Annotated in this window: 105 protein-coding genes (2 of these 105 cut by a window edge); 69 read left to right on the top strand and 36 right to left on the bottom strand. The window is 73.7% G+C overall.

All coding sequences use genetic code 11. The features are described 5' to 3' along the window. The 3 genes from BM385_RS16265 to BM385_RS16275 form a co-directional block, all read left to right on the top strand. Positions 1-2,846, top strand: partial view of an ABC transporter ATP-binding protein gene (locus BM385_RS16265; RefSeq protein ID WP_093843464.1) — the 3' portion only. It extends 901 nt beyond the left edge of the window; only the last 2,846 of its 3,747 coding nucleotides appear in the window; its start codon lies off the left edge, out of view; it ends in the stop codon at positions 2,844-2,846. Between the two features lie 210 nt (positions 2,847-3,056). Next, on the top strand, positions 3,057-3,380 hold the full coding sequence (locus tag BM385_RS16270) for a type II toxin-antitoxin system RelE/ParE family toxin (RefSeq protein ID WP_093843465.1): 324 nt from the start codon (positions 3,057-3,059) through the stop codon (positions 3,378-3,380). Beyond that, entirely contained in the window at positions 3,377-3,700 is a 324-nt protein-coding gene (locus BM385_RS16275) for a helix-turn-helix domain-containing protein (RefSeq protein ID WP_019435697.1), read from the top strand. The genes BM385_RS16270 and BM385_RS16275 overlap by 4 nt, the downstream gene beginning before the upstream one ends. 24 nt (positions 3,701-3,724) lie before the next feature. Here BM385_RS16275 and BM385_RS16280 read toward each other — a convergent pair whose 3' ends face one another. Both BM385_RS16280 and BM385_RS16285 read right to left on the bottom strand, forming a co-directional pair. Continuing rightward, positions 3,725-4,222, bottom strand: coding sequence for an NUDIX domain-containing protein (locus tag BM385_RS16280; RefSeq protein WP_093843466.1), 498 nt, complete (start codon positions 4,220-4,222; stop codon positions 3,725-3,727). Positions 4,223-4,233: 11 nt separating this feature from the next. Continuing rightward, positions 4,234-5,343, bottom strand: a complete 1,110-nt coding sequence (locus BM385_RS16285; protein WP_380979082.1) for an MFS transporter — start codon at positions 5,341-5,343, stop codon at positions 4,234-4,236. A gap of 114 nt (positions 5,344-5,457) precedes the next feature. On the opposite strand from BM385_RS16285, the gene BM385_RS16290 reads away from it, so the two are divergent. Then, positions 5,458-6,435: a LysR family transcriptional regulator gene (locus BM385_RS16290; protein WP_093843468.1), complete on the top strand. Its 978-nt coding sequence runs from the start codon at positions 5,458-5,460 to the stop codon at positions 6,433-6,435. Positions 6,436-6,563: 128 nt separating this feature from the next. Here the strand turns inward: BM385_RS16290 and BM385_RS16295 are convergent, their stop codons facing one another. Then, complete coding sequence (locus BM385_RS16295) at positions 6,564-8,687, bottom strand: ATP-binding SpoIIE family protein phosphatase (protein WP_093843469.1); 2,124 nt, start codon at positions 8,685-8,687, stop codon at positions 6,564-6,566. A gap of 63 nt (positions 8,688-8,750) precedes the next feature. Beyond that, positions 8,751-9,896 carry a LacI family DNA-binding transcriptional regulator gene (locus BM385_RS16300; RefSeq protein ID WP_093843470.1) on the bottom strand — a complete coding sequence of 382 codons (1,146 nt, stop codon included), beginning with the start codon at positions 9,894-9,896 and terminating at the stop codon, positions 8,751-8,753. A 157-nt stretch (positions 9,897-10,053) separates the two neighbouring features. On the opposite strand from BM385_RS16300, the gene BM385_RS16305 reads away from it, so the two are divergent. From BM385_RS16305 to BM385_RS16315, 3 genes are read left to right on the top strand one after another with little or no spacing between them, the layout of a single operon-like run. Then, a complete protein-coding gene (locus BM385_RS16305) occupies positions 10,054-11,223 on the top strand; it encodes a Gfo/Idh/MocA family protein (protein WP_019435702.1) in 1,170 nt (389 codons plus the stop codon). Positions 11,224-11,239: 16 nt separating this feature from the next. Next, complete coding sequence (locus tag BM385_RS16310) at positions 11,240-12,412, top strand: dihydrodipicolinate synthase family protein (RefSeq protein ID WP_093843471.1); 1,173 nt, start codon at positions 11,240-11,242, stop codon at positions 12,410-12,412. Between the two features lie 17 nt (positions 12,413-12,429). Continuing rightward, on the top strand, positions 12,430-13,227 hold the full coding sequence (locus tag BM385_RS16315; RefSeq protein WP_051131221.1) for a sugar phosphate isomerase/epimerase family protein: 798 nt from the start codon (positions 12,430-12,432) through the stop codon (positions 13,225-13,227). A 98-nt stretch (positions 13,228-13,325) separates the two neighbouring features. Here the strand turns inward: BM385_RS16315 and BM385_RS16320 are convergent, their stop codons facing one another. Then, positions 13,326-13,943, bottom strand: a complete 618-nt coding sequence (locus tag BM385_RS16320) for a choice-of-anchor C family protein (RefSeq protein ID WP_019435705.1) — start codon at positions 13,941-13,943, stop codon at positions 13,326-13,328. A gap of 181 nt (positions 13,944-14,124) precedes the next feature. Continuing rightward, positions 14,125-16,419, bottom strand: coding sequence for an ATP-binding cassette domain-containing protein (locus tag BM385_RS16325; protein WP_093843472.1), 2,295 nt, complete (start codon positions 16,417-16,419; stop codon positions 14,125-14,127). Positions 16,420-16,634: 215 nt separating this feature from the next. Between BM385_RS16325 and BM385_RS16330 the strand changes: the two genes are divergently transcribed. Both BM385_RS16330 and BM385_RS16335 read left to right on the top strand, forming a co-directional pair. Beyond that, positions 16,635-17,417, top strand: a complete 783-nt coding sequence (locus BM385_RS16330; RefSeq protein WP_093843473.1) for a TetR/AcrR family transcriptional regulator — start codon at positions 16,635-16,637, stop codon at positions 17,415-17,417. Between the two features lie 136 nt (positions 17,418-17,553). Continuing rightward, the gene (locus BM385_RS16335) at positions 17,554-18,678 is read left to right on the top strand and encodes a prenyltransferase (RefSeq protein WP_107407820.1); all 1,125 of its coding nucleotides are present in this window, start codon (positions 17,554-17,556) and stop codon (positions 18,676-18,678) included. A 63-nt stretch (positions 18,679-18,741) separates the two neighbouring features. On the opposite strand, the gene BM385_RS16340 is transcribed toward BM385_RS16335, so the two are convergent. Further along, entirely contained in the window at positions 18,742-19,140 is a 399-nt protein-coding gene (locus BM385_RS16340; protein WP_246337950.1) for a hypothetical protein, read from the bottom strand. 84 nt (positions 19,141-19,224) lie between these two features. Continuing rightward, positions 19,225-19,920 carry a TetR/AcrR family transcriptional regulator gene (locus BM385_RS16345; protein ID WP_093843475.1) on the bottom strand — a complete coding sequence of 232 codons (696 nt, stop codon included), beginning with the start codon at positions 19,918-19,920 and terminating at the stop codon, positions 19,225-19,227. Between the two features lie 157 nt (positions 19,921-20,077). Here BM385_RS16345 and BM385_RS16350 point away from each other — a divergent pair, with 157 nt between their 5' ends. Together BM385_RS16350 and BM385_RS16355 are read left to right on the top strand one after the other, a co-directional pair. Further along, positions 20,078-21,232 carry an FAD-dependent oxidoreductase gene (locus tag BM385_RS16350; protein WP_093843476.1) on the top strand — a complete coding sequence of 385 codons (1,155 nt, stop codon included), beginning with the start codon at positions 20,078-20,080 and terminating at the stop codon, positions 21,230-21,232. Positions 21,233-21,297: 65 nt separating this feature from the next. Then, the gene (locus BM385_RS16355) at positions 21,298-22,068 is read left to right on the top strand and encodes an alpha/beta fold hydrolase (protein WP_093843641.1); all 771 of its coding nucleotides are present in this window, start codon (positions 21,298-21,300) and stop codon (positions 22,066-22,068) included. A gap of 111 nt (positions 22,069-22,179) precedes the next feature. Here the strand turns inward: BM385_RS16355 and BM385_RS16360 are convergent, their stop codons facing one another. Further along, entirely contained in the window at positions 22,180-22,872 is a 693-nt protein-coding gene (locus BM385_RS16360) for a class I SAM-dependent methyltransferase (protein WP_093843477.1), read from the bottom strand. Positions 22,873-23,160: 288 nt separating this feature from the next. On the opposite strand from BM385_RS16360, the gene BM385_RS16365 reads away from it, so the two are divergent. Next, on the top strand, positions 23,161-23,811 hold the full coding sequence (locus tag BM385_RS16365; RefSeq protein ID WP_093843478.1) for a response regulator: 651 nt from the start codon (positions 23,161-23,163) through the stop codon (positions 23,809-23,811). Positions 23,812-24,195: 384 nt separating this feature from the next. Here BM385_RS16365 and BM385_RS16370 read toward each other — a convergent pair whose 3' ends face one another. Continuing rightward, positions 24,196-24,630, bottom strand: a complete 435-nt coding sequence (locus BM385_RS16370) for a winged helix-turn-helix transcriptional regulator (protein ID WP_093843479.1) — start codon at positions 24,628-24,630, stop codon at positions 24,196-24,198. A gap of 93 nt (positions 24,631-24,723) precedes the next feature. Between BM385_RS16370 and BM385_RS16375 the strand changes: the two genes are divergently transcribed. Continuing rightward, on the top strand, positions 24,724-25,563 hold the full coding sequence (locus tag BM385_RS16375) for an SDR family oxidoreductase (protein ID WP_093843480.1): 840 nt from the start codon (positions 24,724-24,726) through the stop codon (positions 25,561-25,563). 363 nt (positions 25,564-25,926) lie between these two features. Here BM385_RS16375 and BM385_RS16380 read toward each other — a convergent pair whose 3' ends face one another. The 4 genes from BM385_RS16380 to BM385_RS16395 form a co-directional block, all read right to left on the bottom strand. Next, on the bottom strand, positions 25,927-26,445 hold the full coding sequence (locus BM385_RS16380) for a hypothetical protein (RefSeq protein WP_093843481.1): 519 nt from the start codon (positions 26,443-26,445) through the stop codon (positions 25,927-25,929). Positions 26,446-26,553: 108 nt separating this feature from the next. Next, positions 26,554-26,970, bottom strand: a complete 417-nt coding sequence (locus tag BM385_RS16385) for a hypothetical protein (RefSeq protein ID WP_093843482.1) — start codon at positions 26,968-26,970, stop codon at positions 26,554-26,556. Between the two features lie 5 nt (positions 26,971-26,975). Continuing rightward, positions 26,976-27,227, bottom strand: coding sequence for a DUF397 domain-containing protein (locus tag BM385_RS16390; RefSeq protein ID WP_093843483.1), 252 nt, complete (start codon positions 27,225-27,227; stop codon positions 26,976-26,978). Positions 27,228-27,318: 91 nt separating this feature from the next. Continuing rightward, on the bottom strand, positions 27,319-28,053 hold the full coding sequence (locus BM385_RS16395) for a helix-turn-helix domain-containing protein (RefSeq protein ID WP_367889602.1): 735 nt from the start codon (positions 28,051-28,053) through the stop codon (positions 27,319-27,321). A 113-nt stretch (positions 28,054-28,166) separates the two neighbouring features. On the opposite strand from BM385_RS16395, the gene BM385_RS16400 reads away from it, so the two are divergent. After that, positions 28,167-28,640 carry an ATP-binding protein gene (locus BM385_RS16400; RefSeq protein ID WP_246337954.1) on the top strand — a complete coding sequence of 158 codons (474 nt, stop codon included), beginning with the start codon at positions 28,167-28,169 and terminating at the stop codon, positions 28,638-28,640. A gap of 222 nt (positions 28,641-28,862) precedes the next feature. Next, entirely contained in the window at positions 28,863-29,630 is a 768-nt protein-coding gene (locus BM385_RS16405) for a class I SAM-dependent methyltransferase (protein WP_093843485.1), read from the top strand. A 215-nt stretch (positions 29,631-29,845) separates the two neighbouring features. On the opposite strand, the gene BM385_RS16410 is transcribed toward BM385_RS16405, so the two are convergent. Further along, positions 29,846-30,463: a TetR/AcrR family transcriptional regulator gene (locus BM385_RS16410; protein WP_093843486.1), complete on the bottom strand. Its 618-nt coding sequence runs from the start codon at positions 30,461-30,463 to the stop codon at positions 29,846-29,848. Between the two features lie 65 nt (positions 30,464-30,528). On the opposite strand from BM385_RS16410, the gene BM385_RS16415 reads away from it, so the two are divergent. From BM385_RS16415 to BM385_RS16435, 5 genes are all read left to right on the top strand, one after another. Then, the gene (locus BM385_RS16415) at positions 30,529-31,434 is read left to right on the top strand and encodes an oxidoreductase (protein WP_093843487.1); all 906 of its coding nucleotides are present in this window, start codon (positions 30,529-30,531) and stop codon (positions 31,432-31,434) included. Positions 31,435-31,448: 14 nt separating this feature from the next. Continuing rightward, entirely contained in the window at positions 31,449-32,405 is a 957-nt protein-coding gene (locus BM385_RS16420) for an SDR family NAD(P)-dependent oxidoreductase (protein WP_093843488.1), read from the top strand. After that, the gene (locus BM385_RS16425; protein WP_093843489.1) at positions 32,402-32,881 is read left to right on the top strand and encodes a nuclear transport factor 2 family protein; all 480 of its coding nucleotides are present in this window, start codon (positions 32,402-32,404) and stop codon (positions 32,879-32,881) included. The genes BM385_RS16420 and BM385_RS16425 overlap by 4 nt, the downstream gene beginning before the upstream one ends. Positions 32,882-33,008: 127 nt before the next feature. After that, entirely contained in the window at positions 33,009-33,554 is a 546-nt protein-coding gene (locus tag BM385_RS16430) for a VOC family protein (protein ID WP_093843490.1), read from the top strand. After that, positions 33,538-34,368, top strand: a complete 831-nt coding sequence (locus BM385_RS16435; RefSeq protein ID WP_254791607.1) for a MerR family transcriptional regulator — start codon at positions 33,538-33,540, stop codon at positions 34,366-34,368. Before BM385_RS16430 ends, BM385_RS16435 begins: the two co-directional genes overlap by 17 nt. 95 nt (positions 34,369-34,463) lie before the next feature. On the opposite strand, the gene BM385_RS16440 is transcribed toward BM385_RS16435, so the two are convergent. Further along, positions 34,464-35,105: a hypothetical protein gene (locus BM385_RS16440; RefSeq protein WP_019433165.1), complete on the bottom strand. Its 642-nt coding sequence runs from the start codon at positions 35,103-35,105 to the stop codon at positions 34,464-34,466. A gap of 150 nt (positions 35,106-35,255) precedes the next feature. After that, the gene (locus BM385_RS16445; protein ID WP_093843492.1) at positions 35,256-37,400 is read right to left on the bottom strand and encodes a bifunctional serine/threonine-protein kinase/glutamate ABC transporter substrate-binding protein; all 2,145 of its coding nucleotides are present in this window, start codon (positions 37,398-37,400) and stop codon (positions 35,256-35,258) included. A 111-nt stretch (positions 37,401-37,511) separates the two neighbouring features. Here BM385_RS16445 and BM385_RS16450 point away from each other — a divergent pair, with 111 nt between their 5' ends. Next, positions 37,512-38,177 (top strand): class I SAM-dependent methyltransferase, encoded by a 666-nt coding sequence (locus tag BM385_RS16450; RefSeq protein WP_093843493.1) that lies wholly within the window; start codon positions 37,512-37,514, stop codon positions 38,175-38,177. On the opposite strand, the gene BM385_RS16455 is transcribed toward BM385_RS16450, so the two are convergent. After that, positions 38,140-38,790 carry a GNAT family N-acetyltransferase gene (locus BM385_RS16455; RefSeq protein WP_093843494.1) on the bottom strand — a complete coding sequence of 217 codons (651 nt, stop codon included), beginning with the start codon at positions 38,788-38,790 and terminating at the stop codon, positions 38,140-38,142. The two genes, BM385_RS16450 and BM385_RS16455, sit on opposite strands and share 38 nt — an antisense overlap. A gap of 162 nt (positions 38,791-38,952) precedes the next feature. After that, entirely contained in the window at positions 38,953-39,090 is a 138-nt protein-coding gene (locus tag BM385_RS27185; protein WP_019433169.1) for a hypothetical protein, read from the bottom strand. Positions 39,091-39,162: 72 nt separating this feature from the next. Here BM385_RS27185 and BM385_RS16460 point away from each other — a divergent pair, with 72 nt between their 5' ends. Beyond that, positions 39,163-39,789 (top strand): CGNR zinc finger domain-containing protein, encoded by a 627-nt coding sequence (locus BM385_RS16460; protein ID WP_093843495.1) that lies wholly within the window; start codon positions 39,163-39,165, stop codon positions 39,787-39,789. On the opposite strand, the gene BM385_RS16465 is transcribed toward BM385_RS16460, so the two are convergent. After that, the gene (locus BM385_RS16465) at positions 39,769-40,947 is read right to left on the bottom strand and encodes a hypothetical protein (RefSeq protein ID WP_254791609.1); all 1,179 of its coding nucleotides are present in this window, start codon (positions 40,945-40,947) and stop codon (positions 39,769-39,771) included. The genes BM385_RS16460 and BM385_RS16465 overlap by 21 nt on opposite strands. 137 nt (positions 40,948-41,084) lie before the next feature. Beyond that, the gene (locus BM385_RS16470; RefSeq protein WP_175543011.1) at positions 41,085-42,254 is read right to left on the bottom strand and encodes a peptidoglycan recognition protein family protein; all 1,170 of its coding nucleotides are present in this window, start codon (positions 42,252-42,254) and stop codon (positions 41,085-41,087) included. A 256-nt stretch (positions 42,255-42,510) separates the two neighbouring features. Here BM385_RS16470 and BM385_RS16475 point away from each other — a divergent pair, with 256 nt between their 5' ends. Next, on the top strand, positions 42,511-43,923 hold the full coding sequence (locus BM385_RS16475) for a nitrate/nitrite transporter (RefSeq protein ID WP_019433173.1): 1,413 nt from the start codon (positions 42,511-42,513) through the stop codon (positions 43,921-43,923). 109 nt (positions 43,924-44,032) lie between these two features. Then, the gene (locus tag BM385_RS16480; RefSeq protein WP_019433174.1) at positions 44,033-45,181 is read left to right on the top strand and encodes a uroporphyrinogen-III synthase; all 1,149 of its coding nucleotides are present in this window, start codon (positions 44,033-44,035) and stop codon (positions 45,179-45,181) included. Between the two features lie 203 nt (positions 45,182-45,384). Here BM385_RS16480 and BM385_RS16485 read toward each other — a convergent pair whose 3' ends face one another. Continuing rightward, positions 45,385-46,791, bottom strand: a complete 1,407-nt coding sequence (locus BM385_RS16485) for an MFS transporter (RefSeq protein ID WP_093843498.1) — start codon at positions 46,789-46,791, stop codon at positions 45,385-45,387. A gap of 410 nt (positions 46,792-47,201) precedes the next feature. Here BM385_RS16485 and BM385_RS16490 point away from each other — a divergent pair, with 410 nt between their 5' ends. Continuing rightward, positions 47,202-47,711: a DUF6624 domain-containing protein gene (locus BM385_RS16490; RefSeq protein WP_019433176.1), complete on the top strand. Its 510-nt coding sequence runs from the start codon at positions 47,202-47,204 to the stop codon at positions 47,709-47,711. Between the two features lie 295 nt (positions 47,712-48,006). Continuing rightward, positions 48,007-48,495, top strand: coding sequence for a hypothetical protein (locus tag BM385_RS16495; RefSeq protein WP_093843499.1), 489 nt, complete (start codon positions 48,007-48,009; stop codon positions 48,493-48,495). Here BM385_RS16495 and BM385_RS16500 read toward each other — a convergent pair. Beyond that, positions 48,435-49,301, bottom strand: a complete 867-nt coding sequence (locus tag BM385_RS16500; RefSeq protein ID WP_093843500.1) for a GNAT family N-acetyltransferase — start codon at positions 49,299-49,301, stop codon at positions 48,435-48,437. The genes BM385_RS16495 and BM385_RS16500 overlap by 61 nt on opposite strands. An 82-nt stretch (positions 49,302-49,383) precedes the next feature. Between BM385_RS16500 and BM385_RS16505 the strand changes: the two genes are divergently transcribed. Beyond that, on the top strand, positions 49,384-49,659 hold the full coding sequence (locus BM385_RS16505) for a hypothetical protein (RefSeq protein ID WP_093843501.1): 276 nt from the start codon (positions 49,384-49,386) through the stop codon (positions 49,657-49,659). A gap of 123 nt (positions 49,660-49,782) precedes the next feature. On the opposite strand, the gene BM385_RS16510 is transcribed toward BM385_RS16505, so the two are convergent. After that, positions 49,783-50,160: a hypothetical protein gene (locus BM385_RS16510; RefSeq protein WP_019433179.1), complete on the bottom strand. Its 378-nt coding sequence runs from the start codon at positions 50,158-50,160 to the stop codon at positions 49,783-49,785. 55 nt (positions 50,161-50,215) lie between these two features. Beyond that, complete coding sequence (locus BM385_RS16515) at positions 50,216-50,917, bottom strand: TetR/AcrR family transcriptional regulator (RefSeq protein ID WP_093843502.1); 702 nt, start codon at positions 50,915-50,917, stop codon at positions 50,216-50,218. Between the two features lie 134 nt (positions 50,918-51,051). Here BM385_RS16515 and BM385_RS16520 point away from each other — a divergent pair, with 134 nt between their 5' ends. Then, positions 51,052-51,684 carry an FMN-dependent NADH-azoreductase gene (locus BM385_RS16520; protein WP_093843503.1) on the top strand — a complete coding sequence of 211 codons (633 nt, stop codon included), beginning with the start codon at positions 51,052-51,054 and terminating at the stop codon, positions 51,682-51,684. Between the two features lie 457 nt (positions 51,685-52,141). On the opposite strand, the gene BM385_RS16525 is transcribed toward BM385_RS16520, so the two are convergent. Beyond that, on the bottom strand, positions 52,142-53,344 hold the full coding sequence (locus tag BM385_RS16525; RefSeq protein WP_093843504.1) for an MFS transporter: 1,203 nt from the start codon (positions 53,342-53,344) through the stop codon (positions 52,142-52,144). A gap of 76 nt (positions 53,345-53,420) precedes the next feature. On the opposite strand from BM385_RS16525, the gene BM385_RS16530 reads away from it, so the two are divergent. The 15 genes from BM385_RS16530 (at position 53,421) to BM385_RS16600 (ending at position 72,909) form a co-directional block, all read left to right on the top strand. Next, positions 53,421-54,350, top strand: a complete 930-nt coding sequence (locus tag BM385_RS16530; RefSeq protein WP_019433183.1) for a LysR family transcriptional regulator — start codon at positions 53,421-53,423, stop codon at positions 54,348-54,350. Positions 54,351-54,767: 417 nt separating this feature from the next. Further along, positions 54,768-56,633 carry an asparagine synthase (glutamine-hydrolyzing) gene (gene asnB, locus BM385_RS16535; RefSeq protein WP_019433184.1) on the top strand — a complete coding sequence of 622 codons (1,866 nt, stop codon included), beginning with the start codon at positions 54,768-54,770 and terminating at the stop codon, positions 56,631-56,633. Next, complete coding sequence (locus tag BM385_RS16540; protein ID WP_019433185.1) at positions 56,630-57,610, top strand: ABC transporter permease; 981 nt, start codon at positions 56,630-56,632, stop codon at positions 57,608-57,610. Before asnB ends, BM385_RS16540 begins: the two co-directional genes overlap by 4 nt. After that, positions 57,607-58,467, top strand: coding sequence for an ABC transporter permease (locus BM385_RS16545; protein WP_019433186.1), 861 nt, complete (start codon positions 57,607-57,609; stop codon positions 58,465-58,467). Before BM385_RS16540 ends, BM385_RS16545 begins: the two co-directional genes overlap by 4 nt. Then, positions 58,464-60,137 (top strand): ATP-binding cassette domain-containing protein, encoded by a 1,674-nt coding sequence (locus BM385_RS16550; protein ID WP_093843505.1) that lies wholly within the window; start codon positions 58,464-58,466, stop codon positions 60,135-60,137. Before BM385_RS16545 ends, BM385_RS16550 begins: the two co-directional genes overlap by 4 nt. After that, the gene (locus tag BM385_RS16555) at positions 60,134-61,756 is read left to right on the top strand and encodes an ABC transporter substrate-binding protein (protein ID WP_093843506.1); all 1,623 of its coding nucleotides are present in this window, start codon (positions 60,134-60,136) and stop codon (positions 61,754-61,756) included. Before BM385_RS16550 ends, BM385_RS16555 begins: the two co-directional genes overlap by 4 nt. Next, a complete protein-coding gene (locus BM385_RS16560; protein ID WP_019433189.1) occupies positions 61,753-63,000 on the top strand; it encodes an LLM class flavin-dependent oxidoreductase in 1,248 nt (415 codons plus the stop codon). The genes BM385_RS16555 and BM385_RS16560 overlap by 4 nt, the downstream gene beginning before the upstream one ends. 140 nt (positions 63,001-63,140) lie before the next feature. Next, positions 63,141-63,809 (top strand): hypothetical protein, encoded by a 669-nt coding sequence (locus tag BM385_RS16565; protein WP_093843508.1) that lies wholly within the window; start codon positions 63,141-63,143, stop codon positions 63,807-63,809. A 5-nt stretch (positions 63,810-63,814) separates the two neighbouring features. Continuing rightward, positions 63,815-65,059: a 3-deoxy-7-phosphoheptulonate synthase gene (locus BM385_RS28230; protein WP_139275184.1), complete on the top strand. Its 1,245-nt coding sequence runs from the start codon at positions 63,815-63,817 to the stop codon at positions 65,057-65,059. A gap of 52 nt (positions 65,060-65,111) precedes the next feature. Continuing rightward, the gene (locus tag BM385_RS16575) at positions 65,112-66,197 is read left to right on the top strand and encodes an AMP-binding protein (RefSeq protein WP_093843510.1); all 1,086 of its coding nucleotides are present in this window, start codon (positions 65,112-65,114) and stop codon (positions 66,195-66,197) included. Continuing rightward, a complete protein-coding gene (locus tag BM385_RS16580) occupies positions 66,197-67,576 on the top strand; it encodes an aldehyde dehydrogenase family protein (RefSeq protein ID WP_093843511.1) in 1,380 nt (459 codons plus the stop codon). The genes BM385_RS16575 and BM385_RS16580 overlap by 1 nt, the downstream gene beginning before the upstream one ends. Before the next feature lie 9 nt (positions 67,577-67,585). Beyond that, positions 67,586-68,140 (top strand): PHP-associated domain-containing protein, encoded by a 555-nt coding sequence (locus BM385_RS16585; RefSeq protein ID WP_093843512.1) that lies wholly within the window; start codon positions 67,586-67,588, stop codon positions 68,138-68,140. A 41-nt stretch (positions 68,141-68,181) separates the two neighbouring features. After that, on the top strand, positions 68,182-70,515 hold the full coding sequence (locus tag BM385_RS16590; protein WP_175543021.1) for a HelD family protein: 2,334 nt from the start codon (positions 68,182-68,184) through the stop codon (positions 70,513-70,515). Positions 70,516-70,887: 372 nt separating this feature from the next. Further along, the gene (locus BM385_RS16595; RefSeq protein ID WP_019433196.1) at positions 70,888-72,306 is read left to right on the top strand and encodes an NAD-dependent malic enzyme; all 1,419 of its coding nucleotides are present in this window, start codon (positions 70,888-70,890) and stop codon (positions 72,304-72,306) included. A gap of 321 nt (positions 72,307-72,627) precedes the next feature. After that, positions 72,628-72,909, top strand: coding sequence for an HU family DNA-binding protein (locus tag BM385_RS16600; RefSeq protein ID WP_019433197.1), 282 nt, complete (start codon positions 72,628-72,630; stop codon positions 72,907-72,909). A 116-nt stretch (positions 72,910-73,025) separates the two neighbouring features. Here the strand turns inward: BM385_RS16600 and murA are convergent, their stop codons facing one another. After that, complete coding sequence (gene murA, locus BM385_RS16605; protein ID WP_019433198.1) at positions 73,026-74,348, bottom strand: UDP-N-acetylglucosamine 1-carboxyvinyltransferase; 1,323 nt, start codon at positions 74,346-74,348, stop codon at positions 73,026-73,028. A gap of 120 nt (positions 74,349-74,468) precedes the next feature. Here murA and BM385_RS16610 point away from each other — a divergent pair, with 120 nt between their 5' ends. The 6 genes from BM385_RS16610 (at position 74,469) to BM385_RS16640 (ending at position 85,777) form a co-directional block, all read left to right on the top strand. Then, positions 74,469-75,026, top strand: coding sequence for a YqgE/AlgH family protein (locus BM385_RS16610; RefSeq protein ID WP_019433199.1), 558 nt, complete (start codon positions 74,469-74,471; stop codon positions 75,024-75,026). An 11-nt stretch (positions 75,027-75,037) separates the two neighbouring features. Next, the gene (locus BM385_RS16615) at positions 75,038-75,361 is read left to right on the top strand and encodes a DUF3039 domain-containing protein (RefSeq protein WP_019433200.1); all 324 of its coding nucleotides are present in this window, start codon (positions 75,038-75,040) and stop codon (positions 75,359-75,361) included. Positions 75,362-75,390: 29 nt separating this feature from the next. Beyond that, positions 75,391-77,055: a beta-N-acetylhexosaminidase gene (locus BM385_RS16620; protein ID WP_019433201.1), complete on the top strand. Its 1,665-nt coding sequence runs from the start codon at positions 75,391-75,393 to the stop codon at positions 77,053-77,055. A 130-nt stretch (positions 77,056-77,185) separates the two neighbouring features. Further along, on the top strand, positions 77,186-78,091 hold the full coding sequence (locus BM385_RS16625; protein WP_051131099.1) for an FAD binding domain-containing protein: 906 nt from the start codon (positions 77,186-77,188) through the stop codon (positions 78,089-78,091). 3,746 nt (positions 78,092-81,837) lie between these two features. Continuing rightward, complete coding sequence (locus BM385_RS28235) at positions 81,838-83,448, top strand: 2Fe-2S iron-sulfur cluster-binding protein (RefSeq protein ID WP_302848653.1); 1,611 nt, start codon at positions 81,838-81,840, stop codon at positions 83,446-83,448. Positions 83,449-83,452: 4 nt separating this feature from the next. Then, positions 83,453-85,777 (top strand): xanthine dehydrogenase family protein molybdopterin-binding subunit, encoded by a 2,325-nt coding sequence (locus tag BM385_RS16640; protein ID WP_019433205.1) that lies wholly within the window; start codon positions 83,453-83,455, stop codon positions 85,775-85,777. Between the two features lie 127 nt (positions 85,778-85,904). Here the strand turns inward: BM385_RS16640 and BM385_RS16645 are convergent, their stop codons facing one another. The 3 genes from BM385_RS16645 to BM385_RS16655 all read right to left on the bottom strand — a co-directional run bounded on the left by BM385_RS16645 (position 85,905) and on the right by BM385_RS16655 (position 89,251). Continuing rightward, positions 85,905-86,348, bottom strand: coding sequence for a GNAT family N-acetyltransferase (locus BM385_RS16645; protein ID WP_037755806.1), 444 nt, complete (start codon positions 86,346-86,348; stop codon positions 85,905-85,907). A gap of 162 nt (positions 86,349-86,510) precedes the next feature. Next, a complete protein-coding gene (locus tag BM385_RS16650) occupies positions 86,511-88,892 on the bottom strand; it encodes an ATP-binding cassette domain-containing protein (protein WP_093843515.1) in 2,382 nt (793 codons plus the stop codon). Positions 88,893-88,894: 2 nt separating this feature from the next. Continuing rightward, on the bottom strand, positions 88,895-89,251 hold the full coding sequence (locus BM385_RS16655; RefSeq protein WP_093843516.1) for a VOC family protein: 357 nt from the start codon (positions 89,249-89,251) through the stop codon (positions 88,895-88,897). Between the two features lie 105 nt (positions 89,252-89,356). Between BM385_RS16655 and BM385_RS16660 the strand changes: the two genes are divergently transcribed. From BM385_RS16660 to BM385_RS16690, 7 genes are all read left to right on the top strand, one after another. After that, on the top strand, positions 89,357-89,794 hold the full coding sequence (locus BM385_RS16660) for a helix-turn-helix transcriptional regulator (RefSeq protein WP_093843517.1): 438 nt from the start codon (positions 89,357-89,359) through the stop codon (positions 89,792-89,794). Between the two features lie 10 nt (positions 89,795-89,804). Then, positions 89,805-90,221 carry a VOC family protein gene (locus BM385_RS16665; protein WP_019433210.1) on the top strand — a complete coding sequence of 139 codons (417 nt, stop codon included), beginning with the start codon at positions 89,805-89,807 and terminating at the stop codon, positions 90,219-90,221. 162 nt (positions 90,222-90,383) lie between these two features. Next, the gene (locus BM385_RS16670) at positions 90,384-91,595 is read left to right on the top strand and encodes a glycosyltransferase (protein WP_093843518.1); all 1,212 of its coding nucleotides are present in this window, start codon (positions 90,384-90,386) and stop codon (positions 91,593-91,595) included. Positions 91,596-91,745: 150 nt separating this feature from the next. Further along, the gene (locus BM385_RS16675; protein WP_093843519.1) at positions 91,746-93,236 is read left to right on the top strand and encodes an MFS transporter; all 1,491 of its coding nucleotides are present in this window, start codon (positions 91,746-91,748) and stop codon (positions 93,234-93,236) included. A gap of 118 nt (positions 93,237-93,354) precedes the next feature. Then, positions 93,355-95,175, top strand: coding sequence for a DEAD/DEAH box helicase (locus BM385_RS16680; RefSeq protein WP_093843642.1), 1,821 nt, complete (start codon positions 93,355-93,357; stop codon positions 95,173-95,175). A gap of 181 nt (positions 95,176-95,356) precedes the next feature. Beyond that, positions 95,357-96,001, top strand: coding sequence for an IclR family transcriptional regulator (locus BM385_RS16685; RefSeq protein WP_019433215.1), 645 nt, complete (start codon positions 95,357-95,359; stop codon positions 95,999-96,001). Between the two features lie 89 nt (positions 96,002-96,090). Further along, on the top strand, positions 96,091-96,897 hold the full coding sequence (locus BM385_RS16690) for a S16 family serine protease (RefSeq protein ID WP_019433216.1): 807 nt from the start codon (positions 96,091-96,093) through the stop codon (positions 96,895-96,897). Between the two features lie 98 nt (positions 96,898-96,995). Here BM385_RS16690 and hppD read toward each other — a convergent pair whose 3' ends face one another. Further along, entirely contained in the window at positions 96,996-98,123 is a 1,128-nt protein-coding gene (gene hppD, locus BM385_RS16695) for a 4-hydroxyphenylpyruvate dioxygenase (protein WP_093843520.1), read from the bottom strand. Between the two features lie 125 nt (positions 98,124-98,248). Here hppD and BM385_RS16700 point away from each other — a divergent pair, with 125 nt between their 5' ends. After that, positions 98,249-98,764: an Lrp/AsnC family transcriptional regulator gene (locus tag BM385_RS16700; protein ID WP_093843521.1), complete on the top strand. Its 516-nt coding sequence runs from the start codon at positions 98,249-98,251 to the stop codon at positions 98,762-98,764. Here the strand turns inward: BM385_RS16700 and BM385_RS16705 are convergent. Next, positions 98,707-99,189, bottom strand: a complete 483-nt coding sequence (locus BM385_RS16705) for an SsgA family sporulation/cell division regulator (protein WP_019433219.1) — start codon at positions 99,187-99,189, stop codon at positions 98,707-98,709. The genes BM385_RS16700 and BM385_RS16705 overlap by 58 nt on opposite strands. A gap of 258 nt (positions 99,190-99,447) precedes the next feature. Between BM385_RS16705 and BM385_RS16710 the strand changes: the two genes are divergently transcribed. Both BM385_RS16710 and BM385_RS16715 read left to right on the top strand, forming a co-directional pair. After that, positions 99,448-100,779: an RDD family protein gene (locus BM385_RS16710; protein WP_093843522.1), complete on the top strand. Its 1,332-nt coding sequence runs from the start codon at positions 99,448-99,450 to the stop codon at positions 100,777-100,779. Positions 100,780-100,860: 81 nt separating this feature from the next. Then, positions 100,861-101,565, top strand: a complete 705-nt coding sequence (locus BM385_RS16715; protein WP_026047327.1) for an RDD family protein — start codon at positions 100,861-100,863, stop codon at positions 101,563-101,565. Between the two features lie 24 nt (positions 101,566-101,589). Here the strand turns inward: BM385_RS16715 and BM385_RS16720 are convergent, their stop codons facing one another. Continuing rightward, a complete protein-coding gene (locus BM385_RS16720; protein ID WP_139275185.1) occupies positions 101,590-101,934 on the bottom strand; it encodes a hypothetical protein in 345 nt (114 codons plus the stop codon). 201 nt (positions 101,935-102,135) lie between these two features. Between BM385_RS16720 and BM385_RS16725 the strand changes: the two genes are divergently transcribed. Together BM385_RS16725 and BM385_RS16730 are read left to right on the top strand one after the other, a co-directional pair. Next, complete coding sequence (locus BM385_RS16725) at positions 102,136-104,508, top strand: immune inhibitor A domain-containing protein (RefSeq protein WP_093843523.1); 2,373 nt, start codon at positions 102,136-102,138, stop codon at positions 104,506-104,508. 121 nt (positions 104,509-104,629) lie between these two features. Further along, entirely contained in the window at positions 104,630-104,971 is a 342-nt protein-coding gene (locus tag BM385_RS16730) for a hypothetical protein (protein ID WP_019433223.1), read from the top strand. A gap of 35 nt (positions 104,972-105,006) precedes the next feature. On the opposite strand, the gene BM385_RS16735 is transcribed toward BM385_RS16730, so the two are convergent. Further along, positions 105,007-105,597: an isochorismatase family protein gene (locus tag BM385_RS16735; RefSeq protein ID WP_026047328.1), complete on the bottom strand. Its 591-nt coding sequence runs from the start codon at positions 105,595-105,597 to the stop codon at positions 105,007-105,009. 141 nt (positions 105,598-105,738) lie between these two features. Continuing rightward, positions 105,739-107,067, bottom strand: coding sequence for a nicotinate phosphoribosyltransferase (locus BM385_RS16740; RefSeq protein WP_093843524.1), 1,329 nt, complete (start codon positions 107,065-107,067; stop codon positions 105,739-105,741). Positions 107,068-107,122: 55 nt separating this feature from the next. On the opposite strand from BM385_RS16740, the gene clpS reads away from it, so the two are divergent. The 7 genes from clpS to rodA all read left to right on the top strand — a co-directional run bounded on the left by clpS (position 107,123) and on the right by rodA (position 112,879). Further along, complete coding sequence (gene clpS / locus BM385_RS16745; RefSeq protein ID WP_019433226.1) at positions 107,123-107,434, top strand: ATP-dependent Clp protease adapter ClpS; 312 nt, start codon at positions 107,123-107,125, stop codon at positions 107,432-107,434. Further along, positions 107,434-108,039 carry a DUF2017 domain-containing protein gene (locus BM385_RS16750; RefSeq protein ID WP_019433227.1) on the top strand — a complete coding sequence of 202 codons (606 nt, stop codon included), beginning with the start codon at positions 107,434-107,436 and terminating at the stop codon, positions 108,037-108,039. The genes clpS and BM385_RS16750 overlap by 1 nt, the downstream gene beginning before the upstream one ends. 167 nt (positions 108,040-108,206) lie before the next feature. Beyond that, positions 108,207-109,766 (top strand): alanine/glycine:cation symporter family protein, encoded by a 1,560-nt coding sequence (locus BM385_RS16755; protein ID WP_093843525.1) that lies wholly within the window; start codon positions 108,207-108,209, stop codon positions 109,764-109,766. A 70-nt stretch (positions 109,767-109,836) separates the two neighbouring features. Beyond that, positions 109,837-110,268 (top strand): M67 family metallopeptidase, encoded by a 432-nt coding sequence (locus tag BM385_RS16760; RefSeq protein WP_093843526.1) that lies wholly within the window; start codon positions 109,837-109,839, stop codon positions 110,266-110,268. 98 nt (positions 110,269-110,366) lie between these two features. Then, entirely contained in the window at positions 110,367-110,648 is a 282-nt protein-coding gene (locus BM385_RS16765) for a MoaD/ThiS family protein (protein ID WP_093843527.1), read from the top strand. Beyond that, on the top strand, positions 110,648-111,598 hold the full coding sequence (locus BM385_RS16770; protein WP_093843528.1) for a PLP-dependent cysteine synthase family protein: 951 nt from the start codon (positions 110,648-110,650) through the stop codon (positions 111,596-111,598). The genes BM385_RS16765 and BM385_RS16770 overlap by 1 nt, the downstream gene beginning before the upstream one ends. Before the next feature lie 144 nt (positions 111,599-111,742). Next, positions 111,743-112,879, top strand: a complete 1,137-nt coding sequence (gene rodA, locus BM385_RS16775; RefSeq protein ID WP_019433232.1) for a rod shape-determining protein RodA — start codon at positions 111,743-111,745, stop codon at positions 112,877-112,879. Between the two features lie 6 nt (positions 112,880-112,885). Here rodA and BM385_RS16780 read toward each other — a convergent pair whose 3' ends face one another. Next, the gene (locus BM385_RS16780) at positions 112,886-113,080 is read right to left on the bottom strand and encodes a hypothetical protein (protein WP_093843529.1); all 195 of its coding nucleotides are present in this window, start codon (positions 113,078-113,080) and stop codon (positions 112,886-112,888) included. A gap of 115 nt (positions 113,081-113,195) precedes the next feature. Between BM385_RS16780 and BM385_RS16785 the strand changes: the two genes are divergently transcribed. Beyond that, positions 113,196-113,560, top strand: partial view of an MBL fold metallo-hydrolase gene (locus tag BM385_RS16785; protein WP_019433234.1) — the beginning only. Its footprint extends 391 nt past the window's final position; the window shows 365 of its 756 coding nt (coding positions 1-365); the start codon lies at positions 113,196-113,198; its stop codon lies off the right edge, out of view.

Below are 113,560 nucleotides of genomic sequence, written 5' to 3' on the forward strand. Positions count from 1 at the left end.
TCGTGCTCACCACCGGCCAGCAGGCCCGCGCCGGCGTCGAACGCGTCCTGGAACTCATCGACGCCGAGCCCGAGATCACCGAGGCCCCCGACGCGCACGCCCTGCCCGCCGACGCCCCCGCCCGCGTCGAGTTCGACCGGGTGTCCTTCGGCTACGGCCCCGGCAACCCCGTCCTCACCGACCTCTCCCTGCGCATCGAACCGGGCGAGACCCTCGCCGTCATCGGCCCCTCCGGCAGCGGCAAATCCACCGTCTCCCTGCTGCTGCCCCGCTTCTACGACCCCGACAGCGGCACCATCCGCATCGGCGGCCACGACACCCGCGAGCTGACCCACGACTCGCTGCGCGCCGCCATCGGCCTCGTCCCCGAGGACAGCTTCCTCTTCTCCGACACCATCCGCGCCAACCTCGCCTACGGCCACCCCGACGCCACCGAGGAACAGGTGGTCGCCGCCGCCCGCGCCGCCCAGGCCGACGCGTTCATCCGCGCCCTGCCCGACGGCTACGACACCGTCGTCGGCGAACAGGGCATGACCCTCTCCGGCGGCCAGCGCCAGCGCATCGCCCTCGCCCGCGCCATCCTCTCCGACCCCCGGCTGCTCATCCTCGACGACGCCACCTCCGCCGTCGACGCCCGCGTGGAGCGCGAGATCCACGACGCGCTGCGCTCGGTCATGGCCGACCGCACCACCCTGCTCATCGCCCACCGGCTCTCCACCCTCCAGCTCGCCGACCGCATCGCCGTCCTGGACGGCGGCCGGCTCGCCGACACCGGCACCCACGCCGAACTCACCGCCCGCAGCCCGCTGTACCGGCAGCTGCTGAGCGACCCCGAGCAGTGGGGCGCCGCCCCGCGCGACCCCGCCGGATACGCCGCCGAGGGGGACGAGGACGCGGGCCCCGGCCCGGACGGCACCACCCCCGCCCTGTGGCAGCGCGAGGCCGCGGGACCCGACACCGGCAGCACCGCCCTGATGGGCGGCACCGCCGCCGACCCGGCGCTCCTCGCCCAGGTCGAGGCCCTGCCCCCGGCCACCGACACCCCCGGCATCGACGAGGCCGCCGCCGCCCGCCCCGAACGCGGCGGCTACGGCCTGCGCCGCCTGCTCGCCGGGCTGCGCGTCCCGCTGCTGTGCGCGCTGCTGCTGGTTGTCGCCGACGCCGCGTTCTCGCTGCTCCTGCCGGTCCTCATCCGGCACGGCATCGACCAGGGCGTGGAGAAGGCGGCGTACGGCGCGGTGGCCGCCGCCGCCGTCCTCGCGCTGCTCGTGGTCCTCGCCCAGTGGGCCGCCCAGGCCGGCGGCCTGATCACGGTCGGACGCACCGGCGAGCGCGCCCTGTACTCCCTGCGCGTCAAGATCTTCGCCCAGCTCCAGCGGCTCGGCCTCGACTACTACGAGCGCGAGCTGACCGGCCGGGTCATGACCCGGATGACCACCGACGTCGACGCCCTGACCAGCTTCCTCCAGACCGGCCTGGTCCAGGCGCTGGTGGCGGTCATGACGTTCTTCGGCATCATGGGTGTCCTGGTCGTCATCGACGTCCAGCTCGCCCTCGTGGTGCTCGCCACCCTCATCCCGCTGACCATCGGCACCGTCATCTTCCGGCGGCACAGCGTCAAGGCGTACGAGCTGGCGCGCGAACGCGTGAGCGGCGTCAACGCCGACCTCCAGGAATCCGTCGCCGGACTGCGGATGGTGCAGGCGTTCCGCCGCGAGAGCGACGGGTACGAGCGGTTCACCGACCGCTCCGACGGCTACCGGCGGGCCCGGCTGCGCGGCCAGTGGCTCATCTCCGTGTACTTCCCGTTCGTGCAGCTGCTCGCCACCCTCGCCACCGCCGGGGTCCTCCTGGTCGGCGCGGGCCGGGTCGGCGCCGGCACCCTCACCGCCGGCGCCCTGGTGGCGTATCTGCTGTACATCGAGCTGTTCTTCGCCCCCGTGCAGCAGCTCTCCCAGGTCTTCGACGGCTACCAGCAGGCCGTGGTCTCCCTCGGCCGCATCCAGGAACTGCTCGCCGAACCCACCACCACCCCGCCCGCCGAGCGGCCCCGGCCGGTGCCGGAACGGCTGCGCGGCGAGGTGGAGTTCCGCGGCGTGCGGTTCGCCTACCGGGGCGCCGAGGACGGCACCGAGGCGCTGCGCGGCATCGACCTGACCATCCCGGCCGGGCAGACCGTCGCCTTCGTCGGCGAGACCGGCGCGGGCAAGTCCACCCTGGTCAAACTCGTCGCCCGCTACTACGACCCGACCCGGGGCGCCGTCCGGGTGGACGGCACGGACCTGCGCGACCTCGACCTCAGCGGCTACCGGCACCGGCTGGGCGTCGTCCCCCAGGAGCCGTACCTCTTCGACGGCACGGTGCGCGACGCCATCGCCTACGGCCGCCCCGGCGCGAGCGACGCCGAGGTGGAGGCGGCGGCCCGCGCGGTCGGCGCGCACCACATGATCGCCGCGCTGCCCGGCGGCTTCCACCAGCCGGTGGGGGAGCGCGGCCGGGCGCTGTCCGCCGGGCAGCGGCAGCTGATCGCGCTGGCCCGCGCGGAACTGGTACGCCCCGACATCCTGCTGCTGGACGAGGCCACCGCCGCCCTCGACCTGGCGACCGAGGCCCTGGTCAACCGGGCCACCGACCGGCTCGCGGTGCGCCGCACCACCCTGGTGGTGGCGCACCGCCTCACCACCGCCGCCCGCGCCGACCGGGTGGTGGTCCTGGACCGCGGCACGGTGGTGGAGGACGGCACCCACACCGAACTCCTGGCCCGCGGCGGCCGGTACGCGGCCCTGTGGCGCACGTACGCGGGCGGCGACGAACACCCGGCGACGGAGCGGGCCCCGGTGGGCTGACCCCGCCCGGCGGCCGGCGCCGCCCGGCGGGCGAGAACCGGCGTCCGGACAGGGGGCGTGTCTTTCCCTCGACCGGGTGAAGATCAGCGAAAGGGCGGAAGCGCCGCGCCTCACCGTGTTTAGCTATTGCTCAATACGGGAGGGGGTGCGACAGTGGAGGAGAGCTGGGAGATCTACCTGACACACCAGGTGGACCAGTGACTCAATGACCTGGAGAAGTCCGACCCCGCGTCGTACGTGCTGGTCAACCAGGCCATTCTGGTGCTCTCCCGGGTGGGGCCCGGCGAGGGCAGGCCGCTGGTGGACCGGGTGAAGGGCTCGGTGCTGCACAACCTCAAAGAGCTCCGTCCGGGAACGGCGGGACGGAGCGAGGTGCGGGTGCTCTTCATGTTCGACCCGTGGCGCTGCGCCATTCTTCTGGTGGCCGGCGACAAGGCCGGCGACTGGGACGCCTGGTACCGCCGGGCGATCCCCGAGGCGGAGCGGCGGTACGCCGAGTACCTCACGGACCGGAAGAGGGAGAAGGGGCAGTGAACGGATACACCGGCTGGGCGGCCAGCGGCCACCGTGAACGGGCCGAGCAACTGGCCGGCGGGGCAGAAGCCTTCGACGAGGGCGCGCGGCGCATGATCACGGAGGCGCGCGCCTGGCGGCTCGTCGAGATGCGGCAGGAGCGTGGCCTGACCCAGCAGCAGGTGGCGGACCGCATGGGGGTCAGCGCGGGGCGCGTCTCCCAGATCGAGAGCGGGCAGGTCTCGGGCAGTGAGGTGATCGCCCGCTATGTGCGGGCGCTCGGCGGCAACCTCATCATGGTGGCGGTCTTCGACGACGGCGAGCTGCGCAAGGTCGGCTGAGCCGGGGCCCGCCGCGGGCGGCCGTTACGCCGGGGGTGTGCTGCGGGCGCGTTCGGCCAGGTAGGTGTCCACCGTCTGCAACAGGCCGCCCGGGATCTCCGGTTCGCCCGACCACCAGTGGATCGCCGCGATCTCCTCGTTCGGTGTGAACGGCCGCACCGCCGTGGTCTCCGCCGCGAAGACCGCCCCGTACGCCACCGGGCGGTCCGCGAAGGCGGTCTTCGAGAAACCCACGAAGCGCAGCGCCTCGGGCGCGATCACCTGGCCCGCCTCCTCCCGCAGTTCACGGGCCGCCGCCACGCGCGGCGTCTCCCCCGGGTCGATGCCGCCGCCCGGCAGCTCCCAGGTGCCCCGCTCCCGCTCCAGAACCAGCAGCAGCCGCCCCTCGTGCCGGAGCGCCACCAGGGCGTACGTGACCGGCGCGTCGCCGAACGTCCGCTCCTCCGGCCCCGGTTCCAGCGCGAGCAGCCGGACGTCCAGCGGTCCGGTGGCGAGGGCGTGCGGCTGCTGATCCGTCGTCATACCACCCGACCCTACTGCGGTGCTCTGACAGCCGCCGTCACTCCCAGTGCCGCCAGCGCGAGCGCACCGCCCAGCCACATGGTGGCCACCGGGCCGAAACCGTCCGCCACCCGTCCGCCCAGCAGCGCCCCCAGCGCGATCGCCGCGTTGATGACCATGGCGAACAGCGCACCGGCCCCCTCCCGCGCCTGTGGTGACGGCGCCGCCCGCTGCGCCCAGGTCTGCCCGGCCACCGCCACCCCGCCGTACGCCACCCCCCACACCAGCAGCAGCGGCGCGGCGTACGGCACCAGCAGCACCGTCACGCCCAGCACGCCGCAGATCCCCAGCACCGTGCCGCGTACCGTACGGCCCACCGCCGCGCCCGCCGTGAACGTGCCGGCCAGGCCCGCCACCCCGTACAGCAACAGCAGCGCGCTCAGCAGTGCGCCACGCGTCCCGGCCGTCTCCTCCAGCACCGGGCGGATGTAGGTGTACGCGGCGAAGTGCCCGGTCACCAGCAGTCCCACGATGAGCAGCGGCGCCCGCACCCCGGCGTCGCCGAACAGTCGCAGCACTCCGCCGAGACCGGGCGCTCCGCCGCTCGGCGGCAGCGGTGGCAGCAGGACGGCGAGGGCCCCGGCCACGGCCAGGGACAGCAGCGCGCCGCCGGTGAACGCCGCGCGCCAGCCGGCCAGCTCGCCCAGGTAGGCGCCGGCCGGCACACCGAGCACCGAGGCCGCCGCGATCCCGGAGAAGATCAGCGACGTGGCTCGGCCGGCGGTGCGCGGAGGCGCCAGCCGGGGGCCGAGCCCGGCCGCCAGCGCCCACACCCCGCCCATGGCCACCCCGACCAGCACCCGGGCACCCATCAGCACGGCGTAACCGGGGGCCCACGCCGACAGGGCGTTGGCCGCCGCCAGCAGCAGCATCAGCGCGCACAGGACGTGCCGGCGGTCGGCGCCGCGCGCTGCCGGGACGACCAGCGGGGCGGCCAGCGCCGCGAGCACTCCGGTGACCGTCAGCGACAGCCCCGCCAGCCCTTCGCTGACCCCGAGGTCCCGCCCCAGCGGGGTGAGCAACCCCACCGGCAGCATCTCCGAGGTGACCACCGTGAAGGTGGCGGCGGTCACCGCAGCCACCCTCGGCCAGTACCCGGTATCCCGTTGCTGACCTGCTGTTTTCTCTACTTGCGTCATGCCGTCCAGCCAACTGCGCCGGTGGCCGGGGAACAACGGCGAAGCGCTCACCCTTCCATGAGCGGAGCTCATCGAACGAAGGGACGAGGCGTGGTGGGTGGCGGGCTGGAGATCCGTGAGCTGGAGTGCTTTCTGGTGGTGGCGGAGGAACTGCACTTCGGGCGCGCCAGCGAGCGGCTGTATGTGTCGCAGAGCCGGGTCAGCCAGCTGATCGCGGCGCTGGAACGCCGCGTGGGCGCCCGGCTGGTGGAGCGCACCAGCCGTCGTGTGGCGCTGACCCCGCTGGGTGTGGATTTCCGGGCGGCGCTGGTCCCCGCGTACGGGGCGCTGCGGGCGGCGGTCGAGGAGGCGCGAGCGGCGGCGCGCGGGATGGCGGGGCGGCTGCGGATCGGCTTCCAGGCGCCGTGGGTGGGGGCGCTGATGGAGACGGTCACCGACTTCCAGGACCGGTTCCCGGAGGTGGAGGTCGAGCTGGCCGAGCTGCCGCTGTCGGACCCCTTCGGGGCGGTACGGCGCGGGGAGGTGGACACGGCGGTGGTGATGTTGCCGGTGCTGGAGAAGGACCTGGTGCTGGGGCCGGTGTTCTCCCGGCAGCGGCACCGGCTGGCGCTGTCGGTACGGCACCCGCTGGCCGGCGTCGGTGCTGCCGGGAAGCTGACGGCGGAGGACCTGGCCACCGTCCCGCTGATCTCCGCCGCCGGTCCGGCACCGGAGTACTGGCGCGAGGTGCAGGCCCCCACCAGGACCCCGGGCGGCCGGCCGGTACCGCGCGGCCCGGTCGTCCGCACCCTCCAGGAGGGCCTGTCCCTGACGGCCGCCGGGCGTGGCGGGATGCTGCTGTGCGGGACGACGGGGGAGTACCACCGGCGGGACGACATCGTCTACCTGCCGGTCGGTGATCTGCCCGCGTCGGCGCTGGGCCTGGTGTGGCGCCGGGACCATGAGACGGCGCGGATCAGGGAGTTCGCGCGCGGCCTGGCCGAGCGGGCAGGGCGGGCGAGGCGGGTGGAGGGGGTGGAGCGGATGGCGGGCTGAAGGCGCCGCCGCACGGCGGACGGCCTCGGGTACGGCCGGCCCGTCCGTCACACCGGGCCGGCCGCCGGTGCCGGACCGTCCGGAGCGGACCTCCGGAGCCGACCCCCGGGCAGTGATCCACCGCCCTCTCAGATCGCCGGCACCTCCGCGAGCCCCGGGAACTCCCCCGGCTCGTCCGGCACCTCGGCCCAGATTGTCTTCCCCGTGCTGCTCTGCCGGCTGCCCCACCGCTGCGTCAGGTGCGCGACGATGAACAGCCCGCGCCCGCTCTCGTCGTACGCCCGCGCCCGGCGCAGGTGCGGCGAGGTGCTGCTGCCGTCGGAGACCTCGCAGATCACTCCGCCCTGCCGGATGACCCGCAGCTGGATGGGGCCGCCCGCGTGCCGGATGGCGTTGGTGACCAGCTCGCTGACGACCAGTTCGGTGGTGAACACCGCGTCCTGGAGCCCCCAGCTGGTCAGCTGCCGGGAGGCCAGTTCACGGGCGCGCGCCACGGCGGTCGGCTCGGCCGGCACCTCCCAGGTGGACACCTGCGCGGGGGACAGCGCCCTGGTGCGGGCGACCAGCAGCGCGATGTCATCGGTGTGGTGTTCGTCCACCAGCGACTTCAGGACCGTGTCGCAGGTCGCCTCCAGGGTCGGCGCGGGGTGCGCCAGCAACTGGTGCAGCTCGGCCACGCCCTGGTCCAGGTCGTGCCGGCGCGACTCCAGCAGCCCGTCCGTGTACAGCGCGAGCACACTGCCCTCGGGCAGCGTGATCTCCACCGACTCGAACGGCAGCCCGCCGAGCCCCAGCGGCGGGCCGGCCGGCAGCTCGATCGACTGGACCGTGCCGTCCGGCAGCACCAGCGCGGGGGAGGGGTGACCGGCCCTGGCCAGCGAGCACACCCGCGACACCGGGTCGTACACCGCGTACAGACACGTCGCCCCGGTCTCCATCGGGCGGCCCTCCCCGGCCCCGCCGGGGACCTGCGCGTCCTCCTCCTCGCTCTCGCCGCGCATCCGGATGACCACGTCGTCCAGGTGGGTGAGCAGTTCGTCGGGCGGCAGATCGATGTCCGCCAGGGTGCGGACGGTCGCCCGCAGCCGGCCCATGGTGGCCGAGGCGTACAGCCCGTGCCCCACCACGTCGCCCACCACCAGCGCCACCCGGGCGCCGGACAGCGGGATCACGTCGAACCAGTCCCCGCCCACCCCGATCATCGAATCGGCCGGCAGATAGCGCGACGCCACCTCCACGGCGGCCAGGTCGGGCCGGCCGCGCGGCAGCAGCGACCGCTGGAGGGTGAGCGAGGTGGACCGCTCGTGGGTGAAGCGCCGCGCGTTGTCCAGGCACACCGCCGCCCGGGCGCCGATCTCCTCGGCCAGCAGCAGGTCCGCCTGGTCGAAGCCCTCCGCCCGCCGGTGCCGCCCGAAGATCGCCACCCCCATGGTCGCGCCCCGGGCCCGCAGCGGCACCATCAGCCCCGAGTGCACGCCGTGCTCCCGCACCCGCGCCGCCCGCTCCGGGTCCAGCGCGAACCACTCGGCGACCGCCTCCGCGTCCAGCACCCGCGCCCGGTACTCGCCGCTGGCGGCCACCGCCAGGCCGTGCGGGGACTGCGGCGGGTACTCCAGGGTGTCGCCGACCTCCAGCATGAGTTCCGGCGCGCCCTCCAGCACCGACCGCTGAGCCACCCGGTGCAGGGTGACCGGGCCCGGCACCTGCTGGGCCGGGGGTTCCTCGCCGCGCAGCACCTCGCCGTACAGATCGACGGTGGCCAGATCGGCCAGCCGGGGGACGGCGACGTCCGTCAGCTCGGCGGCGGTGCGGCGGACGTCCAGGGTGCTGCCGATGTGATTGCTGGCCTCGCTGAGCAGCGTCAGCCGTTCGCGGGCGATGGTCAGCCGGGCGACGCGGCGTTCGCGGTCCTCGCGGATGTGGCACACCAGCAGGCTGAGCAGGCAGGCCAGCGCGACCGAGGTCAGGACGGTGTACCGGCCGCCGACGGACAGCTGCGGCACGTGGAAGCCGTACACGGTGGCGGCGGCGCCCAGGGTGGCCACGGCGACGAGCGCGGCCTGCCACAGGCTGAGCAGCCCGGCGGCGGCGAGCGGGGCGAGCAGCGAGAAGCTGGCGTAGCGGGCGAGGTGGCCGGAGGACGTCTCGTACTGGACCACCGTGATGACCGCGACGTAGAGGAGCAGCAGGGTCAGGACGGAGACGCCCCGGAACCGCCGGAGGCGCTGGAAGCGGGATCGCAAGGAAGCCATGGGGTCACCCTCCGCGCCCACCCTAACGCGGATGGGACATGTCGCACCTTCGGTGCGAAAGGGTCAGGGGCGCGGTGGGGCGGTGGAGGCGCGCACCATCAGATCGGCCGGGAGGGTGGCTGTCCGGCCCGCCGGGGCCTCCTCGCGGCCCAGCGCCAGCCGCCCGGCGCGGGCGCCGGCCTCGTGCAGCGGGATGCGGACGGTGGTGAGCGCGGGCGCCGCGTCGATGGCGAACGGCAGATCGTCGAACCCGGCCACCGAGATGTCCTCGGGGATGCGCAGGGCGCGTTCGCGCAGGGCGGCGCAGGCGCCGAGGGCGACCGTGTCGTTGGCGGCGACCACGGCGGTCAGGCCGGGTTCGCGGCGCAGCAGTTCCAGCGCGCCGTCGTAGCCGGAGGCCCGGTCGTAGCCGCCGTGCACCGTCAGCCGTTCCGCCTCCGGCGTCCCGGCCTCGCCGCCGGCCGCGCCCGCCGCGGCGAGCGCCGCGCGGTGGCCGTCGAGGCGCTGCCGGGTGGTGGTGCGGGCGGCGGGCCCGGCGAGGTAGCCGATCCGGCGGTGGCCGAGGTCGAGCAGATGGCCGGTGAGCCGGCGGGCGCCGCCGAAGTTGTCGAAGGTGAGGGCGACCGGCGCGGGCCCCGGGTCCTCCTCGGGGCCGGGTACGGGGCCGTGCGCGCCGCCGGGCGCGGCGCCGTCGGTCGCCGCGGTCAGCGGCTGCCGCCCGCACAGCACCACCCGGGTGCCGCCCGCCTCCAGGCGGCGCAGCCGGGTGGCGAGCGCGCCCAGGTGGTCGGGGTCCTCGACGGTGCCGCCGGTGAGGACGACCGCGGCGGCGCGCTGGCGCAGCAGCAGGGTGAGATAGGTGAGTTCGCGCTCGGGGGAGCCACCGGTGTTGCAGATGATGGCCATCTTCTGGCCGTGCGGGGCCTCCGCGTCGTGGTCGCCTGCCGGGCCGATCTGGGACTGGATGGCGCTGGCCATCACCCCGAAGAACGGGTCGGCGATGTCGTTGACCAGCACGCCGACCAGGTCGGAGGTGGCGGCGGCGAGGGCGCTGGCCGGGCCGTTGACGACGTACTCCAGTTCGTCGACCGCGCGCAGCACCCGGGAGCGGGTGGAACCGGCCACCGGGTAGTTGCCGTTGAGCACCCGGGAGACCGTTGCCGCCGATACTCCCGCCCGCGCCGCCACGTCCGCCAGCGTCACCGACATGCTCCGCCCCGCTCTCCGCGCCTGGCCGCTTTCCGCGCTGCCACTTGTCCCATCCGCTGTGGGCAGGTTAGCGTCTCGTCCTGTAGAAAGCGCTTACTAACCGCGCCGCCGCACCACACGGCCGCCGCGCCGCCACTTTCGGGAGGGAATCCGGCCCATGACCGACACGCCGAACCGCAGGACCGTCCGCATCGCCATGAACGGCGTCACCGGGCGCATGGGATACCGCCAGCACCTCGTCCGCTCGATCCTCGCGCTGCGCGAGCAGGGCGGCCTGCCGCTCGGCGACGGCACCGTGATCTGGCCCGAGCCGATCCTGGTCGGCCGCCGCGAGCACGCCCTCAAGGAACTCGCCGACCGGCACGGTCTTGACGCCTCGAACATCTCCACCGACCTGGACGCCGTCCTCGCCGACGACTCCGTCGACATCTACTTCGACGCCCAGATCACGCTCGCCCGCGAGGAGGCCCTGAAGAAGGCCATCGCCGCCGGCAAGCACATCTACACCGAGAAGCCCACCGCCACCGGTCTGGACGGCGCCCTCGCGCTGGCCCGCCAGGCGCGCGACGCCGGCATCAAGCACGGCGTCGTCCAGGACAAGCTGTTCCTGCCGGGCCTGCTCAAGCTCAAGCGGCTCATCGACGGCGGCTTCTTCGGCGAGATCCTCTCCGTGCGCGGCGAGTTCGGCTACTGGGTGTTCGAGGGCGACTGGCAGCCCGCCCAGCGTCCGTCGTGGAACTACCGCTCCGAGGACGGCGGCGGCATCGTGGTGGACATGTTCCCCCACTGGGAGTACGTGCTGCACGAGCTGTTCGGCCGCGTGGAGACCGTCCAGGCGCTGACCGCCACCCACATCCCGCGGCGCTGGGACGAGCGGGGCAACGCGTACGAGGCCACCGCCGACGACTCCGCGTACGGCATCTTCCAGCTGGCCGGCGGCGCCGTCGCCCAGATCAACTCCTCCTGGTCGGTGCGCGTCAACCGCGACGAGCTGGTCGAGTTCCAGGTGGACGGCACCCACGGCTCGGCCGTCGCCGGGCTGCGCAACTGCCGCGTCCAGCACCGCTCCGCCACCCCCAAGCCGGTGTGGAACCCGGACCTGCCGGTCACCGAGGCGTTCCGCGAGCAGTGGCAGGAGGTGCCGGACAACACCGAGTTCGACAACGGGTTCAAGGCCCAGTGGGAGCTGTTCCTGCGCCACGTGGTGCTGGACGAGCCCTACACCTGGGACCTGCTGGCGGGCGCGCGCGGCGTGCAGCTGGCCGAGCTGGGCCTGAAGTCCTCCGCCGAGGGCCGCCGCCTGGACGTTCCCGAGCTGAGCCTGTAAGGACAGGGAGACCGAGCTGATGATCCGACTTCCCGATGCGACGGGAGCGGTACGGGAGTACCGGCCCCGTACCGACGCCCCCGCCCTGCCCGCCGCCGGCGAGGGCCCGCTGACCTCCCGCATCGTCTTCTCCGCCGCCCACGTCGTCGCCGACCCGTACGCGGACACCACCCCGGACGGCCCCGCCGCCGTCGACTGGGACGCCACCCTCGCCTTCCGCCGCCACCTGTGGTCGCACGGGCTCGGCGTCGCGGAGGCGATGGACACCGCACAGCGCGGCATGGGCCTCGACTGGGCCGGCGCCGCCGAACTGATCCGCCGCTCCGGCGCGGAGGCCAAGGCGCACGGCGGCCGGATCGCCTGCGGCGTGGGCACCGACCAGCTCACCGCCGATGCCGCGCCGTACACGCTGGACCAGGTGCGCGCCGCGTACGAGGAGCAGCTGGCGGTGGTGGAGGAGACCGGCGCCCAGGCCATCCTGATGGCCTCCCGCGCGCTGGCCGCCTGCGCCACCGGCCCCGAGGACTATCTGAAGATCTACGGTGAACTGCTGCGGCAGGCCGCCGAGCCGGTCGTCCTGCACTGGCTGGGCCCGATGTTCGACCCCGCCCTGACCGGCTACTGGGGCAGCACCGACCTGGACGCGGCCACCGAGACGTTCCTGGAGATCATCGCCGACCACCCCGACAAGGTGGACGGCGTCAAGGTCTCCCTGCTGGACGCGGGCCGCGAGGTCGCGCTGCGCCGCCGGCTGCCGAAGGGCGTGCGCTGCTACACCGGCGACGACTTCAACTACCCGGAGCTGATCGCCGGCGACGAGCAGGGCTTCAGCCACGCGCTGCTGGGCATCTTCGACCCGCTGGGCCCGATCGCCGCGCAGGCCGTGCGCACCCTGGACACCGGGGACACCGCCGGCTTCCGGGCCCGGCTGGACCCGACGGTGGAGCTGTCCCGGCATCTGTTCCAGTCGCCGACGCGGTACTACAAGACCGGTGTGGTCTTCCTGGCCTGGCTCGCCGGCCACCAGGAGCACTTCACCATGGTCGGCGGCCTCCAGTCGGCCCGCTCCCTGCCGCACTTCGCCCGCGCCTACGAACTGGCCGACGGCATCGGCCTCTTTCCGGACCCGGTGCTGGCCGCCGGGCGGATGAAGTCCCTGCTGGCGGTGTACGGAGTGGAGCAGCCGTGAAGTTCTCGATCAACCAGATGACCGTCAAGCAGCTCAGCCTCCCCGAACTGGTCAAGGGCTGCGCGGACCTGGGCATCGCGGGCGTCGGCCTGTGGCGCGAGCCGGTGCGGGAGTACGGGGTGTCCGCCGCCGCCGCGCTGGTGCGCGAGGCGGGGCTGACCGTCACCACGCTGTGCCGGGGCGGGTTCTTCACCGCGATCGACGCGGCCGAGCGGGCCGCCGCGCTGGCGGACAACCGGCGCGCCATCGACGAGGCGGCCGAACTGGGCACCGACACCCTGGTGCTGGTCTCCGGCGGGCTGCCGGCCGGCAGCCGCGATCTGGCGGGCGCCCGCGAGCGGATCGCCGAGGCGCTGGCCGAGCTGGGCCCGTACGGCGCGGAGCGCGGGGTGCGGCTGGCGATCGAGCCGCTGCACCCGATGTACGCGGCCGACCGGTGCGTGGTCTCCTCGCTGGACCAGGCGCTGGACCTGGCGGAGCGGTTCCCCGCCGAGCAGGTCGGCGTGGTGGTGGACACCTACCACCTGTGGTGGGACGACCGGGTGGCGGACGGCATCGCGCGGGCGGGCGCCGGGGGCCGGATCCACAGCTTCCAGCTGGCGGACTGGGTCACCCCGCTGCCGGCCGGGGTGCTGAACGGACGCGGTCAGATCGGCGACGGCTCGGTGGATATGCGGTGGTTCGCGGACCGGGTCACCGAGGCCGGGTACACCGGCTGGACCGAGGTGGAGCTGTTCAACGACGTGCTGTGGTCGCGGGACGGCCAGGTGGTGCTGGCCGAGACCCTGAACCGGGTCACCCAGCACCTCGGCTGAGCGCGAGCTGCGCGCGCGGCGCGCGAGGACCGGGCGGTACCGGCGGACACGAAGCCGCCGGTACCGCCCTTGCCGTGGTGGCGGTAACCCCGGGGCCGTCAGCCGCAGGAGTTGCAGGGCGGGCAGGTGGTGACCGTGACGTCGTCGATGACCGGCCCGTGGGCCGACGCGGTGGTGCTGACGAACGACAGGGTGGTGGCCGTGGCGGTCGCGACGAAGGTGAACTGCCGGTAGACGTAGCCCATGTCGGTGGCGGACTTCCCGGTGATGTCGAAGCTGAAGTCCTGGAAGTTCTGGCCGTCGATGAGCACCTTGCCGGTCTTGACGGTCGGCGCCCCGCCGAAGTTGCCGGCGAGGGCGTACGTCACCGTGTACGTCGTCCCGGGGACGGTGGTGAAGGTCTGGGCGATGGTCCCGGCGGTGCCACCGCTGAGATCCACGCTCTGGTCGCCCTCGGCGGCCTGCCAGAATCCGGCGCCGATGAGGTCGACGGAGCCGCTGGTGATCTGCCAGGGGCCGATGGTCTGGCCGGCCGGCAGTTCCACGAACCGCCCCGGGGTGACGACGGGGTACTCGAAGCTGCCGTTGTCGAACCGGCTCAGCAGCGGGGTCGCCGAGGCGGTGTCGTCCGCCGGGGCCGCCACGGCGGCGCCGGTTCCGGCGAGAAGGAGGGACGCCGCCGCGGCGGCGGCGATGAACGTGCGGGAAACGCGCATGGCTTTCCTTCCCCGGGCCATCGCGTCGTTGCGATGTGCCCCGTGGTGAGGGCATGCCCAAAGCCGTGAATCGGTATGTAGGAACATAAATAGTCATTCCATATGTCTTTCTCGCGGTGGTGGGCCGGCCGCTCCCGCCCCGCCCCGGCCCACCACCCCGCCCCACACCCGCCCCGCACCGCTACCGGCCGGCGTACTCCCGCAGATGCCGCCCCGTCAGCGACGCCCGCGCCTCCGCGCCCCGCCCGGCCACCAACTCCTGCGGCGTCCCGCTGAACAGCACCCGCCCACCGTCCGCGCCCCCGCCGGGACCCAGGTCGATGATCCAGTCCGCGTGCGCCATCACCGCCTGGTGGTGCTCGATGCACACCACCGAGTTCCCCGCGTCCACCAGCCGGTCCAGCAGCGCCAGCAGCTTGTCCACATCCGCCATGTGCAGCCCCGTCGTCGGCTCGTCCAGCACGTACACCGACGCCTTCTCCGCCATGTGGATCGCCAGCTTCAGCCGCTGCCGCTCCCCGCCGGAGAGCGTGTTCAGCGGCTGCCCCAGCCGCAGATAGCCGAGGCCCACATCCATCAGCCGGTCCAGCACCGCGCGCGCCTGCCCGGAGGGGAAGAAGTCGTGCGCCTCCGTCACCGACATGCCCAGCACGTCACTGATGGAGCGCCCGCGCAGCGTGTACGCCAGCACCTCGGGCGTGAAGCGCCGCCCTTCGCACCGCTCGCACACCGAGGTCACCCCCGCCATCATCGCCAGGTCGGTGTACACCAGCCCGAGTCCGTTGCAGTGCGGGCAGGCACCCTCCGAATTCGCGCTGAACAGCGACGCCTTCACCCCGTTGGCCTTGGCGAACGCGGTACGGATCGGGCCCAGCAGCCCGGTGTACGTCGCCGGGTTGGAGCGCCGGGACCCCCGGATCGGCGACTGGTCGGCGACCGCGACCCCCTCGCGCGGGGACACGTACCCGTGGATCAGCGAACTCTTCCCCGACCCGGCCACCCCGGTCACCACCGTCAGCACACCCAGCGGGACATCCACGTCCACCCCGCGCAGATTGTGCCGGTCGGCGCCGCGCACCGCGATGTGCCCGCGCGGGGCGCGCAGCCGGTCGGGACCGCGCAGCCGCGCCCGGTGCTCCAGATGCCGCCCGGTCAGCGTCCCCGACGCCCGCAGCCCGGCCAGGTCTCCCGCGTAGCAGACCTCCCCGCCCGCCGCGCCGGCGCCGGGGCCGAGGTCGATCACGTGGTCGGCGATCGCGATCACCTCCGGCTTGTGCTCGACGACCAGCACGGTGTTGCCCTTGTCGCGCAGCCGCAGCAGCAGATCGTTCATCCGCCGGATGTCGTGCGGGTGCAGCCCGGTGGTCGGCTCGTCGAAGATGTAGGTGACGTCGGTGATGCTCGACCCCAGGTGCCGCACCATCTTCACCCGCTGCGCCTCGCCGCCGGAGAGGGTCCCGGCCGGGCGGTCGAGGGAGAGGTAGCCGAGGCCGATCTCCACCAGCGAGTCCAGCAGGTCCCGCAGGTTCTCCAGCAGCGGGGCGACGGACTCGTCGTGGACATCGCGCAGGAAGGCCGCCAGGTCGCTGATCTGCGCCGAGGAGCAGTCGGCGATGTTCCAGCCGTTGATCCGGGCTCCGAGCGCGGCGGCGTTCAGCCGGGCCCCGCCGCAGTCCGGACACGGCGCGAACCGCACCGCCCGGTCCACGAACGCCCGGATGTGCGGCTGCATCGCCTCCCGGTCCTTGGACAGATACACCCGCTGGACCTTCACCAGGAGGCCCTCGTAGGTGATGTTGTTGCTGCCGACCTTGATCTTGGTCGCCGGTTTGTGCAGGAAGTCCTCCCACTCCCGCTCGGTGAAGTCCTTGAGCGGGGTGTCCGGGTCGTAGAGGCCGGAGAGCGCCATCGTCTGCCAGTACCAGTTGTCGACGGCGAAGTTGGGCACGGTGATCGCGCCCTGGTTGAGGGACAGTGCGCGGTCCACGAGCTGGTCGATGTCGATCTCGGAGACCTCGCCGAGCCCTTCGCAGCGCGGGCACATGCCCTCGGCGCTGTTGAAGCTGAACGCGCTGGAGGTGCCCACGTACGGGGTGCCGAGCCGGCTGAAGACGATCCGCAGCATGGTGTACGCGTCGGTGGCGGTGCCCACGGTGGATCGGGAGTTGGCGCCCATCCGCTCCTGGTCGACGACGATCGCGGCGGTCAGATGGTGCAGCCCGTCGACCTCGGGGCGGGCCTGGCGCGGCATGAAGGACTGGATGAACGCCGTGTAGGTCTCGTTGATCAGCCGCTGCGACTCGGCGGCGATGGTGCCGAAGACGAGCGAGGACTTCCCGGACCCCGACACGCCGGTGAAGACGGTCAGCCGGCGCTTGGGTATGTCGACGTCCACCTTCCGCAGATTGTTCTCCCGGGCGCCCCGGACCTGGATGACGTCGTGGCTGTCCGCGGCTGCGGCGGGGGTGTGGTGCATGGCGGGATGTCTCCTCGGTGACAGGGAGGGCGGTAGGGCGGTGACGATGGGCGGCGTACAGCGTACTCTATACGTAGTACAGAGTACGCTGTACGCGTACGGGAGCGGCGGCGGGGCAGCGGCCCGCACGCCACCGCCACCCCGGCCGGCCCTCCGCACGGCCCGCGCCCCACCCGGCCACCGGACCGCCACCCGCCGCCGGAGACAATGACCCCATGGACACCGACAGGCAGAGGGACGCCACCCGCTCACTCCGCCTGCTGTGGCGCGAGCCCGGCCCCCCGCCCGCCACTGCCCGCGGCCCCCGCCCCGCCCGCAGCGTCGACGACGTGATCCGCACCGCCATCGCCATTGCCGACGCCGACGGCCTCGACGCCGTCACCATGCGCCGCGTCGCCCAGGACCTCGGTGTCACCCCCATGACGCTCTACACCCACGTCCCCGGCAAGGCCGATCTCCTCGACCTCATGCTCGACACCGTCTACCAGGACATGCCGCGCACCCCCTACCCGCCCGACGCCACCTGGCGCGACCGGGTCACCGCCGTCGCCGACGCCAACCGCGCCCTCTACCAGCGCCACCCCTGGGTCGCCCGGCTCCCCACCACCCGCCCGCCGCTGGGCCCCGGCGTCCTCGCCAAGTACGAACACGAACTGCGCGCCCTCGACGGCCTCGGCCTCGACGACCTGGAGATGGACGCCGCGCTCGCCCACCTCCTCGCCTTCGTCCACGGCACCGCCCGCGCCGCCCTCGACCAGCGCACCACCGAACGCGAGAGCGCCCTCAGCGACCAGGAGTGGTGGGACACCCACGGCCCCGCGCTCGCCCGCGTCCACGACCCGGCGCGCTTCCCGCTCGCCAGCCGCGTCGGCCTCGCCGCCGGCACCGCCCACCAGCACGCCCACGCCCCCGACCACGGCTACGCCTTCGGCCTCGCCCGCGTCCTCGACGGCCTCGCCGCCCTCATCGACCGGGACCGCGACCGGCGCACACCGTAAGACGCGCGCGCCCCACCACTACCAGTGAACCCCCGCCACCCCAGGCGCCCCTCCGTGCCCCCTGCTCACCACCGGCCCCACAGCGTTTCACTGGCGCCAACACAGCGGCACTCATCAGGAGTTCATGGTGACAGCGGTGACGTCGGCGACACCCGGACCGGCGACGGCGACGGCGACGGCGGCAGCCCCGACAGCGGCGGCGGCCACGGCGGCTTCAGCGGCGGCGGCAGCGGAAGCGACCGCTACGGCGGCGGCAGCGGCAGCGACGGAACGTACCGGACGGCTGGGCCCGCTCATCCGCCTCGGCAGACCCAAATTCCTCTTCCACAGCCTGCTCGCGCTGTGCGCCGGAACCGAACTCGCCGTCCACGCCGGAGCCCGCCCCGACACCGCGCTCCTCGCCCTCGTCCTCGCCTTCGGTTGCTGCGCCCACCTCATGACGTACTACTGCAACGACTACTTCGACCTGGAGGCCGACCGCGCCAACCCCGCCCCCACCGCCTGGTCCGGAGGCAGCCGCGTCCTCACCGACCGCGCCGTCACCCCGACCGCCGCACTCGGCACCGCCTTCGTCCTGCTCCTCGTCTCCGTCGTCCTCCTCACCCTCCTCCCCACCCCCGGAACCCGGCTGCTCGCGGCCGGATTCCTGCTGCTCGCCTGGTTCTACACCGCGCCCCCGCTCCGCCTGAACTACCGGGCGGCCGGCGAACTTGCCTGCGCCCTCTCCCTGCACGGCCTGCTGCCCCTGCTCGCCTGCCTCGCCCAGCTCGGCGGCATCCCGGCCACCGCCTGGGCCTGCGTCGGAGCCCTCGCCGCGTTCCAGTACCTCCAGCTGCTGGTGCTCAACCTCGCCGACCTGCACGGCGACCTCCGCGTCGGCAAGATCACCGTCGCCGGCGTACTCGGCCCGCGCCGTACCGTCCGGCTGTACGCGGCCGGGCAGGCGCTCACCTATACCGCGCTCGCCGCCGCCGGACTCACCGGCGTCATCCCCGTCTGGACCACCGTGCTCCTGCTCGCCACCCTCCCGCTGCCCTGGGCGGCGGCCCGCGCCATGCGCACCGGCGACCTCACCACCCCCACCACCACGGCGGCCACCCTCCAGCTCCCGCTCGCCTCGGCCGCCGTCCTCCTCGGGTGCACCCTCACCACCTGGGACGGCCGGATCACCATCTGGCTCGTCGTCAAGGCCCTCGCCCTGGCCGCGTTCGCCGCCTGGTGGCGCCTCTCCCGGCGCCGACCCCCGGCACGGGGGCGCTGACGCCCCGTCCGAGCGCCCCGCGCCCCGCGCCCGGTCCCCGGGCCGGGGCGCCGCCACCGCGCGTTACGCCGCCCGGGTCAACGCGCCGAGCACATGCCCCAGTTCGTTCGGCAGGACGGCGATCAGCACCGCGCCCTCGGCCGACGCGCACTCCACGATCCGCGCCCCGCCGTTGAGCTTCATCGCCTCGCGCAGCGAAGGCGACCGCATCCCCACCTGCCGCAGTCCCGCCGGAAGAGCGAGCGCCGCACCGGCCCGGGTGCTCCCCTTCCACTCCACCGTGCCGGGACCGATCAGCAACCGACCGCGCAGCCACCGCCCCGGGCGCCCGGGATGCATCAGCAGACACGGCACCCGGATCACGTCCCCCTGAGCGGCGGCTTCGGCACGCCGCGCCACCCTGCGGCGGAACAGCCACGCCGTGACTCCCGCCGCTATCAGCCCCATCACGATTCCGATCATGGGCACATCCAAGCAGCGGCCGGCCCCCGTGCCCACCCCCGCCCCCGCCCGACCGTGGCGGCGACGCCACGTCCCACCGGGGGCTCACTCCTCCACAACGGGTGCCGGTGTGTGCGTGATGCCGTTGACGAGGACGTCGAAACCCCAGCGGAATCTCTCCTCCGGGGTACCGCCGATCAGCGCGGGCAGGTGCGCGGCGATCGCCGGATGCGTGGTCGCGCTCGCGGTGCCCAGCGCTTGCACGGTGGCGTTCCAGTCGTCCGCGGCGGCGGGATCGTGTTCGCGCGTCGACTGCTCGGCGGCGGTGGCCGTCGCGCTCTGCAGCAAGGTGTCCACCCCCCAGGCCGCCTGTTCACGGGTGGCCCCGCCGCGGGACAGCAGGCCGAGGGCGCGCTCCACCAGGCGCAGGTAGTTCTCCCCGCTCGGGCGGGCGACGAGCGCGGACCGCGCGAGCTGCGGGTGGGCGAACAGCACCAGGGTGTACGACCTCATCACCGCGCGAAGCTGCTCCCGCCAGTCCTCGCCGCCCTCGTCCCCCGACAGGTCGACCTCGCCGAGCAGGGCGTCGAGCACCGCCGCGTGCAGGGCGGCGGTGTTGGCCACGTAGACGTACAGCGACGCCGGGCCGGTGTCCAGTTCCTGGGCAAGGCGCCGCATGGTGACCTTCTCCAGCCCTTCCCGGCGCATGATCTCCACGGCGGTCTCCACGATCCATCGCCGGGAGAGGGCGGGTTTCGCCGGGCGGTCGCGGCGGCTCAGCGGTTCCCTTTTGGCGGCCATGCCACCGATCGTAACGAACGCGTTCGCCGCAGCCGTCCCAGAACTTGTTCGTAACGAACGCGTTCGTTACGGTGGGGGGTGAAACGCACGCGCGCCTCCACGTCGGCCCCGCGGTACTCGCCGACCCTGATCCCCTCACTTCTCCCCGGAGGTATCCATGAACACCAGCCATGTCCCCATCGCGATCATCGGTGGCGGTCTGGGCGGCCTGACCGCCGGCCGGGTCCTGCAGTTCAACGGCATCGCGGCCGCGATCTTCGAAGGGGAGGCATCGCCCCGGGCCCGCACCCAGGGCGGCATGCTCGACATCCACGAGGCGAACGGCCAGCAAGCACTGCACGCCGCCCACCTGCACGACGCGTTCCGCAAGATCGTCCACCAGGGCGGGGAAGCGATGCGCCTGCTCGGCCCGGACGGCACCGTGCGGGTGGCCGAGGACGACGACGGCACCGGCGACCGGCCGGAGGTGGACCGCGGCGCCCTGCGCGACCTGCTGCTCCACTCACTGCCCGAAGGAACCGTCCACTGGGGCCGGCGCGTCACCGGAGCCCGGCCCCTGGGGGACGGACGTCACGAGGTGACGTTCGCCGACGGCTCGGCTCTCACGACCGACCTGCTGATCGGCGCGGACGGCGCCTGGTCCCGCGTCCGGCCGCTGCTCTCGGACGCCTCGCCCGCATACACCGGCATCTCCTTCGCCGAGACCGACCTGTACGAGGCCGACGCCCGCCACCCCGGCAGCGCCGCGATCGTCGGCAACGGCTTCTTCATCGCCCTGGGCGACGAACGCGGAATCCTCGCCCACCGCGAGAGCGACGGCAGCCTGCACGCCTACGCCGCGCTGAAGGCGGACGAGGGCTGGCTGGACACCGTCGACTTCTCGGACCCCACCGCCGCCAAGGCCGCGGTTCTCGCCCACTTCACAGGCTGGGACCCGGGGCTGCGCAAGCTGATCGCGGACGCCGACACGATCACCCCGCGCCGCATCCACGCCCTGCCCGTCGGGCACCGCTGGGAACGCGTCCCCGGCGTGACCCTGCTCGGAGACGCCGCGCACGTGATGTCGCCGTTCGCGGGCGAGGGCGCCAACCTCGCCATGCTCGACGGCGCCCAACTCGCCCTGGCCATCGCCGCCCACCCCGGCGACACCGAGGCCGCGCTGCGCGCCTACGAGAGGGACCTCTTCCCGCGCAGCGAGCAGGCCGCCCGCGAATCCGCCGACAACCTGGACACGATGTTCGGCGAGCAGGGCCTCCAGGAGATGGTCGCCTTCTTCACCTCCGGCCCGGCCGAGGAGCAGCACCACCCCTGATGCGCGCGGCCCGATCGGCATCCGCACCCCCGGACCACCCGGACCACCCGAAGGAGGCGGTGACCATGCTCACGCCCCGTTCCGTTCCCATACGCCCGGGACTCGACCTCGACGTCCGCGCGGCAGGTGAGGGCAGCCCGGTCCTCATCCTGCACGGCGCCCCCGGCCCCGCCGGCATCGCGCCCGTGGCCGACCACCTCGCGACCGGCCACGCGGTCGTGGCACCCACCCATCCGGGCTGGGACGGCACCGCACGGCCCGACGACCTGGACTCCGTACCCGCACTCGCCGCCACCTACCTGGACCTGCTCAGCCACCTCGCCCTGCGCGACGTGACCGTCATCGGCACGTCCTTCGGCGGCTGGGTCGCCGTCCAGACCGTCCTGGACGACCGCGAAGGCCGCATAGCGCGCCTCGTCCTCGTGGACGCCATCGGCCCCGACATCCCCGGCCGGCCGGTCACCATGCCCCCCGGGCCACCGCCCACGGCCTCCGCCCCCGCCCCTGCCCCCGCTGCGGGCCCCTCGCCGACGCGACGGCGCGGCCCTTCCCCCGCGTCGATGGCCGCCCTGCGCGCATACGCCGGACCCGCCATGGCGGACCCCACGCTGCTGGCCCGTCTTCCGTCCGTCACCTGCCCGGTGCTGGTCCTCTGGGGCGGCGACGACACCGTCGTCACCCCCGACTTCGGCCGCGCCTACGCCGCCGCCTTCCCCCACGCACAGTTCGAACTCATCCCGGACGCGGGGCACCAGCCCCTGCGGGAGCAGCCCGAAGCGGTCCTTGCCGCCCTCGACTCCTTCCTCGCACCCCGGGACCGGACCACCCGCCACTGACCCAGCCCGGCAGGCGCAAGGCGGCCCACACCACCACCGCAGCCACCACCCCGTACACCACCCACGGCGACCCCTGCCCCAACTCCCGCACCACCGCACCCGCCGCCCCGCTCACCGCCGCAGGTGCCACACACCCGCCGGCGGCAGATTCGCCCACACCCGCCAGCGGGCCACGCCGTACCGCCGCTGATAGCCGGCCATCACCTCCTCCACCGCCGCGTGCCGTCGCGCCTCCGCCCGCGACGCCACCAGCGAACGCGCGGCCCCCGTCCCCAGATAGGCGAAGTACGACAGCGTCCCGCCCGGCCGCAGCAACTCCAGATAGCGCGCCATGATCCGCTCTACCTGCTCCGGCGCGAAGTTGGTCAGCGGCAGCCCCGAGACGATCACGTCGTACCGCCGCCCCGCCCCGAACTCCTCCACCAGCCCCCGGTGCACCGCCACCCGCCCCGCCCGGCCGCCCGGCCCCGCCCGGTACGCGGCGGCCAGCCGGTCGAGACCCGCCGCGAACCGGGGGTTCGCCTCCACGATGTCCAGCTCACCCCCCACCGGCAGCCGCGCCAGCAGCACCCGCGTCACCGCCCCCGTACCCGCACCCGCCTCCAGCACCGACAGCGGACGCGGCCCCCGCGCCGCCCGTACCGGCTCCGTCAGCACCCGTGCCAGCGCCCGCCCGCTGGGCGCCACCGCACCCGTCGTCCGCAGGTCACGGGCGGCCTCCAGCAGGAACGTCCAGCCACCGGCCCGGCGGCCGGGCAGCACGGGGGACGGGGACGGGGGCGGGGAAAGGGCGACATCATTCATGGCCGCGACGCTAGAAACCCGCCACCCGCCACGGATCCGACCACGGACCACCGCCACCGCCGACCAAAGTGGGGGGTGTGCATGGCGGATCGTCGGACAGGCCGCTCTCCGCCGCTGCCTACGATGTCCGCACGACACCGACACCGCCCGAACGGGCAGCGCCGGTGGTGCTCGCGGCCCGGCCCGGAGCGTACCGGGCCCGTCCCCGCCGGGCATCCTGCCCACCGCCCCCGTACCCGCCCCCGCACCCCACGCCTACGACCCCCGACGGAACGGAACGGCCCTCTCGTGATCCGCGTCATGATCGTCGACGACGACGCCCTCGTCCGCATGGGCCTGGCCGATCTCCTCGAAAGCGCCCCCGACATCGAGACAGCCGCCCAGGCCGCCGACGGCCTCCAGGCCATCGAACGCGCCACCGCCCACCACATCGACGTCGCCCTCGTCGACGTCCGCATGCCCCGCATGGACGGCATCACCGCCATCCCCCGGCTCCGCGCCCTGCCCCACCCACCGAAGGTGATCACCCTCACCACCTTCGACCTGGACGAACACGTCTACGACGCCCTCGCCGCAGGCGCCGACGGCTTCCTCCTCAAGGACACCGACCCCGCCGACATCCTGCGCGCCGTCCGTGTCGTCGCCGCCGGCTCCGCGATGCTCCACCCCACCGCCGCCCGCCGCCTCATCGACCGCTACCACGCCACCTCGCAGCGCGGCAGCACCCGCGCCCAGGCGCGCATCGACCGGCTCACGCCCCGCGAACGCGACGTCCTCGCCCTGCTCGCCCAGGGCGAGACCAACGCCGACATCGCCACCCGCCTCACCATGCGCGAAAGCACCGTCAAAGCCCACGTCAGCCGCATCCTGGCCGCCCTGGAGGTCAGCAACCGCGTCCAGGCCGCGCTGCTGGCCCGCGACGCCGGCCTCACCGCCTGACCGGCCGTCACACCGCTGCACCGCTGCACCGCTGCACCGTCCGGCGTACCGGACCGGTCGGCACGGAACCCCCGGAGACCTGCGCCGACCGGCCGACCGGCCGACCGACCGCTAAGCCGTCCAGGCGCCACCGGAGACCAGGGCGTCCCCCGTGGCGCACACCGCCTGCGACGTCTGACCCCTCGGCACCACCGCGCCGTTGACCACATAGGTGGAGCCATCGGCCTTCCGGCACTGGGCCCACGTGTAGAACGAGCCCCCGCCGGTACACGTGGCCGCCAGCCCCTGAACCGGCCCCTGATCCTGGACGTTGAACGAGCAGCGGAAGTCCGGATCGTCCGCCGGCGCGGACCTGCCCGAGTGCCCCCCCGGCCGTGGCCGCCGTCATCCACCGGGTCGCGGAGACGCCCCGGCCATCACCGCGCCGGCCGTCACCGCCCCGTCCGCGCCGTCCGCGCCGCGCGACGGCAGCCGCTGGGTGATCCGGTCGAACAGCTCCGTCAGCGGTTCGCCGATGTCCCGGCCGAACTCGGTCAGCCCGTAGGTGACCTGGGGCGGGGTCGTCGGCTCCACCTCCCGCCAGACCAGGCCGTCCTCGACGAGCGCGCGCAAGGTCTGGGCGAGCATCTTCTCGCTGATGCCCCGGATGCTCTCGCGCAGCTCATAAAACCGGAGGCTGTTGTTCCGCAAGGCGATCAGCACCCAGACGCCCCACCTGCTGGTCACATGGTCGACCACGGTCCGCGCCGGGCAGTCGGTGTGAAACACGTCATACCGACCCCCCGGGCCGTCCCCGCTGCGCTGCACGCCTTCATCCATGTCATGAACTTACCTCAGGGTATGTCCTTACCTTCCGTTAGTCCCATCTCCTAGCGTGCAGACCACACAGGACATCCGATCAAGGAGCTGAGCATGATCGTGGTAACCGGGGCCACCGGGAACATCGGACGACCGCTGACGCGGGCGCTGGCCGAGGCCGGGCAGCACGTGACGGCGGTGTCACGGCACACAGCCGAGGTGCCGGACGGCGTCCGCCACGTGGTGGCCGACCTGTCCGAGCCAGCCGGCCTCAAGCCCGTGCTCTCCGGCGCCGATGCGCTGTTCCTGCTGCTGTCCGGCGACCTGCACGCCATCGGGGCCAACCCCGCCGACATCATCGGCGAAGCCGTGGCCGCCGGGGTCCGCCGCGTCGTCCTGCTCTCCACCCTGGGCGTGGTGACCAGGCCCTTCGGCACCACACGCGTCGCCATGCGCGAGCTGGAGGACACCCTGCGGAAGTCCGGCCTGGAGTGGGCCATCCTGCGCCCGGGGGGCTTCGCCTCCAACGCCCTGTGGTGGGCGGAGTCCGTCCGCACCCAGCGGGCCGTCGCCGCCCCGTTCGGCGACATCGGGGTGCCGGTCATCGACCCGGCGGACATCGCCGACGTCGCGGCGGCCTGCCTGCTGGACGACCGGCACACCGGCAACGCGTACGAGCTGACCGGCCCCGAGGCGATCACCCCGCGCGGACAGACCGACGCCATCGCCGCCGCGATCGGCTCACCCGTGAGCTTCCACGAACTCACCCGCGAGGAGGCCAAGGCCGGCATGACCCAGACCATGCCGGCCGAACTCGCCGACGACACACTGGACATCCTCGGCAACCCCAGCCCGGCCGAAGTGCGCGTCAGCCCGGACGTGCAGCAGGTGCTGGGCCGCGCCCCGCGCTCCTTCGCCGACTGGGCCGCCCGCCACGCCGCCGCGTTCCGCTGAGACCGGCCCGGGCCCCCGGCTGACAGCCCGGGAACACCGCCTTCGCTGACGCGGACACGGCGCCCCGGCCGACGCCCTCGTTCTTCCCGCGCGCAGGAACGTTCCGGCCGGCCCGAACCGTCCTGTCGTCAAAGGATCGTCCGACGACAGGACGGCGCGCGTCCGGGGCGCCCCCGGGCACTCCCGGTACGCCGCCGATCCCGCCGAGGGCCGACTGCTCGGTCATGTCGGAGTGCAGCGCGAAGATGTCCGGATGTGCCGGAAAGTTGACCGATTTCCTTACGCAAGGCGACCGCGCCCGGAAGCCGGAGAGCTGACGGTACGACCGTCGCCCCGCGACCGCCCACCCGCCACCGACCTGCCTCAGCCCACCGCCGGCTCCGGTCCCTCCGCCCAGAAACGCAGCAGCGCCTCACGCTCCTCGCGCTGCGGCGTCTCGTCACTGTCCCACTCCCGCCGCCACGCGATCATGTCCGCCACCGTCACGCCGCCGTCCGTGAGCCGGCCGAGCAGCGCCCGCGACAGCTCGTACTCCTCCGGCGTGTAGATGCCGCCCGTGACAGCGGTGAACACGCACACCTCGGCCGTACCGCCGGACGTCTCCACACAGGCCGTGAACGTGCTCGGCAACTCGCGATCGCCGGTCAACGCCGCATACAGCGTGCCGAACGTCATGGACACCACGCGCCGGGCGGCGGAACGCACCGGAACCCCACGGACCTCGATCCCGCGCACCTCACCCCAGCCCCAGGACCGGTCCCGCTCGTCCTCCAGGGTCTCGACGCCCTCCGTGGTCAGCCGCACCCCCGTCCCCTCACCGACCGGCTCGGCTCCCAGATACACGGAGTCCTCGGTGATCCAGAACAGGCCGACCATGGCCATGGGTGTCCTCCAGCGACGGTGCCCGGTGCGGCGAACGCCAGCACGTTCCCCCGCGTTTCAGCAGGTGAGACGGTGCGGACCCGCCGCTCGGTTCCGCCGCCGGACGCCCTACTCGACCACGCGCACGGCCGACACGACCGTGGTGAAGTTGCGCAGCAACTCCCCGTCAGCCGTGAAGACCAGCTCCGTGTGACCGGGCGAGAAGTCGAGGCCGCGCTGGTGGGAGAGGAAGTCCGTCACCTGCGCGCACAGCGTCTCCGCGTCCACCTCCTCGCCGTCGCTGAGCACCGTGATGAAGTACGGGGCACCGGAGTTGTCCAGCGTGACGTGGATGCGGGCCACCTTCTGCGCCGCGTCGTCACCCGGGTACAGCGACCGGTACTCCTCGGCGGTCGCCTGCGCACGCTCCCGCATCAGGGACGCCACGGTCGGCCCCTGCTCCTGGTCACGTCCGGTGCGGTAACCGAGGACGGCGGCGAGGGCGACGAGGCTGACCACGATCAGCACGCCGACGCCGCCGAACATCGGCCTCAGTCGCTGGTGCGCGTTACGGATGCGGTGAAGTGCGACCACGAGTCCGGACTTACGGTGAGGATGGGGCCAGCGGGGTTCTTGGAGTCGCGGATGTGCACGGCCGTGCCGGGGCAACGGGCCACTTCGACGCAGTTGCCGCCTTCATCGCCGCTGTAGCTGGACTTCTGCCAGTCGAAGGCCACTTCGAGGCAGTCGCCGCCGTTGTCACCGCTGTGGCTGCTCTTGAACCAGGTCATTGCAGTGGTCATGACTCTCCTAGCAACTGGTCCAACAGGCGCTTGCTCTCCTCCGGGTTGAGAGCCTCGCTCCGCAGCATTGCATATTTCTGCGAGAGGATGCTCACTTCATTGGGATCCGGATGAGATGCCCGCCACGCTGCACCTCCGTGTAGGCCAGCAGCTGGTGCTCAGGTGTCTCTAGCAGCACAAACGGGCCGTTGAGCGCAGCGTGCGTCTTCCTGCCGAGCGGGAGAATCTGGATGGAGACCCCGGGCAGATCCGCGCAGGCGCGAAGGTGGAGCAACTGCGTCCTGCGCACCTCTTCGCCGCCCAGCGCGTCCCTGACTACAGGCTCCCAAATGACGAAACTGGCGTTCAGTGGGTCCTTCTTGCGCCGGAGGACCGCCTGGCGCTGCAACCTGTGAGCTACCCGGGCCTCGATCTCCTCTTCGTCCAGCACGGGGAGATTGCTCCGGAAGACGGCACGGGCGTAGCCCTCGGTCTGGAGCAGACCGGGGAGAACTTGATTCTCGTACGAGTAGTGTGTGAGGGCATCCCGCTCGTGGATGACGAACTCCACTACCCACACCGGAAACTTCGCCTCCTCCGGCAGGTTGTCCACCATCACCCACAACACCCCCTTGCTCTCCAGGACGTCGTCCAGCCGCTCCGCCATGTGCGGCAGCAGCGGCCGGCGGCCCTGTTCGATGGAGGCGATGGTCTCCGGCGCGACGCACGCACGCTCGGCCAGTTCGGGTTGGGACAGTCCGGCTTGGGACCGCAGGCGGCCTACTACCGCTCCGACCGTATTCATGGTGGTCTTGTTCTTCTTGCGGTTGTTGTTCCTCGGGGCCATACGGTGTCAACTCCCCATCCCGCTCCGTACGTGACCGAAAACCGTCCGTACGCCGGGGCCGTACGGAGTCACTCACTGTCGGACACTACGCACAGATCGCCACCTTTGGGGGTGTGAGCGAGGACTTTCATCAGATCTGTGTACGTGAGCGCTTCTACAAACGCGACAAGCGCAACGTATGTGCGGCTCGTCGGTTCGTCCGAAAAGCATTGGTCGACTGGAAGGTCACCCAGCGGACCGATGATGTGCTGCTGTGCGCCAGCGAGTTGGTGACGAACGCGATCCTGCACGGGGTGCCTCCGGGACGCGGCTTCTACCTCTACCTCTGGCTCACCGCCGACGCCGTGCTCCGCCTCGAAGTGCACGACAGTGGCGGCGGGCATCCCCGGCTGCGGGACCCGGGCACGGACGAGGCGGGCGGGCGCGGGTTGTGGCTGGTGGAGGCCATGTCCGATTGCTGGGGTGTGGGGGCGCGTGATCCGGGAAAGGTGGTGTGGTGCGAGTTCGTTCTCGACCCGGACACCCTCGGGGACCGGTTCGGCCCGCCGCCGGGATGGCGGATGGGAGGCGGGAACCCCATGCTGTAGCGCTTCGGGGACACCCGGCCCCGTTCCGCCGGAAAAAGTGGCGGTCGGACGGCTCCGCGAGGCCCCGTCACGGGGCGCGGCGGGGTGCTGGGCGCCCGGTCGGGTGCGGGTCCAAGAGCTGGGTCCGGGCGAGGTGGCGCAGGGCGTCAGCGGCGCCCACAAAAGCCCGAACTATGCCCGCTGACCTGCGGGTTTGTGCCCCTCGCACCTAAACTTTCCCCTATGGAATCAACCGCAAGCACCCCCGCCGCCGACGGGCGCGCGGTACGTGACACCGAGGGGCTGTTCCGGCTGCTGGACGACCTCTTCGAGGTCCGCGCCGGGGACTGGTGGGACCGGTTCTACGCCGACCGCGACCGGGGCACCCCGTTCTTCGTCGCCAAGCCCGACGAGAACCTGGCCGCCCTCACCGGCCCGGCCGGGCCGATCGCCCCCGGCCGCGCGCTCGACATCGGCTGCGGACCCGGCCGCAACGCCCTGCATCTCGCCGCGCTCGGCCACCAGGTGGACGCCGTCGATCTGTCGGCCACCGCGCTCGCCTGGGCCGCCGAACGCGCCGACGCCGCCGGGCCCGCCGTCCGGAGCCGCATCCGGCTGCACCACGGCGATGTCTTCACCCTCCCCCTCGACGGACCGTACGACCTCATCTACGACTCCGGCTGCTTCCACCACCTCGCGCCCCACCGCCGCATCAGCTACCTCGACCTCCTCGACCGCCATCTCGCACCCGGCGGCTGGTTCGGCCTCAGCTGCTTCGCCGCAGGCGAGGACGGCATGGGCACCGAACAGCCCGACGCCGCGCTCTACCGCGACCGCACCCTGCACGGCGGCGTCGCCTACACGCCCGACCAGTTGCGGCACATCTTCACCGGCCTGCCGCTCACCGAGACCGACCTGCGCCGCATGCGCGACGAGCCCGCCGACGCCCCGTACTTCGGCGCCTCGTTCCTGTGGACGGCGCTGTTCCGCCGCCCCGCCACGACCGGCTGATCACCACCCCCGGCACCCCTCTCCTGATCGGTGCCCCCGTGGTCGGCGCGGGCATCTCACTGCTCCCGCACGCCGGGTCCGGCCGCCGGTAGCGCCACCCGGGTCCGTTCGGCGCGTCACGGGATCACGGATGTACGGCACACGGCCCGCGGTTCCGCCGTGGCGGCGAGCGCTGCCGCCGGGGGAACGGAGGCAGGGCGCGATCGTGGGGTCCGTCAGCGCGGTTCCGCCGGGCGGGCGCCTCGCAGGAACTGTGTCACCGCGGTGTCCACGAGTCCTTCGAGGCGGCCCGGCTCGATCATGCCGCTGTTGGCCATGGACGTGATCCCCAGGACGGTGGCGTAGATGACGAGCCCGATCTCCTCCGGGTCGCCGCCCTCCAGTTCGCCGCGCGCCTGGCCCTCTTCGATCAGGTCGCTGATCTGCCCGAACGCGGCCGCGGCGGCCTCGGCGACCGCGGTGGCCCCCGGGCGGTGCTTGCTGGAGTTCATCAGCCCGGTCAGCGCGGCGTTCTCGGTCGCGAACCGGACGTAGGCCGACGCGAACGCGTGCAGGCGAGCGGGCAGGTCCTCCTCGTCCTCGATCTCCTCCACCGCGGCCCGCAGCCGCGCGCCCAGACGGACGAAGCCCGACTCGGCGAGGGCGTCGAGCAGCGCGCGGCGGTCCGCGAAGTGCCGGCGGGGCGCCGCGTGACTCACGCCGATGTCTCGTGCCAGGTCCCGCAGGGAGAGCTTGTCGATCCCGTGCGCCCTCAGGCTGCGTTCCGCCGCGTTGAGGAGCTCCGTACGGAGATTCCCGTGGTGGTAGGGCCGCTGCTCGGTGCTGTCAGGCATGCGGTCAGCCTACTCAGCACAGTGTTTACATTGACAACAATGTTGACATTGACTACTCTCGGGGCATGCCCAGATTCTCCCCCGCCGACCTTCCCGGCCTGACCGGCCGCACCGCCGTCGTCACCGGCGCGAACAGCGGTATCGGCCTCATCACCGCTCGCCATCTCGCCGAGCGCGGTGCGCGGGTGGTCCTGGCCGTACGCGACCCGGAGAAAGGGGAAAGGGCGGCGGCGACCATGGCGGGCGCGGCCGAGGTCCGCACCCTCGACCTCGCCGACCTCTCCTCCGTACGGGCGTTCGCCCACGGCCTCCCCGGCCCCGTCGATCTGCTGGTCAACAACGCCGGCCTCTCCCTGGGGCCGCTCTCCCGGACCGCGGACGGATTCGAGAGGCAGTTCGGGACCAACCACCTGGGCCACTTCGCCCTGACGAACCTGCTCCTTCCCCGCATCAGGGGGCGGGTCGTGACAGTGGCCTCGCTCGGGCACCGCATCGGCTCCCTGGACTTCTCCGACCTCCAGTGGGAGCGCAGGCCCTACCGGCCCAACGCCGCCTATACGCAGTCCAAGCTGGCCAACCTCCTGTTCTCCGCCGAACTCCAGCGCAGGCTCACCCGCGCGGGATCACCCGTCACCTCGATGGCCGCGCACCCCGGCATCTCCTCGACGAACCTCATGCGAGCGGAGAAGAAGCCCTCTCTCGGTTTCCGCGTCGAGAAGTTCCTCATCGGGCTCGTCGCCCACAGCGCCGAGAAGGGCGCCCTGCCCACGCTGTACGCCGCCACCGCGGACCTTCCCGGCGACAGCTATGTCGGCCCCGACCGGCTGTGGGGCATGCGCGGTGCGCCGGCGCCGGCCGGCCGGGCCGCCCGCGCGCGAGACGCCTCGGCGGCACGACGGCTGTGGGAGGTCTCCGAGGAACTGACCGGCACCCGCTTCCCCCTCGACGCGTCAGCGCCCTCCGCCTCGTGAAAGGACCCGGCCCCATGCTCCGCCCACGGAAAGCCCCGCCGCACAACCGTCGTCAGCCGGACGAACTCGTCGTCGTCTCCGGCGCCTCGACGGGCATCGGAGCCGCGACGGCGCGGGCCCTCGCCGCGATGGGCTACCACGTCCTCGCCGGGGTACGCACCGACAGCGAGGCGGACGCCGTCCGGACCGACGGCATCGAACCGGTCACCCTGGACATCACCGTCCCGGAACACATCGAGGCCCTGGCCCGGCGGATCGCCGACGACCCCGGACAGCGCGCCCTGCGCGTCCTGGTCAACAACGCGGGCATCGAGATCAACGCCCCCGTCGAGGTGCTCCCCCTGTCCCTGTGGCGCGAGCAGTTCGAAGTGAACCTCTTCGGGCACATCGCCGTCACCCAGAGACTCCTGCCCCACCTGCGGCGCAGCCGGGGCAGAATCGTCACCATCAGTTCCGTGGGCGGAGTGGCCGCGCTGCCCGTCTTCGGGGCGTACGCGGGAACCAAGTTCGCCCTCGAAGCGGCCAGCGACTCCCTGCGACGCGAGGTCTCGGCGCACGGCGTGCAGGTGGTCGTCGTGCAGCCCGGCGGCGTCCGGACCGAGATGGCCGCCCGCAGCGGCGACATCTCCCTCGAACTCGCCGCCGGGATGAGCGCCGAGCACCAGCGTCTCTACAGCGGCCTCATCAACGCGACGGTCTCCTCGAACACGGCCTTCCTCCAACGCGCCATGCCGGCGGCGAAAGCGGGAGCCAAGATCGCCAGGGTGGCGACCACACGCCGCCCGCGCACCCGGTACACCCTCGGCACGGACGCCGCCTTCATCATCCCCCTCGCCCGCCTCCTGCCGGCCCGGCTGATGGACGGCATCCTCGCGATGAGCCACCGGTCCCGGAACCCCGCACGCACGCCCGCACCCGCACCCGCACCCGCACCCGCACCCGCACCCGAGTCCCCAGGGAGTCCTTCATGACCACGCTCGCCGACCGCCTCGACCTGATCGAGCTGATGGGCCGCTACGCCGACATCGCCGACCTCAAGGACTTCACCCGCCTCCCCTCCCTCGTCTACGCCGACGAGGTGACCCTCGACTTCTCCTCGGTCATCGGCCTGCCGCCCATGACCGTGCCGCTCGACGCGTACGTCCACGTGCTGGACCAGGCCTTCGCCCCCTTCTCCGCCACCCACCACACCGTCACCGGACACGTCGTCGAGATCGACGGCGACCGCGCGACCCTCCATGCGCACGTCCGCGCCGAACACTGGGTGCCCGGCGAGCGGGCAGACGGCGGGCCGGACCGCTGGCTGGTCGTCGGCTTCTACGACAACGAAGCGGTCCGGACACCGGACGGCTGGCGCCTCAGCAGCGTCAAGCTCACCGCCACGCACCAGGAGAACGCCCACCTGGCGGGGGAACTGCCCTCGGCCGCCGTACCTCCCGGCGGCTGAGTCCGACCGCCACCGGCGGCCCCGCTCCGGCGGCCGGCGGGGAAGCGACGGCCCGATCCCGGCCCGCCGCACACCGGCCCGGAACCGGCTTGACCCTCACGCTGCGTGAGGCTGAAGAGTGGCGGCCATGAGCGACTACTACAACGCGTTCGAGATGAGCCCCGTCCCCGCCCCCGGCCCGGACGCCGTGCCGCCGGAGCCGTTCCGCGGCATCTACGGCATGCCCGCCTTCGTCACGATCCCGACCACCGACCTCGCGGAGTCCGTGGACTTCTGGACCCGCGGCCTCGGCTTCTTCGAACTGTTCACCATCCCCGGCACGCTGGTGCACCTGCGCCGGTGGGCCTTCCAGGACGTCCTCCTCGTCGCGGGGACGGATGTCCCGGAGCGGGCACCGGCCATCGGCGTCAGCTTCGCCTGCGTCCTCGGCCAGCTCGACGGCCTGGTGGACGCCTGCCGCGCGCTGCGGCCGGACTCCGTGACCGGCCCGCGCGACACGCCGTGGAACACCCGCGACGTGGAGGTGATCACCCCGGAGAAGGCCCGCATCGTCCTCACCGCGGCCAAGCCCTTCGACCCGGACAGTCAGGAAGCGCGGAACCTCGAAGCCATCGGGATCACCGCACCCGGCACGGGAGAGGGCGACAATGAGGACCGTGCCCGACGCCACTGACGCCACTGACGCCACAGATCCCCAGGACGCCGACGGCCTGACGGTCGGCCAGGTCGCGGCGCGCCTCGGCGTCACCGTCCGCGCCCTGCACCACTGGGACGAGATCGGCCTCGCCCGGCCGTCGCTGCGCACGGCGGCCGGGTACCGGCTCTACAAGGCGGGCGACGTGGAACGCCTGCACCGCATCGTCGTCTACCGCGAGACCGGACTCGGCCTGGAACGCATCCGGGCCGTCCTGGACGACACGGCCGAGGACGCCACCGCCGCGCTCCGCGCGCAGCGCGCCCGGGTCGACGAACAGATCGCCCGCCTGGAACGGCTCGGCACCGGCCTCGACCGCATGATCGACGCCCACGAACGCGGCCTGCTCCTCACCGCCGCCCAGCAGGCCGAGATCTTCGGCCCCGACTGGAACCCGCGCTGGCCCGCCGAAGCCCGCGCCCGCTACGGGGACACCACCCAGTGGCGGCAGTTCGCCGAACGCTCGGCCGCGCGCGGCCCCGAGGAGTGGCAGGCGATCGCCGACGCCGTGGCCGCCCTCGACCGGGCGCTCGCGGCGGCGATGGATGCCGGGGTCGACCCGGGCAGCCCGGAAGCCCACCGGCTCGTCGACCGCCACCGCGAGGTGTTCTCCGCGTACTTCCCCCTCACCCGCGCGATGCAGGTCTGCCTCGGCCGCCTGTACGAGAGCGACCCGGGCTACCGGGCCCACTACGACGGCGTCCGCCCCGGCCTGGCCACCTGGTTCCGCCGCTGCGTCGACGCCGCCGCCCGCGCCCACGGCATCGACCCCGACACCGCCACCTGGGAATGACCCCGGGCCGGGCCCGGCCCGGCGACCGCACGGGACCCGGCCGGGCCGGGCGTCGCGCCGGAAGAGCCTCTTCCGAGTGGTGCCCGCTGCCGGAGTCAGGGGCGGGCGCCGGCCGCGCGGCGCGCCGGCCGCGGCGTGAGGCGGGGCGGGGCATGCCCCGCTACCTCGGAGGCCGCCGACCGCAGGAGTTCGATCACAGCGCTTCCCGGATAGTCGTGGAAATCGGGGTACGCGAGACGGTGGTAGCAGGACCAGTAGCTCACCACCCGCCGCTGCGTGCGGTCGAAGAAGGCCGGATTGTCCGCGAGGAACCGGCCGTACACGAGGCGGCCGGGGTGACCGGGCCCGGTGACAACCCGGAGCGCGCGGTCGAGGTCGCGCAGGATCTCCACGACGTACTCACCGGCCAGCTGGACCACATACGGAACGACCCACGGGTCGGTGGCACCGGCGATCACCCGCAGGTGGCGCTGTCTGACCCTCCCGTCGCAGTGCCGTGAGTACAGGCAGTGCAGCAGCCGCCGTCGGCGCGCGGAGAGCGGTGCCGACGCGGCGGCCGTCGGCTCGTCGTTGTACAGGCGCCCGGGAATCGAGAGCCGGTCCCCCTGGACGACGACCGGGAACGGCCCGGCGGGTCCGTGGCGTGGCGCGGGCATCACCGCCGCGACTGCCGCGACGTCCGCCGCCAGGGCGGTGGGAAACGCCGCGGCGCACGAACGCCGCCACTCCTCGGCCATGGCCGTCCCGGCGGAGGCGGCCGCACGCCGGACGGTTGGCTGGGGGATCTCCACAGCACCGCATGCTCGCAAAACCCGTGGCCCGGCCGCACCCGGCTTTTCCGAGCCGCCCCGCCCGGGCCGGAACCCCGGTCCGGCCCGGGCGGGGCGTCAGTTCTCCTCGCACCGCTCCAGGTCCCGCAGCGTCGGGGCGTCCCGGGGCTCGCCGCCCAGCAGGTCCATCAGCTCGGCCCGGTAGATCTCCTGCCAGCTCCCGTCCGTCACCGCGTCCCGGATCACCTCGCACACCGCGTCGCGCAGCGCGTCCTCGCCGGGCTGGAGTCCCACCCCGTACCGCTCCGTGGTGAACGAGCGCGGCAGCATCTCCAGAGCGTCCGGGTGCTGGGCCCGGAACCCGGCCAGGATCAGGTCGTCCGTCATCACCGCGTCGAACCCGCCCTCCAGCAGCAACTGGACGCACGCGTCGTAGTCCGAGCGCGTCAGCACCGTGAACTTCCCCGGCCAGCCCGCCTCCAGCACCCCCACCGACGTCGAGTTGTCGCCGGTGCACACCTGCGTGCCGTTCGGCAGATCCGCCGGGCCCGAGGCGCCCTCGTACGCCCCCGCGCGCATCAGCATCGTCTGGCCGGTGATGAAGTACGGGCCCGCGAACGTCACCCCGCGCTCCCGGCGTTTGTCCGTCATGCTGTACGTCGCCACCACCAGATCCAGCTGCCGCTGCTCCAGCAGATCCTCCCGGTTGACGCTGGACACCTCCACGAACCGCACCTGGGACTCCGGGTCGAAGCCCAGCGCCGCGGCGATCAGCCGCGCGAACTCGATGTCGAAACCGTGCCACTCGCCGTCCACCAGCTCGCTCAGCCCCGGCTGTTCCGACTTCACCCCGATCCGCAGCAGGCCCCGCGCCTGCGCGGACGCGATCGTCGTCGAGTGCCGGGCCAGATCCCCGCGCCCGTCCCCGCCCGGCCCCCACAGCAGCCAGCCGCCGCCCGCCAGCAGCGCCAGCACCAGCGCGATCGCCGCGCCCACCCGCCCCCGGCGGCGGCGCGGCGGCGGGCCGCCCCCCGCGTGCGGGGGCCGCGGAGGCTGCGGAGGCGGCGGGGGGACCGGCGGCACCGGCGGCTCCTCGCGGGCGATCCGGCGCAGCGCCTCCTCCGCCTCCTGCGCCGGTATCCGGTGCCGGGGCACCTTGCGCAGCAGCCCCTCGATCACCGGCGCCAGCGGCCCGGCGTACCGCATCGGCGGGGTGGGGGAGTTGAGCGCCGCCTGCTGGATCTCCAGCGCGTCGAGACCGGTGAACGGCGCCCGGCCCTCCACCATCTCGTACAGCGTCACCCCCAGCGACCACAGATCGGAGGCCGTACTCGCCGTCCTGGCCGGGGCGGGGGAGAAGTGGCCCAGCTCCGGGGCCAGATAGCGCGGGGTGCCCACGATCGAGTGCGACCGGGTCACCTGTGCCGCGCCCTCGAACGTGGCGATGCCGAAGTCCATCAGCAGCGCCTTGCCGTTGCCGCGGAAGAGGATGTTGTGCGGCTTCACGTCGCGGTGCAGTACCCCGGCCGCGTGCACGGCGCGCAGCCCGCGCAGCACCTGGAGCGCGATCCGGGCCGCCCGGGGCACCGGCAGCCGGCCCTCCTCGCGCAGGACGTCGGCGAGTGAGCGGGCGTCGAGGAGTTCCATGACGATCCACACCTCGCCCTCGGCGGCCGTGCCGTCCGTGCCCGCCGGCTCCGCCGCGCCCTCGATGATGTCGTGGACGGCGATGACGTTGGGATGGCCGATCCGGGCGATGGCCTGCGCCTCGCGCCGGGCCCGGCTGACCAGTTCGGCCTGCGTGGCCGGATCCACCCCGTCGCGCAGCAGCACCCCCTTGACGGCGACCTGGCGGCTGAGCCGGGTGTCCCTCGCCTCCCACACCACCCCCATGCCGCCGCGCCCCAGCTGCCGCCGCAGCTGGTAGCGGCCGGCGATCACCGGGTACGGGCCGGGCGGCGGCATGGGCTGGGTGACGGTGACGGGCGTCTCGCCGGGCTCCCGGGCGGTGCCGGACAGCTTGTACGTGCCGGGCTCCGGCGCCGCGCCGGGCAGCCGGTACCTATCGGGGTCGCCGTCGGGGCCTGGCTCGCGGACGGTGCCGGAGGCCGTGGGTTCCCGCCCCGCCGTGCTCCCGGTGTGCTCCGCGCGGCCCCCGTGGTCCGCGTGATCCATGGGGCCCGGGCGGTCCTCGCGGTCCCGGCGCAGCCGTCTGGTGTCCTCGGCGTCCCCGCGTTCCTCCCCCGTTTCCTTCCCGTGCATAACCCCCCACTCAACGAACGGTCGGTCCTGATCGTCAGGTTAGACACTGATGCGCAAAACATCAGGCCCTCTTCCGGCTTCACCTCGCCGGGACGCGTAAAGTTCCCGGCCATGACCGAAGACAGCGGCGCGGCGACCGTTTCGGCGGCCTATACGGAGATCAGCGACCGGTATGTGGAGCTTGTGCGGGAGGTGTTCCCCCGGCAGCCGCTCGAACTGGGGCTGCTGGGCGCCTTCGCCGAACTCGTGCGCGGCACCGGCCCCGTCGCCGACATCGGCTGCGGCCCCGGCCATGTGACGGCGCACCTGGACGGGCTGGGCGTGGAGACGTTCGGCATCGACCTGACGCCCCGCATGATCGAGCTGGCCCGCGCCGCGTACCCCGGGCTGCGGTTCACGACCGGCAGCATGCTGGACCTGCGGCTGCCGGACCGCTCGGTGGCCGGGGTGCTGGGCTGGTACTCGCTGATCCATCTGCCGCCCGAGCGGGTGCCGGTGGCGCTGGCCGAGTTCCACCGGGTGCTGGTGCCGGGCGGCCGGCTGCTGCTGGGGTTCCAGACGATCCCGGACGGCACCGGCGGGGAGCCGGTGCCGTTCGACCACACGGTGACGCCGGGCTGGCTGTGGCCGCTGGAGACCATGGCGGACGCCCTCGTCCGGGCCGGGTTCACCCTCAGCACCCGGGTGCGGCGGGCGCCCGAGCCGGACGAGCGGCGGCACCAGGGCTATCTGCTGGCCGTCAGCGCAGACCGAACAGCTCCCGGCACTCCTCGCTGAGCCCTTCGACCGTCACCGGCACCGTGCGGTGCGCCTCCCAGGCGTCGCGGTCGATCCGCAGCCGGCGCAGGGTGCGCCGCCGGCCCTGGACGGAGAGCGTGGCCACGCCGTCGTCGCGGTAGCCGAGCTTGCGGGAGACGCCCAGCGAGCGCGGGTTGTCGGTCATGGCGGCGGAGGTCATGGAGCGGGCGCCCAGCTCGGCGAACGCCAGGTGCAGCGCCGCCGCCCGCATCTCGGTGCCCAGGCCGCGGCCCTGGTGGGCCAGGCCCAGCCAGGAGCCGGTCTCGGCCTCCCGGGTCACCGGGTAGTCGCTGGTGATGAGGTCCTGGCGGCCGATGACGCGGCCCTCGTGCCGTACCGCGAGGCTGAGCGTCCAGGCGGACGGCTGCCAGGTCGCGATGGTGCCCAGCAGGTGCTGGAAGGTGCCGCGGGCGCGCTCGCGCGGGGCGGTGTCGGACCAGGGCACCGAGAACGGCATGAACCCGTCCTCGTGGAGACCGCCCGCCGCCACCCCGGCGAGTTCGGCGAGCCGGTCCAGGTCGGGCACCGACAGCTCCAGCCGGGAGGTGGTCAGGCGCAGACCGTACAGCGGCCAGGTGTGGCGTGCGTTCATGACCGGATCCTGCCGGACGGGCCCGGTCCCGTCGAACGCTTTTGCCCGCCCGCCTGCCTGCCCGCCTGCCCGCCTGCCCGCCTGCTCACCGTGCCCGCGCCCGGCCCGCCCCGCGCCGTACCGTCGTCCGGCCCGGGGCGGGCCCCGGGCCGACCCGGGAGGTCACAGCGGGCGGCACCTGCGCGGGGCGGGCCGGCCGCCGTGCCGGATGGCGTGGCCCGCGTCGATGCCGTACGCCATGTCCGCGCCGAGCCGCCGCAGCCGGTGCCAGCCGGACCGGATCCGTGTCCAGGTGCGCATGAGGAACCTCCGCTTCCGCGTTAAGGTGTATAGGAAAGCTACAGCCGTTACCGTAGCAGGGCGGAGTAAGGCATGAAAGTCTCTTTTTCGGATTACGCGTGGGGGGCGGGTCTCGCCACCGACCTCGTCAACACCTCACCCCTGGTCTGGAAGTCCGCCGGCGAGATGCTGCCGGGCACCGACGACCTCACCGCGTTCCTCGACGAGCACGGCATGCCCGGCGCCACCCCCACCGCCGCCGACCTCCGCCAGATCCACCGGCTCCGCGACGACCTGCGCACCGTCCTCGAAGCCGGCACCGAGGACGAGACCGCCGCCGGTGCCAACGCCCTCATCAACCGCGCCACCACCGCCCCCGTCCTCGAACGCGACAGCGAGCGCCGGTGGCAGTGGTACCTCACCACCCCCACCGGCGCCCCGCTCACCACCCAGCTCGCCGTCGCCACCGGCACCGGCCTCCTCGGCACCCTGCGCACCCTCGGCCACGCCCGGTTCCGGCCCTGCGCCTCACCCACCTGCGACGGCGTGTTCGTCGACACCAGCCGCGCCGGCCGCCGCCGCTACTGCATGCCCGAACTGTGCGGCAACCGCGTCAACGTCGCCCGGCACCGCGCCCGCAAGCAGGCCGGCGACGCACCGGCCGACGGCTCGCCGGCCCGCCACTCGCCGGCCCGCGACTCAGCCGCCCGCCACCGGTGAGAACGGCGGCGTCGTCCGCTCCGCCCCCGCCGGCCGCCCCGTCCAGCGGTACTTCTCCGCGAACCCCTCCTGCCGCACCACCCCGTCCGGGCCCACCACCCGCACGCTGTCCGCCACGTAGTACGTCCCGTCGCCCAGCGCCTGGAACCCGTACTGCCCGTGGAAGTCGAACCCGTCCGCCACCTTCAGCAGCTTCCCGCGCTCCCGCTCCGGCTGCCCCACGATCTCCCCGGTCACCGGGCGGGCCGAGCCGTCGATCACGAAGAACGAGTAGTTCGGGAAGCCCGGCTTCGCCCCCTCGTACACCGCCAGGAACCAGTCCCCGGTGTACGGGTCGTACTCCAGGTTCTGCACCCCGTACCGGGTGTTCCCGGTGTACGCGAAGAACTTGCCGTCCACCCGGGACGGACCGCTGTGGTGCGGCGCCGTCTGCGACAGCGGGCGCTCGTACCGGCGCCAGCTCGTGACGTCGTACTCCAGGATCACCTGGTGGTCGTTGTCCGTCCGCTCCGTGTTGGAGTAGATCCCGTACGCCACCTTCAGCGTGTCCTTGCCCTGCCCGGCCCGCTTGCCGAACGCCGGACCGAACGCCACCCCGTCGATGCCGCTGCACCCGTACCGGTGGTCCGCCGTATCGGGCGTGTCCCCGTCGAAGTGGCCGTCGCCGTCCATGTCGGCGGTGAAGTCCTCCACCACCTCCGGCAGATAGACGGTCGTCATCACCCCGTCCCGCTCGGCGTTCATCCCCACCCGGTTGATGCGGTCCCCGTCGAAGATGGCGATGTAGAACGCCTCTTCCGCCTTGTACTCCAGCGAACCGTAGACCCGGCCGTCGCGCGGGTTCAGATCCAGATCGCCCAGGTGACCCGTCAGCCCCTCCACGGTGCCGACGACCCTCCCCCGCAGATCGGTCTTCACCAGCATCTGGGTGAACGACCAGTACATGTACCGCTTCTCGCGGTCCAGCGCCACGCCCTGGAGATGGGACGTGGGCCAGGCCCCGCCGTTCAGTTCGTCGGGGAGCGCGGGCAGCGGCGGCCTGCCCGGGGCGTGCCCGGACGCGCCGGGCGTGACAGGTGCGACCGGTGCGGCCACCGCGGGCGCGGAGGCGAGCAGCAGACCGGACAGAGCGGCAAGGACGGCGAGCTGACGCTTCATGGGAGCCTCCTCGGACACGTTGTACCGCGACATCCCGATCCTGGGGAGCGGGGATGAACGCGGCGCGCCGCACGGACAGCCCCCGGCGACACCCGGGTGAACACCGGGCGGCCGTCCGTGCCGTGCCCCGGCGGGCCTCAGCCTCCGGCGGCCACCGCCTCGCGCAGCGCGGCCAGTTCGGCGTACATCACCTCACCGGGGCAGTCGGTCTCCAGCCAGTCCCGGTGGCCGCTGATCTCCGCCACCTCCACCTCGGTGCCGTTCACCGGATTGACGTAGGTGACATCGGCCAGCGGGTCCCGGCCGTGCAGCCGGAACACCGCGCGCACCAGCTGGGTGAGCGCCGCGCGCGCCGCCTCGGTCGGGCCCTGCTCCGTCAGATCCCCCAGCAGCGCGATGCCGAGGTTCCCGGAGTTGAAGCCGCCCACGTGGAAGGCGGTCACCATGTTGCCGTCCTCGTCGTGCGCGGGCAGCCCGCCCTCGCCCGAGTACCGGCCCTCGTAGATCCGGCCCGCCTCGTCGATGAGGAAGTGGTAGCCGATGTCGCCCCAGTCGTTGGTGATCGCGTGGAACTCGTAGATCCCGCGCACCGTCGCCGCCGGGTCCGGGTCGTCGTTCGGCGTCACCGTGTGGTGCACCGTCAGCGTCTGGAACGGATAGAACTCGGTCGGCGTGTTCTCGGTGCCGTCCGGCAGGAAACGCAGCGACTCGTCCGCGCCCCACGCGGCACGGGACAGGTACTCCACACCGCGCACCCGCGTCGGGTCCTTCGGCACCGGGATCTCCCGGCGCGGCCCGCGCGAGGTGTCCAGTGCCACCGATATCAGCGAGGTCGCCCCGTCCGGCGCCCTCAGCTCGTAGCCGCTCGCCTGCCGGGCCGCCACCAGCAGCCGCCCGCCGTTGCTGTCCGAGCAGCCGCCGCCGCTCAGCGGCTGCCAGTCCGTACCGGCGTCCCCGGCGTCCTCGCCCTCCCCGGTGCCGGTCAGCCGGATGCCGCCGCCGGCCGCGCTGCGCGCACCGGCCCAGGCGACGCCGACGAAGCCGATCGGGAAGTCGGTGCGCACCGCCTCCTCGCCGGTCGCCGCCGCGCTGCGGGTGCGCGGGAAGGACCGCGGCATGGTGCCGGCCGGGGCGGCGTCACCGGAACCGCCGTCGGAGCCCTGGCCGGAGCCGTCGCCGGAGCCACCGGTCGCCGCGATGACGGCCGGGGTGAGCGCGGCACCGGCCGCCACCGCGCCCGCGGTACCGAACAGGGCGCGCCGGGTCACCCGCGAAGAACGCCGGTGGGGTGTGGGGGGAACAGTCATGAAGGGTCCTTACGCCTTGCGTACGTGCGGAGTTCACACTTCAACCATCCATAGCAGACCGCGCCCGCCGCGCCGCTCACCGGGGGCCGGGGCGGGTGGTGAGTGCACGGTTGCCTCCGCGTCATCTGTGGCCACAGCGGTGAAACGCCGCCCGCCTACGCTTCCCGGCACGGCACCACCCCCGAGCCACCCCCGCACGCCCGACCCACCCCCGCACACACCGCACGCATCGCACGCATCGCACCATGGAGGCGCCATGACAGGCCCAGCACCGGCAGCACGAGCGCGGACCGCCTCCGGGCGCTGGATCGAGGAATGGGACCCGGAGGACGAACGGTTCTGGGCGGAGAAAGGCGAACGCATAGCCCGCCGCAACCTCGCCTTCTCCATCCTCTCCGAGCACATCGGCTTCTCCATCTGGACCCTGTGGTCGGTCCTCGTGCTCTTCATGGGCCCGGAGTACGGCATCGACGCGGCCGGCAAGTTCTTCCTCGTCTCCGTCGCCACCCTGGTCGGCGCGATCGCCCGCGTCCCCTACACCTTCGCCGTCGCCCGCTTCGGCGGCCGCAACTGGACGGTCGTCTCCGCCGCCCTGCTGCTCCTGCCCACCGCCGCCGCCTGGGTGGTGATGGAACCCGGCACCTCGTACACCACGTTCCTGCTGGTCGCCGTCCTCACCGGCGTCGGCGGCGGCAACTTCGCCTCCTCCATGACCAACATCAACTCCTTCTTCCCGCTGCGGAAGAAGGGCTGGGCCCTCGGCCTCAACGCGGGCGGCGGCAACATCGGCGTCCCCGTCATCCAGCTCGCCGGGCTCCTCGTCATCGCCACCGCCGGAGACGGCAGCCCGCGCGTCCTGCTCGCCGTCTACGCGCCGCTCATCGTGGTGGCCGCCGTCCTCGCCTGGCGCTACATGGACAACCTGGTGACCGTCACCAACGACACCGGCGCCGCCGTCGAATCGGTGCGCGACGGCCACACCTGGATCATGTCGTTCCTGTACATCGGCACCTTCGGCTCGTTCATCGGCTACAGCTTCGCGTTCGGGCTCGTGCTCCAGAACCAGTTCGACCGCACCCCGCTCCAGGCCGCCTCCATCACCTTCCTCGGCCCGCTGCTCGGCTCGCTCATCCGCCCGGTCGGCGGCGCCCTCGCCGACCGGTACGGCGGCGCCCGCATCACCCTGTACACCTTCCTCGGCATGGCCGCCGCCACCGGCGTGGTGATCCTCGCCTCCCAGCGCGCCTCGCTGCCGGTGTTCCTCGTCGGCTTCATCGCCCTGTTCGTCCTCACCGGACTCGGCAACGGCTCGACGTACAAGATGATCCCGGGCATCTACCACGCCAAGGCCCAGGCGCTCGGCCTGCGCGGCGAAGAGGCAGCGGCCTACGGGCGCCGGCTGTCCGGCGCGGCCATCGGGCTCATCGGCGCCGTCGGCGCGCTGGGCGGACTCGGCATCAACCTCGCCTTCCGCCAGTCCTTCCTCACCTCGGGCACCGGCACCGCCGCGTTCGTCACCTTCCTCGCCTTCTACGTCCTGTGCTGCCTCGTCACCTGGGCCGTATACCTGCGCGGCATCCGCACCGGGACGGGCAGCGGCGGCGGCACCGGCGAGACGAGCGGCGCATCCGCCGGGCAGCGGCAGCAGCCCGCGTACGCCGGAGTGTGAGGCCGGCCCCCGGCGTAACACCCGGGAAACATGACGGGAGCGGGCCCGTCACCCGCCGTTGACAGGCTCGTGTGACAGGCTCGAACCCCCGCCCCTTGGGAAGCACCAGATGCAGCCAGACCCCCAGCCGATCGACCCCCTGGCCGGATTCACGGTCGGGGTCACCGCCGCCCGCCGGGCCGAGGAACTGATCGCCCTGCTGCGCCGGCGCGGCGCCGAGGTGGTGCACGCACCGGCGCTGCGGATCGTCCCGCTCTCCGACGACGACGAACTGCTGCACGCCACCCGCGCGCTGACCGACGACCCGCCGGACGTGGTGATCGCCACCACCGCCATCGGCTTCCGCGGCTGGGTGGAGGCCGCCGACGGCTGGGGCATCGGCCAGGACCTGCTCACCACCCTCGGCCGCGCCGAACTCCTCGCCCGCGGCCCCAAAGTGCGCGGCGCCATCCGCGCCGCCGGACTGACCGAACAGTGGTCGCCCGCCTCCGAATCCATGGCCGAGGTCCTGGCCCGCCTGCTCGACGGCGGCGTCGACGGCCGCCGCATCGCACTCCAGCTGCACGGCGAGCCGCTGCCCGGCTTCATCGAGGCGCTGACCGAGGCGGGTGCCCGCGTGGTGGAGGTACCCGTCTACCGCTGGATGCCGCCGCAGGACCTCGCCCCGGTGGACCGGCTGATCGACGTGACCCTGGCCGGCGGCCTGGACGCCCTCACCTTCACCAGCGCCCCGGCGGCGGCCTCCCTGCTGCGCCGGGCGGAGGAACGCGGCCTGGCCGAACCACTGCTGGCCGCCCTGCGCCGCGACGTCCTGGCCGCCTGCGTGGGCCCGGTCACCGCACTCCCGCTGGAATCCCGGGACATCCCCGTCCGGCACCCCGAACGCTTCCGGCTCGGCCCGCTGGTGCAGCTGCTGTGCACCGAACTCCCCGGCCGCGCCCGCACCCTGCCGGTGGCCGGCCGGCGCCTTGAGGTACGCGGCCACGCCGCCGTCGTCGACGGCGCGCTGCGCCCCGTCCCACCGGCCGGCATGGCCCTGCTGCGCGCCCTCGCCCGGCGCCCCGGCTGGGTGGTCCCCCGCGGCGAACTCCTGCGCGCCCTCCCCGGCGCGGGCCGCGACGAACACGCGGTGGAGACGGCGATGGCCCGCCTGCGCACGGCACTCGGCGCCCCGACGATCATCCAGACGGTGGTCAAACGCGGCTACCGCCTGGCCCTCGACCCGACAACGGGGGAGGGCGGCAAGTACGCACCCTGACGGGGGCGAGGCGGCCGGCGCCGCGCCCGGGGCGGGCTGCTTGCGCGGTGACCGGTGCGGGGTTGCCATGGGACGGGCCGCCCGCACTGTGACGGGAACGGGGCCGCCCGCACCGTGACCGGCTGCGTGCCGACTGCGTCGGCCCGGCCCGGGTCTGTCCCGCCGGGGAGGGCCCCTCCGGGCCCACCCCGGCGGGACGCGGGTCAGCCGGTCGTTTCCCGGCCGTCAGCCCCTTCCCGTTCGCCCGCCGGTGCCGCCTCCGCTTCCGCTGCCGCAGGCGCCTCCGCTGCCGCCGGCAGGCGCATGCGCCGGGCCAGTACCGCACCCGTCACCAGCCCCGTCGTGGCCAGCGCGGTGGCCACCAGGAACGGATCGAACGTGTGCAGGGCCGGAGCGAACCCGATCCCGACGCACACGGTCACCCCGGCCGCGCCGCCCAGTTGGTCGGCCGCGCGCTGGACACCCGAGGCGATCCCCGCGTCGTCCTCCGTGACGCCGCTGACCGCCACGTACTGGAGCCCCACGATGCCGAACCCCATCCCGGCGGCGATCAGGAACATGGCCGGCACCAGCGCCGCCCCGCCCGCGTCCACGGCCGCCACCAGCGCGATCACCGCCATCGCCGCCCCGGTGAACCCGAGCCCGGCCAGCACGCACGCCCGCGCCCCCCAGCGCCCCAGCAGCCGGGGCACCAGCAGCGAACAGCCGATCAGCGCGACCGCCAGCGGCAGCATCATCAGCCCCGCACCCAGCGGGCCGTAGCCCAGCCGGTCCTGCAAGTACAGGGTGAACAGCAGGAACGAGGTGGACAGTCCGCCGCTCAGCAGCACCGTGGTCAGATTGGCCGTCACCCGGGTGCGGTGGGCGAAGAAGCGCAGCGGCACCAGCGGGTGCGCCGCCCGCGCCTCGACCCGGACGAACCCGGCCGCGGCGGCCACCGCCCCGGCCAGCGCGGCCACGACGACCCAGGCGGGGGTGCCCGGTTCGCCGGCCTCGACCACCCCGTACGCGAACAGCAGCGGGCAGGCCGTCAGCAGCAGCGCCCCCGGCACGTCCAGCGGCGCCGCGTTCCCGGCCGCCGGCCGGTCACCGCGGACCAGGAGGACGGTGGCCACCAGCACCACCAGGATGAACGGCACCGAGATGAGGAAGATCCACCGCCACCCCAGCCGGTCGGTGATCACCCCGGACAGCACGAACCCGAGGACGAGACCGCAACTGGCCACCGCCGCCCACACGCCGAGCGCCCGCGACCGGCGCGGACCCTCCGGGAACAGCAGGACGATGGTCGCCATCGCGGCCGGCAGCGCGATGGCCTCGCCGGCGCCCTGCGCCAGACGCGCCACCACCAGCAGGGAGTAGCTGGGCGCCAGCCCGGCGAGCAGGGACGCGGCGCCGAACAGGGAGGTGCCGAGCAGCAGAACCTGCCGCCGCCCGAGCAGGTCACCCAGCCGGCCGCCGAGCATCAGCATGCCGCCGCCGGTGACCGTGTAGCCGACCACGACCCAGGTCAGCGTGTGCCCGTCGACGCCGAACTCGGCGCCGATCGAGGGCAGGGCGACGTTGACGACGGTCACGTCGACCGCGATGAAGAACTGCAACAGGGACATCGCGCACAGCACCAGCCATGCGCGAGAGGGGGACGGGCCGTGCCCGCGTGAGATGTGGATGTCCGATGACATCGGGTGCTCCGTTGCTCAGAGGAAGCTCTGAGCAGCACGAACGTGCCGCTCCGGTCGGGATGACGAAGCGGTGGGACGTTCAGGTGGTGTGTGAGTCGAACGCCCGCCGCTAGCGGGACGTCCTGGTCACCGCGGCGCAGGCAGCCGCACACGAAGCTCCGGACATGCGGAAAACGATAACAGGGGGCCGGGGCGGGAAGGCGGGAAGCCGGCAATGCGGGAAGGCGGCAATGTGGCGGGGGCTTCCGGGGATGTATCCATTCTGCCGAGAGAGCGGCCCCGCTGTCACCCTCCCACAAGATGATCTTCGCGCCCGATTCCCGTCCTAGCGTGGGGGCATGCCCCACACGACGGAAGAACTGGCGGCGGAGCTTTCCGCCATGGCCGAAGAGGACCACCGCACCGCCCCGCTCGGCCTCAGCGAGGACCCGGCCGAACGCCTGCGCTGGCACCGGCTGACGGCCCGGCACGGCGACCGGCTGAACGCGATCATGGACGAGTACGGCTGGCCCACCGCCGACCGGTTCGGCGCGGACGCCGCTCGCGCCGCCTGGCTGATCGCGCAGCACGCCGACCGGCAACTGGACGTCCAGCGCCGCGCCGTACGGCTGCTGGAGGCGGCGGCCGCCGACGGCCGGGCGAGCGCCCGGGACCTGGCGTTCCTGCGCGACCGCACCCTGGTGAACGAGGGCCGTGAGCAGATCTTCGGCACCCAGATCGGCGGCGTCCGGGACGGCGCCCCGGTGCCGTGGCCGATCGAGGACCCGGCCGGTCTGGACGCCCGCCGCGCGGCGGCCGGGATCGAGCCGTTCGCGGCGTACACCGCCCGGCACACGCCGGGCGCGTAACCCCGCTCCTGATCCCCGCATCCCCGAGCCGCAGAACGGGGGAGGTCAGGGAACAGGGATCGGGTGAGGGGAGTCCGTCCGGATGTTCGCCGCCACTGCCGATGCGGTGGCGATCCGCCGAGTACGGCGCCGACGTCAGGCTGCTGCCCGTCGGATCTCCGCGTCATCTCGCCGATGTGCTGAACGGCACGCTGAGCCGGGCCGATCACCTGGTGCTCTGCTGCCACGGCGACGAGCGGGGCATCCTGCTGGACGAACTCGCCCCGACATCGCGGCACACCAGCCGCTCAACGGGGTGCTCACTCCCGCGATCACCGCCGGACTGGTGGGGCGGCTGGACAAGCCGGTGGTGCTCTCCACCGGCTGCCTGACGGGAAGCGACGCGACGGCGCGCGGCTTTCTCGACGCGGGCTGCTCCGCGTACATCGCACCGCAGGGTTACCCGGACGGTACGGCCGCTTTTGCCTTCGCCGCCGCCTTCTCCTACCGGACGTTGGCCCTCGGCACGCCGCTGACCGGCGCGGTCGCCACGGCCAGGGCGCTGGGCGGGGACACGGACATGTTCCGGCTGTGGCACTCACGCGTCCGGGGGACACCGGGTCCGGGACCGGGCTCGGGTCCCGGTCCGGGTCCGGGGCGCAGCGCAGCCGCGGACCGCCGTACCGTACGCGGCCGGAACGCCGCGCACCACGGCACCGCACGCCGGTACGAACGGGACGGTTCTCAGCCGTCCCGGCGGCTGTCCCGTGTCACCGGCAGCGGGCGGAAACCGGCCGCCGTATAGGTCGCGACGGCGGCGGTGTTGGCGGTGGGTGTGCAGACGAACGCGCTGGAGGCGCCCAGCGCGCGCAGCGCTGCCGCCGCGGCGAGGGTGATCGCCCGCCCGTGGCCGCGCCGGCGGTGGTCCCGGTGCACCCCCATCGGTTCGAGCAGTCCGGGGCGGCCGGGGCCGGCCGACCAGACCGTCACCGCGGCGACGGCCGTGCCGCCCTCGTCGTACGCGACCAGGCACCGGCCGTCGGCGTACGCCGGCCCGGCCGCCATCGCCCGCCAGCGCGCCTCGGTGAAGGTGGAGACCTCGAACGCGGCCCGCTGGACGGCGGTCCGCTCGCCCACCCGTTCCGGGCCCGCCACCTCGATCCGCAGACCGGGGTCCGGCACCGGCGCGGTGAGGTCGCGGCGCAGCGGCGTCCACGGCTCGTCGCGGTGCCAGCCGCGTTCGGCCAGCGCCGCGTGCACCAGGGTGCTCTCCGGCGCCTCGACGGCTGCCGGCCCGGCGCCGAGCACGCCGCGTTCCGGGTCGGCCAGGTCATCGGCCAGCCGCCGCGCCAACTCCGCGTCGCCATGGGCGTCCGGGGCGAGGGTCATCCGGAACAGCCGGGGCCCGTCCAGCAGTCCGAGGGCGATGATCCGCCCGTCCCGGTGCCAGGTCCGCACCGCGCCGGCCGTCGCGGGGGCGCCGAACCGCCAGAACCAGCCCAGGTCGCCCGGGTGCAGCTGCGGCGGCGCGGCGTCGTCCTGCCACTGCCGCAGCACGTCCGGCACGCCGCCCAGTTCGTCGACTCCCGGGGTGCGCAAGGTGATGGGCATGCGCCGAGTACACCCCGGCGCGCGGGTGGCGCGCACCCGGTTTTGCGCGCCGTGCCGCCGGCCGGGCGGCTACCGTGGAGCGGTGACGTGGAGTGAGGCCGAGTACCTCGACCACCTGCGGTCCGAACGGCGCGCCTACGCCTGGGTGATGCGGCGCCACGGGGGACTGACGGCGGCGGACGCCGAGCGGGCCGCGCTGGAGGCGTACCCGTACGGGCCGGCCGACGCCCCGTACCGCTGGCTCGTCTTCCACGACGAAGCCTGGCACTGGGCGATGCTGACGATCCACGGTGACCGGTACTGGGCGCACCATCCGGAACTCGCCCGGCCCACGGAGGAGTACCGGGCACGGGAGTGAGCGCGGCGCCGGACGGGTGGTGACCGGGCGGTACGGGAGAGGGTCAATGGCCGCGGGCCTTGCCCGGGCTCGCGCGGGGGAGAGCCGCGGTGGCCGGGTGCCGCACGGCGGCAGCGGGACGACTCAGGAGGTGATCGGCTCGATCTCCCCCGCGAAGACGATGATCTGGTCGATGAGGCTCCGTTGCAGGTGGACGACATCCGTTCCCGCCAGGCGGGGGCCGCCATCGGGCGTGGTGAAGACCCACTGGTAGCGGGCCCATTCGTCGGGCATGTCCACCGCTGAGCAGCGCACCATCGTGCCGGCGCCCGCCGGGTGGTGCCGGATGTCCAGGACGAACCGCTCGACCGCCCCGATGCCTTCGCTGCGGCCCAACGGCCCCCAGAGGACCACGTCCGTGGTCAGGGCCTGGGAGAGCAGGGCAGTCACATAGCTGTCGTCCGAGGTGTTGAACGCCGAGATGAATGTGTCGATCGCGGAGCGTGCGGTCTCTTCCTGCATGTCCCAGTAATACCAGCCGTGTCACGTGTGCTCGGTTCCGTGAGACACCTTCCGGTCACGGCGCACCTTTCCGGTCACCGCGCCGGCTGTCGTGCCCGTTGTCGTGACGGCTGTCGTGCCGGCTGTCGCGCGCGGGGGCGGCCTGCGGGCCGTGCACCAGGCGTTCGATCAGGGTCTGCCAGGCGTCGCCGAAGAAGCCGGCGGCACCCGGGTCCAGCGGGGCCTCGCCCTCGGGCCGGCTCAGGTACAGCACCAGCGGACCCTCCAGGGCGGCGGTGAGCTGGACGGTGACGGCGTCCAGGTGCGGCATCGGCGCGGCCTGGAGCAGCAGCATGCGCAGGTGCAGCTGGGTGAGCGAGGCGCCGGAGGCGGGGACGGGACGGTTGCGGTCGAGGCCGGCGCGGGCGATGGCCTGGTGGTCGAGGAGGAAGGCGGTACGGGCGCGGCCGTAGGCGATGAGGCGTTCGACGGGCTCCGCGCCCGGGCCGAGCGGCGGCGGGCCGGACAGCACCTGCTCCTGGAAGCGCCGTTCGTCCGCGTCCAGCAGGGCCCGGAAGATGCCGGCCCGGGTGCCGAAGCGGCGGAAGACGGTGCCTTTGCCGAGCCCGGCGCGCTCGGCGAGCCCGTCCATCGTCACCTTGTCCACGCCTTCGGCGGCGATCATCTCGCGGGCGGTGCGCAGCAGGTGCTCGCGGTTGCGCACGGCGTCGGCGCGCTCGGGGCGCGGGGTGCCGAAGGGGACGAGGAAGGGATCCACGGGCTCCAATCTACCGGCCGCGCTGCGAAACGGGGTAAAGTCCGCTTAGGCTGTCCGTGCGGCGGTGCCACCGTCGCCATCGCCCGCGCACGGCCACATCCGCGTACCGCCCGTCCGACCCGAGGAAGCCCGCCATGAACCTGTTCCGCCTGGACGCCAGCATCCTGCCCGCCACCTCCGCCAGCGCGGAGATCGCCGACATCGCCGAAGCGGAGTGGGCCGCCGCCCACCCCGGCGGCACCGTGACCCGCCGCCACCTGGGCACCGACGCGCTGCCCGCCGACGCCTGGGCCCTGGCCACCACCGGTGGCGGCACCCCCGACCCGGACCGCACCCCGGCCCAGCGCGAGGCGCTGGCGCTCGGCGCGACCCTGGCGGACGAACTGCGCACCGCCGACGCCGCGATCCTGGCCGTCCCGCTGTACAACTACGGCGTCTCGCAGCACTTCAAGACCTGGGTCGACCTCGTCATCGCGGGCGCCGGCCCCACCACGCCGCTGCTGAAGGGCACCCCGACCGTGCTCGTCACCACGCTGGGCGGCGGCTACGGGCCCGGCACCCCGCGCGAGGGCTGGGACCACTCCACGCCGTACCTGGAGCGGGTGCTGGGCGACATCTGGGAGGCCGACCTGACGGTCGTCAAGCGCGAACTGACGCTGGCCGCCGTCAACCCCGCGATGGAGTCCCTGCGCGACCTCGCCGCCGAACACCACACCCGGGCCCGCGAAGCGGCCCGCGAGGCGGGCCGGGTCCTGGCCAAGCACTGAGGGCTGGCGCCCGTCCCGCAGGGGGCGACCTCCGACGGGACGTGACCGCCTCGCTTCCCGCGCACCGTGACCGTGCCGATGGCGGGGGAGGGCCCGGGGCGGAGGCCGTACCCCCTCCCCGCGAGGAACGACGGCCGGCGGCCCGCCGGGCACGGCGCACCACCGATGGACCGGGACCTCCAGTCCACGCCGCCGGTGGCGGACGCGGCGCCGCCCGGGGATCGGTGGTCACGTGCCCCCCTGCCTCCCCGTTGGTGACGGCGGAGTGCGGGGCCGCGACGGGGACGCGGCGGACGGGCCGGCCCTGCCTGCACCAGGGCCGCGCCACGCCCCGCGCCCGGCCGATGTCCGTGGCGGCTCGTATCCGCCTCCGCCACGGCCTGCCGTGCCCGCCCGGGTCGGGAACCGCCGTCCCCGCCCGGGCCTCAACCCCCGGGGGGCCTCAGCCCCCGGCCCCTCACCGGCGGCGGGTGGCCGCGATCGTCAGGGCGGCCAGGGCGCCGGCCGCCGCCGTCCACAGGACGGTGGTCACGCCCGATGCCTCCACGAGTGTGCCGCCGGCCAGGGCGCCGAGGGCGATGGCCGCCGTGAAGACGCCCACGTACAGGCCGGTGATGTGTTCGGCGCGGTGCGGGGCCAGGCGGGTCATCCAGATCTGGCCGGCCACCGACAGGCCGCCGTAGGCCAGGCCCCACAGGGCGATGCCCGCCACCGTGATCCAGGTGGTGCCGCCGAACGCCGCCAGCAGGGCGATCGCCGCGCCGATGCCCGCCGCCAGGGACGCGACCGTGGCGCGGGCCCGGCGGGCGGCCAGCGCGCCGGCGGCGAAGTTGCCGGCCAGGCCGAACACCCCGTACACCAGCAGCAGCGCGGCGATCGGCCCCGGCGCCAGTCCGGTCCGCTCCTCCAGGACCGGCCGGACGTAGGTGTACGCGGCGAAGTGCGCGGTCACCAGCAGGGTGATGAGGACGAGTCCGGTGGCCACCATCGGGACGCGCAGCAGCCGCTCGGGCGTCCCCGTGGCCGCCGGCCCGGCGGGCTGCGGCACCGGCGGTACCGGCGGCAGCGCCGCCAGCAGGGCGGCGGCCAGCACGACGGCGGCCACCGCGAGCGCCGCGAACGCCGCGCGCCAGCCGAAGGCGTTGCCGATGAGCGTGCCCAGCGGTACGCCGGCGACCGAGGCCGCCGCGACGCCGCTGACCGCGAAGGACACCGCCAGCGCGGCGTGGCGGGCCGTCACCAGGCGCGGTGCGACGGCGGCGGCCAGGCCCCAGACGGCGCCCATGCCCAGGCCCAGGATGACGCGGGAGACGAGCAGCAGCGGGAAGCCGCCGGAGACGGCGGTCAGCGCGTTCCCGGCGGCGAGCACCACCATGGCGACGGCCAGCACCAGGCGCCGGTCGGCCGTGCCCAGCAGGCGCGGCACGGCCGGGGCCGTCACGGCGGTCACCAGGCCGGTGATGGTCAGGCTGAAACCGGTCGTTCCGGTGCTGATCCCCAGGCCCTCGGCCATCGGGGTCAGCACGCCGACCGGAAGCATCTCGGAGGTCACGACGACGAAGGTGGCCAGCGACAGGACGGCGATCGCCGTCCACTGCCGTGCGGAGGTACGGGCCGGGCCGGGGCCGGCGTCCAGGACCGGCGGTGCTGCGGAAACCATGACCCTCAGCCAACCGCGCCCCACGGGCCGGAACAACAGCGATCTTCTCAACGATCGATGAGCTACGCTGATCGATGTGAATCAGATCCAGGTGCAGGAGATCGAGTGCCTGCTGGCGCTCGCCGAGGAGCTGCACTTCGGCCGCACCGCCGCCCGCCTGGGCTGTTCGCAGAGCAGGGTCAGCCAGCTGATCGCCGCGCTGGAGCGCCGGGTCGGCGTACGGCTGGTGGACCGCACCAGCCGCCGGGTGGAGCTGACCCGGTTCGGCGCCCAGTTCGTGGCCGAGGTGCGCCCGGCGTACGGGACGCTGGCCACCGTGGTCGCGCACGCGCAGGAGCGCGCCCGGCGCGGCGCGCTGTGCCAGTTGCGGATCGGCTTCCACGGCAGCGTCTACGAGGAGGTCACCGAGGCGTTCCGGCAGTTGCGGGCCCGCCACGGTGTCACCATGGCGCTGAGCGAGATCCCGCTGGGCTCGCCGTTCTCGGCGGTGCTCGACGGCCGGCTGGACGCCGCCGTGGTGGAACTCCCGGTCCGGGAGGCGGCGCTGACCGTCGGCTTCCGGTTCCCGCCGCAGGACCGGCTGCTCGCCGTCGCCTCCTCGCACCCGCTGGCCGCGTCCGGCGCCGGGCGGGTACCGGTGGAGGAGCTGGCCGGCCTGGACATCGTGCACCCCACGGGGGACGCCCCGGACTACTGGATGGTCGCCCGGGTGCCGCGCGCCACACCGGCCGGCGCGCCGATCCGTTCGACGGCGGGGATCAGCACCGTCCAGGAGGGCCTGGCCCTGGTCGCCTCCGGCGAACACGCGATGCTGGTGTGCCGCCCGCTGGCCGAACGCGCCACGCGCGGCGATGTGCGCTACCTCGCGGTGGACGGGCTCGACGAGCCGTCCCAGCTGGGCCTCATCTGGCGCACCGACCGCGCCGCGCCGCAGCTGACCGTTCTGGCCCGGCTTCTTCATGAGGAATTCACACGCGTTCGTATTCCGGATCAACTCGTGGTGTAAAAGGGCCGGATGAGGCTGTCTCGTATCGTGGGATAATCGCCGCGCATTCTTGCGGCGGCCCATTGCCGCCCGCTTAAGATGCCCCCATGACCACATCGGCCCGCACCTCTGTCGCCATCTCCGGCGTTCGCTGTGGCGTGACCGGGTGCCGGTGTTGTCGTCCCCTCTGTCGCGGCGCCCTCTGTCGCGCGCGCTGTCGCGGCTGAACCCGCCCCCGGCGCCCCGCTCCGCCCCCGCGCCCCCTTCCGGCCCGCCGTTCGCCCCGTATCTCCCGGTACGCCCGGTGGGCGGTCCGGCCTCCCGCGACGGCCCGCGGCCCCGAAGGGGCCGTGCTCCGTCGCCGGTCAGTACGAGCCGACGCCGCCCCCGCACCCCGGGCGGCCCCCTGTCCACCCCTCGCCACGCGGAGGATGTGTCGTGTGCGGAATAACCGGCTGGGTCGATTTCGCCGGCCTGGCCCCGGACGCCCGGTCCGTCGCCGAGAAAATGAACGACGAACACGTGCACCGCGGCCCCGACGGTTACGGAATATGGATATCCGCCCGCGCGGTGATCGCCCACCGCAGGCTTTCCGTGATCGATATCGACCACAGCGCGCAGCCCATGCTCTTACCCGGCGACGGCCCCGCGCCCGACGCCGCCCGGCTGGTGCTCAGTTACAACGGCGAGCTGTACAACTACCGCGAACTGCGCGCCGAACTCGCCGCCCGCGGCCACCGTTTCCGCACCGCCGGCGACACCGAGGTGGTGCTGGCCGCCTGGGCCGCCTGGGGCCCGCGCGCCGTCGAGCGCTTCAACGGCATCTTCGCCTTCGCCGTCTGGGACACCACCGACGAGACGCTGTGGCTGGTACGCGACCACCTCGGCGTCAAACCGCTGCACTACCACCACCGGGGCGAGCGCCTGGTCTTCGGCTCCGAGGCCAAATCGCTCCTCGCCCACCCCGACGTGCCCGTCGCCGTCGACGAGGACGGGCTGCGCCACCTCGCGCTCCCGCTGCTGAAGTTCCCCGGCACCAGCCCGTACGCCGGCATCGCCGAAGTCCTGCCCGGAACGCTCCTGGCCTTCTCCCGCAACGGCGTCCGCGCCAGGCGCTACTGGGACGCCGCCGACCTGATCTCCCGGCCGCCCGCGCCCGACGACGTCGCCACGGCCGCCGGGGAACTGCGCGCCCTGCTGGCGGACACCGTCGCCCGGCAGACCCTCGCCGACGTGCCGCTGGGCACCTTCCTCTCCGGCGGGCTCGACTCCTCCGCCGTCACCGCCCTCGCCGGCCGGCTGCCGCAGCGCGCCGGCGTCGCCTCCTTCTCCGTCGACTTCACCGACGCCGCCGGCGACCCGCACTCCCGCTCCGCCCAGGACCGCCATCACGCCCGCGAGGCCGCCGCGTTCATCGGCTCCGACCACCACAGCATCGTGCTGGACAGCGCCCTGCTCGCCGACCGCGCCGTCCGCGACGCCACCGTCCGGGCCCGCGACCTGCCCAACGGCTTCGGCGACCTCGACATGAGCCTGCTGCTGCTCAGCCGCGCCGTGCGCGGACACGTCACCGTCGCCCTCTCCGGCGAGGCGGCCGACGAGATCCTGGGCGGCTACGCCTGGTTCCAGGACCCCTCCGCCGTCTGGGCAGAAACGTTTCCCTGGATCGCCGACAGCCCCGCCCACGGCCATCTCCACCAGCGCGTCCTCAGCACCCTCCACCCCGGCCTGCTCGACCGGCTCGACCTCGGCACCTACCTGAGAGACGCCTACGCCACCACCCTCGGCCGCCTCGGCCACGACCCCGCGCTGAGCAAGGACGAGCGACGGCACCGCGAGATCATCCACCTCGCCGTCACCCACTTCCTGCCCACCCTGCTGGACCGCAAGGACCGGCTCAGCATGGCCAACAGCCTCGAAGTCCGGGTGCCCTTCTGCGACCACCGCCTCGTCGGCCACGTCATCACCCTCTCCCGGGCCGTCCACCACGCCGGCGGCCAGGAAAAGGGCGTCCTGCGCGAAGCCGTCCGCGACCTGCTGCCCGCGAGCGTCGTCGACCGCCGCAAATCCCCCTACCCCACCTCACCCGACCCCGACTACGCCCGGCGGCTCCGCGACCAGCTCACCACCGTCCTCGCCGACCCGCCCCCCGGACTGCACGACCTCTTCGCCCCGCACGTCCTGGACCCCGCCCGCATCACCGGCGCCGCCCGCAGCCACGGCCTGGTCAGCAACTTCGAGGGCGAGGTCGTCCTCAACTTCGCCTCCTGGCTGCGCCAGTACGCCCCCCGGCTGGCCCCGTGAACACCCGCCCGCCGCGCTCCGCCGCCGCCCACGTCCTGCGCCGCTGCGCCCACTTCGCCGTCGTCCTGTTCGCCGTCTACACCGTCTCCTTCTTCCTGCTGTACGCCCTGCCCGGCGACCCGGTCGCCCTCATGCTGGAACGCCGCTCCGCCGGAGCCGGCGGCGGCACCCCCGAACAACTCGCCGCCCTGCGCGCCCGGTACGGCCTCGACGACCCCCTCCCGCAGCGGTACCTCAGCACGCTCGGCGCCCTGCTCACCGGCGACCTCGGCACCTCCTTCCAGTCCGGCCGCCCCGTCCCCGAACTGCTCGCCGCCGTCGCCCCCGGCACCCTCGCGCTGGCCGGCGCCGCCCTCGTCCTCGCCGTCCCCTTCTCCCTCGCGCTGGCGCTGCTCACCTCGCACCGGCCCGGCAGCCCCGCGCACCGCATCCTGGTGAACGTCCCCGCGCTCCTCGCCGCCGTCCCCGCCTTCTGGCTGGCCCTGCTGCTCGTCCAGGTCTTCTCCTTCGGCCTCGGCTGGTTCCCCTCCGCCGGCGGCGAAGGACTCCCCGGCCTGGTGCTGCCCGCCGTCTCCCTCGCCCTCCCCGTCTCCGCCGCCCTGACCGCCGTCCTGGTACGCGGCCTCGACGACGTCCAGCGGGCCGGATTCGTCGCCCTGCTGCGCGCCAGAGGACTGCCCTGGCGCCGGGTCTACCTCGCCCACGTCGCCCGCAACGCGCTGCTGCCGTTCGTCACCCTCACCGGCCTCACCGTCGGCGGCGTCCTGGCCGGCACGGTCATCACCGAGACCGTGTTCGCCCGCGCCGGACTCGGACGGCTGCTCGCCTCCTCCGTGGAGACCCAGGACGCGCCCGTGGTGCTGGCCATCGCGGTGCTCGCCGCCCTGGTGTTCGCCGCCGTCAACCTGCTCACCGACCTGCTCCTCCCGCTCCTCGACCCGAGGCTGCGGCACCGCACCGACGGAGCCCGCGCATGACCGCGACCCTCCCCGCCCCCGCGCACGACCGCCCGGCCCGCCGCGCACGGCGCGGCACCCGGACGGGCGTCCCCTGGCTCGCCCTCGCCGTGCTGCTCGCCTTCGCCCTCGCCGTCGCCTGGCCCGGGGCGCTCGCACCGCAGGACCCGTTCGCCGAGAACATCGCCCAGCGGCTGAGCCCGCCGTCCACCGCGCACCTCTTCGGCACCGACGAACTCGGCCGCGACCTGTTCAGCCGGGTCGTCCACGGCGCCCGGGCCTCCCTGCTCACCGCGCTCGGCGCGCTCGGCTTCGCCATCGGCCTCGGCCTGCTCATCGGCCTGCCCGCCGGCTACCTCGGCGGCGCCACCGACCGCGTCCTGATGGCCGCCGTCGACGTCCTGCTGGCCCTGCCCTCGCTGCTGATCTCGCTGATCGTCGTCTCCGGCCTCGGCACCGGCCGCGCCAACCTCGCCCTCGCCGTCGGCCTCGCCTCGGTCCCCGCGCTCGCCCGGGTCACCCGCGCCGAGGTACTGCGGATCAGCACCCAGCCGTTCGTCGAAGCCGCCCACGGCTACGGGCTCTCCCGCCCCCGCATCCTGCTGCGCCACGTCCTGCCGCACTCGCGCGGCCCGATCCTCGCGCTGGCCGCCCTCGAACTGGCCACCATGGTGCTGTCGGTGTCCGCCCTCAGCTTCCTCGGCTACGGCGCCCAGCCACCCGACCCGGAATGGGGCACCCTCATCGCCGCCGGACGCTCCTACTTCGCCACCTCCTGGTGGCTGACCGCCCTGCCCGGCGCCGTCCTCGCCGTCGTGGTGCTCGCCCTGCACCGCGCCGGCCGCGCGCTCGGCGCCACGGAGGTGAGGCCGGTATGAGCGCGGAGACGGTCCTGCGTCTGGACGGGCTCACCGTCCGCCACCCGGCGCGCGGCGGCGAGGTGACAGCCGTCGAGGACATCTCGCTCACCGTGCCCGCCGGCCGGTGCGTGGCGCTCGTCGGCGAGTCCGGCTCCGGCAAGTCCACCACCCTGAACGCGCTGCTCGGCCTCACCCCGGCCACCGCGCGCACCCGCGTCCGGCGGCTGGAGTTCGCGGACGCGCCCGGCGGCGCCCCGCGCCCGGTGACCGACCCCGCCGCCCTGCGCGGCCGGTCGGTCGGCCTGGTCCCGCAGGACCCGGCCCGCGCGCTCGACCCGCTGGTCCGCATCGAGGGCCACTTCGCCGAGCTGTACCGGCACTTCACCGGCCTGAAGGACCGGGCCGAGGCCCGGCGGCGTACGGTCGCGGCGCTGGCGGCCGTCGGCGTGGACCGGCCGGAGGCGCGGCTGCGCCAGTACCCGCACGAACTCTCCGGCGGGCTGCTGCAACGCGTCCTCGTCGCCCTCGCCCTGACCGGCGAACCCCGGCTGCTACTGGCCGACGAACCCACCTCCAACCTGGACGTCACGGTGCAGCGCCGCGTCCTGGACCTGTTCGACGCGCTGCGCGCCGAGCGCGGGCTCGCGCTGCTGCTGGTCACCCACGACCTCGCCGTGGCCTCGCAGCGCGCCGACGAACTGATCGTGCTGCGCGGAGGACGGGTGGTGGAGTCGGGCCCCACCGACCGGGTCATCGGCGCGCCCCGGCACCCGTACACCCGGCAGCTGGTGACCTCGCTGCCCGGCCGGCTGCCGCGCACCGCCCGCCCGGCCGCCGGTACGGACGCCGCTCCGGCCGCCGGTACGGGGGACGGCCCGCCGGTGGTGCTCGCGGCGCGCGGGCTGGCCAAGTCGTACCCCGGCGCGCGCGGCAGCGGCCCGGTGGCCGCCGTGCGCGGCGTGGACCTGACGCTGCGCCGGGGCCGCACCCTCGCCGTCGTCGGCGAGTCCGGCGCCGGCAAAACCACCCTGCTGCGGCTGCTCACCGGCCTGGAACGCCCCGACGCCGGCACCGTACTGCTGGACGGGACGCCGGTGGGCACCGGCCGCCGCGCCCGTGTCGCGTTCACCCGCCGCGTCCAACTCGTGCACCAGAACCCGGCCGGCAGCCTCAACCCGGCGCTCACCATCGGCCGGATCATCGCCGAACCCCTGGCAGCACACCGGATCGGCACCGCCCGCCACCGCGCCGAGCGGGCCCGCGCCCTGCTGGAAGCGGTCGGCCTGCCCGCCGGCTTCGCCGCACAGCGCCCCGCCCGGCTCTCCGGCGGCCAGGCCCAGCGCGTGGCGATCGCCCGCGCGCTGGCCCTGGACCCCGAGGTCCTGGTGCTGGACGAACCGGTCTCCGCCCTCGACCAGGCCGTGCAACTCGCCCTGCTGGAACTGCTGGACGGCCTCCAGCGGCGGCTCGGCATCGCCCTGCTGCTGGTGACGCACGACCTCGGCGTGGTGCGGGCCACAGCCGACGAGGTGCTTGTCCTGCACCGCGGCCGGACCGAGGAAGCCGGCCTCGCCGACGCCCTCTTCACCGCCCCCGCCAGCCCGTACACCCGCGCCCTGCTGGACGCGGTCCCCGCCCTCCGGCTCCCTGTGACCCCGCCGTTCCACGAGAGGACCCCATCGTCATGACCCGTGCACCACGGACGGGCCGCCCGCTCGCCGCCTGCGCCGCCGCCGCGCTCGTACTCACCGGCTGCGGCGGCACCGCCACCGGGGGCGCCACCGGCGGCGCCCCGGACGAACTGCGCATCGCGTACGGCTGGTACCCGACCTGCTTCGACTACGCGCAGTCCAATCCGTTCGCGCTCTTCGGCCGGCAGGTGCTGGACACCCTGCTCAGCGAGAACCCGGCGACCGGGGAGCTGGAGCCGTATCTGGCCGAGTCCTGGGAGACCCTGGACGCGGGGCGGGCGTACGAGTTCACCCTGCGCGAGGGGGTGACGTTCTCCAACGGCGAGGAGCTGACCGCCGAGGTCGTCGCGGACAACTTCCGCACCCTGTGGGACCTCGCCGAGCGCGGCGTCTCCACCACCCCCGGCGCCTATCTGCGCGGCTTCGAGCAGGCCGAGGCGCTGGACGCGCGCACCGTGCGGGTGGAGTTCGCCGAGCCCAACGCCGGGTTCCTCCAGGCCAACACCGAGGGCCAGTTCGGCATCATCGCCCCCGAGTCGCTGGCCGCAGGACCCGAGGAGCGCTGCGCGCACGGCACCATCGGCTCCGGCCCGTTCGTACTCGCCGAGACCGTGCAGGACGAACGGATCGTGTACGAGCGGCGCGAGGGCTACGACTGGGCCCCGGCCGCGTTCGGGCACCGGGGCGAGGCGGTGCCGGCCGAGGTGACGATCCGGATCGTGCCCGAGGAGAGCCTGCGTGCCGCCGGGGTGCTGGCCGGCGAGTACGACCTGGCGTACTCGGTCACCGAGGCCGGACTGGCCCAGGCCGAGGGCCGCGACGACGTCACCACGGTGCTCGCCCCGGACCGCAGCGTCGTCAACACCCTGGTCGTCAACACCGGTGACCCGGTGCTCGCCGACCCCGCCGTGCGGCAGGCCATCCAGCGCGGCATCGACCGCGCGGAGCTGGCGGGCACGTTCTACGGCGCGGGCGTCGAGCCCGCCACCGACGTGGTCTCGCGCGGCCACCGCTTCCACACCGACCACAGCGCGCTGCTGTCCCACGACCCGGAGCTGGCCCGCGCGCTGCTGGAGGACGCCGGCTGGGCCACCGGCGAGGACGGCGTCCGGGTCAAAGACGGGCAGCGGCTCGAGCTGTCGCTGACGTACGTCGGCACCGACATCGGCTCCACCGTCTCCGGCTGGGAGTACCTCCAGAGCCGGCTGGCCGGCCTCGGCATCGCGCTCACCCTCCAGCCGGTCTCCCCGGCCGAGCAGAGCGACCTGCGGGCCTCCGCCGACTGGCAGCTGGCCGTCTACCAGGGCGCCAGCCGCGGCGACGCGGACGGCATCGCCGCGTTCTACTCCACCGATTTCACCCACTGGCAGGGGCAGGCGCCCCGGCCCGAGGTAGACGCGCTGCTCGCCGAGCAGTCCGCCACCGTGGACCCGCGGCGGCGCGCCGCGCTCGTCGACGAGGCCGTCACCACCATCCTCGAACAGGGCTACGGCATCCCGCTGTTCGACTCCGCGCAGGTGCTGCTGGCCCGCACCGAGGTCACCGGCCTGACGTTCCCCGTCAACGCCTGGGAGCCGCTGCTGTACGCCGTCGGCAAGGACGGGGGCGAGAGGTGACCGGCCCGCTCGTCCTGCTCAACGCCCAGTACCTGCCCGCCAGCCACGACTGGCGCACCGCCGAGGGGCGCGCCCACACCCCGTACGCCGCCGACACCTTCGTACGGGCCGCGCAGCGCGCGGAGGCGGCCGGCGTGCACGCCTTCTTCCAGGCCGACTTCTCCGGCGTCAACCGCGCCGCGCTGCGCGCCGGGCCGCCGCTGACCGTCTTCGAGCCGTTCCAGCTCGCCGCGCTCGTCGCCACCGCCACCCGCCGGATCGCGGTCATGCCGACCGTCTCCACGCTGTACACCCATCCCTTCTCCTTCGCGCGCAGCCTGGCCAGCCTGGACCGGATCGCGCGGGGGAGGGCCTGGGTGAATGTGGTGTCCTCCTTCCGGCCGGGGACGGCGATCGGGATGCGGCGCGAGGTGCCGCGCGAGCGGCGGCACGCCCAGTTCGAGGAGTTCCTCGGGGTGACCCGCGCGCTGTGGGCGAGCTGGCCGCCCGCCGCCGGTGAACCGGACCCGGCCACCGACCGGTTCGTGCGCGAGGACCTGATCCGGGACGTGGAGCACCACGGCGCGTTCTACACCCAGTCCGGGCCGCTGGACATGGCCCCCTACTCGGCGGACTTCCCGTACACGCTCCAGGCCACCGCGTCCGCCGAGGGGCTGCGGCTGGCGGCCCGCACCGCCGACGCCGTGTTCGCCGGCACCCCGACGCTGGGCGCGGCGAAGGCGCTGCGCGCCATCCTGCGCCGGGAGGCGGTACGGGCCGGCCGCCCGGCCGACAGCGTGGCGCTGCTGCCGGGCGCGTTCGTACACGCCGCCGCCACCCGCGAGGAGTCGGAGCGGCTGCTGCGGGCCCGGCTGCGGCAGACCCGGGCGCTGACCGGCCCGGCGGCGCTGGCCGAACTGCGCTCCCGCTTCCCCGCGCTGCGGCTGGACGGGGTGGGCGCGGCCGACAAGCTGCCGGCCGATCTCCTGCCCGAGGACCCGGAGGCGGTGTTCGCCGCGCACGGCTCCCGGCTGCTGCCGCTGTGGGACCTGGCGCGTACGCCCGGGCTGACGGCCGGCGAGTTCGCCGCCCGGGCGCTGCTGCTGGGCGAGCACGCCCAGTTCCCGGGCACGCCCGAGGAGATCGGCGACGAGCTGCGCCGCTGGTACGAGGAGGGCGCCGTCGACGGCTTCCAGTTCATCCTCGGCAACGACTTCGACGCGCTGTGCGACCGGGTCGTCCCCCGGCTGCTGTCGACCGGCTAGCCCGGGCCGTAGCCCCGGGCCGTAGCCCCGGGCCGAACCCCCGCTCCGTAGCCCCGCCCGCCCCGACCGTCCGACCGTCCGACCGTCCGAGGAAATGCGCCATCCCCCGCCGTCCCACCGACCAGGACAGGGAACCCCGCATGACCGACCGCAACCTCACCGAGCCGCGCGACGCGGCGGCCGGCGCCGGCCCCGCGCCCCGGACCGCCTTATGGAAACGCCGCCTGTTCGAGGCCGAGGCGGGCCTGACCCGCTTCGTCGTCGAAACCCGGGCCGGCGCCCATCTGCACAGCCTCCTCAAGGTCAAGGCCGCCCTCTTCGCCGCGCTGCCGCCGGGCAGCGGCACCGAGGCGGAGTGGAAGGCCGCGTTCTTCCGGGGCCAGGCCCTCATGGAACAGTTCGTCGTCACCCACTTCGGCCACGGCCAGCTCGCCGCCTGGGCCGCCTCCAACAGCGCCGTCTACGCGGCCGTCGACCCCGCCCCCAAGCACGACGCCACCGTCCCGCTGGAGCGCCTGGACCACCAGGCCGGGCTGTACGGTTCGGCCACCGCCTGGGAGGAGCACGGCCCCGACCGCGCCGTGCTGCGCATCGGCCACTGCGCGATCTGGGACTACCGCGAACTCGCCCGGGGCCGCGGCGTCCCGCTCACGCTGGCCTCCCCGTGCGAGTACTGCGTGCCCGCCACCACCGCGATGATCACCGCCAAGGGGCTGCACGCCCGGCACGAACTCACCCGCGAGGTGGAAGGACCCGGCTGCGTGTGGAGCGCCGAACGCGAGCTGCCCCGGCCCGGATCGGCGGACTGATCACCATGACCGGACCCACCGCACCGCGCACCGCCGCACCGGCCGCACCCGCACCGGCCGCCGACCCGGCCCGCTTCCGTGAGCTGCCCGCCCGGCAGCAGCCCGACTGGCCCGACCGGGACGCCCTGCACGCCGTCCTCGCCGCGCTCCCGCCGCAGGACCTCGTCACCCGCGAGTCGGTCGCCGAACTGCGCCGCGAACTCGCCCAGCTCGACGCCGGCGGCGGGCTGATCCTGCAACTCGGCGACTGCGTCGAGGACATCGACACCGACATCACCTCCGCCACCTGCGCCAAGATCGCCTTCCTCACCCACTTCCGGTCCCATCTGCGCACCCGCACCGGCCGGCACACCCTCGCGGTCGGCCGGCTCGCCGGGCAGTACGCCAAACCCCGCTCCCAGGACCACGAGATCGCCGGCGGCCTCACCCTGCCCAGCTACCGGGGCCCGATCATCAACGCCCCGCAGCCCACCCGGCAGGCCCGCCGCCCCGACCCGGCCCGTATCGCGGCGGCCCACACCGCCGCCCGTACCGCGTACGCCGCCATCGCCGACCACCACCGCGCCACCGCCCACCTCGACCCGCTCTACACCAGCCACGAGATGCTGCTGCTCGACTACGAACTGCGCTTCCTGCGGCCCGGCGCGGACGACGCGGACGGCGCGGACCGTGCGGACGGTACGGACGGCGCCGGCCACCATCTGGCCACCACCCACTGGCCGTGGATCGGCGCCCGCACCCGGCACCTGGACGGCGCGCACATCGCCGTCGCCGCCGCGCTCGCCAACCCCGTCAGCGTCAAGATCGGCCCCGACACCTCGCCCGAGGAGGCGGCGGCACTGGCCCGCGTCCTCAACCCGCGCGACGAACCCGGCCGCCTCACCTTCATCGCCCGCATGGGCCACCGCGACATCGAACGGCTGCACCCCGTCGTCCGCGCCGTGCACCGCGCCGTCGAGCACGTCCACTGGCTGAGCGACCCCATGCACGGCAACACCGTCACGGCGTCCACCGGCTTCAAGACCCGGCACGTCGAGCACATCATCGCCGAACTCACCCGGTTCCAGCAGATCCTCACCGACACCGGACGCCGCCCCGCCGGACTGCACCTGGAAGCCACCCCCGAGGACGTCCACGAGTGCACGGAGGACGGCCGCGAACCCACCGACCCGGCCCGCTACCGCACGCTCCTGGACCCCCGGCTCAACCCCCAGCAGACCGCCCGGGTCCTGGCCCACTGGTTCGCCTGACCGCGCCCGCCACCCGCGCCCGCCGCGCGGAGCGGAGAGGAGAGGACAGAAGATGACGCTTCCCACCCTGCCCGAACTCGAGGACTCCACCACCCCCGTCGACCCCGAGGAGTTCCTGCACGCCGCGCTGCGCTGGCACTTCACCCCCGGCACCGGCTCCCCGCTCTGGCTCGACCTGGCCCGCGAGCTGGACTTCGACCCCGTCCGCGACATCCGCTCCTGGGCGGACCTGGGCCGGTTCCCCGACATCGCCGCACCGCTGCGCGACCGGCCCGTCGCCGACCTGCTGCCGGCCGGCCTCGCCGGGGACCCGCCGCCGTCCGTCTTCGAGACCGGCGGCACCACCGGCTCGCCCAAACGCCTCCTCTACACCGACCGCTGGACCCGGCGCGCCCTGGAGTGGAAGACCGCCGAACTGCGCGCCGCCGGCTTCCCGGCCGGCGCGCCCTGGCTGGTGGCCATGCCGTCCGGGCCGCACGCCTTCGGCCACACCACCCGCGCCCAGGCCAGGGCGCTCGGCTCCGTCCTGCACACCGTCGACCTCGACCCCCGGTGGGTGAAGAAGCTGATCGCGGCCGGCGGCGACCCCGCCCCGTACCTGGCCCACCTCGCCGACCAGCTCGGCCACATCATCCGCACCCAGCGCATCGGCGCCCTCACCACCACCCCGCCGATCCTCACCGAACTGCTCCTGCACGACGACCTCGCCGACCGGCTGCGGGACTCGCTGCGCTACCTGGCGCTGGCCGGCGCCCACCTCGACGACGACACCTACGACCTGATCGCCGGCGCCCTGCCCGGCACCATCGTCCAGAACATCTACGGCAGCACCATGGTCCTCACCACCGCCCGGCTGCGCGATCCGGCCGCCCCGCCGCCGCTGGCCGTGTACGACGGCTACCCGCCGTACGTGACCTTCGCCGTCGTCGACCCCGACAACCACACCCCCGTGCCGTACGGGGAACGCGGCCAGGTGCGGATGACCCACCTCAGCAGCGGCGTGTTCATCCCCAACAACCTGGAACGCGACACCGCGATCCGGCTCCCCGCCCCGCCCGGCGCCCCCGGCGACGCCCTGTCCTCCCCGCAGCCGCTGGCCGCCTTCGACGGGGAACCCGTCGTCCAGGGGGTGTACTGATGAGCGGCCCGGCCGCGCTGCCCCTGCTCACCCACGACGGCGAACGGCACACCCGCGCCACCGAGACCGTCACCGCCCTCGACGGCCGGCCCGCCGCCGTCCTCTCCCTCAGCCCCGACCTGCTCACCGCCCAGAGCCTGCGCGCCCTCGCCCGCACCGCGCCGCTGCCCGCCGCCGAGCGGGCCCGGCGGCTGCGGGCGGCGGCCCGGCACTTCCTCCACGACGAACTGGGCGGCCTCACCTTCGGCCGGTACCGCGCCTGCGTCGCCCGGGTCAGCGGCCACAACGCGCCGCTCACCGACCAGCTGACCCGGGCCGTCGCCGACGCCGTCGCCGAGGCCCCCGACCGCGCCGACCGGGCCCGGCCCACCGGCTCGCTGCCCTCCTGGCGGCAGGTCCCGGCGGCGGGCAGCGGGGTGTGGACCCGGCGCGGCGAGACCGTCGCCGCCGTCCTCTCCGGCAACACCCCCACCATCCACGGCGGCTGGCTCCAGGCGCTGGCCCTCGGCTACCGGGTGGCCGTCCGCCCCTCGCGCCGCGAACCGTTCACCGCCCACCGGGTGGTCGCCGCGCTGCGCGCGGCCGGCTTCCGCCCCGCCGACGCCGTGTTCCTGCCCACCGCGCACGCGGGCGTGCCCGGTCTGCTGCGCCGCGCCGACCTGGCGCTGCTGTACGGCGGCGACGACCTGGTGGCCGCGTACGCCGGCTCCCCGACCGTCAAGGTCGCGGGACCCGGCCGCGCCAAGACCCTGGTGACCGGCGGCCCGGCCTCCCCGGCGACGCTGGGGGCGGTCGCCGACTCGGTGACCGCCCTCTCCGGCACCGCCTGCGTCAACACCACGGCGGTCCTGGTCGAGGACGACCACGCCCGGTTCGCCCGCGACCTGGCGGCGCTCCTGCGCGCCCGCGCGGCCGGCCGGCAGACCACCGACCGGCACCTGGGCCCCCGGGTCACCGCACCGGCGGCCGACGCCCTGCTCGCGTACCTGAGCCGGCACGCCGCGCACGCCCGCGCCGAGATCCCGCTCCAGGAGATCGCCACCCCGCACCCGGACGGCGGCGTGGTCCTGGGCCCGGCGGTCTTCACCGTCCCCACCCAGGACGATCCGCTGCTCGGCACCGAACTGCCCTTCCCCTGCGTATGGATCGCCCCCTGGTCGCGGGCGGCGGGCACCGCCCCGCTGCGCGACTCGCTGGTGGTCAACGCCATCACCGACGATCTGGCGCTCGTCGACGCGCTGCTGGACGAACCGACCGTCAAGAACGTCCACCTGGACACCCCCACCGTCCACGGTGCAGGACACCTGCCCCACGAGGACTATGCGGGCACGTTCCTGATGCGGAACAAGGCGGTGGTGACGAAGGGAGGCACCGGGTAGGCACCCCCCATGACCCGAGCCTGGTACCGGGGCGACTGCCACGTCCACTCCCACCACTCCGACGGCGAACTCTCCCCGGCCCGGCTGGCCGCCGGGATCCACGCCGGGCGCTGGCGGCCCGCCATGGGGAACAGCGACGCGCATCTGGCCGGCCAACTCGGCATCCCGCACACCGTGGTGCGGGCCACTGGCCCGGACCCCGGCGCGCTGCTCGCCGCCCTGCGCGCCGGCCACAGCTGGATCGCCGCCTCGGCCGGCATCGATCTCTCCTTCGCGGCGCACGCCGCCGGCCGCACCGCCGGCGTCGGCGAGCGGCTGGCCGCGCCCGGCGACCTGCCGTGCACCGTCCGGCTGACCGTGCGCGGGGTGGACGGCGGCACCGTCACCCTCCACGACGAGCGCGGCCCGGCGCACCGGGCCACGCTCCGTGGCGCCGGAGCGCACACCGTCGAGTGGGGCACCAGCGCCGGAGCGTCCGGTTTCGTGCGCGCCGAGGTGCGCGACGCCGACGGGCGGATGGCGGCCCTCACCAATCCGGTGCTGCTCACCGGTCGCGTACCGTAGTGCGCCGTTCTTCAGTGCAGGGTCAGAAGGGGGCCGACGTCGTGGACGTACGGGAGCGGGAGGTTGACGGCGAGCAGCGCCACCTCGACACCGTGTACCGGCGGCTGGAGGAGAAGATCCACGAGGCCGAGTTCCTCATGGCCGACGCCGCCAAACGGGTGCAGGTCGGCACCCCGGGCGCGCTGGCCGAGCGGGACGCCCAGGTCTTCCAGGCCGGGGTGCATCTGTCGCGGCTGAACAACGAGTTCGAGGACTTCCTCTTCGGCCGCATCGACCTGCTCGCCGGCCAGGACGGCCGGCGCGGCCCGGACGGGGCGCTGACCTCGGTCGAGCCCGCCGACGACGCCGTCACCACCGGCCCCGGCGGGGAGCCGGTCGCCGAGATCGCCGAGACGCTGCACATCGGGCGGCTCGGCGTCCTGGACGCCGACTACGTGCCGCTGGTCATCGACTGGCGCGCCCCGGCCGCCGCCCCGTTCTACCGCGCCACCCCGGTGGCCCCGGGCCGGGTGGTGCGGCGCCGCGTCATCCGCAGCAAGGGCCGCCGGGTGCTGGGCGTGGAGGACGACCTGCTCCGCCCCGAGCTGCGCGCCACCCTGGACGGCGCGGAGCTGCCGGTGGTCGGCGACGGCGCGCTGATGGCCGCCCTCGGCCGCACCCGGGGCCACCGGATGACGGACATCGTGGCCTCGATCCAGGCCGAGCAGGACGAGGTGATCCGCGCCCCCGCCGTCTCGGTCACCGAGGTGACCGGCGGCCCCGGCACCGGCAAGACCGCCGTCGCCCTGCACCGCGCCGCGTACCTGCTGTACCAGGACCGGCGCCGGTACGCCGGCGGCATCCTCATCGTCTCGCCGACACCGCTGCTCGTCTCGTACACCGAGGGCGTGCTGCCGTCCCTCGGCGAGGAGGGCCAGGTCGCCATCCGGGCGCTGGGCTCCCTGGTGGACGGCGTGGAGGCGACCGCGTACGACGAACCGCAGGTGGCCCGGATCAAGGGGTCGGCGGCGATGGCCCGGGTATTGGCCAAGGCGGCGCGCGGCGTGCTGGAGCGGCCCGGCGCGCCGGAGCGGCTGCGGGTGGTGGCGATGGGCGCCCGCGTCGAGCTGGACGCGGAGGACCTGGAGCGGATCCGCCGGGCCGCGCTCGGCGGCAGCGCCCCGGTCAACCTGCTGCGGCCCCGGGCCCGCCGGCTGCTGCTGGACGCGCTGTGGCAGAAGTCCGGCGCCGCCGCCCGGCACTACGGGGACGCCGAACTGCTCCAGGAGGCGCGGGACGGCTTCGGCGAGGACGTGGGCACCGAGGACGCCTTCACCGATTTCCTGGACGCCTGGTGGCCGGAGGTCACCCCGCTCCAGGTGCTGCGCGCGATGGCCGAGGAGTCCCGGCTGGCCCGCTGGGCGCGCCGGGTGCTGCGCCCGCGCGAGGTGCGGCAGCTGGCCCGCTCGCTGCGGCGGGTCACCGCGCGGGGCGAGGGGCTGTCCGTGCACGACGTGGCGCTGCTGGACGAACTGCGGCAGGTGCTGGGCACCCCGTCCCGGCCGAAGGAGCGGGCCGCGCGGGAGGCCGACCCGCTGGATCTGCTCACCGGTCTGGAGGAGCTGACCACCTACGCCGACCGGATCGGCGGCGGTGGCTCCTCGCGCCGGGAGCGGCTGGCGGAGCGGGAGGGGGAGCGGGCGGACTACGCGCACATCATCGTGGACGAGGCGCAGGACCTCACCCCGATGCAGTGGCGGATGGTGGGCCGCCGGGGCCGCCAGGCGACGTGGACGATCGTCGGTGACCCGGCGCAGAGTTCCTGGTCGGCGCCGGAGGAGGCGGCGGCCGAGAAGGACGCCGCGCTGGGCACCCGGCCGCGCCGCCGGTTCGAGCTGACGGTGAACTACCGCAACCCGGCGGAGATCGCCGCCGTCGCCGACCGGGTGCTGACGCTGGCGATGCCGGGCGCGGTGCCGCCGCGCGCGGTGCGCGCGACCGGGGTGGAGCCGGTGTACGAGGTGGCGGCGGGTCCGGACGGCGCGCCGGAGCGCACCCCGGGCCGGGCGGCGGTGCTGGCGGCGGCGCGGCGGCTGCTGGCGGAGGTGGCGGGCACGGTGGGGGTCGTGGTGGCGATGGGCCGCCGCGAGCAGGTGCGCGGCTGGCTGGCGGGGGAGGGCGAGCGGCTGCTGGTGCTGGGTTCCCTGGAGGCGAAGGGGCTGGAGTACGACGCGACGCTGGTGGTGAGTCCGGCGGAGATCGCGGACGAGTCCCCGGCGGGGCTGCGGGTGCTGTACGTGGCGCTGACCCGGGCGACCCAGCGGCTGACGGTGCTGGCCGGAGCGGTGGACGAGCCGGACGGGCGGGGGGTCCCGGACCTGCTGCGCGGTCTGTGAGCCGCTGCCGGGCGCTTTTCGGAGGCATATGCGCCGGGCGGATGAGGTAGAACGATGAACAGGCGAGAGGCAGGCCGGGACGGCTAGTTGTGTTCTGCCATGGTTTGTTACGCTTTAGGTGGCACCGGCCCGATCCATGCCCCCGGGCCCAACCATTGTCGCTACGAGCGACCACTTGCCGCGAGGCGAGCTGGCGGGTCGGTGTCAAGACTTTTCTCACATCACGCGGTGCCGCACGGCATATTTCGTGCCCGCGTGCCCCCTTTCCGTGGTTACGGTCATATCGGTCGTCGGCCCTGGGTTACCGGCTACTCCACGGTAGGTGCGACCATTCGGGGGCACGCGTGATGGAGAAAGTGAAGGAAGTCGGTCATGGCAACGGCGCCCAGCGTCTCGTACTCGATGACTGTCCGGCTGGAAGTTCCGGCCAGCGGTACGGCGGTCAGTCAGCTCACCACGGTCGTGGAGTCCTCCGGCGGGTCCGTCACCGGCCTCGACGTCACCGCCTCCGGCCACGAGAAGCTGCGGATCGACGTCACGATCGCCGCTTCCTCCACGGCCCACGCCGATGAGATCGTGCAAAAGCTGCGCGGCATCGAGGGCGTCGCGCTCGGCAAGGTCTCCGACCGTACGTTTCTGATGCATCTCGGTGGCAAGATCGAGATGACCTCCAAACATCCGATTCGCAATCGCGACGACCTGTCGATGATCTACACGCCGGGTGTGGCCCGGGTCTGCACCCAGATCGCCGCCCACCCCGAGGACGCCCGCCGGCTGACCATCAAGCGCAACAGCGTCGCCGTGGTCACCGACGGCTCCGCCGTGCTGGGCCTGGGCAACATCGGCCCGCAGGCCGCGCTGCCCGTGATGGAGGGCAAGGCCGCCCTCTTCAAGCGGTTCGCCGGCATCGACGCCTGGCCGATCTGCCTGGACACCCAGGACACCGACGCCATCGTCGAGGTCGTCAAGGCGATCGCCCCGGGCTTCGCGGGCATCAACCTGGAGGACATCTCCGCCCCCCGCTGCTTCGAGATCGAGGCGCGGCTGCGCGAGGCCCTGGACATCCCGGTGTTCCACGACGACCAGCACGGCACCGCCATCGTGGTGCTCGCCGCCCTGCACAACGCGCTGCGCGTGGTCGGCAAGGAACTGGCGGACGTGCGCGTGGTGATGTCGGGCGCCGGCGCCGCCGGTACCGCGATCCTCAAGCTGCTGCTGGCGGCCGGCGTCAAGCATGCCGTCGTCACCGACATCCACGGCGTGGTGCACGCCGGACGCACCGACCTGGTGGACGCCGCGCCCGGCACCGCGCTGCGCTGGATCGCCGACAACACCAACCCCGACGGCGTCACCGGCACCCTCAAGGACGCCATCGTCGGCGCGGACGTCTTCATCGGCGTCTCCGCCCCCAACGTGCTGGACGCGGACGACGTCGCGGCCATGGCGGACGGCGCGATCGTGTTCGCGCTCGCCAACCCCGACCCGGAGATCGATCCGGCCATCGCCCGGCAGACCGCGGCCGTGGTGGCCACCGGCCGTTCGGACTTCCCCAACCAGATCAACAACGTGCTGGTCTTCCCCGGGGTCTTCCGCGGCCTGCTCGACGCCCAGTCGCGCACCGTCAACACCGCGATGATGCTGGCCGCCGCCCGCGCGCTGGCCGATGTGGTGGGCGAGGACGAGCTGAACGCCAACTACATCGTCCCCTCGGTCTTCAACGAGAAGGTCTCCGGGGCGGTCTCCGGCGCCGTCCGGGAGGCCGCCGAGGCCACCCACGCCGACGAGGCGTAACCCGCCCCCAGGGGCGCGTCACGGCCCCCCCGCACGCTCCGTACGGCCCTGGCCCCGGCCCGCCCCGGCGAGTCGGTTGCCGGGGCCACCGGCGGCCCCCGTAGGGTGACCCGGAGGCTGAGCCCCGGTACGGACGCCAGGACTCTTCGTGTGACACCGCGGGCGCCGGATTGGCCTTCACACCACTGGTGGGGGCAGGATGCGTATCCGGGCGCGAGGGTCACGAAAGCCGACCCGGGTCCGGGAACTGTCCGAGGGTCCTGGCAGCATCGGCTTCGATCTCACGCCTCATCGGCAAGGAAGAACACGGGAGTACGAAATATGAACCGCAGTGAGCTGGTGGCCGCTCTGTCCGAGCGCGCCGAGGTGACCCGGAAGGACGCCGACGCTGTGCTGGCGGCCTTCGCGGAGATCACCGGGGAGATCGTGTCCAAGGGGGACGAGAAGGTCACCATCCCCGGCTTCCTGACCTTCGAGCGCACCCACCGCGCGGCGCGCACCGCCCGCAACCCGCAGACCGGCGAGCCGATCCAGATCCCCGCCGGGTACAGCGTCAAGGTGTCCGCGGGCTCCAAGCTCAAGGAAGCCGCCAAGGGCAAGTGAAGCCCCGGGCCTTCGGCCCGGCGGTCCTGAACGCGTGAGGGTGGCCCCCAGCCAGGGGGCCACCCTTCGCGCATGTCCCGCCGCCGCGCGGGGCGGCGGGCCCGTCGGTGCGTCCGTCAGGCGGGGCGCTCCACCTTCGCGCCCAGATCCTCCAGTTTGCTGATGAAGTTCTCATAGCCACGGTTGATCAGGTCGATCCCGTGCACCCGCGAGGTGCCCTGGGCCGCCAGTGCCGCGATCAGATACGAGAACCCGCCGCGCAGGTCCGGGATCACCAGGTCCCCGCCCTGGAGCGTGGTCGGCCCGGACACCACCGCCGAATGCAGGAAGTTGCGCTGCCCGAACCGGCAGGGCGTCCCGCCCAGGCACTCGCGGTACAGCTGGATGTGCGCGCCCATCTGGTTCAGCGCGCTGGTGAAGCCGAGCCGCGACTCGTACACCGTCTCGTGCACGATCGAGAGCCCTGACGCCTGGGTGAGGGCCACCACCAGCGGCTGCTGCCAGTCGGTCTGGAAACCGGGGTGCACGTCCGTTTCCAGGGCGATCGCGTTCAGCGGGCCGCCCGGGTGCCAGAAGCGGATGCCCGCGTCGTCGATCTCGAAGGCGCCGCCCACCTTCCGGAAGACGTTCAGGAAGGTCATCATCTCCCGCTGGCTGGCCCCGCGGACGTACACGCTGCCCTTGGTGGCCAGCGCCGCGCTCGCCCACGAGGCGGTCTCCAGGCGGTCCGGGAGCGCCCGGTGGGTGTATCCCTCCAGCCGGTCCACCCCCGTGATGCGGATGGTGCGGTCGGTGTCCATGGAGATCTGGGCGCCCATCTTCTGCAGCACGCAGATGAGGTCCTCGATCTCCGGCTCGACGGCGGCGTTGGAGAGTTCCGTCACACCTTCGGCCAGCACGGCGGTCAGCAGCACCTGTTCGGTGGAGCCGACGGACGGGTACGGCAGCCGGATCTTGCAGCCGCGCAGGCCGCGCGGCGCCTCCAGGTACTGGCCGTCCGCCCGCTTGTCGATGGTGGCGCCGAACTGGCGCAGCACGTCGAAGTGGAAGTCGACCGGCCGGCCGCCGATGTCGCAGCCGCCGAGCCCCGGGATGAACGCGTGCCCCAGCCGGTGCAGCAGCGGGCCGCAGAAGAGGATCGGGATGCGGGACGAGCCGGCGTGCGCGTCGATGTCCGCCACATTGGCGCGTTCGACCCGCGACGGGTCCATGAACAGCTCGCCCGGCTCCTCGCCGGTGCGCACGGTCACACCGTGCAGCTGCAACAGCCCGCGTACAACACGGACATCACGGATATCGGGGACATTGCGCAGGCGGGAGGGGCTACTGCCCAGCAGCGCCGCCACCATCGCCTTCGGCACGAGGTTCTTGGCACCGCGCACCTTGATCTCGCCCTCGATCGGGGTGCCGCCATGAACAATCAGGACGTCGTCAGTCATGGAACTCGCGATCTCCAAGAGGGCCGGGGGGAATCGAGCGGAGGTAATCGAAATGGTAATCCTCCACCCGCTCCGCACCCGGCACTCCCCACCGCACTCCGGATGGGGAATCATGTCCTCATGACCGAGGTGTCCTCGCTCACCGGGCAGCTGCTGGTGGCCACCCCCGCGCTGTCGGACCCCAATTTCGAACGCTCCGTCGTGCTCATGCTCGACCACGACGCCGACGGCGCGCTCGGGGTCGTCCTCAACCGCCCCACCCCGGTCGGTGTCTCCGAGGTCCTGGAACCGTGGGCCGAGCTGGCCGGCGACCCCGGCGTCGTCTTCCAGGGCGGCCCCGTCGCCCTGGACGCCGCCCTCGCCCTCGCCGTCGTCCCCGGCACCGGTCCCCTGGGCTGGCGCCGCGTGCACGGCTCCATCGGCCTCGTCGACCTGGAAGCCCCGCCCCAGGTGCTCGCCGCCGAGGTCGGCTCCCTGCGCGTCTTCGCCGGCTACGCCGGCTGGGGCCCCGGCCAGCTGGAGGCGGAACTGGAGGAGGGCGCCTGGTACGTCGTGGACTCCGAACCGGGCGACGTGTCCGCCCCCCGCCCCGAGGGCCTGTGGCGCGCCGTCCTGCGCCGCCAGCACGGCAGACTGGCGCTGCTCGCCACTTACCCGGATGACCCCTCGCTCAATTAGGCTTGGTGCTCATGAGCACTCTTGAGCCCGAGCAGCAGCCCGAGCGCGGGACCGGCACCGGCACCCTGGTCGAGCCCGCACCGCAGACGTCGCACGGCGATGGCGACCATGAGCGCTTCGCCCACTATGTCCAGAAGGACAAGATCATGGCGAGCGCGCTGGACGGCACGCCCGTCGTCGCGCTCTGCGGCAAGGTGTGGGTGCCGGGACGGGACCCGAAGAAGTACCCGGTCTGCCCCATGTGCAAGGAGATCTACGAGTCCATGGGCGCCTTCGGCGGCGGTGGCAAGGGCGGTAAGGACGGCAAGGGCGGCAAAGGCGGCGGCAAGAAGTAGCCGGCCGTCCCGGCGGGCACGCTCCTGCCATGACCGCTGATGCCACGGACACCGCTGACCTCACCGACGCCGGCCTGATACCGGCGCCGCTGACGTACACACCCGGCACGGGCGCCGGGCCGACGCTGGGCCCGGGGGCCGCCTTCGACGCCGCCCCCGGCACGGAAGGCACGGCCCGCTGGCTGCGGGCCGTCCTCGGACTGGACACGGACGGTGACGGCCTCCCCGTGCGGCTGGCCCTCGACAGCGCCCTGGCCGGCGGCCCCGAGGCGTACCGGCTGACCGTGACCGCCGACGGGGTGCTCATCGTGGGCGGCGGGCCGGCCGGCGTCTTCTGGGGCGCCCAGACCCTGCGCCAACTGGCCGGCCCCGACGCGTACCGTCGCGCCCCGCTCACCGGCCGTGCTTGGCACCTGCCCGCCGTCACCGTCGAGGACGCGCCCCGTTTCGCCTGGCGCGGCTTCATGCTGGACGTCTCCCGCCACTTCCTGCCCAAGGACGGGGTGCTGCGCCAGCTCGATCTGCTCGCCGCCCACAAGCTCAACGTGCTCCATTTCCACCTCACCGACGACCAGGGCTGGCGCATCGAGATCCCCCGCCATCCCGAACTGACCGCCACCGGAGCCTGGCGGCCCCGCTCCCGCTACGGGCACCGCGACTCCCCGCTGTGGGACGAACGGCCGCACGGCGGCTACTACACCCAGGACGACCTGCGGGAGATCGTCGCGTACGCGGCCGAGCGGCACATCACCGTCGTCCCCGAGATCGAACTCCCCGGCCACTCGCAGGCCGCCATCACCGCCTACCCCTGGCTCGGCAACCCGGGGTACGGCGCCCCCGGCGTGTGGACGGACTGGGGCATCAGCCCGCACGTGCTCGCCCCCACCGACGAGGTACTGCGCTTCTACGAGGAGGTGCTGAGCGACGTCCTGGAGATCTTCCCGTCCCCGTTCATCCACATCGGCGGCGACGAGTGCCCCAAGGACCAGTGGCGTACCTCACCGGCGGCCCAGGAGCGGATCGCCCGCGAGGGGCTGGGCGACGAGGACGGCCTCCAGGCGTGGTTCATCCGGCACTTCGACCGCTGGCTGGCCGACCGCGGGCGGCGGCTGATCGGCTGGGACGAGATCCTGGAGGGCGGCACCCTGGCGGGCGGTGATTCCGGGGGAGGTCTCTCCGCCGGCGCGGCCGTCTCCTCCTGGCGCGGCTGGGCGGGGGGCATCGCGGCGGCCGAAGCGGGACACGATGTGGTGATGTGCCCCGAACAGCACGTCTACCTCGACCACCGGCAGGCGGACGGCCCGGACGAGCCGATGCCCGTCGGCTGGGTGCGCACCCTGCGCGACGTGTACGCCTTCGAGCCGGTGCCACCGGCCCTGGCCGGCCGGGACGCGGCCCGGCACGTCATCGGAACCCAGGCGAACCTGTGGACCGAACTGATCGACGATCAGGGCCGCGCCGACTACCAGACCTGGCCCCGGCTGTGCGCGCTCGCCGAAGTGGCCTGGAGCGCCGCCGGCCGGCGCTCGTGGCCGGACTTCGAACGCCGCATGACGCACGCCCACTACGCGCGACTGGACGCGCTGGGCGTCGCCTACCGCCCGCCCGGCGGCCCGCACCCCTGGCAGCGGCGGCCGATGCCCGCCGGGCTATCCGGACAACTCGGGCGTCCGCTGGACGGGCAGCCGGGCTGAGTACCGAACGGGCGTGACGCGCTTCCGGAATGAGGGTGACCCCGGCACCGGTGGAGCGGAAAAATGTGCCAGAGTTGCCTCGCATACCGTTCGGCTGGGCAGCCGGGACAGCCGGGAAGGGGCAGCTGGATTGAGCACGCACGCACCTCAGGCATCCGGAGCGCCGCAGACCGCCCGGCTTGTCGCGCAGCCCGCCACTCTGGACGACGCGGTGGCCGCCCTGGTGGCCACCCCCGCCGCCGTACCGGTCGCGGGCGGCACCGACTTGATGGCCGGCGTCAACGCCGGGCTGCTGCGGCCCGCCGCCCTGGTCAGCCTCGGCCGGCTCGGCGAACTGCGCGGCTGGGAGTACCAGGACGGGCACGCGCTGCTCGGCGCCTGCCTCACCCACGCCCGGATGAGCCGGCCGGACTTCGCCGCCCTCATCCCGGCCCTCGCCGCGGCGGCCCGCTCGGCCGGGCCGCCGCAGGTGCGCAACGCCGGGACGCTCGGCGGCAACATCATCACCGCCGCCCCCTCCGGCGACACCCTGCCGGTCCTGGCCGCGCTGGAGGCCACCCTGCTGGTCGCGGGCCCGGAAGGACAGGGCCGGCAGATCCCGGTGAGCAGCCTGCTCGCGGGCATGGACCGGCTGCACCCGGCCGAACTCCTCGCCCACGTACGGGTTCCGCTGCTGCACGCCCCCCAGACATTCCTCAAAGCGACGGCGCGCAGCGGCCCCGGGCGGGCCCTGGCGTCGGTGGCGCTGGTCCTCGACCCGATACGGCGCGAGGTGCGCTGCGCGGTCGGCGGCGTCGCGCCGATGCCGCTGCGTCCGCTGGACGCCGAGCGGTGGGTGGCGGCGCTGGTCGACTGGGACGGCGAACACGGCCGGGCGCTGGCGCCGGAGGCGCTGACGGCGTTCGGCGACTACGTGGGCCTGGCCTGCGTTCCCGATCCGCAGCCGGGGGAGGCACCACTGCCGGCTGCTGTGCTGCATGTGAGGCGTACCGTGGCGACACTGGCCCGCCGTGGACTCGGAAGGGCGCTGCGATGAGCGACGATCAGCGACAGCCGCGGCCACAGGGTGGCTGGGGCGCGGGGGAGTACGGCGGCGGCGACTACGACGCGGACGCCACGGCGTTCGTGCAGCTGCCGCCGCAGCCGTTGCCGGGGGTCGACCCGCTGGCGGTGACGGGCGGCGCGGTGCCGGTCACGGACCCGGGCGCGACGGGGGCGTGGTCGCTGCCGTTCGCGCCGCAGGCGCAGGGCGGGCAGGGCGGGCAGGGCGAACTCCCGGAGTCCGGCCCGTGGACCGCCGCGCCGCAGACCGGGCAGCAGACCGCGCCGCACTCCGCCCGGCAGGCGGGGCAGGGCCGTTGGCCGGCGTCGGCCGGCTGGCCGGACGCGGGCGGCACGGGCGCCGCGGACGGCGCCGGCGCGGACCCCTCGCACGCGAGCTGGCCCGCCGCCGCCCGGGACAGCTGGCCCGCGACCGCACACCAGCCCGGCGGCCCCGGCCAGGACGACTGGCAGAGCACGACGCCCCGGGCCGGCTGGCCCGGACCGGGAACGGCGGAAGCCGGCACCCGGGAACGGACGGACACCTTCCCGCACGACCGCCCGTCCGGCGCGGACGCCGCCCCGGCGGCGCCGGGCGAACAGCCGCAGTCCTGGCCCGCGAGCGCGGGCGCCCCGGCGCAGCCGGGCTGGCCGGCGGCCCACACCGACACGGCGGCACCCACCGCCGGACACCCCAACGACGCGGCCTCACCGGCGCCCTGGGGCACGGCACCGGGCGCCACCCCGGCCACCCCGCACGCCACCGGCGGCACCGACGGCGCGAGCCTGCCCGGCACGCCCCCGGCGGCCCCCGGCGAACACGGAAGCGGCCACCCCGGCCCCGGCACCTGGCCGGACCCGCAGAACGGGACCCCGGCCCACGGCGTCCCACACCAGGCCCCCGGAGCCACGAACGGCACCCAGCCGCAGGCCGGCTGGCCGGGCGGCGCCGACACCGGCGCGGGCACACCACCGCACGGCGTACCGCACCCGCAGCAGCCGGAGCCCGGAGCCGTCACCGCGAACGGCGGCGCCGGTGGCCCGGTCGCGGACACAGCCGCCAACGGCACCCAGGCGCAGGCCGGCTGGCCGGACGCGACGGCGGGCACGGCCCCGCCGTCCACGGGCGGTGACCACGGGGCCGGTGGCCCCGCGACGGGCGCCGGAGTGAACGGCGCGCAGAGCCAGTCGGCTTGGCCGGATGCGGCAGCGGGCACCCCTGCCCAGGGCACGCCGCATCCGCAAGGGGGCGAGAGCGGCGGTGCCGGTGCGAATGGCGCCCAGACCCAGTCGGCTTGGCCGGATGCGGCGGCCGGTACGGGTGCGCCGTCCACGGCTGGCGGGCACGGGGCCGGTGGCCCGGCGACGGGCCCTGGTCTGAACGGTGCGCAGGGCCAGTCGGCGTGGCCGGACGCAGCGGCCTCGGTCGCGGATGGTGCGAACGGCGGCGCCGGTGGCCAGGTTCCCGGTGGTACAGGCAGTGGTGCCGGTGTCCCGGTTGCGGGGGGTACCGCGAACGGTGCTCAGGAAGCGTCGGGTTGGCCGGACGCTGCGGCCGGTACGGGTGCGCCTTCGGCGGCCGGTGAGTACGGGGCCGGTGGCCCGGTGGCCTCGGTCGCGGGTGGTGCGAACAGCGGCGCCGGTGGCCAGGCTCCGGGTGGTGCCCCGAACGGTACGCAGCATCAGCCGGGTTGGCCGGACGTGACGGCGGGCACGCCCGCCCAGGCCGAACCGCAGTCCCAGCCGAACACCCCCGGCGCGCAGGCGGAGAACGGAGAACACGGCGGTCCGGGATCGGCCGCGCACCAGCCGCCGCAGGCGGCGGACACCACCGGGCAAGGTGGCTGGCCGGGCACCCCCGCCGCCGGAACCGCGCGTGCCGCGACCGAGGGCCGGCCCGTCGGGTCGGCCTGGCCGGACGCCGCGAGCGGAACACCCGCGCAGGGCATGCCGGTTCCGCGGACCGACACCACGGATCCGGGTCCGGCGAACGGCGTTCCGGACGCGGGCGGCTGGGCGGGTGCCCCCGCCGCCGCCCCCGACCCGTCCGTGCAGCCGAACTGGCCGGACGCCGCATCGGGAACGCCGTCACACGGCGTACCGCGTCCGCAGGGCCACGGCACCGTCCCCGGCGGTGCGGGCAGCCCGCAAGACTCCGGGCCGGGCGCCGAGGGCGCCGCCGCCCACGGCTGGCCGGATGCCGCGTCCGCGACTCCTTCGCAGGGCGTAGCGCGTCCGCAGGAGCATGCCCCGTCCGCGGGTGCCGCCACGCCTTCGGTGCCGGATCAGCGCGGCTGGGGGAGTGGTCCGGGCCGGGAGGGCGACGTTGCCCCGGGCCCGTCCGCCGGCTGGCCGGACGCCGGGGCCGGAACCCCCGCCCACGGTGTGCCGCACTCGCCCGCGGACACCGGCAGTGGAAACGGTGCGCCCGGAGTTCCACCCCAGGCGGCGCCCGGCGACACGGCCATGGCGGCGGGCGGTACGCCTCCGCACGGTGTGCCGCAGTCGCACGGAGCAGCGGCAAGCGGAAACGGTGCGCCCGGTGTGGGTGCCGGTGTGCCGTCGCAGGCGGGGAACGTTCCCGGCCCGGTCGGCGGTACGCCACCGCATGCCGTGCCGCAGGCCGAGGCGGCGGTGACTGATACGCCGTCTCGTGGTGTGCCGTCACAGGCGACGGGTGGGGTGAACCCGGCCGGTGAAGGCAGCGCAGCCACGCCGCCCGCTGGTACGCCCTCGCACGGAGCAGGGGCAAGCGGAAACGGTGCGCCCGGTGTGGGTGCCGGTGTGCCGTCGCCGTCGACGGGCGCTCTTGGTCCTGCCGGTGAGGATGGCGTGGCCGGTGTACCCGGTGCGGATGCCGCTCTGCCGCCGCAGGCGGGGAACCCCCCGGGGGGGCCGGCGGGCGGTACGCCTCCGCACGGTGTGCCGCAGTCGCACGGAGCAGAGGCGAGCGGAAACGGTGCGCCCGGCGTGGGTGCCGGTCTGCCGTCGCAGGCGGGGAACGTTCCCGGCCCGGTCGGCGGCACGCCCCCGCATGGCGTGCCGCAGGCTCAGGCGGCCGTCACCGACGCACCGTCACAGGCAGCCGGCCCCGCTGGTGCGGACAACGGCGCGGCCGTGGCAGCCGCCGGTACGCCCCCGCACGGCGTGCCGCAGACTCATCCCGCTCCCGGTCCGGGCACCGGCAGTGGAAACGGAGCGCCCGCCGCCGATGGTGCTGCGGGCCCGTCCCGTACAGCTCCCGGGGCGGTTCCCGGCGGCGAGGGCGCTGCCGTCACGTCGGCCGGTACGCCGCCGCATGGTGTGTCGCACGCCTCGGGCCATGTCCCGTCCGCCGGTGGTGCGGTTGGCGACGAGCATTCCGCTGGTGCGCCTGCCGGGACCCCTCCGCATGGCGTACCGCACGCACAGGGCTCCGCCGGTGGCCGCGCTGACGGGCACCGTGTGCCAGGGCAGGACGGTTGGGCGGGTACGCCCGCTCCCGGTGGCCCGTCCGCGCAGGCCGACTGGCCGGATCCGGCTGCCGGGACGCCCGGGCACGGCGCCGCCCATGCCCACGTGACCCCCGCGGCCACGGGCCACGAACCGGCCCCGGGCGCCGCAGTACCGCCGCAGGCGGCGGCCGACAGCGCGTCCGCACCGGCCGCCGGAACCGCCCCTGGCGCCCCGTCGCCGGAGCAGGGCGTTCCCGGGCAGCCCGGCTGGACTGGGCAGACTGCTCAGGGTGGTACGGGCTCCGTCATGCCCACCGTCGGCGGCACCCCGCCTCACGGCGTACCGACCGCCGGGCCCGCCGCCGAGGCGGCAGCCGCCGGGGCGCAGGCTCCGGACGGCGCCCCGGCCCACCCGGCATCCCCCGGAGCCGACGCCGCCGCGTCCCCGCCCGGCGGCCCGGGCGGGGACGGCGGGAGCGCCCCACTGTCCGGGCCCGGCCCCGCGCAGCCCACCGCTGCCGCCGCCGCTGAGCCGCCGCCCGGGGAGACCCGCGCCGTGCCCCCGGGTGCCCCGGATGCCTCCGGCATCGGGGCCACCGAGGTCACCGAGCCCATCCCGGCCGGCGGCAGCGCCGGTCTTCCCGGCGTCGCCGACCACGGCACGACCGGCCCCGGCACCGGCGGCACCGACATCAGCGGCACCGACACCTCCCGCACCGCCGCCGGTCCGGTCGGTCTCCCGGGCGCCAGCGGTTCCGGCACCAGTGGTGACGGCGCCAGCGGCTCCGGTCCCGCCGGGAACGCCGGTCCGGCCGGTCTCCCCGGCACCGGCGGTACCGACATCAGCGGTCACGGCGCCAGCGGCTCCGGTCCCGCCGGGAACGCCGGTCCGGCCGGTCTCCCCGGCGCCAGCGGTTCCGACACCAGCGGTCACGGCAGCGCCGACCCGGCCGGCTTCCCGGGCACCGGCGGCGACGCCGACCCGGCTGGCTTCCCCGGTGCCAGCGGTCCCGGCCCCGCCGGCGACGCCGGTCCGGCCGGCTTCCCCGGTGCCAGCGGCTCCGGCTCCGCCGGGAACGCCGGCCCGGCCGACACCGTCGACCTCCCCGGCCCTGGCACCGGCACCGGCGGCCCGGCCGCCGCCCCCGGCTTCCCGGGCACAACCGCCCCCACCGACAACACCCCTACCGGCACCCCCGTCCCCGCGCCCGCCGTCGAAGGCGGCCCCGTGCAGCGGCCGGCCGGGTTCGGCGGCAGTGGGAGCGGGGACGAGTCCGGCTCGTGGGTGATTCCCTCCGAGGTCACCGACCCCGCCCAGCCCGTCGCCGAGGCTCCCGCGCCCGCGCCCGTCCCGCCGCCCGTCAGTGACAGCGAGCACCCCGAGGTCTCCTACGTCCTGCGCGTCAACGGCATCGACCGTGCCGTCAGCAGCGCCTGGATCGGCGAGTCCTTGCTGTACGTGCTGCGCGAGCGCCTCGGTCTGGCCGGTGCCAAGGACGGCTGCTCGCAGGGCGAGTGCGGGGCCTGCTCGGTGCAGGTCGACGGGCGGCTGGTCGCGGCCTGCCTGGTGCCGGCGGCCACCGCCGCCGGGTCCGAGATCCGTACCGTCGAGGGCCTGGGCACCGAGAGCGAACCGTCCGACGTGCAGCGCGCCCTCGCCTCCTGCGCCGTCCAGTGCGGCTTCTGCCTGCCCGGCATGGCCATGACGGTGCACGATCTCCTGGAGGGCAACCACGCGCCCACCGAACTCCAGACCCGCCAGGCCCTGTGCGGCAATCTGTGCCGCTGCTCCGGTTACCGGGGCGTCCTGGACGCCGTCCGCACGGTGATCGAGGAGCGGGCCGAGCGGGCGGAACGCGCCGAGCAGCAGTCGCCCCGTATCCCGCAGCAAGCCGGCCCGTTCGAGGGAGACGCCTGAGACGATGAGCGACCAGCCCATCGACGGCATCACCGCCGTCACCGTCGCCGGTGCCGAGACCGCGCCGGGGCCCGCCGAGGGCGCCGCCACGCTCGGTCTCGGTGCGTCCGTACCGCCCGCCGACGCCGCCGCCAAGACCACCGGCGTCTTCCCGTACACCGCCGATCTGTGGGCCGAGGGCCTGCTGTGGGCCGCCGTGCTGCGCGCCCCGCATCCGCGCGCCACGATCCGCGGCATCGACACCACGGAGGCCGCCGCCCTCCCCGGGGTGCGGGCCGTCGTCACGCACCTGGACGTCAAGGGCACCCCGCCCGGGGACCGTCCGCCGCTGGCGTCCGGTGAGGTGCGGTACCACGGTGAGCCGGTGGCGGCCGTCGCCGCCGACCATCCGGAGACCGCCCGGCTTGCCGCCGCCGCGATCGCCGTCGACTACGAGGTGCTGGAGCCGGTCACCGACCCGGAGAAGGTGTTCGAGTCCGAACCGCTGCACCCCGCCGGGAACATCGTCCGGCACATCCCGCTGCGCTACGGCAACCCCGACATGAACGGCGAGATCGTCGTCGAGGGCGTCTACCGCGTCGGCCGCCAGGACCCGGCGCCGATAGGAGCCGAGGCCGGTCTCGCGGTGCCGCGCCCGGACGGCGGCGTGGAGGTGTACACCGGCACCACCGACCCGCACGGCGACCGCGACCGGCTGGCCGCCTGCCTGGCCCTGGAGCCGGATCAGGTCAAGATCTATGTGACGGGGGTGCCGGGCGCGTTCGGCGACCGCGAGGACCTCGGTTTCGAACTGCCGCTCGCGCTGCTGGCCATCCGGACCGGGTCGCCGGTGAAGCTGGCGGCCACCCGCGAGGAGTCGTTCCTCGGGCACCCGCACCGGCACCCCACCATGCTGCGCTACTGGCACCACGCCGACCGCGAGGGCAAGCTGGTGAAGGTCGAGGCGCAACTGCTGATGGACGCCGGGGCGTACGCGGACGGTTCGGCCGAAGCGCTGGCCGCCGCCGTGTCGTTCGCCGCCGGGCCCTACCGGGTGCCGAACGCCGTCGTCGACGGCTGGGCGGTGCGCACCAACAACCCGCCCTCCGGGCATCTGCGCGGCGAGGGCGCGCTCCAGGTGTGCGCGGCGTACGAGGGCCAGATGGACAAGCTGGCCGCCCGGCTCGGTCTCGACCCGGCCGAGGTGCGCGCCCGCAATGTGATGAGCACCGGCGACCCGCTGCCCACCGGGCAGGCCGTCACCTGCCCCGCACCGGTCGCCGCGCTGCTGCGCGCGGTGCGGGAGACGCCGCTGCCGCCGCCGCCCGACGAGGAGTGGGTGCTGCCGGGCGGCCCGGACGGTGCCGCCGACCCGGGCGCGGTGCGCCGCGGGGTGGGGTACGCGCTCGGCATGGTGCACATGCTCGGCGCGGAGGGCACCGACGAGGTGTCCACGGCGACGGTCAAGGTCGAGGGTTCGGTGGCCACCGTGCTGTGCGCGGCGGTGGACACCGGCCAGGGGTTCGCGACGCTGGCCCGGCAGATCGTGCAGGACGTGCTGGGGGTGGAGGAGGTGCATGTCGCGCCGGTCGACACCGACCAGCCGCCGGCCGGGCCGGGGCTGCGCGGCCGGCACACCTGGGTGTCGGGCGGGGCGGTGGAGCGGGCGGCGAAGATGGTCCGCACCCAGCTGCTCCAGCCGCTCGCCTCGACGTTCGGGATGTCCCCTGAGCTGCTGACCATCACGGACGGCAAGATCACCTCGTACGACGGGGTGCTGAGCACCACGGTCGCCGAGGCGCTGGAGGGCAAGGAGCTGTGGGCGACGGCGCAGTGCCGTCCGCACCCCACCGAGCCGCTGAACGCCGCCGGGCAGGGCGACGCGTTCGTGGGGCTGGCCTTCGCGGCGGTACGGGCCGTGGTGGACGTCGATGTGGAGCTGGGTTCGGTGCGGGTGGTGGAGATGGCCATCGCGCAGGACGTGGGCCGGGTGCTCAACCCGGCGCAGTTGCGGGCCCGGATCGAGGCGGGGGTCACGCAGGGCATCGGTACCGCGCTGATGGAGCATCTGCGGGTGGCGCGCGGGGTGGTGCGGCGCCCGGACTTCGCGGATTACGCGCTGCCGACGGCGCTGGACGTGCCGGACATCCGGATCGTGGAACTGCTGGAGGAGCGGGACGTGGTGGCCCCGTTCGGGGCGAAGGCGGCGGGCGCGGCGCCCGTGGTGGTGTCCCCGGCGGCGGTGGCGGCGGCGGTACGGGCGGCCACCGGGCGGCCGGTGAACCGGCTGCCGATCCGCCCGCAGTCCGCGGTGGTGAACGCGGGCGCCCAGCCGCAGCCGCAGGCGTAGCCGGCCCCGGTAGGTTCCGGCGCCCGGCACGTCGCGGCGCCCGGGCCCGCCCCGGACCCCCGCGCGTCCCGGCTTCCGGAACACGCCGTCGCGGCCCGGGCGCCGGCCGGGCGGCCAAGGGCGCTCGTCAGGACGCGGCGCCGAGCACCAGCAGCAGGTGGGAGTCGGTGTCGTGCCGCACCGTCCCGGCGCGGCGGAAGCCGTGCTTCTCCAGCAGCCGGACGGAGCCGGTGTTCTCCTCGTGCGGGTCGGCGTAGAGCGGGCGGGTCGTCTCCTGCTCCAGGAACAGCGCCAGCGCCCGGGTGCCGACGCCGCGCCCCCAGAACGCGCGGCCCAGCCAGTACCCGAGCCACCGGCGGTCCCCGTCCGTCCAGGCCACCAGGTTCCCGGCCACCTCCCCGTCGACGGTGATGGCCCGCACCAGCACGTCGGGGCCGGCGAGCACCCGTGTGGTCCAGTGCCGCATGAACGCCTCCCGCTCCCGGGGCGGGAAGCGGGACCGCCGGGCGGCCTCCGGATCGTGCTCCTGGGCGAAGAACACCTCCAGGTCGGCCGGGACGACCTCCCGCAGCCGTACCCGCTCCGGCGCGTCCGTCCGCCCCGGCGCGCTCGCCCCTTCCCCTTCCCCTTCGCGTCCCTGTCCCTGTCCCTGTCCCTGTTTCCGCTCCGGTGCGCTCATGGTGCGGAGTCTGCCACCGCCCACTGACAACGCCCCCGGCCGCTCCCCGCCCCGTCAGCCGGCGGCGCCGCCCACGTACGCGGCCAGGTGCTCGCCGGTCAGCGTCGTGCCGTCCGCGACCAGTTCGGCCGGGGTGCCCTCGAAGACGATCCGGCCGCCGTCGTGACCGGCACCCGGGCCCAGGTCGATGATCCAGTCGGCGTGCGCCATCACCGCCTGGTGGTGCTCGACGACGATCACCGACTTCCCGGCGTCCACCAGCCGGTCGAGCAGCGCCAGCAACTGCGCCACGTCCGCCAGGTGCAGCCCGGCCGTCGGCTCGTCCAGGACGTACACCCCGCCCCGCTCGGCCAGGTGGCCGGCCAGCTTCAGCCGCTGCCGTTCCCCGCCGGAGAGCGTGGTGAGCGGCTGTCCCAGGCTGAGGTAGCCGAGTCCGGCGTCCGCGAGCCGGTCCAGGATGCGGCGCGCGGCCGGCAGTGGCGCGTCGCCGCCGGTGCCGAAGAACTCCCGGGCCTGCTCCACCGGCATCGCCAGCACCTCGCTGATGTCCCGGCCGCCCAGCCGGTACTCCAGCACCGCGGGCTGGAACCGCTTCCCCTCGCACTCCTCGCAGGTGGTGGCGACCCCGGCCATCATCGCCAGATCGGTGTAGATGACCCCGGCGCCGTTGCACTGCGGGCAGGCGCCCTCGGAGTTGGCGCTGAACAGCGACGCCTTCACCCCGTTGGCCTTGGCGAACGCCTTGCGGATGGGCTCCAGCAGCCCGGTGTACGTGGCCGGGTTGGAGCGCCGCGAGCCGCGGATCGCCTCCTGCCCGATCGCCACCACCTCCTGCCCGGCGGCCTCCGCCTGCCCGGGCAGCGCGCCGTGCACCAGGGAACTCTTGCCCGATCCGGCGACCCCGGTGATCACCGTGAGCACGCCCAGCGGGATGTCCACATCGACGGCGCGCAGGTTGTGCGTGTCGGCGCCCCGGATCTCCAGCGCGCCGGTGGGGGTGCGGACCTTCTCCTTCAGCGCCGTCCGGTCCTCCAGGTGCCGCCCGGTGACGGTGCCGGAGGCCCGCAGCCCCGCCACCGTGCCCTCGTAGCAGAGCTGCCCGCCGGCCGCGCCGGCGCCGGGGCCGAGGTCGATGACATGGTCGGCGATCGCGATCGTCCCGGGCTTGTGCTCGACGACCAGCACGGTGTTGCCCTTGTCGCGCAGCCGCAGCAGCAGATCGTTCATCCGCCGGATGTCGTGCGGGTGCAGCCCGGTGGTCGGCTCGTCGAACACGTACGTCACATCGGTGAGCGAGGAGCCGAGCTGGCGGATCATCTTCACCCGCTGCGCCTCGCCGCCGGACAGGGTCCCGGCGGAGCGGTCGAGGGAGAGGTAGCCGAGGCCGATCTCCACGAACGAGTCCAGGGTGTGCCGCAGCGCGGTCAGCAGCGGCGCCACCGACTCCTCGCGCAGTCCGGCGATCCAGCGCGCCAGATCGCTGATCTGCATCGCGCACGCGTCGGCGATGCTGACGCCCGCGATCTTCGAGGAACGCGCGCCCTCGCTCAGCCGGGTGCCGCCGCACTCCGGGCAGGCGGTGAAGGTGACCGCCCGGTCCACGAACGCCCTGATGTGCGGCTGCATCGCCTCCCGGTCCTTGGCGAGCAGCGACTTCCTGACCCGGGGGACCAGCCCCTCGTAGGTCATGTTGATGCCCTCGATCTTCATCCGGGTCGGCTCGCGGTACAGGAAGTCGTGGAGTTCCCGCTCGGTGTACGCCCGGATCCGCTTGGCGGGGTCGAAGAAGCCGGACGCCGTGTACAGCCGGTAGTTCCAGCCGCCCGCCTTGTACCCGGGGACGGTGATGGCGCCCTCGTCCAGCGACTTGCCGGCGTCGTACAGCCGGCCGAGGTCGATGTCGGTGACGCTGCCCCGGCCCTCGCAGCGCGGGCACATGCCGCCGGTGCGGCTGAAAGTCTGCTTCACGGCCTTGGTGGCGGTGCCCCGCTCCACCGTGATGGCGCCGCTGGCCCGCACCGAGGGCACGTTGAAGGCGAACGCGCCGGGCGGCCCGATGTGCGGGCGGCCGAGCCGGCTGAAGAGGATGCGCAGCATCGCGTGGGCGTCGGTGGCGGTGCCGACGGTGGAGCGCGGGTCGGAGCCCATCCGCTGCTGGTCGACGACGATCGCCGTGGTCAGCCCGTCGAGAACGTCCACCTCGGGGCGGGCCAGGGCGGGCATGAAGCCCTGGACGAACGCGCTGTAGGTCTCGTTGATCAGCCGCTGCGACTCGGCGGCGATAGTGTCGAACACCAGCGAGCTCTTGCCGGAGCCGGAGACGCCGGTGAAGACCGTCAGCCGGCGCTTGGGGATCTCCACGTGGAGGTCGCGGAGGTTGTTCTCGCGGGCTCCGTGCACCCGGATCACATCGTGGTCGTCGGCGAGGTGGGCCATGGTCAGCGGTCCTGGAGCAGGCCGAGGACGTTGCCGTCGGGGTCGGTGACGGTGGCCACCAGCCGGCCGCCGCCGACGTCGTGCACCGGCTCGTGGACGGTGGCGCCCGCCGCGGTCACCTCGGCCAGCTTGGCCTCGATGTCGGCGACGTGCCAGTACGCCACCGGGGAGGTCATCGCCTGCGGGCCGCCGCCCGGGACCAGGCCGATCTGCTGGCCCGCCGCCTCGAACCCGGTGTAGTAGGGGGTTTCGGTCTGCGGCTCGGTGCCGAGCAGCGCCGCGTACACCGGTGTGGCAGCGGCCAGGTCGGTCACCGGGTGCAGCACGGTCCTGATGCCCTCGGTGGAAGCGCCGGACATGATCACTCCTGAGCGTTTTTCGATGGGTATTGCCTGGTCAGTTACGGTAATCGGCCGCCGTCGCCGGCGCTTCTCCATTCCTGACCGGTCTGGGACACTGAACGGGTGTCCCGGCCCGATCTCGACGACCTCGTCCGGCTGCGCCGCGCCCGCGACCGCATGGACCGCGAGTACGCCGAGCCGCTGGACGTCGCCGCGCTGGCGCACGGCGCCCTGATGTCACCGGGCCACTTCTCCCGCAGCTTCCGGGCCGCGTTCGGCGAGACCCCGTACAGCTATCTGATGACCCGCCGCATCGAGCGCGCCAAGGCCCTGCTGCGGCGCGGCGACCTCTCGGTGACGGAGGTGTGCATGGCGGTCGGCTGCACCTCGCTCGGCTCCTTCTCCAGCCGCTTCACCCAGCTGGTCGGCGAGACCCCGAGCGCCTACCGGGCCCGCCGCCACGACGACGGCGCCGCCATCCCGGCCTGCATCGCCAAGATCCACACCCGGCCCCTGAAGACGGACCGGGGCGAGGGCGCACGGCCCGGCGCCCGCACGTAGCGTGAGCGCCATGAACCTCACGATCTCCCAGTGCTTCATCGCCGTCGACGACCACGACCGGGCCATCGCCTTCTACCGGGACGCGCTCGGCCTCGAAGTGCGCAACGACGTCGGCTTCGAGGGCATGCGCTGGGTGACGGTCGGGCCGCCCGGCCAGCCGGAGGTGAGCATCGTCCTGGAGCCGCCGCTCGCCGACCCCAACGCCTCCCCCGAGGACCGCAGGCTCATGGCGGAACTCATGGCCAAGGGCCTGCTGCGCGGCGTGATCTTCCGGACGGACGACTGCGACGCGACCTTCGAGCGGATCAGCGCGGCGGGCGGCGAGGTGCTCCAGGAGCCGATGGACCAGCCCTACGGGGTACGCGACTGCGCCTTCCGCGACCCGGCCGGCAATCTGCTGCGCTTCAACCAGCCGCTGCCGCACTGACCGCGGGCCGCTGACCGCTTCCGCACTGACCGCCGCCGCGCTGACCGCGATCGGCGGGTACCGCCACCGGAACGGGTGACTTCGCGGCCCGATCCTCATCGGCGGCCGGTGGCCGGGGTACGTCTGCACACGCCCCGCCCCGTCCGCCGGAAGGATCCCCCCATGCGCGTCCTGTGCACCGCCATGGCCTCGCCCTCGCACGGCCGGGCCCTGCTGCCCCTGGCCCGGGCGCTCGCCGGTGCCGGGCACGAGGTCACGGTCCTCACCACCGAGGCCGTCGCACCGGTCTTCGCCGCCGACCGGATCACCGTCCTCCCGCTGCTGCCGCCCGCGCCCCCGCCGCCCGACGGCTCCCCGTTCGATCCGGCGCAGGACATGTCCTCGCCCGACCACCCGCTCACGGCGCTGCTGGCCGGCCCGTACGCCCGCTCGATCCTCACCATCCTGCGCGAGGCCGCCCGCCGGCTCCGGCCCGACGCCCTGGTACGGGACGGCATGGACTTCGCCGCCGTCGTCCTCGCCGAGGAACGCGGCATCCCGCACCTGCCGCTGCCCAGCGGCTTCCTCAACCTGGTGGAGCCCGCCCCGCTGCTGCCCGCGCTCAACGCCCTGCGCGCCGAGGCCGGTCTGCCGGAGCGCACGGACCCGGAGAGCCTGTACCCGCACGGCCGGTTCGACTTCATGCCCAGCGCCTACAGCTTCGCCCGCCACCGCGGACCCGTCCTCGCCTACCGGCAGACCACCGCCGTCGAACCCGGCGGCGCCCTGCCCCCGTGGGCCGCCCGGCTCCCCGGCGACCGGCCGCTGGTCCTCGCCGCGCTCGGCACCGTCCTGCCCACCTTCGGCGACGCCGGCCGCAATGTGCCGCTGCCCCCCGAGGCCACCGACCCCGCGAGGACCCTGCGCACCCTGGTCGCCGGACTCTCCCGGCTGGAGGTCACCGCCGTGGTGGCCACCGGCGGCATCCCGCTGACCGGCGTCACCCCGGGGCCGTACCTCCACCTCACCGACCGGATCCCGCAGCCCCTGCTGCTGGAGTGCGCCGACCTGTTCGTCACCCACGGCGGTTACAACAGCATCCGCGAAGCGGTGCGCACCGCCACCCCGATGGCCGTCGTCCCCAACTTCGGCGACCAGCCCCACAACGCCCGCCGCGTCGCCGCCCTGGGTCTGGGCCGCGACCTGGGCCCCGACCCGGACGCCGATGCCGTCGCCGCCGCCTGCCACGGCCTGCTCGCGGACCCGGCCCTCACCGCCCGGCTGCGCGCCGCCCGGCTCGCGATGCTCACCCTCCCCGAGGTCGGCCGCGCCGCCGCCGACCTCACCGACCTGGTTTCCGGCGGCCGGCTGGTCACCCCACGGGTGCCCGCCTGACCCCGGCCCGGCCGGGGACCCGGCCCCCGCCACCGGCGGTGCGGCGACCGCTCGCGGGCCGGCCCGCCCGAACCCCGCCCCGATGCCGCCGGAGGTCCTAAGCCGGATCGGGTATGGGCCGCACACCGGTGGTTCCTTACCGTGTGACGTATGACCGAGCCCGCACCGCCGACGCCGTCGTCGGCCCCGACCGCCCCCGCCGTCCCGGCCGTTCCCGCCGCCTCCGCGCCCCCCGCCGCCCCGCCCGCCGCACCACCGGGCGGGGGAGTGCTCAGCGGACCGTACCGGGCGCTCACCCTCGGCTGCGTGAGCACCATCCTGCTCATCGCCTTCGAGGCCATGGCCATCGGCACCGCCATGCCGGCCGCCGCCGACGCGCTGGACGGCGTCGCGCTGTACGCCTTCGCCTTCTCCGCCTACTTCACCACCTCGCTCCTCGGCATGGTCCTCGCCGGCCAGTGGTGCGACCGCGGCGGACCGGTCGGCCCGGTCGTCACCGGGATCGGCGTCTTCTCCGCCGGACTGCTGCTGTCCGGCGCCGCCCAGAACATGCTCACCTTCGTCGCCGGCCGCGCCGCCCAGGGCGCCGGCGGCGGGCTCGTGATCGTCGCGCTGTACGTCGTGGTCCGGCGCGTCTACCCCGAGCGGCTGCGCCCGGCCGCGCTCGCCGCCTTCTCCGCCGCCTGGGTGGTGCCCTCGCTCCTCGGCCCGGTCATCGCCGGAGTGGTCACCGAACACTTCGGCTGGCGCTGGGTGTTCCTCGGCATCACCGTGCTCGTCGTGCTGCCGCTGGCCATCATGCTGCCGCCGCTGCGCCGCAGCGCCTCGGGACCGCCCGCCGAGGGCGCGAAGAAGTTCGACGCCCGCATGCTGCGGCTGGCCGCCGCCGTCGCGCTCGGCGCCGGGCTGCTCCAGTTCGGCGGGCAGGAACTGCGCTGGCTCTCGGCCGTCCCGATCGCCGCCGGGATCGCCCTGGCGGCGCCCGCCGCGCTGCGGCTGCTGCCCGCCGGTACCTTCCGCGCCGCCCGGGGACTGCCGTCCGTCATCATGCTGCGCGGCCTCATCTCCGGCGCGTTCATGACCACCCAGACGTTCCTGCCGCTGATGCTGGTGACCGAACGCGGCCTGTCCATCACCCAGGCCGGGCTCGCCCTCGCCGTCGGCGGCGCCGTGTGGGCGCTGGGCTCCTACGCCCAGTCCCGCCCCCGCCTCGAGCCGCACCGCTATCTGCTGGTGCGGGTCAGCACCGTGCTGATCCTGTTCGCCGTGCTCGCCACCCCGCTCGTCCTCATCGAGGCCGTGCCGGTCTGGACGCCCGCCCTCACCCTCGCCATCGGCTGCGTCGGCATGGGCTACACCGTCTCCTCGGTCGGCGTGCTGGTGCTGCGGCTCTCCCGCCCCGAGGAGGCCGGCGGAAACGTGGCCTCGCTCCAGGTGTGTGACGCGCTGTCGAATGTGGTGATGCTCACGGCCGTCGGCAGCGCCTTCGCCGCGCTCGGCGGCAGCACCACCGCCGTCGAAGGCGCCTCCGCGGTGGGCCCCGGGGCCTTCGTGGTGGTGTACGCGGCGGCGGCCGTGGTCGCCGTCCTGGCCGTGCTGACCGCCGGACGAGTGGCGACAAAGGAGGACATGACGCACTGAATTCCGGTCAGCCGGGGCGTGCCGCCGGCACGCCGCACGCCCCGGACACCCGGGTACGCTGGCGCGGTCCGTGTCCTCGCCCCATCCCGCCACCGCCCCCGTCCACCCCCCGGAGACCGTGACTACCACCGCCGCTTCCGCCACCACGGCCGCGTCCGCGACCCACTCCTCCCACCTCTCCCCGGCCTTCCCCGGCCGCGCCCCCTGGGGCACCGCGAGCAAACTGCGGGCCTGGCAGCAGGCGGCGATGGACGCGTACGTACAGGCCCAGCCCCAGGACTTCCTCGCCGTCGCCACCCCCGGCGCGGGCAAGACCACCTTCGCGCTCACCCTCGCCTCCTGGCTGCTCCACCACCACATCGTGCAGCAGGTGACCGTGGTCGCCCCGACCGAGCACCTGAAGAAGCAGTGGGCCGAGGCCGCCGCCCGGATAGGCATCAAACTCGACCCCGAGTACAGCTCCGGCCGGCTCGGCGCCGAGTACCACGGCGTGGCCCTCACCTACGCGGGCGTCGGGGTCAAGCCCATGCTGCACCGCAACCGCTGCGAGCAGCGCAAGACCCTGGTGATCCTGGACGAGATCCACCACGCCGGCGACTCCCGCTCCTGGGGCGAGGCGTGCCTGGAGGCGTTCGAGCCCGCGACCCGCCGGCTGGCGCTGACCGGGACCCCGTTCCGCTCCGACACCAACCCCATCCCGTTCGTGGCCTATGGCGACAACGGGGACGGCATCCGCCGTTCCGTCGCCGACTACACCTACGGCTACGGCAGCGCGCTGGCGGACGGCGTGGTGCGGCCCGTCATCTTCCTCTCCTACAGCGGCAGCATGCGCTGGCGCACCAAGGCGGGCGACGAGATCGCCGCCAAGCTCGGCGAGCCGATGACCAAGGACGCCACCTCCCAGGCGTGGCGCACCGCACTCGACCCCAAGGGCGAGTGGATGCCGGCCGTGCTGAGCGCCGCCGACCGGCGGCTGACCGAGGTGCGGCGCGCCATCCCGGACGCCGGCGGCCTCGTCATCGCCACCGACCAGGACTCCGCGCGCGCCTACGCCAAGCTGATCCGCGAGATCACGGGGGAGCGGGCGACCCTCGTGCTGTCGGACGACGGCGGTGCCTCCCAGCGCATCGACGACTTCCGGCAGTCGGACGACCGCTGGCTGGTGGCGGTGCGGATGGTGTCCGAGGGCGTGGACGTGCCGCGGCTGGCGGTCGGGGTGTACGCCACCACCATCTCCACCCCGCTGTTCTTCGCGCAGGCCGTGGGCCGTTTCGTGCGCTCCCGGCGGCGCGGTGAGACCGCGTCGGTCTTCCTGCCCACCATCCCGACGCTGCTCGGCTTCGCGCACGAGATGGAGGTCGAGCGCGACCACGTCCTCGACAAGCCCAAGAAGGGCGGCGAGGACGAGGATCCGTACGCGGAGGAGGCCGATCTGCTCAAGGAGGCCGAGCGCGAGCAGAACGAGCCGGACGGCACGGACGACCAGCTGCCGTTCGAGGCCCTGGAGTCGGAGGCCGTCTTCGACCGGGTGATGTACGACGGCGCCGAGTTCGGGATGCAGGCGCATCCCGGCAGCGAGGAGGAGCAGGACTATCTGGGCATCCCGGGGCTGCTGGAGCCGGACCAGGTGCAGATGCTGCTCCAGAAGCGGCAGGCCCGGCAGATCGCGCACAGCAAGCGGCGCCCGGACGACCAGGCCGATCTGCTGGAGGTGCCGGCCGAGCGGCGCCCGGTGGTCACCCACAAGGAGATGATGGAGCTGCGGCGTGAACTGAACGGCCTGGTGGGCGCGTACGCGCACCAGTCGGGCAAGCCGCACGGGGTGATCCACACCGAGCTGCGTCGGGTGTGCGGCGGTCCGGCCACCGCCGAGGCGTCGGCGGGGCAGCTGCGGCAGCGGATGGCCAAGGTACGGGAGTGGGCGACCCGGATGCGGTGACCGCCGGGAGCCGCCGGTGGACCGCCGCGACCGGTGCGTTCGACGCGTTCGACAGGGCCCGGGCGGAAGAAATCCGGTCGAATACCGTGCCATCCATGCTCGAATACTGGACAACCCCTTCCGCTGAGCGGTAACGCTGGATAAGTTCCCGGTCACGCTTTGGCAGCCGAAAGGGGGCGTCGTGACTGCGGAGACCTCTCAGACGCTCGACCGGGGACTGCGGGTCCTCAAACTGCTCGCCGAGACCGACCACGGTCTGACCGTCACCGAACTCTCCAAACAGCTCGGCGTCAACCGCACGGTCGTCTACCGGCTGCTGGCCACCCTCGAACTGCACGCCCTGGTCCGCCGCGACACCAGCGGCCGGGCCCGGGTGGGCGTCGGTGTCCTCGGGCTGACCCGCCAGGTGCACCCGCTGGTGCGCGAGGCCGCGCTCCCCGCGCTGCGCGCGCTGGCCGAGGACGTCGGCGCCACCGCCCATCTCACCGTGGTCGACGGCAACGACGCGCTCGCGGTCGCCGTCGTCGAACCGAGCTGGACCGACTACCACGTCGCCTACCGGGCCGGCTTCCGCCACCCGCTGGACCGGGGCGCGGCCGGCCGGGCCATACTGACCGGCCGCTGCAAGGACATCCAGGACGAGGAGGGGTTCGTCCTCACCCACGGCGAACTCGAAGCCGGCGCCAGCGGAGCCGCCGCACCGTTGCCCCGCGACTGCGGGATCGAGGGCAGCGTCGGCGTCGTCATGCTCAACGAGGCGATCCCGCCGGACATCGGCCCGCGCGTGGTGCGCGCCGCCCTCGAAGTCGCCGCCGTCCTGCGGTAGCCGGCCGCCGCCCCGGCCAACGCCCCCGGGGCCGCCGCCGTCCTCGGCCGCGTGCGGGCGCCGCCGCGCGGTGCGTTAGATTCGGCGGCATGTCCGCCCTCACCCAGCAGTTGACCGGCCGCCGCCGCACCTGGGCGCTCGCGGTGTGCGGCGCCGTGTTCGCCGCGCTGCTCGCGGTCGCCGCCTTCGCGCCGCTGCCGTTCGCCGTCGCGTACCCCGGGCCCACCGCCGATGTGCTCGGGGAGAGCGAGGGCGAGCCGGTGATCACCATCACCGGCGCCCCGGTGCGCGAGCCCGAGGGCGAACTGCGCATGACCACCATCACCGCCACCGCGCCGGACGCCTCCGTCACGCTCACCGACGTGCTCGGCGGCTACCTGGCCTCCGACCGCGCGGTGCTGCCCACCGAAGCGGTCTATCCGGTGGGCGATTCGGTCACCGAGATCCAGGAGCACAACCGGGCCCAGATGACCGAGTCCCAGCACTCCGCCGTCGCCGCCGCCCTCCGGCACCTCGGCCGCGAGGACGAGGACATCGACATCACGCTCCGCCTGGACTCGGTCGGCGGGCCCAGCGCCGGGCTGCTGTTCTCGCTCGGCATCATCGACCTCCTGGAGGGCGACGGCCGGGGCGGCGACCTCACCGGCGGCGCCGTCATCTCCGGCACCGGCACCATCGACGCGGACGGCACGGTCGGCCCGGTCGGCGGCGTCCCGCTGAAGACCCAGGCCGCCGAGCGGGACGGCGCCACCGTCTTCCTCGTCCCGCGCGACGAGTGCGACGCGGCCTCCGCCAACCTCCCCGACGGGCTCCGGCTCATCCCGGTGACGACCCTCTCCGGCGCCGTCGAGGATCTGCGTGCCCTCGCCGCAGGCGACTCCGTCCCCGGCTGCTGAACCCGCCGGGCGGCCACCCGGCGCCAACCGCCGCCCGGCACACAGGGAACCGCCCCCGCGAGTGCAGGTCGCGGGGGCGGTTGTGGGGGGTGGTGTCCTTACAGATTCCCCCGTCGCGCCTGTTCACGCTCGATTGCCTCGAAGAGAGCTTTGAAGTTCCCTTTGCCAAATCCCAGCGATCCGTGCCGCTCGATCATCTCGAAGAAGACCGTTGGGCGATCCTGTACGGGCTTGGTGAAGATCTGCAACAGATAGCCGTCCTCGTCCCGGTCGGCGAGAATCTTCAGCTCCCGCAGCGTGTCCACCGGAACCCGGGTCTCGCCGACCCATTCACCCAGCGTGTCGTAGTACGAATCCGGCACGTCGAGGAACTCCACGCCCGCCGCCCGCATGGTGCGCACGGTGTGCACGATGTCCCCGGTGTTCAGGGCGATGTGCTGGACGCCCGGGCTGCCGTAAAACTCCAGGTACTCGTCGATCTGCGACTTCTTCTTGCCCGGCGCCGGCTCGTTGATCGGGAACTTGACCTTGCGGGTGCCGTCCGCCACCACCTTCGACATCAGCGCCGAATACTCGGTCGCGATGTCGTCGCCCACGAACTCCTTCATATTCGTGAAGCCCATGACCCGGCGGTAGAAGTCCACCCACTCGTTCATCCGGCCGAGTTCCACATTGCCCACGCAGTGGTCGACCGCCTGGAACACCCGGCGCCGCCCCTCCACCGGCTCCACGATCGGCCGGGCCGGCGCGTAACCCGGCAGGTACACCCCCTTGTAGCCGGAACGCTCCACCAGCGTGTGCCGGGTCTCGCCGTAGGTGGCCAGCGCCGCCAGCACCACCGTGCCGTCGTCGTCGCTCACCTCGTACGGCTCGGTGATCCCGCGCGCGCCCCGCGCCACCGCGTGCGCGTACGCCGCCCGGGCGTCGGGCACCTCGATCGCCAGATCGATCACCCCGTCCCCGTGCTCGGCGACATGCCGCGCCAGTTCCTTCCCGCGCTCGCCCACCGGGGTGATGACCGAGGTGAAGACGAACCGGGCACTTCCGGATTCCAGCACGTACGAAGCGGTCTCCCGGCTGCCGTTCTCCGGGCCCTGATAGGCGACGAGGGTCATCCCGAACGCCGTCGAGTAGTAATGCGCAGCCTGTTTGGCGTTGCCCACCGCGAAGACGACCGCGTCCATCCCCTGGACCGGGAACGGGTCGGTCTCAGTGTGCTCAGTCATAAGCGCAGGGTGCGCCCCATCAGCAAGGTGTGCAAGAGATGCCACAAAAGCTGGACAACCCGTACAGCCTCGCCCGCACAGGCCCGTACGGTGTGTACAGGTTGTCCAGCGGGGAGAACCCCGGTATGGCGATCGACGAACTGGACGGCCGGCTGCTGCAACTCCTCGCGCGCCGGCCGCGCATCGGGGTACTGGAGGCGTCCAGGCGCCTGGGGGTCGCGCGCGGCACCGCCCAGGCGCGTCTCGACAAGCTGCGCCGCACCGGCGTGATCCGGGGCTTCGGCCCCGAGGTGGACCCGGCCGCCATCGGCTACCCGGTGACGGCCTTCGCCACCCTGGAGATCAAGCAGGGGCGCGGCGCCGAGGTCCGCGCCCATCTGGCCTCCGTCCCCGAGGTGCTGGAACTCCACACCATCACCGGCCAGGGCGACATGCTGTGCCGGCTCGTCGCCCGCTCCAACGCCGACCTCCAGCGGGTGATCGACCGCGTGGTGGGCTTCGACGGCATCGTGCGCTCGGCCACCGCCATCGTCATGGAGAACCCGGTGCCGTACCGCACCACCGCGCTGGTACGGCACGCGGCTCACCTGTCGCCGTCCAGCGGCCCGTCCGGCGCGCCCCACGGATCGCCGCCCGGGTAGCAGTCGTCGCCAGGCGCCGGCGTCAACAGGGCGAAGAGTTCCTCCTCCAGGTCGGTGTTCTCCGACTCCGTACCCGGCGGAACCACCCGCAGCGTACGCTCCAGCCAGGCCGAGACCGCGACGGCCGGCGCCTGGATCAGCGCGTCGCCGTCCGGCGAGCTGAGCGCCACACAGATGACGGAGCGCCCCTCCTGCTGCGTCGGCCACACCCGCACATCGCCGTGCCCGGAGGGCCGGAACACCCCTTCCACCAGCAACTCGCGGGAGAAGGTCCAGTGCACGGGGGCGTCGGAGCCGAAGTGGAAGGTGATGTGCACGGCGTACGGGTCGTCCGACCCGTACACGAAGCGGGCGGGGACCGGGATGCTGCGCTCGGGGGAGAGCACCAGCTGGAGTTCGATGTCCCGTTCGACGGTGGTGTTCATGCGCTGCGACGCCCCTTCACGCTGGTCCCTGTCAGGTCATGCACCCGGAGAGAGGGAACAAGGGGCCGTTCATTACGCGGCTTTGGAAATTTTACTGCGAAGGCCGCGTGTCGGCCGGGCGGCCCGCTTCCTGCGGCGCGCCATCCGCGAGACTGTCAGCGCAGACGAAGGTATCTGCCGCCCCGCCGGGGGACGTACCATGCATACCCGGCGACGGCCCGCAGACAGCCCAGTAGGACGAGGAGACCTGGACCGCTCATGAGCTCCCCACCCGCAGGAAGCGCCGGCGGCAGCCCGGGGCCCAACTGGTATCCGGACCCGTCGATTCCCGGCTACATCCGGTACTGGAACGGTGCCACCTGGATGCCCGGCACCAGTCGCCCGGAGCCCAGGGACGGGGAGGCGATGCCCGCTCCGCCGCCGGGCGCGCCCGCGCCCGGCGCCGCCGCACCGGCCGCGCAGCCCGAGCCCGAGCCGGCCCCGGCCGGGGCGGGCGCGGACGAGGGCACCGGCGGCCCGTCCGGCGCCGCGGCGAAGAAGCCGGACCCGCGGATCGATCCGCGCGGCCAGTTCCTGAGCGCCCCGCGCCCCTCCTCGCCGCAGCCGCAGCCGGTGGCCCCGTCGCAGGCGCAGGACCGGCCCGAGCCGGTGGCGCCGCAGCCGCAGCCCCAGCCGGAGCCGGCCGCGGCCCAGCTGCCCGCCGTGCCCGAGCAGCAGCAGGCCCCGGCGCTGCGCCCGGCGACCCCGTCCCGCCCGGCGCTGCCCGCGCAGGCGGCCCGGCAGGCGCCGCCGGAGGCCCCGCACGAGCAGACGGCGCAGCTGCGGCTGCCCAAGGGCGAGTCCTGGCAGCACCAGGTGCGGGAGCTGGCCCAGCAGGCGCCGCAGCCCGCGCCGCTCCCGGCGTCCCCGGGCCTGCCGCCGCTGCCGGCGCAGCATCAGCAGCCGCCCGCGGCCCAGCCGCCGCAGCCGTCACCGGCGCAGCAGCTGCCGCCGGCGCAGGACCGGCCCGCGCCGCAGGTGCAGCAGTCGCCATTCCTGCGCTCGCACCAGGCGGACCCGCTCACCCCGCTGCCGTTCCACAAGGACGCGCTGTTCGGCGCGGGCGATCAGCTGTACCCGGCCGGACCCGGCCGGCGGTTGCTGGCCCGGCTGCTCGACTCGGTGCTGCCGCTGGCCGCCGCCGGGGCGATGGCGGCGATGGTGCTGGGGGACGCCAGGGACCACATCCAGCGGCAGATCGACGCCGCCAACGAGGCCGGGGTCACCCGCGAGATCTGGCTGATCGACGGCACCACCGGCGGCTATCTGGCCATGGTGCTCGGTGTCTTCCTGGTGGCCGGTTTCCTCTTCGAGGCGCTGCCGACCGCCCTGTGGGGCCGTTCCCCGGGCAAGGCGCTGTGCAAGCTGCGGGTGTTCGACCTGCGGAGCCAGCAGAAGCCGTCCTTCGGCGCGGCGGTGCTGCGCTGGCTGGTGCACGGCGTCCTGGCGGTGACGGCCATCGGCATCGTCAATGTGCTGTGGGGGCTGCGGGACCGGCCCTGGCGCCAGTGCTGGCACGACAAGGCGGCCGGTACGTTCGTCGCGGGCTGAGCGACCCCGACGGGTCACGCGGGTAGCCCGAACGCCGCACGCCGGGGTGCGTACGCGGGTGGCCCGGGGTCGACTCGGGCCATGAGCACCGACCAGCCGCAGCCACCGTCCGGCGACGACGAACCGCGCCCGTCGGCGGGCCAGCCGCCCCCGGACGGTACGCCGCCTCCGGACGGTACGCCACCGCCCGGCGCGACACCGCCCCCCGGCGGGATGCCGCCGCCGGGGGCCGGGGTGCCGCCCGGCGGCCAGCCGCCGCCCGGCTACCCCAGCGCGCCGCCGCCCTCCGGCGAGGTGCCGGGCGCGGGGCGGGGGGCGTACGGCGTGCCCGATCCGCTGGCCGGGATGCCGCCGCTGGCCTCGCTCGGCCGGCGTCTGGTGGCCCGCATCATCGACGCGCTGATCATCGGTATCCCGATGTCGCTGATCCTGTGGGGTGTCACCGGCGACCGTTCCTACGACGACGGGTCGGGCGGCAGCTATCTCCAGCAAGCCGCGATCATCATCGTGTACTTCGTCTACGACGGGGCGATGCTCAGTGCCCGCGGCCAGACGCTGGGGAAGATGGCGATGCGGATCCGGGTGGCGATGCTGGCCGACGGCGCGGTGCCGCGCGGCAATCCGGGGTGGATCAGGGCCGCCGTCTACTCGCTGCCCCAGCTGGTGCCGTGCTTCGGCTTCATCTTCTGGCTGGTGAACGTCCTCACCTGCACCTGGGACCGGCCCTACCGGCAGTGTCTGCACGACAAGGCGGCCAGGACCGTGGTGGTCTCGACCGCCTCATGACGTACGGGCGCCCGCGCCCCGTGGTCACACCCGGGCGTGCGGGCGTTCGGCCGGTCGCGGGGCGGGCCCGGGCAGCGAACGGGCGTCGTCCGGTGCGGTGGCGGGCGCGGGCCGGGCGGGCTCGGGTGGTGCGGTCCGGGCGCGGAGGACCAGGGTGACGGTGACGCCGAGGCCCAGCGCGAGTGCGGCGATGCCGGCGAGCGCGGGGACGCTGCCGGCTCCGGTGGTCAGGAGCAGGAGGAGCGTGGTGATCAGGACCGTGCCCGAACCGTAGACGATCTGCAAGGGGGTCGGATGCGGATGCGGCATGACGGAGTCCGTCCTGAGGGTGGGGTGCTGGTGTGCGGTCGGGGTGCTACGGGCGTGCATGCCCGCACCGTACGAGTCTGATGCCTCGGTCCGGTTCCGTCGGACCGGAGCACGGGGGGCGCACGGAGTCATATATCAACAGATCGTGAAATGAACATGAGATTCCGTGATCGTTTTCGGCAGGATCTGTCTTTTCGACGTCGCCTCGTGTGCAATGCCTCTGATCACCGACCATGTTCGCGACAAAGGACAGATGCCAGAGTGAACATCCCAGGCAGATCCCGGAGATCCACCGCACTCGCCGCGGCCACCACCGTCGCCGCCCTGACCGCCGCCGTCCTCGTGCCCGTCGGCAGCGCGGCGGCCACCACCGCCGACGACGCCACCGGACTTCCCGCCGAGCAGGAGCTGTTCGCCGCCGAGCCGCACCTGGAGAACCCGCTCGCCGAGAAGCGCGAGGCGCTCAAGCAGGAAGCCCACCAGCAGCTGATCACCGGTCAGGCCCGCCCCCGCTCCCAGCACGGCTCCGAGGTCGTCGAGCTCGCCGACGGCGAGTTCGTCGAGGTGGCCACCACCGGTACGGACAAGATCTTCACCATCCTGGTCGAGTTCGGTGACGAGATCCACCCCGAGTTCGGCGGCGACCCCGGCCCACTGGCCAACGAGATCGCCGAGCCGGACCGTTCGGTGGACAACAGCACCATCTGGCAGGAGGACTTCAGCCGGGAGCACTTCCAGGAGCTGTACTACGGCACCGACCCGGCCAAGCCCTCCGTCAAGCAGTACTTCGAGAGCCAGTCCTCGGGCCGCTACTCCATCGACGGCACCGTCACCGACTGGGTCAAGGTCGACTACAACGAGGCCCGTTACGGCAACACCGCCTGCGGCTCCAACGTCTGCCGCTCGGTGTGGGAGGTGGTGGCCGACGGCGTCAACGCCTGGTACGACGACCAGCTCGCCCGCGGTCTGTCCCCGGACGAGATCCGCGACATCCTCGCCGAGTACGACCAGCAGGACCGCTACGACTACAACAACGACGGCAACTTCAACGAGCCCGACGGCTACCTCGACCACTTCCAGATCGTCCACGCCGGCGAGGACGCCTCCGCCGGCGGCGGCGCGCAGGGCGACGACGCCATCTGGGCCCACCGCTGGTACGCCTTCGCCGACCGGATCGGCCTGACCGGGCCGCCGCACAACCTGGCCGGCGGCGTGGAGATCGGCGACACCGGCATCTGGGTCGGCGACTACACCATCCAGCCGGAGAACGGCGGCGTCGGCGTCTTCGCCCACGAGTACGCCCACGACCTCGGCCTGCCCGACCTGTACGACACCTCGGGCGGCGAGAACGGCACCGGCTTCTGGTCCGCGATGTCCTCCGGCTCCTGGCTGAGCGACAAGGGCGACGGCGCCATCGGCACCCTGCCCAACGACATGGGCCCCTGGGAGAAGCTGCAACTGGGCTGGCTCGACTACGACACGGCCCGCGCCGCCACCCGCTCCACCCACCTCCTGGGCGCCTCCTCCGGCCAGTTCCCCGAGGGCAACCGCCGCCCCGACGCGCAGGCACTGGTCGTCGAACTCCCCGCCAAGACCGTCACCACCGAGCTGGTCGCCCCCGCCCAGGGCGCCACCCAGTGGTGGAGCGGCAGCGGCGACAACCTCAGCAACACCCTGACCCGTACCGTCGATCTGACCGGGGTCACCGAAGCCTCCCTCGACCTCACCGGCTGGTGGAGCATCGAGCCGGACTACGACTTCCTCTACACCGAGGTCTCCACCGATGGCGGCGCCACCTTCACGCCGCTGGCCGGCACCGGCGACGGCGCCCCGCTGCCCACCGACGGCGCCGGACGCACCGCGCTGCACGGCGAGTCCGGCGGCCATGTCGCCCTCTCCTACCCGCTGGACGCCTACACCGGGCAGCGCATCGAGCTGCGCTTCCGCTACCTCACCGACGGCGCCCTGACCGAACTCGGCTTCACCGCCGACGAGATCACCGTCACCGCGGACGGCGCGACCCTGTTCGCGGACGACGCCGAGGACGGCGCGGGCGACTGGCGGGTGAACGGCTTCTCCCTGGTGGGCGCCTCGATCACCGACGACTACCCGCAGTTCTACATCGCGGAGAACCGCCAGTACACCGGCTTCGACCGCACCCTGAAGCACGGCCCGTACAACTTCGGCTTCCTGGACACCAAGGAGGACTGGGTCGAGCACTACGCCTACCAGTCCGGCCTGCTGGTGTGGCTGTGGGACACCTCGCAGAGCGACAACAACACCCGCCAGCACCCGGGCGAGGGCCTGATCCTCCCGGTGGACGCCTCCCCGGCGGCCGAGACCTGGTCGGACGGCACGCTGCTGCGCAACCGCATCCAGTCCCGGGACGCCACCTTCAGCCTCTACCCGACGCCGAAGCTGACCCTGCACAAGGACAGCGTGCCCACCACCCTGCCCGCCCACCGCGGGGTGCCGTACTTCGACGACCGCACCGGCGACTACTGGGACCCGGCCAACCCGTGGAACAGCGTGGTCGTGCCGGACACCAACACCAGGATCAGCATCTTGACGCAGTCGCCGACCGGCAGCGGCACCATCCCGATGGTGCTGCACGTCTCCCCGAGCCGCCGCTGACCCTGCGCGGTCATCGCCTCACGCACTGTATTCCGGCCGTCGCCCCTTGTTGGGCGGCGGCCGGTCGGGTGAGGATGGCGGGGTCCCCCCACGTACCGGGACCCCGAGCGAAAGGTGTGTCATGGCCGACGGAGGCTTTGTCCGGCTGCCCGACGGCAGCGTCGTGGTCGCGCTCCAGCTGCGCCGCCCCGCCGCGTCCGGCCGGATCCGGGTGCTGGTGCACGCCGCGAACCGGGCCCGCGCGCTGACCAGGCTCCGGAATCTGGGCCTGCGCGCCGTCTATCTGCGGGGCAACGCGGCCCCGCCCACCCCGGACGAGATCACCGCCGTGCTGCACCACCCCGACGGCGCCCTGTGGCGCTCCTGCCCGCACCACGAGACGGAGCGCTGGCGCCCCATGACGGCCCTGTGGGGCACCACCCGGGCCCGCACGACGCAGGAGGCGCACATCAGGGCCGCCTGACCCCCGGCGGTCCCGATGTGCGCCTCCCGGCGCGCTCAGCCCCCGACGACGGCCTTGCCGGACAGCTCGACCCCCGCGTTCTCCAGCTCCCGCAGCGCCTCCTCCACCGTCTCCTGGCTGACCCCGGCGGTCAGGTCCAGCAGCACCTGGGTGCGGAACCCGGCCCGCACCGCGTCCAGCGCGGTGGCCTTGACGCAGTGGTCGGTGGCGATCCCCACCACGTCCACCTCGGTCACCTGGTGGGCGCGCAGCCAGTCGGCGAGCGTGCGCCCGTCCGCGTCGGCGCCCTCGAAGCCGCTGTACGCCGCCTCGTAGGCGCCCTTGTCGAAGCAGGCGTCGATGGCGCCGGAGGCGACGGCCGGGGCGAAGTTCGGGTGGAAGCCGATCCCCTCGGTGCCGGCCACGCAGTGCCGCGGCCAGGAGGTTCTGAAGTCCGGGGTCTCGGAGAAGTGGTCACCCGGGTCGATGTGATGATCACGGGTGGCCACCACATGGCGGTATCCGGGGGCGGCGTCGCCGATCAGGTCGGTGATGGCCGCCGCCACGTCGGCGCCGCCGGCGACCGGGAGGGCGCCTCCCTCGCAGAAGTCGTTCTGTACGTCGACGACGATCAGTGCGCGGTGCATGACGAACACCCTTTCGGCTGGTTCCGGTCTCGAACGGTATCGGGTGCAAGGCCGACCACTTCCGAGGCTATGTGGTCGGGCGTGGCGGCGGCGAGGGCTCATACCGGGGGCACGGTCACAGGCTGCCGTCAGGCTTTGGCCTCAGATGTACTCCGTGCGCAGGACGGGCTCCCCCTGGGACAGCTGGGTCGCGGACAGGGGCAGCAGGTCACGGGCCGCCCGGTGCCGGTCGCGCGCCGCGTCCAGCCGCTCCCGTGCCACCGCGCGCCCGTCCCGCATCAGCTCCACGCCCAGCAGGTGCCCGGCCAGCTCCCCGGGCACCTCGCCGGTGCCGATGACCTCGGCCTCGGCCACCCCGTCCGCGTCCGGACGGCGCGCGGCCCACTTCACCCCGCCGATGGACAGCTTCCCGCCGCTGGACTTCTTCGCCACCGGCTCCAGCGGCGCGTCCGGTCCGTCCCCGGCCGCGCGGGCAACCATCTTGTACACCATCGAGCAGGTCGGGTGCCCACTGCCGGTGACCAGCCGGGTACCCACCCCGTACGCGTCCACCGGCGCGGCGGCCAGGGAGGCGATCGCGTACTCGTCCAGATCGCTGGTGACCGTGATCCGGGTGTCGTGCGCCCCCAGCTCGTCCAGCTGGCGGCGCACCCGGTGGGCGACCAGCAGCAGGTCCCCGGAGTCGATGCGGATCGCCCCCAGCTTGGGGCCGGCCACCTCCACGGCGGTACGGACGGCCTCGGCGACGTCGTAGGTGTCCACGAGCAGGGTGGTGCCGGTGCCCAGCGACCCGACCTGGGCGGTGAACGCGTCCCGCTCGGTGTCGTGCAGCAGGGTGAAGGCGTGCGCGCTGGTCCCCACGGTGGGGATGCCGTAGCGGAAGCCGGCCGCCAGGTCGGAGGTGGAGGAGAACCCGCCGACGTACGCCGCGCGGGAGGCGGCGACGGCGGCCAGCTCGTGGGTGCGGCGGGCACCCATCTCGATCAGCGGGCGCCCGTCGGCCGCCACCGCCATCCGGGACGCCGCGGCGGCGATCGCCGAGTCGTGGTTGAGGATCGAGAGGATCACCGTCTCCAGCAGCACGCACTCGGCGAAAGTGCCGCTGACCTGGAGGATCGGCGATCCGGGGAAGTAGACCTCGCCCTCGGGGTAGCCGCGCACGGTGCCGGTGAAGCGGTAGTCGGCCAGCCAGCGCAGGGTCGGCTCGTCCACCACCCGCGCCTCGCGCAGATAGTCCAGCAGCGGGGGGTCGAAGCGGAAGTTCTCCACCGCGTCCAGCAGCCGGCCGGTGCCGGCCACCACGCCGTAGCGGCGGCCGGCGGGCAGCCGGCGGGTGAAGACCTCGAAGACGGTACGGCGGTGCGCGGTGCCGGCGTGGAGCGCGGCCTGCAGCATGGTCAGCTCGTACTGATCGGTGAACAGCGCGGTCGAGGGCACGGCCACCGGCAGCCCCAGCTCCAAGTCATCCATGCGACCAGCGTACCTCCCATCTCGTCAAAGTGACGATATTGGGGTCTGTGGCAGCATGGACCCTGTGAGTGCCATCCCCATGGAGGTCGAGCGCACCCAGTCCGAGGACGCTCCGGTGCAGGTGCCCGAGCCCGAGGTGCCGTGGGTGACGATCGTGCACAACGACCCCGTCAACCTCATGAGTTATGTGACCTACGTCTTTCAGGCGTATTTCGGCTATTCGAAGGACAAGGCCAAGAAGCTGATGCTGGACGTACATCACAAGGGCCGCGCCGTGGTCTCGGAGGGCAGCCGCGAGGAAATGGAGCGGGACGTGCAGGCCATGCACGGTTATGGTCTGTGGGCCACGCTCTCCCAGGACCGGTGATGGCGGGTTACTTCGAACGGGCCGGCGGCGAGGACGGCGGCGCGGCCGTCGCGCTGGACGAGATCGAGATCTCCATTCTCCGCAGTCTCGCCGTCCAGCTGCTGGAACTGATCGGGCCCGGCGAGCGGGCCGAGAGCGTCGGCGACGAACTCGACGCGCTGTTCACCGAGGGCCCGAGCGAACCGCCGAGCGACCCCGCGCTCGCCCGGCTCTTCCCGGACGCCTATCACGGCCCCGAGGACGGTGATCAGGACGAGCGCTCCCAGCAGTACTCCGCCGAGTTCCGCCGGTTCACCGAGGGTGATCTGCGCGCCGGAAAACGGGAAAACCTGCTCCGGGTGATCCGGGCACTCGACGGGCTTTCGGGGCAGGAAAACGGGCCCGGCGGGGCAGTTCTCACCCTGACGCCCGACGACTCCCAGGCATGGCTGCGCACCCTGAACGATCTTCGGCTGGCGATCGGCGTACGGCTCGGCATCAGCAAGGATGACGACAGCGACCGTCTCTTCGGCCTTCCGGATGACAATCCCGACAAGCCGCTGGTGATGGCATATCTCTGGCTGGGCGGACTTCAGGAATCCCTGATCGCCACCCTTCTGCCGTAATCTGACCCGGTATTGGGTGTGGGTAATGTGACCGTTACCCGGGCTGTGACGTGCGCCACATTGTGTGCGCGATGTTGCGTGGTAGGAAATTCCCCATCTGAAATATCCCCAGCGCGCCACTCGCGGTGTGTTTCCTTCCCACCTGCAAGCCAGAGGAACCCCCACCCATGTCCTGGACTGATGACGTCGACAAGGCGATCAGTGACTTCTTCGATCCGATCAGCAGCGTTGCGTCGGACATCGTCTTCTACAACGTCCCGGTCTTCGGTGCCGAATTCCCGGTGATCGTGGCCTGGCTGGCGATCGCCGGTCTCGTCTTCACGGTGTACTTCGGCTTCGCGCAGATCCGCTACATCAAGCTCGCCCTCAAGTTCGTCAGCGGCAAGTACGAGCAGAAGGACGCACCCGGCGAGATCAGCCACTTCCAGGCGCTGACCTCCGCGATGTCCGGGACGGTCGGCCTCGGCAATATCGCCGGTGTGGCCGTCGCCATCTCCCTGGGCGGCCCCGGTGCCACCTTCTGGATGATTCTCTGCGGCTTCCTCGGCATGGCGACGAAATTCGTCGAATGCACCCTTGGGGTGAAATACCGGGAGATCGACGAGCAGGGCCGGGTCACCGGCGGCCCGATGCTCTACCTGCGCAAGGGCCTCGCCGAGCGCGGCCTGCCGCAGCTCGGCCGGCTGGTCGCAGCCCCCGCCGCGCTGATGGTGCTGCTCTTCGCCCTCTTCGGCGGCAACGTCCTCCAGGTCAACCAGTCCCTGGAGCAGCTGGCCTCCGTCACCTCCGACAGCACCGACTTCTTCACCGGCTCCGCCGGCTCGCTGCTCTTCGGCGTGGTGATCGCCGTGCTGGTCGGCCTGGTGCTGCTCGGCGGCATCAAGTCCATCGGCGCGGTCACCTCCAGGCTGGTCCCCGGCATGGCGATCCTGTACGTCTCCGCCTGTCTGATCGTCATCCTGTTCAACATCGGCCAGGTGCCCGACGCGATCAGCACCATCATCACCGGTGCCTTCAGTCCCGAGGGCGTCACCGGCGGTGTGGTCGGCGCGCTGATCCAGGGCTTCCGGCGGGCCGCCTTCTCGAACGAGGCGGGCGTCGGCTCGGCCCCCATCGCCCACTCGGCGGTCAAGACCAAGCGCCCCGCCACCGAGGGCCTGGTCGCGATGATCGAGCCGTTCATCGACACCGTGGTCATCTGCACCATGACCGCGCTCACCATCATCATCGCCAGCGGCCCGGTCTACGAGGCGGCCCGCCAGTCGGACGAGCCGGTCGGCATCTCCATCACCTCGGACGCCTTCGCCACCGCGCTGCCCTGGTTCCCGAACGTCCTCACCGTCGCGGTGCTGCTGTTCGCCTTCTCCACCCTGATCACCTGGTCGTACTACGGACAGAAGTCCTGGCACTACCTCTTCGGCGCCTCCAAGGTCAGCGACACCGTCTACAAGGTGATCTTCTGCTTCTTCGTGATCATCGGCGCCATGATGTCGCTGGGCTCCCTGGTCGACCTCTCCGACTCCGCGCTCTTCCTGGCCGCCGTCTTCAACATCATCGGGCTCTACCTGCTCGCCCCGGTCGTGAAGAGGGAGCTCAAGAAGGTCCTCGAATACGTCCGGCGCCGCGACGCCGGTGACACCGAGGAGGAGATCGAGGCCGACGAGCGCGCCGCCGAAGCCGCCGAGGCCGAGGCCCGCGCCGCCAAGGGCCCGCTGGTCAAGGACTGACCCCCCAGCCCGCCCCCTGCGATCGCCCCCGGCCCGCCGACGCGGCCGGGGGCGATCGTAGGGTGGGCCCATGCTGACCCTCACCCGAGAGCTGCACGACGCGATCCTCGCCCACGCCCGCCGGGATCACCCGGACGAGGCATGCGGCATCATCGCGGGCCCGGCCGGCAGCGACCGCCCCGAGCGGTTCGTCCCCATGCTCAACGCCGCCCGGTCGCCCACCTTCTACGAGTTCGACTCCGGCGACCTGCTGCGCCTGTACCGGGACCTCGACGACCGCGACGAGGAGCCGGTGGTCATCTACCACTCGCACACCGCCACCGAGGCGTACCCCTCGCGCACCGACATCTCCTACGCCGGCGAGCCGGGCGCCCACTACGTCCTCGTCTCCACCGCCGAGTGCGGCAACGACGAAGGCCCCTTCTCCTTCCGCTCGTTCCGCATCGTGGACGGGGAGGTCACCGAGGAGGAGGTCCGCATCGTGGACACCTACGGTGACTGATCGGGAATCGATACGATGACCGCATGGTTCTCCCTGGCACGCACGGTCACCCACCGCGCGCGTCCATGGCACGCCGTCCCACCTGATCTGGAGCTTTCATGGCCATCGAGGTCCGCATCCCGACCATCCTGCGCACCTACACCGACGGCGCGAAAGCCGTGACCGGAGCCGGCGCCACCCTGGCCGAGCTGATCACGGACCTGGACTCCCGCCACCCCGGCATCCGGGCCCGGCTGGTGGAGGAGAACGGCGAGCTGCGCCGCTTCGTCAACGTCTACCTCAACGACGAGGACGTCCGCTTCCTCAAGGGCAGCGCCACCGAGCTGACCGACGGCGACCAGGTCACCATCCTGCCCGCCGTCGCCGGAGGCGCGCGCTGATGCGCTTCGACTCCCCGCTGGCCTCGGTCGGCAACACCCCGCTGGTGTTGCTGCCGAGGCTCTCGCCCTCCGGATCGGTCCGGGTCTGGGCCAAGCTGGAGGACCGCAATCCCACCGGCTCCGTCAAGGACCGGCCCGCCCTGTACATGATCGAGCAGGCCGAGAAGGCCGGCCGGCTCACCCCCGGCTGCACCATCCTGGAGCCCACCTCGGGCAACACCGGGATCTCGCTGGCCATGGCCGCCAAGCTCAAGGGCTACCGCATGGTGTGCGTCATGCCGGAGAACACCTCCGCCGAACGCCGCCAGCTGCTCGCCATGTGGGGCGCCGAGATCATCTCCTCCCCGGCCGCCGGCGGCTCCAACGCCGCCGTACGGGTCGCCAAGGAGCTGGCCGCCGAGCACCCCGAGTGGGTGATGCTCTACCAGTACGGCAACCCGGACAACGCCGGCGCCCACTACGCCACGACCGGCCCCGAGATCCTCGCCGACCTGCCCTCCGTCACCCACTTCGTGGCCGGCCTGGGCACCACCGGCACCCTGATGGGCGTCGGCCGGTATCTGCGCGAACAGCGGCCGGAGGTACGGATCGTGGCCGCCGAGCCGCGCTACGACGACCTGGTGTACGGGCTGCGCAACCTGGACGAGGGCTTCATCCCCGAGCTGTACGACGCCTCGGTGCTCAGCACCCGCTACTCGGTGGGCTCCGAGGACGCGGTGCGCCGCACCCGGGAGCTGCTGGAGCAGGAGGGCATCTTCGCCGGGGTCTCCACCGGCGCCGTGCTGCACGCCGCCCTCGGCGTGGCCCGCAAGGCGGTACGGGACGGGGAGGACGCCGACATCGTCTTCGTCGTCGCGGACGGCGGCTGGAAGTACCTGTCCACCGGCATCTACACCGCCGCGAGCACGGAAGAGGCGGTGGAACTGCTCCAGGGCCAGCTCTGGGCCTGAGAGCCGGTCCGCCCGGCCGGTGACGCGATGCCCGCGCCCGGTTCACGCTGAGTGTCGGTGTGCTCACGTACAGTCGTTCGCGTGAGTGTGCACAGCTATACCGGCCGCCGTCCCGAGGTCCAGCGGACCTTGCGGAGCCGGCTCATGGACCGGGACTCGATCGCGCGCCGGCTGGACTGGCCGCTGCTGGGCGCCGCGCTGGCGCTCTCGCTGCTGGGCGCCACCGTGGTCTACTCGGCCACCCGGGCCCGCACCGATCTCACCGGCGACGATCCGTACTTCTTCCTGATGCGGCACCTGCTGAACGTCGGCATCGGCTGCGGTCTCGCCGCCCTGGTGGTGTGGCTGGGCCACAGCCGGCTGCGCGATCTGGTGCCGGTGCTGTACGCCGGCACGCTGGTGCTGTGCCTGGTGGTGCTCAGCCCGCTGGGCACCAATGTGAACGGCTCGCAGAGCTGGATCCAGCTGGGCGGCGGCTTCGCCTTCCAGCCCTCGGAGCTGGTGAAGGTCTCCGTCATCCTGGCCATGGCCACCCTGCTGGCCGCCGGGGTGGAGGGCGACGACAGCTCCGTCCCCGACTCCGCGTCGGTGCTGCGGGCGCTCGGCCTGGTGGCGATCCCCTCGGTGCTCATCCTGGCCACCCCGGACGTGGGCACCACGCTGGTGCTGGCCGCGATCGCGCTGGGCGTCCTGATGACCTCCGGCGCGGCGCGCGGCTGGATCATCGGCCTGGTGACGGCCGGGGTGCTGCTGGCGGTCGCGGTCTGGCTGCTCGGGGTGCTCGACCAGTACCAGATCAACCGGTTCGCGGCCTTCGCCAACCCCGCGCTCGACCCGGCCGGGGTGGGGTACAACACCAACCAGGCGCGGATCGCCATCGGTTCGGGCGGGCTCTTCGGGCAGGGCCTGTTCCACGGCAGCCAGACCCTGGGCCAGTTCGTGCCGGAGCAGCACACCGACTTCATCTTCACGGTGGTGGGGGAGGAGCTGGGCTTCGTGGGCGGGGCGACGGTGATCGCCCTGTTCGGGGTCATCATGTGGCGCGGCTGCGTGATCGCCATGAAGTCCCCCGACGTGTACGGCACGATCGTGGCCGGCGGCATCGTCACCTGGGTCGCCTTCCAGTCCTTCGAGAACATGGGGATGGCCCTGGGCATCATGCCGGTCACCGGTGTGCCGCTGCCGTTCCTGTCCTACGGCGGGTCCTCCACCTTCGCGATCTGGATCGCGATCGGGCTGCTGCTGGCCATCCAGGTGCGCCGCAAGACCACCCGCAACTGACCCGGCCTAGTCCCGGCCGCCTCCGTCGCCCCGGTCGCCGGGTCCGTCGTGGTCGTCGCGGTCGTCGCGCCGGCTCCACGGCCACCGGCGGCGGGCCCGGCCGGACCCGCCCGCGCCCAGCCGGGCGGTGCCGTCCACCAGCGCCGCGACGAGCGCCACACCGGCGATCACCAACAGGACAATCCACCACAAGGCGTCCATGTTCCGACGGTACCCCGCGACGGTGATTCCGCCCACACCGCGGACCGGCCGGGGCGCGGCGGGCCGCCGTGCGACTTACAGTCATTCGAACCCCACCACGGAGGTTCCCCCGTCCATGAAGCTCACCGTCGTCGGCTGCTCGGGGTCGTTCCCGTCCGCGGACTCGGCCTGTTCCAGCTACCTCATCGAGGCCGAGGGCTACCGGCTGCTCCTAGATCTGGGCAATGGCGCCCTCGGCGAGCTGCAGAAATACACGGGTCTGTACGACATCGACGCGATCGCGATCAGTCATCTCCATCCCGACCACTGCATCGACATGTGCGCCTACTTCGTCGCCCGCTACTACCGCTACGAAGGCGGCCGGTGCGAGCCGATCCCGGTCTACGGCCCGCAGAACACCGAGCGGCGGCTGACCACGGCGTACGACGACACCCCGTCGGAGAAGTCGATGAGCGAGGTCTTCGACTTCCGCCCGCTCAC

Source organism: Streptomyces harbinensis (assembly GCF_900116145.1).
Lineage (GTDB): Bacteria > Actinomycetota > Actinomycetes > Streptomycetales > Streptomycetaceae > Streptomyces > Streptomyces carpaticus.

Bases quoted from the DNA above. Each gene is read 5' to 3' on its own strand.
- BM385_RS16280 (WP_093843466.1), bottom strand. From the start codon at position 4,222: ATGACGACGGATCAGCAGCCGCACGCCCTCGCCACCGGACCGCTGGAC.
- BM385_RS16290 (WP_093843468.1), top strand. From the start codon at position 5,458: ATGAGCGGAGCTCATCGAACGAAGGGACGAGGCGTGGTGGGTGGCGGG.
- BM385_RS16295 (WP_093843469.1), bottom strand. From the start codon at position 8,687: ATGGCTTCCTTGCGATCCCGCTTCCAGCGCCTCCGGCGGTTCCGGGGC.
- BM385_RS16300 (WP_093843470.1), bottom strand. From the start codon at position 9,896: ATGTCGGTGACGCTGGCGGACGTGGCGGCGCGGGCGGGAGTATCGGCG.
- BM385_RS16305 (WP_019435702.1), top strand. From the start codon at position 10,054: ATGACCGACACGCCGAACCGCAGGACCGTCCGCATCGCCATGAACGGC.
- BM385_RS16315 (WP_051131221.1), top strand. From the start codon at position 12,430: ATGACCGTCAAGCAGCTCAGCCTCCCCGAACTGGTCAAGGGCTGCGCG.
- BM385_RS16320 (WP_019435705.1), bottom strand. From the start codon at position 13,943: ATGCGCGTTTCCCGCACGTTCATCGCCGCCGCCGCGGCGGCGTCCCTC.
- BM385_RS16325 (WP_093843472.1), bottom strand. From the start codon at position 16,419: ATGCACCACACCCCCGCCGCAGCCGCGGACAGCCACGACGTCATCCAG.
- BM385_RS16330 (WP_093843473.1), top strand. From the start codon at position 16,635: ATGGACACCGACAGGCAGAGGGACGCCACCCGCTCACTCCGCCTGCTG.
- BM385_RS16340 (WP_246337950.1), bottom strand. From the start codon at position 19,140: ATGATCGGAATCGTGATGGGGCTGATAGCGGCGGGAGTCACGGCGTGG.
- BM385_RS16345 (WP_093843475.1), bottom strand. From the start codon at position 19,920: ATGGCCGCCAAAAGGGAACCGCTGAGCCGCCGCGACCGCCCGGCGAAA.
- BM385_RS16350 (WP_093843476.1), top strand. From the start codon at position 20,078: ATGAACACCAGCCATGTCCCCATCGCGATCATCGGTGGCGGTCTGGGC.
- BM385_RS16355 (WP_093843641.1), top strand. From the start codon at position 21,298: ATGCTCACGCCCCGTTCCGTTCCCATACGCCCGGGACTCGACCTCGAC.
- BM385_RS16360 (WP_093843477.1), bottom strand. From the start codon at position 22,872: ATGAATGATGTCGCCCTTTCCCCGCCCCCGTCCCCGTCCCCCGTGCTG.
- BM385_RS16370 (WP_093843479.1), bottom strand. From the start codon at position 24,630: ATGGATGAAGGCGTGCAGCGCAGCGGGGACGGCCCGGGGGGTCGGTAT.
- BM385_RS16375 (WP_093843480.1), top strand. From the start codon at position 24,724: ATGATCGTGGTAACCGGGGCCACCGGGAACATCGGACGACCGCTGACG.
- BM385_RS16380 (WP_093843481.1), bottom strand. From the start codon at position 26,445: ATGGCCATGGTCGGCCTGTTCTGGATCACCGAGGACTCCGTGTATCTG.
- BM385_RS16385 (WP_093843482.1), bottom strand. From the start codon at position 26,970: ATGTTCGGCGGCGTCGGCGTGCTGATCGTGGTCAGCCTCGTCGCCCTC.
- BM385_RS16390 (WP_093843483.1), bottom strand. From the start codon at position 27,227: ATGACCACTGCAATGACCTGGTTCAAGAGCAGCCACAGCGGTGACAAC.
- BM385_RS16395 (WP_367889602.1), bottom strand. From the start codon at position 28,053: ATGGCCCCGAGGAACAACAACCGCAAGAAGAACAAGACCACCATGAAT.
- BM385_RS16405 (WP_093843485.1), top strand. From the start codon at position 28,863: ATGGAATCAACCGCAAGCACCCCCGCCGCCGACGGGCGCGCGGTACGT.
- BM385_RS16410 (WP_093843486.1), bottom strand. From the start codon at position 30,463: ATGCCTGACAGCACCGAGCAGCGGCCCTACCACCACGGGAATCTCCGT.
- BM385_RS16415 (WP_093843487.1), top strand. From the start codon at position 30,529: ATGCCCAGATTCTCCCCCGCCGACCTTCCCGGCCTGACCGGCCGCACC.
- BM385_RS16420 (WP_093843488.1), top strand. From the start codon at position 31,449: ATGCTCCGCCCACGGAAAGCCCCGCCGCACAACCGTCGTCAGCCGGAC.
- BM385_RS16425 (WP_093843489.1), top strand. From the start codon at position 32,402: ATGACCACGCTCGCCGACCGCCTCGACCTGATCGAGCTGATGGGCCGC.
- BM385_RS16430 (WP_093843490.1), top strand. From the start codon at position 33,009: ATGAGCGACTACTACAACGCGTTCGAGATGAGCCCCGTCCCCGCCCCC.
- BM385_RS16440 (WP_019433165.1), bottom strand. From the start codon at position 35,105: ATGGCCGAGGAGTGGCGGCGTTCGTGCGCCGCGGCGTTTCCCACCGCC.
- BM385_RS16445 (WP_093843492.1), bottom strand. From the start codon at position 37,400: ATGCACGGGAAGGAAACGGGGGAGGAACGCGGGGACGCCGAGGACACC.
- BM385_RS16450 (WP_093843493.1), top strand. From the start codon at position 37,512: ATGACCGAAGACAGCGGCGCGGCGACCGTTTCGGCGGCCTATACGGAG.
- BM385_RS16455 (WP_093843494.1), bottom strand. From the start codon at position 38,790: ATGAACGCACGCCACACCTGGCCGCTGTACGGTCTGCGCCTGACCACC.
- BM385_RS27185 (WP_019433169.1), bottom strand. From the start codon at position 39,090: ATGCGCACCTGGACACGGATCCGGTCCGGCTGGCACCGGCTGCGGCGG.
- BM385_RS16460 (WP_093843495.1), top strand. From the start codon at position 39,163: ATGAAAGTCTCTTTTTCGGATTACGCGTGGGGGGCGGGTCTCGCCACC.
- BM385_RS16465 (WP_254791609.1), bottom strand. From the start codon at position 40,947: ATGAAGCGTCAGCTCGCCGTCCTTGCCGCTCTGTCCGGTCTGCTGCTC.
- BM385_RS16470 (WP_175543011.1), bottom strand. From the start codon at position 42,254: ATGACTGTTCCCCCCACACCCCACCGGCGTTCTTCGCGGGTGACCCGG.
- BM385_RS16475 (WP_019433173.1), top strand. From the start codon at position 42,511: ATGACAGGCCCAGCACCGGCAGCACGAGCGCGGACCGCCTCCGGGCGC.
- BM385_RS16480 (WP_019433174.1), top strand. From the start codon at position 44,033: ATGCAGCCAGACCCCCAGCCGATCGACCCCCTGGCCGGATTCACGGTC.
- BM385_RS16485 (WP_093843498.1), bottom strand. From the start codon at position 46,791: ATGTCCCTGTTGCAGTTCTTCATCGCGGTCGACGTGACCGTCGTCAAC.
- BM385_RS16490 (WP_019433176.1), top strand. From the start codon at position 47,202: ATGCCCCACACGACGGAAGAACTGGCGGCGGAGCTTTCCGCCATGGCC.
- BM385_RS16500 (WP_093843500.1), bottom strand. From the start codon at position 49,301: ATGCCCATCACCTTGCGCACCCCGGGAGTCGACGAACTGGGCGGCGTG.
- BM385_RS16510 (WP_019433179.1), bottom strand. From the start codon at position 50,160: ATGCAGGAAGAGACCGCACGCTCCGCGATCGACACATTCATCTCGGCG.
- BM385_RS16520 (WP_093843503.1), top strand. From the start codon at position 51,052: ATGAACCTGTTCCGCCTGGACGCCAGCATCCTGCCCGCCACCTCCGCC.
- BM385_RS16525 (WP_093843504.1), bottom strand. From the start codon at position 53,344: ATGGTTTCCGCAGCACCGCCGGTCCTGGACGCCGGCCCCGGCCCGGCC.
- BM385_RS16545 (WP_019433186.1), top strand. From the start codon at position 57,607: ATGACCGCGACCCTCCCCGCCCCCGCGCACGACCGCCCGGCCCGCCGC.
- BM385_RS16550 (WP_093843505.1), top strand. From the start codon at position 58,464: ATGAGCGCGGAGACGGTCCTGCGTCTGGACGGGCTCACCGTCCGCCAC.
- BM385_RS16555 (WP_093843506.1), top strand. From the start codon at position 60,134: ATGACCCGTGCACCACGGACGGGCCGCCCGCTCGCCGCCTGCGCCGCC.
- BM385_RS16565 (WP_093843508.1), top strand. From the start codon at position 63,141: ATGACCGACCGCAACCTCACCGAGCCGCGCGACGCGGCGGCCGGCGCC.
- BM385_RS28230 (WP_139275184.1), top strand. From the start codon at position 63,815: ATGACCGGACCCACCGCACCGCGCACCGCCGCACCGGCCGCACCCGCA.
- BM385_RS16575 (WP_093843510.1), top strand. From the start codon at position 65,112: ATGACGCTTCCCACCCTGCCCGAACTCGAGGACTCCACCACCCCCGTC.
- BM385_RS16580 (WP_093843511.1), top strand. From the start codon at position 66,197: ATGAGCGGCCCGGCCGCGCTGCCCCTGCTCACCCACGACGGCGAACGG.
- BM385_RS16585 (WP_093843512.1), top strand. From the start codon at position 67,586: ATGACCCGAGCCTGGTACCGGGGCGACTGCCACGTCCACTCCCACCAC.
- BM385_RS16595 (WP_019433196.1), top strand. From the start codon at position 70,888: ATGGCAACGGCGCCCAGCGTCTCGTACTCGATGACTGTCCGGCTGGAA.
- BM385_RS16600 (WP_019433197.1), top strand. From the start codon at position 72,628: ATGAACCGCAGTGAGCTGGTGGCCGCTCTGTCCGAGCGCGCCGAGGTG.
- murA (WP_019433198.1), bottom strand. From the start codon at position 74,348: ATGACTGACGACGTCCTGATTGTTCATGGCGGCACCCCGATCGAGGGC.
- BM385_RS16610 (WP_019433199.1), top strand. From the start codon at position 74,469: ATGACCGAGGTGTCCTCGCTCACCGGGCAGCTGCTGGTGGCCACCCCC.
- BM385_RS16615 (WP_019433200.1), top strand. From the start codon at position 75,038: ATGAGCACTCTTGAGCCCGAGCAGCAGCCCGAGCGCGGGACCGGCACC.
- BM385_RS16620 (WP_019433201.1), top strand. From the start codon at position 75,391: ATGACCGCTGATGCCACGGACACCGCTGACCTCACCGACGCCGGCCTG.
- BM385_RS28235 (WP_302848653.1), top strand. From the start codon at position 81,838: ATGCCCACCGTCGGCGGCACCCCGCCTCACGGCGTACCGACCGCCGGG.
- BM385_RS16640 (WP_019433205.1), top strand. From the start codon at position 83,453: ATGAGCGACCAGCCCATCGACGGCATCACCGCCGTCACCGTCGCCGGT.
- BM385_RS16650 (WP_093843515.1), bottom strand. From the start codon at position 88,892: ATGGCCCACCTCGCCGACGACCACGATGTGATCCGGGTGCACGGAGCC.
- BM385_RS16655 (WP_093843516.1), bottom strand. From the start codon at position 89,251: ATGTCCGGCGCTTCCACCGAGGGCATCAGGACCGTGCTGCACCCGGTG.
- BM385_RS16665 (WP_019433210.1), top strand. From the start codon at position 89,805: ATGAACCTCACGATCTCCCAGTGCTTCATCGCCGTCGACGACCACGAC.
- BM385_RS16670 (WP_093843518.1), top strand. From the start codon at position 90,384: ATGCGCGTCCTGTGCACCGCCATGGCCTCGCCCTCGCACGGCCGGGCC.
- BM385_RS16675 (WP_093843519.1), top strand. From the start codon at position 91,746: ATGACCGAGCCCGCACCGCCGACGCCGTCGTCGGCCCCGACCGCCCCC.
- BM385_RS16690 (WP_019433216.1), top strand. From the start codon at position 96,091: ATGTCCGCCCTCACCCAGCAGTTGACCGGCCGCCGCCGCACCTGGGCG.
- hppD (WP_093843520.1), bottom strand. From the start codon at position 98,123: ATGACTGAGCACACTGAGACCGACCCGTTCCCGGTCCAGGGGATGGAC.
- BM385_RS16700 (WP_093843521.1), top strand. From the start codon at position 98,249: ATGGCGATCGACGAACTGGACGGCCGGCTGCTGCAACTCCTCGCGCGC.
- BM385_RS16705 (WP_019433219.1), bottom strand. From the start codon at position 99,189: ATGAACACCACCGTCGAACGGGACATCGAACTCCAGCTGGTGCTCTCC.
- BM385_RS16710 (WP_093843522.1), top strand. From the start codon at position 99,448: ATGAGCTCCCCACCCGCAGGAAGCGCCGGCGGCAGCCCGGGGCCCAAC.
- BM385_RS16715 (WP_026047327.1), top strand. From the start codon at position 100,861: ATGAGCACCGACCAGCCGCAGCCACCGTCCGGCGACGACGAACCGCGC.
- BM385_RS16720 (WP_139275185.1), bottom strand. From the start codon at position 101,934: ATGCACGCCCGTAGCACCCCGACCGCACACCAGCACCCCACCCTCAGG.
- BM385_RS16730 (WP_019433223.1), top strand. From the start codon at position 104,630: ATGGCCGACGGAGGCTTTGTCCGGCTGCCCGACGGCAGCGTCGTGGTC.
- BM385_RS16735 (WP_026047328.1), bottom strand. From the start codon at position 105,597: ATGCACCGCGCACTGATCGTCGTCGACGTACAGAACGACTTCTGCGAG.
- BM385_RS16740 (WP_093843524.1), bottom strand. From the start codon at position 107,067: ATGGATGACTTGGAGCTGGGGCTGCCGGTGGCCGTGCCCTCGACCGCG.
- clpS (WP_019433226.1), top strand. From the start codon at position 107,123: ATGGACCCTGTGAGTGCCATCCCCATGGAGGTCGAGCGCACCCAGTCC.
- BM385_RS16750 (WP_019433227.1), top strand. From the start codon at position 107,434: ATGGCGGGTTACTTCGAACGGGCCGGCGGCGAGGACGGCGGCGCGGCC.
- BM385_RS16755 (WP_093843525.1), top strand. From the start codon at position 108,207: ATGTCCTGGACTGATGACGTCGACAAGGCGATCAGTGACTTCTTCGAT.
- BM385_RS16760 (WP_093843526.1), top strand. From the start codon at position 109,837: ATGCTGACCCTCACCCGAGAGCTGCACGACGCGATCCTCGCCCACGCC.
- BM385_RS16765 (WP_093843527.1), top strand. From the start codon at position 110,367: ATGGCCATCGAGGTCCGCATCCCGACCATCCTGCGCACCTACACCGAC.
- BM385_RS16770 (WP_093843528.1), top strand. From the start codon at position 110,648: ATGCGCTTCGACTCCCCGCTGGCCTCGGTCGGCAACACCCCGCTGGTG.
- rodA (WP_019433232.1), top strand. From the start codon at position 111,743: ATGGACCGGGACTCGATCGCGCGCCGGCTGGACTGGCCGCTGCTGGGC.
- BM385_RS16780 (WP_093843529.1), bottom strand. From the start codon at position 113,080: ATGGACGCCTTGTGGTGGATTGTCCTGTTGGTGATCGCCGGTGTGGCG.